Annotated in this window: 99 protein-coding genes and 2 tRNA genes (2 of these 101 cut by a window edge); 59 read left to right on the forward strand and 42 right to left on the reverse strand. The window is 71.2% G+C overall.

What is annotated here, in order from left to right; translation table 11 throughout:
* Positions 1-2,033, reverse strand: the 5' portion of a protein-coding gene (mbhE, locus tag K3888_RS08550; RefSeq protein WP_230929839.1) for a hydrogen gas-evolving membrane-bound hydrogenase subunit E. The gene continues 955 nt to the left of window position 1, outside the view; only the first 2,033 of its 2,988 coding nucleotides appear in the window; it begins with the start codon at positions 2,031-2,033; its stop codon lies off the left edge, out of view.
* A 195-nt stretch (positions 2,034-2,228) separates the two neighbouring features.
* Here mbhE and K3888_RS08555 point away from each other — a divergent pair, with 195 nt between their 5' ends.
* Positions 2,229-3,722 carry a hypothetical protein gene (locus K3888_RS08555; RefSeq protein WP_230929840.1) on the forward strand — a complete coding sequence of 498 codons (1,494 nt, stop codon included), beginning with the start codon at positions 2,229-2,231 and terminating at the stop codon, positions 3,720-3,722.
* 265 nt (positions 3,723-3,987) lie between these two features.
* Here the strand turns inward: K3888_RS08555 and K3888_RS08560 are convergent, their stop codons facing one another.
* The 4 genes from K3888_RS08560 to K3888_RS08575 all read right to left on the reverse strand — a co-directional run bounded on the left by K3888_RS08560 (position 3,988) and on the right by K3888_RS08575 (position 9,792).
* Positions 3,988-6,105, reverse strand: a complete 2,118-nt coding sequence (locus K3888_RS08560) for an acyl-CoA dehydrogenase family protein (RefSeq protein ID WP_230929841.1) — start codon at positions 6,103-6,105, stop codon at positions 3,988-3,990.
* Between the two features lie 171 nt (positions 6,106-6,276).
* Positions 6,277-6,350 (reverse strand) — tRNA-Pro (locus K3888_RS08565).
* Positions 6,351-6,401: 51 nt separating this feature from the next.
* The gene (locus K3888_RS08570; protein WP_230929842.1) at positions 6,402-7,385 is read right to left on the reverse strand and encodes a metallophosphoesterase; all 984 of its coding nucleotides are present in this window, start codon (positions 7,383-7,385) and stop codon (positions 6,402-6,404) included.
* A gap of 28 nt (positions 7,386-7,413) precedes the next feature.
* Positions 7,414-9,792: a transglycosylase domain-containing protein gene (locus tag K3888_RS08575; protein WP_230929942.1), complete on the reverse strand. Its 2,379-nt coding sequence runs from the start codon at positions 9,790-9,792 to the stop codon at positions 7,414-7,416.
* Positions 9,793-10,059: 267 nt separating this feature from the next.
* On the opposite strand from K3888_RS08575, the gene K3888_RS08580 reads away from it, so the two are divergent.
* On the forward strand, positions 10,060-10,437 hold the full coding sequence (locus K3888_RS08580; protein ID WP_230929843.1) for a WhiB family transcriptional regulator: 378 nt from the start codon (positions 10,060-10,062) through the stop codon (positions 10,435-10,437).
* Positions 10,438-10,535: 98 nt separating this feature from the next.
* Here the strand turns inward: K3888_RS08580 and bagB are convergent, their stop codons facing one another.
* Positions 10,536-11,645, reverse strand: a complete 1,110-nt coding sequence (gene bagB, locus K3888_RS08585) for an ArsA family ATPase (protein ID WP_230929844.1) — start codon at positions 11,643-11,645, stop codon at positions 10,536-10,538.
* A gap of 1 nt (position 11,646) precedes the next feature.
* Positions 11,647-12,705: an ATPase BagA gene (bagA, locus tag K3888_RS08590; protein ID WP_230929845.1), complete on the reverse strand. Its 1,059-nt coding sequence runs from the start codon at positions 12,703-12,705 to the stop codon at positions 11,647-11,649.
* A gap of 65 nt (positions 12,706-12,770) precedes the next feature.
* Between bagA and K3888_RS08595 the strand changes: the two genes are divergently transcribed.
* Genes K3888_RS08595 through K3888_RS08605 form a run of 3 tightly spaced genes read left to right on the forward strand, consistent with a single transcriptional unit; the run spans position 12,771 to position 14,280 of the window.
* Positions 12,771-12,941: a DUF4177 domain-containing protein gene (locus tag K3888_RS08595; RefSeq protein ID WP_230929846.1), complete on the forward strand. Its 171-nt coding sequence runs from the start codon at positions 12,771-12,773 to the stop codon at positions 12,939-12,941.
* Positions 12,941-13,420 carry a RidA family protein gene (locus K3888_RS08600; protein ID WP_230929847.1) on the forward strand — a complete coding sequence of 160 codons (480 nt, stop codon included), beginning with the start codon at positions 12,941-12,943 and terminating at the stop codon, positions 13,418-13,420. The genes K3888_RS08595 and K3888_RS08600 overlap by 1 nt, the downstream gene beginning before the upstream one ends.
* 5 nt (positions 13,421-13,425) lie before the next feature.
* The gene (locus K3888_RS08605) at positions 13,426-14,280 is read left to right on the forward strand and encodes an MBL fold metallo-hydrolase (protein WP_230929848.1); all 855 of its coding nucleotides are present in this window, start codon (positions 13,426-13,428) and stop codon (positions 14,278-14,280) included.
* A gap of 266 nt (positions 14,281-14,546) precedes the next feature.
* On the opposite strand, the gene K3888_RS08610 is transcribed toward K3888_RS08605, so the two are convergent.
* Complete coding sequence (locus tag K3888_RS08610; RefSeq protein WP_295653576.1) at positions 14,547-15,251, reverse strand: Crp/Fnr family transcriptional regulator; 705 nt, start codon at positions 15,249-15,251, stop codon at positions 14,547-14,549.
* Positions 15,252-15,757: 506 nt separating this feature from the next.
* Between K3888_RS08610 and nth the strand changes: the two genes are divergently transcribed.
* Genes nth through K3888_RS08630 form a run of 4 tightly spaced genes read left to right on the forward strand, consistent with a single transcriptional unit; the run spans position 15,758 to position 19,456 of the window.
* A complete protein-coding gene (nth, locus tag K3888_RS08615; RefSeq protein ID WP_230929849.1) occupies positions 15,758-16,453 on the forward strand; it encodes an endonuclease III in 696 nt (231 codons plus the stop codon).
* Positions 16,450-17,139, forward strand: a complete 690-nt coding sequence (locus K3888_RS08620; protein ID WP_230929850.1) for a TlpA family protein disulfide reductase — start codon at positions 16,450-16,452, stop codon at positions 17,137-17,139. Before nth ends, K3888_RS08620 begins: the two co-directional genes overlap by 4 nt.
* Positions 17,136-18,263, forward strand: coding sequence for an NUDIX hydrolase (locus K3888_RS08625; RefSeq protein ID WP_230929851.1), 1,128 nt, complete (start codon positions 17,136-17,138; stop codon positions 18,261-18,263). Before K3888_RS08620 ends, K3888_RS08625 begins: the two co-directional genes overlap by 4 nt.
* On the forward strand, positions 18,260-19,456 hold the full coding sequence (locus K3888_RS08630; protein WP_230929852.1) for a MarP family serine protease: 1,197 nt from the start codon (positions 18,260-18,262) through the stop codon (positions 19,454-19,456). Before K3888_RS08625 ends, K3888_RS08630 begins: the two co-directional genes overlap by 4 nt.
* A 371-nt stretch (positions 19,457-19,827) precedes the next feature.
* Here the strand turns inward: K3888_RS08630 and K3888_RS08635 are convergent, their stop codons facing one another.
* The 4 genes from K3888_RS08635 to K3888_RS08650 all read right to left on the reverse strand — a co-directional run bounded on the left by K3888_RS08635 (position 19,828) and on the right by K3888_RS08650 (position 24,368).
* The gene (locus K3888_RS08635) at positions 19,828-20,661 is read right to left on the reverse strand and encodes an alpha/beta fold hydrolase (RefSeq protein WP_230929853.1); all 834 of its coding nucleotides are present in this window, start codon (positions 20,659-20,661) and stop codon (positions 19,828-19,830) included.
* A 172-nt stretch (positions 20,662-20,833) separates the two neighbouring features.
* Positions 20,834-21,349, reverse strand: coding sequence for a phage holin family protein (locus tag K3888_RS08640; protein WP_230929854.1), 516 nt, complete (start codon positions 21,347-21,349; stop codon positions 20,834-20,836).
* Between the two features lie 104 nt (positions 21,350-21,453).
* Positions 21,454-23,424: an acetate--CoA ligase gene (gene acs, locus K3888_RS08645; RefSeq protein WP_230929855.1), complete on the reverse strand. Its 1,971-nt coding sequence runs from the start codon at positions 23,422-23,424 to the stop codon at positions 21,454-21,456.
* Positions 23,425-23,579: 155 nt separating this feature from the next.
* On the reverse strand, positions 23,580-24,368 hold the full coding sequence (locus tag K3888_RS08650) for a PRC-barrel domain-containing protein (protein WP_230929856.1): 789 nt from the start codon (positions 24,366-24,368) through the stop codon (positions 23,580-23,582).
* Positions 24,369-24,542: 174 nt separating this feature from the next.
* Here K3888_RS08650 and K3888_RS08655 point away from each other — a divergent pair, with 174 nt between their 5' ends.
* The gene (locus tag K3888_RS08655; RefSeq protein ID WP_230929857.1) at positions 24,543-25,301 is read left to right on the forward strand and encodes a Fic family protein; all 759 of its coding nucleotides are present in this window, start codon (positions 24,543-24,545) and stop codon (positions 25,299-25,301) included.
* A 407-nt stretch (positions 25,302-25,708) separates the two neighbouring features.
* Here the strand turns inward: K3888_RS08655 and K3888_RS08660 are convergent, their stop codons facing one another.
* The gene (locus K3888_RS08660; RefSeq protein ID WP_230929858.1) at positions 25,709-26,533 is read right to left on the reverse strand and encodes an HAD family hydrolase; all 825 of its coding nucleotides are present in this window, start codon (positions 26,531-26,533) and stop codon (positions 25,709-25,711) included.
* Positions 26,534-26,868: 335 nt separating this feature from the next.
* Here K3888_RS08660 and K3888_RS08665 point away from each other — a divergent pair, with 335 nt between their 5' ends.
* The 7 genes from K3888_RS08665 to K3888_RS08695 all read left to right on the forward strand — a co-directional run bounded on the left by K3888_RS08665 (position 26,869) and on the right by K3888_RS08695 (position 31,982).
* A complete protein-coding gene (locus K3888_RS08665; RefSeq protein ID WP_230929859.1) occupies positions 26,869-28,020 on the forward strand; it encodes a CpaE-like family protein in 1,152 nt (383 codons plus the stop codon).
* Complete coding sequence (locus K3888_RS08670; RefSeq protein WP_230929860.1) at positions 28,007-29,191, forward strand: TadA family conjugal transfer-associated ATPase; 1,185 nt, start codon at positions 28,007-28,009, stop codon at positions 29,189-29,191. The genes K3888_RS08665 and K3888_RS08670 overlap by 14 nt, the downstream gene beginning before the upstream one ends.
* A complete protein-coding gene (locus K3888_RS08675; RefSeq protein WP_230929861.1) occupies positions 29,188-30,078 on the forward strand; it encodes a type II secretion system F family protein in 891 nt (296 codons plus the stop codon). The genes K3888_RS08670 and K3888_RS08675 overlap by 4 nt, the downstream gene beginning before the upstream one ends.
* Positions 30,075-30,776: a type II secretion system F family protein gene (locus K3888_RS08680; RefSeq protein ID WP_230929862.1), complete on the forward strand. Its 702-nt coding sequence runs from the start codon at positions 30,075-30,077 to the stop codon at positions 30,774-30,776. Before K3888_RS08675 ends, K3888_RS08680 begins: the two co-directional genes overlap by 4 nt.
* A 275-nt stretch (positions 30,777-31,051) precedes the next feature.
* Positions 31,052-31,234: a DUF4244 domain-containing protein gene (locus K3888_RS08685; RefSeq protein ID WP_230929944.1), complete on the forward strand. Its 183-nt coding sequence runs from the start codon at positions 31,052-31,054 to the stop codon at positions 31,232-31,234.
* A 2-nt stretch (positions 31,235-31,236) separates the two neighbouring features.
* Positions 31,237-31,593: a TadE family type IV pilus minor pilin gene (locus tag K3888_RS08690; protein WP_230929863.1), complete on the forward strand. Its 357-nt coding sequence runs from the start codon at positions 31,237-31,239 to the stop codon at positions 31,591-31,593.
* Positions 31,590-31,982, forward strand: coding sequence for an Rv3654c family TadE-like protein (locus K3888_RS08695; RefSeq protein ID WP_372459551.1), 393 nt, complete (start codon positions 31,590-31,592; stop codon positions 31,980-31,982). Before K3888_RS08690 ends, K3888_RS08695 begins: the two co-directional genes overlap by 4 nt.
* 48 nt (positions 31,983-32,030) lie before the next feature.
* On the opposite strand, the gene K3888_RS08700 is transcribed toward K3888_RS08695, so the two are convergent.
* Both K3888_RS08700 and sftH read right to left on the reverse strand, forming a co-directional pair.
* Complete coding sequence (locus K3888_RS08700; RefSeq protein WP_230929946.1) at positions 32,031-33,317, reverse strand: chloride channel protein; 1,287 nt, start codon at positions 33,315-33,317, stop codon at positions 32,031-32,033.
* A 290-nt stretch (positions 33,318-33,607) separates the two neighbouring features.
* Positions 33,608-35,944, reverse strand: coding sequence for a DEAD/DEAH box helicase (sftH, locus tag K3888_RS08705; protein ID WP_230929864.1), 2,337 nt, complete (start codon positions 35,942-35,944; stop codon positions 33,608-33,610).
* 236 nt (positions 35,945-36,180) lie between these two features.
* Between sftH and K3888_RS08710 the strand changes: the two genes are divergently transcribed.
* The 3 genes from K3888_RS08710 (at position 36,181) to K3888_RS08720 (ending at position 37,856) form a co-directional block, all read left to right on the forward strand.
* Positions 36,181-36,384, forward strand: a complete 204-nt coding sequence (locus tag K3888_RS08710; protein ID WP_230929865.1) for a cold-shock protein — start codon at positions 36,181-36,183, stop codon at positions 36,382-36,384.
* A gap of 87 nt (positions 36,385-36,471) precedes the next feature.
* On the forward strand, positions 36,472-37,059 hold the full coding sequence (locus tag K3888_RS08715; protein WP_230929866.1) for a hypothetical protein: 588 nt from the start codon (positions 36,472-36,474) through the stop codon (positions 37,057-37,059).
* A gap of 11 nt (positions 37,060-37,070) precedes the next feature.
* Positions 37,071-37,856 carry an NRDE family protein gene (locus tag K3888_RS08720; protein ID WP_230929867.1) on the forward strand — a complete coding sequence of 262 codons (786 nt, stop codon included), beginning with the start codon at positions 37,071-37,073 and terminating at the stop codon, positions 37,854-37,856.
* 226 nt (positions 37,857-38,082) lie between these two features.
* Here K3888_RS08720 and K3888_RS08725 read toward each other — a convergent pair whose 3' ends face one another.
* Together K3888_RS08725 and K3888_RS08730 are read right to left on the reverse strand one after the other, a co-directional pair.
* A complete protein-coding gene (locus K3888_RS08725) occupies positions 38,083-39,153 on the reverse strand; it encodes a 2-oxoacid:ferredoxin oxidoreductase subunit beta (protein ID WP_230929868.1) in 1,071 nt (356 codons plus the stop codon).
* 26 nt (positions 39,154-39,179) lie between these two features.
* A complete protein-coding gene (locus K3888_RS08730; RefSeq protein WP_308281944.1) occupies positions 39,180-41,162 on the reverse strand; it encodes a 2-oxoacid:acceptor oxidoreductase subunit alpha in 1,983 nt (660 codons plus the stop codon).
* 246 nt (positions 41,163-41,408) lie between these two features.
* Here K3888_RS08730 and K3888_RS08735 point away from each other — a divergent pair, with 246 nt between their 5' ends.
* On the forward strand, positions 41,409-43,127 hold the full coding sequence (locus K3888_RS08735; protein WP_230929869.1) for an alpha/beta fold hydrolase: 1,719 nt from the start codon (positions 41,409-41,411) through the stop codon (positions 43,125-43,127).
* Positions 43,128-43,465: 338 nt separating this feature from the next.
* A complete protein-coding gene (gene topA, locus K3888_RS08740) occupies positions 43,466-46,447 on the forward strand; it encodes a type I DNA topoisomerase (RefSeq protein WP_230929870.1) in 2,982 nt (993 codons plus the stop codon).
* A gap of 313 nt (positions 46,448-46,760) precedes the next feature.
* Here the strand turns inward: topA and K3888_RS08745 are convergent, their stop codons facing one another.
* Positions 46,761-48,338, reverse strand: a complete 1,578-nt coding sequence (locus K3888_RS08745; protein ID WP_230929871.1) for an adenylate/guanylate cyclase domain-containing protein — start codon at positions 48,336-48,338, stop codon at positions 46,761-46,763.
* Positions 48,339-48,410: 72 nt separating this feature from the next.
* Here K3888_RS08745 and K3888_RS08750 point away from each other — a divergent pair, with 72 nt between their 5' ends.
* The 3 genes from K3888_RS08750 to K3888_RS08760 all read left to right on the forward strand — a co-directional run bounded on the left by K3888_RS08750 (position 48,411) and on the right by K3888_RS08760 (position 50,989).
* The gene (locus tag K3888_RS08750) at positions 48,411-49,622 is read left to right on the forward strand and encodes a DNA polymerase III subunit delta' (RefSeq protein ID WP_230929872.1); all 1,212 of its coding nucleotides are present in this window, start codon (positions 48,411-48,413) and stop codon (positions 49,620-49,622) included.
* Positions 49,623-49,763: 141 nt separating this feature from the next.
* Positions 49,764-49,839, forward strand: a tRNA-Thr gene (locus K3888_RS08755).
* 262 nt (positions 49,840-50,101) lie between these two features.
* Positions 50,102-50,989 carry a DUF1542 domain-containing protein gene (locus K3888_RS08760; protein ID WP_230929873.1) on the forward strand — a complete coding sequence of 296 codons (888 nt, stop codon included), beginning with the start codon at positions 50,102-50,104 and terminating at the stop codon, positions 50,987-50,989.
* Positions 50,990-51,006: 17 nt separating this feature from the next.
* Here K3888_RS08760 and K3888_RS08765 read toward each other — a convergent pair whose 3' ends face one another.
* Positions 51,007-51,849, reverse strand: a complete 843-nt coding sequence (locus K3888_RS08765) for an HNH endonuclease family protein (RefSeq protein ID WP_230929874.1) — start codon at positions 51,847-51,849, stop codon at positions 51,007-51,009.
* Between the two features lie 133 nt (positions 51,850-51,982).
* Between K3888_RS08765 and K3888_RS08770 the strand changes: the two genes are divergently transcribed.
* From K3888_RS08770 to K3888_RS08780, 3 genes are all read left to right on the forward strand, one after another.
* The gene (locus K3888_RS08770; protein ID WP_230929875.1) at positions 51,983-53,797 is read left to right on the forward strand and encodes a hypothetical protein; all 1,815 of its coding nucleotides are present in this window, start codon (positions 51,983-51,985) and stop codon (positions 53,795-53,797) included.
* Between the two features lie 83 nt (positions 53,798-53,880).
* The gene (locus tag K3888_RS08775) at positions 53,881-56,061 is read left to right on the forward strand and encodes a DUF6541 family protein (protein ID WP_230929876.1); all 2,181 of its coding nucleotides are present in this window, start codon (positions 53,881-53,883) and stop codon (positions 56,059-56,061) included.
* Between the two features lie 86 nt (positions 56,062-56,147).
* Positions 56,148-57,086, forward strand: coding sequence for an NAD-dependent epimerase/dehydratase family protein (locus K3888_RS08780; protein WP_230929877.1), 939 nt, complete (start codon positions 56,148-56,150; stop codon positions 57,084-57,086).
* Positions 57,087-57,101: 15 nt separating this feature from the next.
* On the opposite strand, the gene K3888_RS08785 is transcribed toward K3888_RS08780, so the two are convergent.
* Genes K3888_RS08785 through ppgS form a run of 4 tightly spaced genes read right to left on the reverse strand, consistent with a single transcriptional unit; the run spans position 57,102 to position 60,225 of the window.
* Positions 57,102-58,682 carry an alpha/beta hydrolase gene (locus tag K3888_RS08785; RefSeq protein WP_230929878.1) on the reverse strand — a complete coding sequence of 527 codons (1,581 nt, stop codon included), beginning with the start codon at positions 58,680-58,682 and terminating at the stop codon, positions 57,102-57,104.
* Positions 58,679-59,080 carry a hypothetical protein gene (locus tag K3888_RS08790; RefSeq protein WP_230929879.1) on the reverse strand — a complete coding sequence of 134 codons (402 nt, stop codon included), beginning with the start codon at positions 59,078-59,080 and terminating at the stop codon, positions 58,679-58,681. The genes K3888_RS08785 and K3888_RS08790 overlap by 4 nt, the downstream gene beginning before the upstream one ends.
* 8 nt (positions 59,081-59,088) lie before the next feature.
* A complete protein-coding gene (locus K3888_RS08795; RefSeq protein ID WP_230929880.1) occupies positions 59,089-59,475 on the reverse strand; it encodes a DUF2304 domain-containing protein in 387 nt (128 codons plus the stop codon).
* Positions 59,476-60,225: a polyprenyl-phospho-N-acetylgalactosaminyl synthase PpgS gene (gene ppgS / locus K3888_RS08800; RefSeq protein WP_230929881.1), complete on the reverse strand. Its 750-nt coding sequence runs from the start codon at positions 60,223-60,225 to the stop codon at positions 59,476-59,478. It abuts the gene before it with no gap.
* Positions 60,226-60,287: 62 nt separating this feature from the next.
* Between ppgS and K3888_RS08805 the strand changes: the two genes are divergently transcribed.
* From K3888_RS08805 to K3888_RS08815, 3 genes are all read left to right on the forward strand, one after another.
* The gene (locus K3888_RS08805; RefSeq protein ID WP_230929882.1) at positions 60,288-61,184 is read left to right on the forward strand and encodes a glycosyltransferase family 2 protein; all 897 of its coding nucleotides are present in this window, start codon (positions 60,288-60,290) and stop codon (positions 61,182-61,184) included.
* Positions 61,185-61,186: 2 nt separating this feature from the next.
* On the forward strand, positions 61,187-61,573 hold the full coding sequence (locus K3888_RS08810; protein ID WP_230929883.1) for a hypothetical protein: 387 nt from the start codon (positions 61,187-61,189) through the stop codon (positions 61,571-61,573).
* Positions 61,574-61,687: 114 nt separating this feature from the next.
* Positions 61,688-62,047 carry a hypothetical protein gene (locus tag K3888_RS08815; protein ID WP_230929884.1) on the forward strand — a complete coding sequence of 120 codons (360 nt, stop codon included), beginning with the start codon at positions 61,688-61,690 and terminating at the stop codon, positions 62,045-62,047.
* A 26-nt stretch (positions 62,048-62,073) separates the two neighbouring features.
* Here K3888_RS08815 and K3888_RS08820 read toward each other — a convergent pair whose 3' ends face one another.
* From K3888_RS08820 to K3888_RS08855, 8 genes are all read right to left on the reverse strand, one after another.
* Positions 62,074-63,858, reverse strand: a complete 1,785-nt coding sequence (locus K3888_RS08820; protein ID WP_230929885.1) for a WXG100 family type VII secretion target — start codon at positions 63,856-63,858, stop codon at positions 62,074-62,076.
* A gap of 203 nt (positions 63,859-64,061) precedes the next feature.
* The gene (locus K3888_RS08825; RefSeq protein WP_230929886.1) at positions 64,062-64,646 is read right to left on the reverse strand and encodes a DUF3558 family protein; all 585 of its coding nucleotides are present in this window, start codon (positions 64,644-64,646) and stop codon (positions 64,062-64,064) included.
* Positions 64,647-64,739: 93 nt separating this feature from the next.
* On the reverse strand, positions 64,740-66,719 hold the full coding sequence (locus K3888_RS08830) for an arabinofuranosyltransferase (protein WP_230929887.1): 1,980 nt from the start codon (positions 66,717-66,719) through the stop codon (positions 64,740-64,742).
* On the reverse strand, positions 66,716-68,077 hold the full coding sequence (locus K3888_RS08835) for a polysaccharide biosynthesis protein (protein ID WP_230929888.1): 1,362 nt from the start codon (positions 68,075-68,077) through the stop codon (positions 66,716-66,718). The genes K3888_RS08830 and K3888_RS08835 overlap by 4 nt, the downstream gene beginning before the upstream one ends.
* Positions 68,055-69,449 carry a M1 family metallopeptidase gene (locus tag K3888_RS08840; RefSeq protein ID WP_230929889.1) on the reverse strand — a complete coding sequence of 465 codons (1,395 nt, stop codon included), beginning with the start codon at positions 69,447-69,449 and terminating at the stop codon, positions 68,055-68,057. The genes K3888_RS08835 and K3888_RS08840 overlap by 23 nt, the downstream gene beginning before the upstream one ends.
* 57 nt (positions 69,450-69,506) lie before the next feature.
* Positions 69,507-73,355 (reverse strand): Pls/PosA family non-ribosomal peptide synthetase, encoded by a 3,849-nt coding sequence (locus K3888_RS08845; protein WP_230929890.1) that lies wholly within the window; start codon positions 73,353-73,355, stop codon positions 69,507-69,509.
* Positions 73,356-73,431: 76 nt separating this feature from the next.
* Positions 73,432-73,950 (reverse strand): SRPBCC family protein, encoded by a 519-nt coding sequence (locus tag K3888_RS08850; protein ID WP_230929891.1) that lies wholly within the window; start codon positions 73,948-73,950, stop codon positions 73,432-73,434.
* Positions 73,951-73,995: 45 nt separating this feature from the next.
* Positions 73,996-74,328, reverse strand: coding sequence for a VOC family protein (locus K3888_RS08855; protein WP_230929892.1), 333 nt, complete (start codon positions 74,326-74,328; stop codon positions 73,996-73,998).
* Between the two features lie 99 nt (positions 74,329-74,427).
* Here K3888_RS08855 and K3888_RS08860 point away from each other — a divergent pair, with 99 nt between their 5' ends.
* The 4 genes from K3888_RS08860 (at position 74,428) to K3888_RS08875 (ending at position 77,090) form a co-directional block, all read left to right on the forward strand.
* Positions 74,428-74,940 (forward strand): winged helix-turn-helix transcriptional regulator, encoded by a 513-nt coding sequence (locus K3888_RS08860; RefSeq protein WP_230929893.1) that lies wholly within the window; start codon positions 74,428-74,430, stop codon positions 74,938-74,940.
* A gap of 73 nt (positions 74,941-75,013) precedes the next feature.
* Positions 75,014-75,796 carry an SDR family oxidoreductase gene (locus tag K3888_RS08865; protein WP_230929894.1) on the forward strand — a complete coding sequence of 261 codons (783 nt, stop codon included), beginning with the start codon at positions 75,014-75,016 and terminating at the stop codon, positions 75,794-75,796.
* Positions 75,797-75,972: 176 nt separating this feature from the next.
* Positions 75,973-76,179 carry a PspC domain-containing protein gene (locus K3888_RS08870; protein WP_230929895.1) on the forward strand — a complete coding sequence of 69 codons (207 nt, stop codon included), beginning with the start codon at positions 75,973-75,975 and terminating at the stop codon, positions 76,177-76,179.
* A 50-nt stretch (positions 76,180-76,229) separates the two neighbouring features.
* On the forward strand, positions 76,230-77,090 hold the full coding sequence (locus K3888_RS08875) for a crotonase/enoyl-CoA hydratase family protein (protein WP_230929896.1): 861 nt from the start codon (positions 76,230-76,232) through the stop codon (positions 77,088-77,090).
* A 196-nt stretch (positions 77,091-77,286) separates the two neighbouring features.
* Here the strand turns inward: K3888_RS08875 and K3888_RS08880 are convergent, their stop codons facing one another.
* From K3888_RS08880 to K3888_RS08890, 3 genes are all read right to left on the reverse strand, one after another.
* On the reverse strand, positions 77,287-79,686 hold the full coding sequence (locus K3888_RS08880) for an MMPL family transporter (protein ID WP_230929897.1): 2,400 nt from the start codon (positions 79,684-79,686) through the stop codon (positions 77,287-77,289).
* A gap of 15 nt (positions 79,687-79,701) precedes the next feature.
* On the reverse strand, positions 79,702-80,337 hold the full coding sequence (locus K3888_RS08885; RefSeq protein WP_230929898.1) for a TetR/AcrR family transcriptional regulator: 636 nt from the start codon (positions 80,335-80,337) through the stop codon (positions 79,702-79,704).
* Between the two features lie 166 nt (positions 80,338-80,503).
* Positions 80,504-81,016 carry an inorganic diphosphatase gene (locus K3888_RS08890; RefSeq protein WP_230929899.1) on the reverse strand — a complete coding sequence of 171 codons (513 nt, stop codon included), beginning with the start codon at positions 81,014-81,016 and terminating at the stop codon, positions 80,504-80,506.
* A gap of 122 nt (positions 81,017-81,138) precedes the next feature.
* Here K3888_RS08890 and dacB point away from each other — a divergent pair, with 122 nt between their 5' ends.
* The 6 genes from dacB to K3888_RS08920 all read left to right on the forward strand — a co-directional run bounded on the left by dacB (position 81,139) and on the right by K3888_RS08920 (position 87,401).
* On the forward strand, positions 81,139-82,596 hold the full coding sequence (gene dacB / locus K3888_RS08895) for a D-alanyl-D-alanine carboxypeptidase/D-alanyl-D-alanine endopeptidase (RefSeq protein WP_230929900.1): 1,458 nt from the start codon (positions 81,139-81,141) through the stop codon (positions 82,594-82,596).
* Positions 82,597-82,684: 88 nt separating this feature from the next.
* The gene (gene tilS, locus K3888_RS08900) at positions 82,685-83,701 is read left to right on the forward strand and encodes a tRNA lysidine(34) synthetase TilS (RefSeq protein WP_230929948.1); all 1,017 of its coding nucleotides are present in this window, start codon (positions 82,685-82,687) and stop codon (positions 83,699-83,701) included.
* Positions 83,702-84,259, forward strand: coding sequence for a hypoxanthine phosphoribosyltransferase (gene hpt / locus K3888_RS08905; RefSeq protein WP_230929901.1), 558 nt, complete (start codon positions 83,702-83,704; stop codon positions 84,257-84,259).
* Between the two features lie 355 nt (positions 84,260-84,614).
* Entirely contained in the window at positions 84,615-86,150 is a 1,536-nt protein-coding gene (locus K3888_RS08910; RefSeq protein WP_230929902.1) for an acyl-CoA synthetase, read from the forward strand.
* 56 nt (positions 86,151-86,206) lie between these two features.
* A complete protein-coding gene (locus K3888_RS08915) occupies positions 86,207-87,118 on the forward strand; it encodes a sigma-70 family RNA polymerase sigma factor (RefSeq protein ID WP_230929903.1) in 912 nt (303 codons plus the stop codon).
* Between the two features lie 55 nt (positions 87,119-87,173).
* Entirely contained in the window at positions 87,174-87,401 is a 228-nt protein-coding gene (locus K3888_RS08920) for a hypothetical protein (RefSeq protein ID WP_230929904.1), read from the forward strand.
* Between the two features lie 35 nt (positions 87,402-87,436).
* On the opposite strand, the gene K3888_RS08925 is transcribed toward K3888_RS08920, so the two are convergent.
* Entirely contained in the window at positions 87,437-88,783 is a 1,347-nt protein-coding gene (locus K3888_RS08925) for an amidase (RefSeq protein WP_230929905.1), read from the reverse strand.
* Between the two features lie 183 nt (positions 88,784-88,966).
* On the opposite strand from K3888_RS08925, the gene ftsH reads away from it, so the two are divergent.
* The 12 genes from ftsH to K3888_RS08985 all read left to right on the forward strand — a co-directional run bounded on the left by ftsH (position 88,967) and on the right by K3888_RS08985 (position 100,182).
* On the forward strand, positions 88,967-91,561 hold the full coding sequence (gene ftsH / locus K3888_RS08930) for an ATP-dependent zinc metalloprotease FtsH (RefSeq protein WP_230929906.1): 2,595 nt from the start codon (positions 88,967-88,969) through the stop codon (positions 91,559-91,561).
* Positions 91,562-91,597: 36 nt separating this feature from the next.
* Positions 91,598-92,221 (forward strand): GTP cyclohydrolase I FolE, encoded by a 624-nt coding sequence (gene folE / locus K3888_RS08935; protein WP_372459552.1) that lies wholly within the window; start codon positions 91,598-91,600, stop codon positions 92,219-92,221.
* Positions 92,218-93,084 (forward strand): dihydropteroate synthase, encoded by an 867-nt coding sequence (folP, locus tag K3888_RS08940; RefSeq protein WP_230929907.1) that lies wholly within the window; start codon positions 92,218-92,220, stop codon positions 93,082-93,084. The genes folE and folP overlap by 4 nt, the downstream gene beginning before the upstream one ends.
* Positions 93,084-93,479 (forward strand): dihydroneopterin aldolase, encoded by a 396-nt coding sequence (gene folB / locus K3888_RS08945; RefSeq protein WP_230929908.1) that lies wholly within the window; start codon positions 93,084-93,086, stop codon positions 93,477-93,479. Before folP ends, folB begins: the two co-directional genes overlap by 1 nt.
* Entirely contained in the window at positions 93,476-94,000 is a 525-nt protein-coding gene (folK, locus tag K3888_RS08950; protein WP_230929909.1) for a 2-amino-4-hydroxy-6-hydroxymethyldihydropteridine diphosphokinase, read from the forward strand. Before folB ends, folK begins: the two co-directional genes overlap by 4 nt.
* A 1-nt stretch (position 94,001) precedes the next feature.
* Positions 94,002-94,478 (forward strand): DUF3180 domain-containing protein, encoded by a 477-nt coding sequence (locus K3888_RS08955; protein ID WP_230929910.1) that lies wholly within the window; start codon positions 94,002-94,004, stop codon positions 94,476-94,478.
* A gap of 167 nt (positions 94,479-94,645) precedes the next feature.
* Entirely contained in the window at positions 94,646-95,863 is a 1,218-nt protein-coding gene (locus K3888_RS08960) for a DUF6779 domain-containing protein (RefSeq protein ID WP_230929911.1), read from the forward strand.
* Between the two features lie 263 nt (positions 95,864-96,126).
* Positions 96,127-97,080 (forward strand): Rossmann-like and DUF2520 domain-containing protein, encoded by a 954-nt coding sequence (locus tag K3888_RS08965; RefSeq protein WP_230929950.1) that lies wholly within the window; start codon positions 96,127-96,129, stop codon positions 97,078-97,080.
* Positions 97,077-98,087 carry a pantoate--beta-alanine ligase gene (gene panC / locus K3888_RS08970; RefSeq protein WP_230929912.1) on the forward strand — a complete coding sequence of 337 codons (1,011 nt, stop codon included), beginning with the start codon at positions 97,077-97,079 and terminating at the stop codon, positions 98,085-98,087. The genes K3888_RS08965 and panC overlap by 4 nt, the downstream gene beginning before the upstream one ends.
* Positions 98,088-98,090: 3 nt before the next feature.
* Positions 98,091-98,516, forward strand: a complete 426-nt coding sequence (panD, locus tag K3888_RS08975; RefSeq protein ID WP_230929913.1) for an aspartate 1-decarboxylase — start codon at positions 98,091-98,093, stop codon at positions 98,514-98,516.
* A 15-nt stretch (positions 98,517-98,531) separates the two neighbouring features.
* Positions 98,532-99,302: a type III pantothenate kinase gene (locus tag K3888_RS08980; RefSeq protein ID WP_230929914.1), complete on the forward strand. Its 771-nt coding sequence runs from the start codon at positions 98,532-98,534 to the stop codon at positions 99,300-99,302.
* A 103-nt stretch (positions 99,303-99,405) separates the two neighbouring features.
* Positions 99,406-100,182, forward strand: a complete 777-nt coding sequence (locus K3888_RS08985) for a TMEM175 family protein (RefSeq protein WP_230929915.1) — start codon at positions 99,406-99,408, stop codon at positions 100,180-100,182.
* On the opposite strand, the gene ygiD is transcribed toward K3888_RS08985, so the two are convergent.
* Positions 100,164-100,955: a 4,5-DOPA-extradiol-dioxygenase gene (gene ygiD / locus K3888_RS08990; protein ID WP_230929916.1), complete on the reverse strand. Its 792-nt coding sequence runs from the start codon at positions 100,953-100,955 to the stop codon at positions 100,164-100,166. The genes K3888_RS08985 and ygiD overlap by 19 nt on opposite strands.
* Before the next feature lie 228 nt (positions 100,956-101,183).
* Here ygiD and K3888_RS08995 point away from each other — a divergent pair, with 228 nt between their 5' ends.
* From K3888_RS08995 to K3888_RS09005, 3 genes are all read left to right on the forward strand, one after another.
* On the forward strand, positions 101,184-101,594 hold the full coding sequence (locus K3888_RS08995; protein ID WP_230929917.1) for a rhodanese-like domain-containing protein: 411 nt from the start codon (positions 101,184-101,186) through the stop codon (positions 101,592-101,594).
* 66 nt (positions 101,595-101,660) lie between these two features.
* On the forward strand, positions 101,661-103,292 hold the full coding sequence (lysS, locus tag K3888_RS09000) for a lysine--tRNA ligase (RefSeq protein WP_230929918.1): 1,632 nt from the start codon (positions 101,661-101,663) through the stop codon (positions 103,290-103,292).
* Between the two features lies 1 nt (position 103,293).
* Positions 103,294-103,860, forward strand: a complete 567-nt coding sequence (locus K3888_RS09005) for a DUF6518 family protein (RefSeq protein WP_269075010.1) — start codon at positions 103,294-103,296, stop codon at positions 103,858-103,860.
* A 13-nt stretch (positions 103,861-103,873) separates the two neighbouring features.
* Here K3888_RS09005 and K3888_RS09010 read toward each other — a convergent pair whose 3' ends face one another.
* Together K3888_RS09010 and K3888_RS09015 are read right to left on the reverse strand one after the other, a co-directional pair.
* Positions 103,874-104,662: a L,D-transpeptidase gene (locus K3888_RS09010; RefSeq protein ID WP_230929920.1), complete on the reverse strand. Its 789-nt coding sequence runs from the start codon at positions 104,660-104,662 to the stop codon at positions 103,874-103,876.
* A 73-nt stretch (positions 104,663-104,735) separates the two neighbouring features.
* Positions 104,736-105,365 carry a DUF1801 domain-containing protein gene (locus tag K3888_RS09015; protein ID WP_230929921.1) on the reverse strand — a complete coding sequence of 210 codons (630 nt, stop codon included), beginning with the start codon at positions 105,363-105,365 and terminating at the stop codon, positions 104,736-104,738.
* Between the two features lie 115 nt (positions 105,366-105,480).
* Between K3888_RS09015 and K3888_RS17635 the strand changes: the two genes are divergently transcribed.
* Positions 105,481-106,107, forward strand: coding sequence for a L,D-transpeptidase (locus K3888_RS17635; protein ID WP_269074980.1), 627 nt, complete (start codon positions 105,481-105,483; stop codon positions 106,105-106,107).
* 22 nt (positions 106,108-106,129) lie between these two features.
* Here K3888_RS17635 and K3888_RS09025 read toward each other — a convergent pair whose 3' ends face one another.
* A complete protein-coding gene (locus K3888_RS09025) occupies positions 106,130-106,687 on the reverse strand; it encodes a hypothetical protein (RefSeq protein ID WP_230929922.1) in 558 nt (185 codons plus the stop codon).
* 122 nt (positions 106,688-106,809) lie between these two features.
* A complete protein-coding gene (gene hrpB, locus K3888_RS09030) occupies positions 106,810-109,374 on the reverse strand; it encodes an ATP-dependent helicase HrpB (protein ID WP_230929923.1) in 2,565 nt (854 codons plus the stop codon).
* A gap of 210 nt (positions 109,375-109,584) precedes the next feature.
* Between hrpB and K3888_RS09035 the strand changes: the two genes are divergently transcribed.
* A complete protein-coding gene (locus K3888_RS09035; RefSeq protein WP_230929924.1) occupies positions 109,585-112,242 on the forward strand; it encodes an ATP-dependent Clp protease ATP-binding subunit in 2,658 nt (885 codons plus the stop codon).
* Positions 112,243-112,680: 438 nt separating this feature from the next.
* On the opposite strand, the gene K3888_RS09040 is transcribed toward K3888_RS09035, so the two are convergent.
* Both K3888_RS09040 and K3888_RS09045 read right to left on the reverse strand, forming a co-directional pair.
* Positions 112,681-113,205, reverse strand: coding sequence for a flavin reductase family protein (locus K3888_RS09040; protein WP_230929925.1), 525 nt, complete (start codon positions 113,203-113,205; stop codon positions 112,681-112,683).
* Positions 113,206-113,311: 106 nt separating this feature from the next.
* Complete coding sequence (locus K3888_RS09045) at positions 113,312-114,487, reverse strand: ROK family transcriptional regulator (protein ID WP_230929926.1); 1,176 nt, start codon at positions 114,485-114,487, stop codon at positions 113,312-113,314.
* A 146-nt stretch (positions 114,488-114,633) separates the two neighbouring features.
* Here K3888_RS09045 and K3888_RS09050 point away from each other — a divergent pair, with 146 nt between their 5' ends.
* Positions 114,634-115,343, forward strand: the 5' portion of a protein-coding gene (locus K3888_RS09050) for an LLM class flavin-dependent oxidoreductase (RefSeq protein ID WP_230929927.1). Its footprint extends 550 nt past the window's final position; only the first 710 of its 1,260 coding nucleotides appear in the window; it begins with the start codon at positions 114,634-114,636; its stop codon lies beyond the right edge, outside the window.

The following is a 115,343-nucleotide window of genomic DNA, read 5'->3' on the forward strand; positions in this document are numbered from 1 at the left end:
AGCAGGACCACCGCCGCCAGCCGCGAGCGCGCCGTGCACAGCCCGATGACGGCGAGCACCACGACGATCAGCAGCACCACGTCGATCGTCCGGTCGAGGTCGCCGAGCCGGGCGGGCAACGTGGCCTCGGTCGCGAACGCCCATCCGCCGAGACCCACGCCGTAGACGCAGACCGTCGCGATGAGCGCGCCGGCGTGCCGGGCGGGGGAGTCGGAGGCGGTGGGCCGCAGCAGTGCGCGGCCCGCGCTGACGGTGCCGCGCATCATCGACTCGAGCACCGCCGCACCGGTGAACGGCAGAAGCTCGCGGTCCAGCGCCCGATCGAGGACGCGGTGCTGCCAGACGAGCAGGGCGCCGACGACCAGGATGAGCGCGGTGAGCCCGAGCTCGAGCGTGAACCCGTGCCACAGGGACAGGTGCGGGCTGTAGTCGAGGTCCGCCTCTCCGAATCCGGCCGGCAGGGCCCTGTACTCGGCGAAGCCGCGCTGGATGGGCGTCCACCCGAAGGGTCCTGCGGCGGCCCGGGCGATCGCGGCCATGGGGGCGTCGAGGATGCCCACGTCCAGCGCCAGCGGCAGGCCGATGACGGCAGGCAGTGCGGCCGGCAGCCACAGTCGCACCGGCGCCTCGTGGACGTCGGTGGTGTCCGGGACGGCCGGACGATCAGCGCCGGCGGTGGCCTGCGGATCACGCGCGTACCGGCCGAGGAACCCGCCCATGACGATCCGGGCGCAGTAGAGGAACGTGAGGATCGCGCCGACAACGGCAGCGGCCAGCAGCACGGTCACGGCGACGGAGTTGCCGCCCGCGGCCTCGCCGAACGCGGTGAGCATCGACTCCTTGGAGACGAAACCCAGCGTGGGTGGGATGCCGGCCATAGCCGCCGCCCCCAGGACGGTGGCCCCGAAGGTCCACGGCATGCGCCGCCATAGCGGTCCGAGGTCCCGGATGTCGCGGGAGCCGGCCTCGTGGTCCACCACGCCGACCAGCATGAACAGTCCGGACTTGAACAGCGCGTGCGCGAGCGTGTGCAGGGCGGCGGCGGCGAGCGCAGCCTGGGTGCCGATGCCGATCGTGGCGATGATCCAGCCCAGCTGGCTCACCGTCGAGTACGCCATGAGCTGCTTGAGGTCGGTCTTCTGCAGCGCGAACACCGCCGCCATGACGGCGGTACCCATGCCGACGGTCACGAGCAGCGCGTTCCACACCGCCACGTCGTGGAAGATCGGCGAGAAGCGCATGAGCAGGAATATCCCGGCCTTGACCACGGCCGCGGCGTGCAGGTACGCGCTGACTGGCGTGATGGCGGCCATCGCGTCCGGCAGCCAGAAGTGGAACGGGAACTGCGCCGACTTGGTGAACGCGGCCACGGCCACCGCCACGGCGACCGCCGCGGTGAATCCCGGGTCGGTGGCCCACACCTCGTGGCCGAGCACCTGCGAGATCGACGTGGTGCCGGTGCGCAGCCAGATAGCCACCACCGCCGCCAGCAGCACGAGCCCACCGACGATCGTCACGACCAGCGTGCGCAGAGCGGACGAGTACGCCTTGCGTCCGGAATTGGCGATGAGCGCGAACGACGCCAGCGACGTGAGTTCCCAACAGACGAAGAGCAGGATCAGTGAGTCGGTGAGCACCAGCCCCAGCATCGACACCGTGAACAGCGTCATGAGCTGGTAGAAGCCGTAGTGCTGCGACCCGCCTCGCGCCTCGCCCCGCGGCCTGCCGGGCAGGTACGCCGTGGAGTAGATCAGCACGACCGCGCCGATCACCAACGCCAGCATCGCGAAGAACAGCCCGGTGGGGTCCGCGAACAGATCCAGCGTCCAGTCCCGCGCAGGCACCCAGGGGATACGCACGACCTCGGTCGGGATGTCCGCCAGAGCCAGCGAGAGCGGGGAGAGCAGCGCGAAAGCGCCAAGCAGGTAGAGGATCGCGAGGGGCCACCCGGCACCCCGCCCGAGCCAACGGGTCAGTGGCCACGCCAGCAGTGCGGCGAGTCCGGCCGCGGCGATTGCGAGGACGGGGCTCATGGCTCCTTCCTGCGGCGGCAGCGCGCGGGGGGTCAGACGCTGCGAGGGCAGCCGAGGTCGGTCACACAGGTCACATCCGGCGGCGTTCCGGCTGTGACCCGTCTTGCAGGAGTTTAACAACCGACTGTGACACCGATCCGATGACGTGCCGGGTGACCTGCGGGAACGTCGCTGTCCAGCGGATACGCTGCCGACATGAGCCCCTCGAAGTCACCTTCGGCGAAGCCATCCGTGATCCCGCCCGCGGACACGGGCACCGGACCCGCGCCCGATCCGGACACCGCGCCTGATCCGGACACCGATGTCCTCCCCGCGGTGGACGCGGAGGCGGAGGCGGCCGAGCAGGAGCATGAGCCTGACGACACGACCGTCGGCCCGGGCGTGATGCGACGTCTCGTCGGCCTGGTCCTCATCGTCATCCCGCTCGCTCTGGCCGCGCTCTGGGCCGTGGTGGGCCCGGCCCCGCAGCAGCCCGACGCCGGCGCCGGCACGGGCGGCCCCGTCCAGTCGGCGCTGTCGGAGGCCTCGGCCAATTCCTCGTTCACGGTCGCAGGCACCGGCCAGCTGCGCGACGGGACCGCCGAACTCTCCGGTGGCGCGGACCAGCTGCGCGACGGCTCGGCCGAGCTCGCGGCCGGGTTGGAGCAACTCCAGAACGGGATGGGGCAGGCGGGCACGGGCGCGGACGAACTCGCCGGCGGGGTGGGCCAGCTCGTCGGCGCCGTCCGTGGGGTCGCCGTGATCCAGGGCCAGGTCCTGACGGCGATCGACGACGCCGTCTCCCGACTCCAGGGGGACGCCCCCGAGAACGTTCGGGCCCGCGACGCCCTGCTGGGCCTCAAGAGTCAGCTCCAGGCCCAGGGCATGAACCAGGGCATGCTGAGCGACCTCGACCGGCTCTCCGGTGGCGCCGACGAACTCGCGCGCCAGCTCTCCTCCCCCGGGGCCCCGCTGCGCGACGGCATCTACGAGGCCACCCGCGGCTCGCGTGAGCTGGCCACCGGAGCAGCGACCCTCGCCGACGGCGCCGGCACGCTCCGCGACGGCGCCGCCAGTGTGTCCGACTCGGCCGGCCGCACGCAGGACGCTATCGGCAAGACCGGCCGCGCCCTGGCCGCCGAGCAGGGCGACGCCGGGCTCGAGGCAGCCGCTGCCGCGCAGGACTCGCAGCGGCGCACGTCGGCCGGGATCCTCGGGGTGGCCGCGGCCGCCGTCCTCGGAGCGCTGCTCGTCCAGCTCGTCCGCCGGCCGGGCTCGTCACTCGCCGAGCAGATCCTGGCCCTGATCGTGCTCACCGCGGGCCTGTCCGCGTGGGGGTTGGCCACGGCGGATGTCCCGTCCGTCGTCTCGGCGATCGCGGTCGTGGCGGTGGTGGGCCTCGTCGTCGTCGCATCCTCCCTGCTCTGGCGCGCGCTCGGCGCGGTGCTGGGGGAGTGGCCGGGCCGGATCGTCGCGGTGGTCCTCGCGGGGCTCTCCGCGGGCGTGGCGTGGTGGGTGTGGGTCGCGGGCGGCGCGCCGTCGGCGGTGGTCACGGCCACCTCGGCGACGACGACGGGGCAGGCCACCGCAGCCCTGGACGCCCTCCTGCTGGCCGGATCGAGCTCGGTCGTGTGGACCGCGGCCGTCGTCCTGATCGCCGTGGCCGTGTGCTCCGGCTTGGCCGTGCGCGTGGCGGCCCCACGCCGCTGAGCCGGAACCCGCTAGCGCCGCTCCGTCGCCCGATCCGCTCTCTTCACCCGGATCAGCCACCCGCCGCGCGGGTCCGCCACCCCGCAGCCCGATCCGCCCACCCCCGGCCGAGCCGTTCGGTTGCAAGACATTCCCCTCCGGTCGCACGACAAACTGTGCGAAATTGATGCCGGATCTCGCGCCAGATGTCTTGCAGCTACGGGGTGCTGTCGTGCAACCGCGGCGGGAGGGGGCAGGCGTCGGGCAGGTGTCGGTCAGGCGTCGGTCAGGCGTCGGCGGGATCCGTGATGCTGTCCACGCCGCCGCCGTTGAGCATCGGAACCTCGAACACGAACTCGGGGACCGCGAAGGCGTCGACCAGCGTCCGCGCCCGGCCGGCGAGCTTCGTGCACAGCCGGTTGTAGGCCGCGGTGGCCGCCTTGGTGCGCTCGGTGGTCAGGCGGTTGTGCTCGAGGAACCAACCCTTGTCGCGATCCACGATGTCGAGCACGTACAGGTCGCACAGCATGCCCAGGACCTCCTTGGCCTCCGGGTCCTCGCAGGCGTCGACGGCCTCGGCGAACCGGGAGAACACCCAGCTGTCCATGTGCGCTCGTCCGGCCTGCAGCAGGTGGTCCTGGGCCGAGTTGAACACCTTGAACGCCGCCGAGCCGTCCTGCCCCTGGGCCTTACGCAGACGCCGGGCCACGGTCTCGAGCAGGTGCTCCTCGCGGTCTACGAGCAGCTCGAGCTGGTTGCCGCGGTCCAGGATGTCGGTGTGCTCGCGGTCCGTCACCGCGTCGACGAGCTTCTGCCACAGCGTCGACGTGCGGGCCTTCTCCTGCACCACGTCGGCGACCGTGTTGAACGCGAACGCCACGGTCTCGCGCTGGTCCATGTCGCCGAACTCCGCCGCGTAGGCGCTCATCAGCTCCTTGCCGACGAGCTGGGTGAGCACCACGTTGTCGCCCTCGAACGTCGAGAACACGTCGCAGTCCTTGCGCATCTCCGTGAGCAGGTTCTCGGCCATGTAGCCGGCGCCGCCGCAGGCCAGGCGCGCCTCGGTGATGGTGTCGTTGGCGAACGAGGTGACCGTGGCCTTGATTCCGGCGGCGTGGGTCTCCATCTCGCGACGGCGTACCTCGTCGAAGGCGTCCGGGTTCTTCTCGAACTCGGCGAGCTCGGCCACGATCGCGTTCTGCGCGCAGGCGTAGGCGTACGCGCGGGCGACGAGCGGCATCAGGCGACGCTGGTGCTCGCGGTACTCCAGCAGCGGGATACCCTTGCCCGTCTCCGGGTGGTCGAACTGGCGGCGGATCAGCGAGTAGCGCACCGCCAGCGCCAGCGCCGTGCGGGCCGAGGCGCCCGACGCCGCGCCCACCGACACCCGGCCGCGGATCAGCGTGCCGAGCATCGTGAAGAACCGGGCCCCCACCGAGTCGATCGGCGAGGAATAGCGGCCCTGCTCGTCGACGGAACCGAACCGGTTGAGCAGCGCCGCCCGCGGGACCCGGACCTCGTCGAACCTGATCCGCCCGTTGTCCACGCCGAGCAGGCCGCCCTTGTGGCCGTGGTCGGTGATCGTCACGCCGGGCATGACGTCACCGGCGTCGTCCCGGATCGGCACGAGCAGGCAGTGGACGCCGTGGCGCAGTTCCTCGCCGTTCTCGACAGTGATGAGCTGAGCGAACACGGCGGCCAGCCGGCCGTCGCGCGCGGCGTTGCCGATGTAGGCCTTCTCCGCACTCGGGGTGGGGGTGTTGACCACGAACTCGCCGGTGTCGGCATCGAAAGTCGCCGTGGTCTCCAGGTTCTGCACATCGGAGCCCTGGCCGATCTCCGTCATCGCGAAGCAGCCCAGCAGGTCCAGCGACATCACGCTCGGCAGGTACTTCTTACGGGTCTCCGCGTCGCCGAGGTTGGCGATCGCCCCGCCGAACAGTCCCCACTGCACACCGGCCTTGACCATCACCGACAGGTCCAGGTGGCCCAGCAGCTCGAACGAGGTGAGGGCGGCGCCCGTGTCACCGGTGCCGCCGTCCTCCTCGCGGAATCCGAGCCGTGGCATCCTCGATTCGGCGAGACGCTGCAACTGCGTCAACGTGTGGGCCCGCTGTTCCTCCATGGTCAGCCCGAGCGGGTTGACCATGTCCCGGGTCATGGCCGCGCGAGTGTCCGCCCGCGTATCCGCCCACGCGCCGTCGAGGACCTTCTGCAGCGCAACGGACAGCTCGGCGTCGCCCCTGCCGCTCGTGGTGATGCGGCCGAGGTTCGGGTGGACCGGGGAGGCGGCGTCGGACGCGGTGGCGTCGGCAGCGTCGGACGCGGCGTCAGCGGCAGAGGCGCCGACTGCGGTGGCGGCGGCGGCGGAATCGGCGTGGGGGGCGTCGTTCTGGGAGGTCATGCCACGACCTTACGGACCGGCGAGACCGGGGTGCACCGAAAATCAGAGGAGAGGTGACGGAGATCGCCGCCACAGAGCAGGAGCTCCGGATCGCAGTCATCCTGCAGGTCAGCGAATACGCGCAAATGGCGGAAGTCCCGGGCCACTTCCGTGACCCGGGACTTCCCATTGTCGGGGTAGCGGGATTCGAACCCACGACCTCTTCGTCCCGAACGAAGCACGCTACCAAGCTGCGCCATACCCCGGTGACAACGATGGATACTCTAGCGCCCCACCCCGCGAATCGCGAAACCGGGTCAGGCGGGCTGTGGAATCCGTTCCTGTAGAGGCGTCACCGGGACCTCGGCGTCGTCGTCGCCGCCTCCCGGAACGGCGACCAGTTCCAACAGCGTGGCCTCGGGCCGACAGAACGTCCGGACAGGCACAAACGGCGAGGTCCCGAGCCCCGCCGACACGTGCAGGATGAGGTTACGGCCCCACGCCGACAGGCCCTGCACCCGCGAGCGGTCGATGCCGCAGTTGGTGACGATCGCGCCTGTGGGCAGGCACAGCTGCCCGCCGTGGGTGTGGCCGGCGAACACGAGGTCGTAGCCGTCCGCGTCGAACCGGTCGAGGACCCGCGGCTCAGGAGTGTGCGCCAGGCCGATGCGCAGATCGAACGCGGGACCGGCAGGCCCCGCGATCTCGTCGTAGTGGTCCCGGCCGATATGCGGGTCGTCGACGCCGGCGACCAGCACACGACGCCCGTCGACATTGATCTCGGCGCGGCGATGGGTGGCGTCGACCCAGCCGCGCTCGGCGAACGCCGCCCGCAGATCCCGCCACGGCAACGGGATGGAGGAGTGCTTCTTCCGGCCGATCCCGATGTAGGGCAGAGGATTCTTGGGCACCGGCGCGTAGTAGTCGTTCGAGCCGAACACGAACGCACCGGGCCGGCCGAGCAGCGGGCCGAGCGCCTGGACGACCGACGGCACCGCCCGCTCACTCGACAGGTTGTCGCCGGTGTTGATCACAAGGTCCGGCTCGAGCGCGGCCAGCGAGGTCAGGAACTGCTGCTTACGCCTCTGGCCCGGCATCATGTGCAGGTCCGAGATGTGCAGGATTCTCAGCGGCTCGGACCCGGGGGCCAGCAGGGGCAGAGACTGGCGGCGCAGAGCGAAATTGTTGCGCTCCCAGCCGCTCGCGTAGGCGGTCCCGGCGACGACGGCCCCGGCGACCAGGGCCGCCGCACGGGTGGCCGACTGAGTGGAACTGCGGGTCTTGCGAGTGGGGCGCTGCATCCGTCCAGACTACCGGCGAAACGCAGGCCTATCTCGGCGGCGAGATGGTGATCGGGGCCAATCCGGGCACCTCGAGCACCACGGGCTCGTCGCCGATCGGGGCGTTCGGGCCGCTTGCACCCTGACCGCCGGAAGCGCCGCCGCCCGCTCCGCCACCGGAGCCGTCGGACACCCGCAACGTGACCTGGGATCCGGGGATGCCGGTCCCGCCGTCAACGCCAACGACCGTGCCGTAGGGGCGCCCGGCGCCGGAGACGAACTGGGTGTTGACGATGAAGCCGGCATTGGTGAGCAGCGACGTCGCGGCGGACTGGCTCATCCCCTCGACGTCCGGCATTCCGGATCGGCTGGTGCCCCGCTGGTAGGCGGGATCCGGGGACGGCAGCGACACCGGTCCGTAGATGTCCGCGATCGGGGAGAACGCCGAGTACCAGGTCTGTGCAGGCTCATTGCCGCCGAACAGGTTGCCGTACGAGCACTGCCGGAGCGGGCTGGTGCACAGCTCGGTGGTGGTGGTGCCGTCGTTGAAGGCGTAGACGGCGGCCGCGTAGTTGTTGGTGAAGCCCAGGAACGCCGACGAGCGGTTGGCCTCGGTGGTCCCCGTCTTGCCGGACATCGGCAGGTTCCACCCGGCGCTACCGGCCGCCCCGGCCGCGGTGCCCGCGCCCACCGAGTCCTTGGACATGGCGACGGCGAGGGTGTTCGCGAGGCCCTCGTCGACCACCTGCTCGCAGCCCGGCTCGTTCAGTTCGACGCGCTTGCCGGTGCGATCGGTGATCGACTCGATGGGGCTCGGGGGGCACCAGACGCCGCCGGAGGACAGGGTGGCACCGACGTTGGACAGCTCGAGCGCGTTCACGGCCGACGGGCCCAGGGTGAAGGAGCCGAGGTTGTTCTTCTTGATGAACCCGCTGATCGAGTCGCCGTCGGCCGCGGTGCCCTTGCGCTCGTAGGAGCGCATGCCCAGGCGCGTGGCCATGTCCACGGTGGGGGCCACCCCGACGTCCTTGATGAGGTTGACGAACGTGGTGTTGGGCGACTGGGCGAGGGCGTCCGTCACGGACAGGGAGCCCGGGTAGGAGCCCGCGTTCTCCACGCAGTACTGGCCGGGGGGACAGCCGCGGGCGCCGCCCGCACCGAGCCCGGACACCTGGACGCGGTTCGGAACGGACAGGGTCGTGTCGGCACCCATGCCCTTCTCCAGGGCCGCCGCGACCGTGAAGATCTTGAACACCGAGCCGGCACCGTCACCGACCAGGGAGAACGGCTGCGGTTGGACGGTCTGGCTGTCGCCCAGCTCGAGCCCGTACTGGCGGCTCGAGGCGATCGCGACGACCTTGTGGGACTCCTTGCCCGGGCGCACGACGCTCATCACCTCGGCCACGCCTTCGGTGGCGGGGTTGCCATAGGTGTCGAGCGCGCGTTGGACGTTGGCCTGGACGGTCTCGTCCAGGGTCGTGCGGATGGTGTAGCCGCCCTCCTCGACCATCGACCGGCTCAGGCCGTTCTCGTCGAGGTACTGGAGCACGTAGTCGCAGAAGAACCCGCGATCTCCCGCGGTGATGCAGCCGCGGGGATGGGAGTTGGGCCGCTCGAGGACGCCGAGGGGCTCGTCGACGAACTGCGCGCCCTCGGACGGGGTGATGGCGCCGGTGTCGACCATCGTCCTGATGACGGTGTCGCGGCGCTGCTTGGTGTCTTCGGGGTTGGCGTACGGGTTGAACTGGCTGGTCGACTGCACCATTCCGGCGAGCATCGCCGCCTGGGGGACCGTGAGGTCGGCGGCGTCGACACCGAAGTACGTCTGCGCGGCGGTCTGGATGCCGAACGAGCCGTTGCCGAAGGAGATGAGGTTGAGGTACTTGGTGAGGATGTCGTCCTTGCTCATCTCGCCGTCGAGGGTGAGCGCCATCCGGATCTCTTTGATCTTGCGCGCGGGGGTCGTCTCCACCGCGGCCCGGCGCTCCGCGTCGTTCTCCGCGGAGACGAGGAACTGGTAGTTCTTCACCAACTGCTGGTCGATCGTCGACGCGCCCTGCTCGACCTCGCCGGACGTGGCGTTGGTCAGGGCGGCGCGGACCGTGCCTCGCCAGTCCACCCCGTTGTGGTCGGCGAACCGCCGGTCCTCGATCGCGATGATCGCGAGTTTCATGTTCTGCGAGATCTCTTCGCTGGGGACGAGTACCCGCTGCTGGTCGTAGAGCCAGGCGATGGGCTCGCCGTTCGCGTCGGTGACCGTGGAGATGGACGGCAGGTCGCCCTTGATCAGGTCAGCCGACGTTCCGGCTAAGGAATCGGCCATCTTGTTGGACGCGAGTCCGGCCGCTCCGGCCAGCGGGAACAGAGCCCCGGCAGCCACCACCCCGGCAGCGACGCAGGTCGCGACCAGCTTCCCCAGCGAACTCATACCCGACACGTGCACAGAGTACGTGACCACCCCCGCCACGCCACCCTCTGCGGCCGGACCTGGACACGACTCTTTACTTCTGTTGTGTGACTGCGGTAACAATATGAGGGAACGCGAGGCGTTTCGAAATGAATGAGACCTTCATCACAAGTCTCAGCCCATGCGAGGCCTTCGCGGACACGGTGAGTACGCCGCGCCGGGTGTATTCAGAAGGCCGGAACAGCGTGCGACTGGCGCCCGTTGTTCCTTGCAGACAGGGGTTTTTCGATGACGGCTACCCTTCCCGGGACTTCCCGCTCCTCCGACGTCGGGGTCCGCCCCGGTTCAAGCAATCCTCTCGGCTCCGAGGAGACCATTATCGGGGAGGGCCGCCAGGAATGGGTGGCCCAGGCCCGCTGCAAGGACATCGATCCGGATGAACTCTTCGTCCGCGGAGCCGCCCAGCGTAAGGCGGCCTCCATCTGCCGCCACTGCCCGGTGCTGCTCCAGTGTCGTGCTGACGCGCTGGACAACCGGGTCGAGTTCGGCGTCTGGGGCGGCATGACCGAGCGTCAGCGTCGCGCACTGCTCAAGCAGCACCCCGAGGTCCGGTCCTGGGCGGACTTCTTCGCCCAGCAGATCGAGCGACACTCCGCCGTCTACTGACCCCTCGCGCCGGGACGTCCGTCGACGGGCGTCCCGGATGCTCGGCGGTCAGGCCGGGCCGCTCGACGGTCACGCCCGGAAGCGACGGGCGGTCAGCCCTACCCGCAGAGCTGATCGCCCACCGCGCGCAACGCCTCGATGTTGGAGATGTCGAACGGCAGCGAGGGCACGCCCACGATCCGTACGTCCGGGTGGGTGTCGGTGAACGACTCCAACAGGCGTAGTTCCTGCCGGGCGGTCCGGGCGCGGTCGGCGTGGATTCGCAGCACGGCTTCGGCCTCGGGATTCTCGCCGACGAGTCGGTCAGCGGCGGCCCCGGCCTGCTCGGCGCTGATGTCGGTCAGCCGCGGATGCGTCCGGTTGATCACCACTCCCGACAGCGGCATGTTCTCCTCGGACAGTCGTTCGGCGAAGAACGCGGCCTCGCGCAGCGCCGGCCGCTCGGCCGAGGAGACCACCAGGAACTCGGTGCCCTTGCGCCGCAGGATCTCCTGCGTGCGTGCGGCGCGTGCGGTGAACCCGCCGAAGGTCGTGTCGAGCGCCACCACCACCTCGGACGCGTCCCCCAGCATCGACGAGCCGACGACCGCGGATACCCCGCGCATGGCGGTGCTCATCGCGCCGGTCACCAGCCGCCCGACGCCGCGGCCGGGCGCGGACAGCAGCCGCATGAGTCGGCTGTCGAGGAACGAGCCGAGCCGGCTCGGGGCGTCGAGGAAGTCGAGCGCGTTGCGGGAGGGAGGAGTGTCGACGACGACGAGATCCCACGTCGAATCCTCGAGCAGTTGCCCGAGCTTCTCCATGGCCATGTATTCCTGCGTGCCCGCGAACGAGGTGACCATCGTCTGGTAGAAGCGGTTGTCGAGGATCGACCGGGCCTTCTCGGGCGTGGTGTTGGCGGTGACCAGTTCATCGAAGGTGCGTCGCATGTCGAGCATCATCGCGTGCAATGACCCGCCCGCCTCGCCCTGCTCCGCGGTGAGTGCCACGGGGGAGGGCTCGTTGGAGAGCTCGTCGATTCCGAGAGCCTGGGCCAGCCGGCGGGCCGGGTCGATGGTCAGGACCACGGTGTCGCGTCCGAGCTCGGCGGCCCGCAACGCGACGGCCGCGGCCGTGGTGGTCTTACCCACACCGCCGGCCCCGGTGCAGACCACCACGCGGGTCCGGAGGTCGGTGAGCAGTGCGGTGATGTCGAGATGACTGGCCATGTCAGCGGACTCCCTGGTCGACGAGGGCGGAGGCGAGGTCGTAGAGATCGGTGACCTCGACCCCGTGCGGCAGGACGGGAAGGACGAGGGTCGGGCAGCCGGCCGACGTGAGTGTTTCGCCGGCCCGCAGCTGACCGCGTGCGACGCGGGCGTGTTCGATGGCCTCCACCAGGAGCCCCTGAAGCCCTTCGTCGTCGACCTCGACACCGGTGGCCTCGAGGCCGGCGAGTACGGCCGCGGCGTCGATCTCCTCCTCGGCGACGCGCTCAAGCGCGGCGTCGTCCAGATGGCGGGACTCGGCGCGATTGATGACCACCTGTCCCATCCGCAGGCCGTGGCCCTTGAGCTCGGTGATCGCCTCGAGGGTTTCCTGCACCGGCAGCGACTCGAGCAGCGTCACCAGGTGGACGACGGTGCGCTCGGAGTGGACCAGCTCGGCCACCGCCTCCGCCTGGCGTCGGATCGGACCGCCGCCGCCGGCGAGGTCGGCCATCGCGGTGGTCACGTCGAGGAACTTGCCGATCCGGCCCGTGGGCGGGGCGTCCACCACCACGGCGTCGTAGACGACCTCCTTCTTGGCGCGCTCGCGCGTGACGACCTCGTAGATCTTGCCGGTGAGCAGCACGTCCTTGAGGCCGGGCGCGATGGTGGTGGCGAACTCGATCGCGCCGACCGACTTCATCACCCTGCCCACCACGCCGAGGCGGTAGAACGTGTCGAGGTAGTCGAGCATCGCGGCCTCGATGTCGATCGCCAGCCCGTACACCCTGCCGCCGCCGTCGACCCGCGCGACCAGTTCCTCGCGGTAGGGCAGCGGGGACCGGTCGAAGATCCGGGCGATGCCCTGACGCTCCTCGACCTCCACCAGCAGGACCTTCTTGCCGGTCGAGGCCAGCGCGAGCGCGAGGGAGGTGGCGACCGTCGTCTTGCCGGTGCCGCCCTTTCCGGACACGTAGTGCAGATCGGCGCGCGTCGAGTCGTCGGACCAGCCGGTGGACAACTCGTCGGCGATGGTCGGCCGCGGTGGCGCCTGGGGGCCCGAACTCTCAGTGGACGGCATGTGCTCCAGACTAAGCCCAGTGACCATCCCGCGCGGGTCGCTCCCGACTTCCCTAGAGTGGGGGCATGAGCGAAGCCACCAGTGCCCCCCGGTTCGAGTACGTGACGGTTCCCCTGCTGACGCACGCCACCAAGCAGATCCTCGATCAGTGGGGAGGCGACGGCTGGGAGCTGGTCTCCGTGCTGCCCGGCCCCACGGGCGAACAGCATGTCGCCTACATGAAGCGTCAGCTCTGATGCCCGAGACCGAGCCCGCCGGTTACTGGAGCCGCAAGCTGGAGCAGATGGGGCTGGAGCTGCCGACGGTCGTGCCGCCGGTCGCCAACTACGTCCCCGCCACGCGGGCCGGCAACTTCGTCTACACCTCCGGCCAGCTGCCGATGGTCGACGGCGCGCTCGTCGCGACCGGCAAGGTCGGTGCCGCGGTGTCGCCCGAGCAGGCCACGGACCTGGCCCGCACCTGCGCACTCAACGCGCTCGCCGCGGTCGACGGTCTCGTCGGCATCGACTGCGTGGTGCGGATCGTCAAGGTCGTGGGATTCGTCGCCTCCGCGCCGGGATTCAACGGTCAGCCGGCCGTGCTCAACGGCGCCTCGGACGTGCTGGGTGAGATCTTCGGCGACGCCGGCGTCCACGCCCGGTCGGCCGTGGGCGTCTCGGAGCTGCCGCTCGACGCGCCGGTCGAGGTCGAGCTCATCATCGAGGTCGAGGGATAGATCAGATGTCTGCAGGACTGGCCCCCATCAGTTTTCCGGCGTACGAGACGCTGCGCCCCGTCACGGAGCTGTCCGGGGTCATCCTCTGCGACAACCCCTCCGAGATGACGTTCGAGGGGACCAACACGGTCGTCCTGCGGGCGCCCGGATCGCCGACCTGCGTGGTGGTGGACCCGGGGCCCGACGACCGCGCGCACGCCGAGCGGATCGCGGCGATCGTGGGGGAGATCGAGCTCGTCGTCGTCACCCATCGCCACGGTGATCACACCGACGGCATCGACCACCTCCGCGCGTTCACCGATGCGCCCGTGCGGGCCGTGCAGGAGCGCTTCTGCCGCGACGCGGCGCCGTTGGTGCCCGGTGGTGGGGACGACGACGAGGTGATCCACGCCGCCGGTCTGGACATCATCGTGCTGGCCACCCCGGGTCACACCGCGGACTCGGTGAGTCTCGAAGTGCGGGCCGCAGGCACCGGGTTCACCGCGCCGGCCGACTGCGTTGTCCTTGGCGACACGATCCTGGGTCGGGATTCGACGGTGCTCGACTCGACCGACGGCGACCTCGGCGACTACCTGGGCAGCATGGACCTGCTGGCCGGGCGGGCCGCCGGGGTGACCGGAATCCCCGGGCACGGGCCGGACGTCGAGGACACCGGCCGCGCCGCCCAGGTGCTCGGGCGGCACCGGCGGGATCGGCTCGAGCAGATCATCGCCGCCCGCGCCGAGCTGGGCCGCGATGCCGACGCCACCGCGATCACGCAACACATCTACCGCGACGTGACGCCGTTCCTGCTCAAGGTGGCCGAGCAGTCGACCAAGGTGGCGCTGCGCTACCTCGACCGCCTCGACTCCGACGCCTGACCCCCGCGGCTGATCCGCCGCGCTGACGTGGGCGCTGCCTGACCCCCGCCTCGCGCCCACGAGGCCTCGACGCCACGGCCCGGCCTTTGCCCGCACCCGCGCCGACCCGTCGAGTGGTCGCACCGCTTCACGCGGGTGGCCTGCCGTCGCAACGAAAAGAGAGTTCCGCACACCTGCCACTCGGGCGATGTGTGCGGAACTCTCTTGACGACGGGTTGGTGGTGGCGCGGAGGCCGGGGCCCCTGGGCCGGCGGTGGCGCGGAGACTCAGCGGGCGCGGCGGGCCAGGCGCTCGGTGTCCGAGATGATGACGCTCTTGCCCTCGAGCCGAAGCCAGCCGCGGTGCGCGAACTCGGCCAGGGCCTTGTTCACGGTCTCGCGCGAGGCGCCGACCAGCTGGGCGATCTCCTCCTGCGTGAGGTCGTGCGTCACGCGGATGTTGCCGCCCTCCTGCGTGCCGAACCGCTGGGCGAGCTGCAACAGGGCCTTGGCCACGCGGCCGGGGACGTCGGTGAAGATCAGGTCCGCCAGGTTGTTGTTCGTGCGACGCAGACGACGCGCGAGCACCCGCAGCAGCTGGTCGGAGATCTCGGGCCGCTCGGCGATCCAGCGCTTGAGCGCGGACCGGTCCATGGCCTGCACGGTCACGTCGGTGACGCACACGGCCGACGAGGTGCGCGGGCCCGGGTCGAAGATGGAGAGCTCGCCGAACATGTCGGACGGGCCGAGGATGGACAGCAGGTTCTCGCGACCGTCCGGCGCCTTGCGGGAGAGCTTCACCTTGCCGGAGGTGACGATGTACAGGCTGTCGCCCTGCTCGCCCTCGCGGATGATCACGTCACCCTTCGAGTATTCCTCGCGCGTCAGGTCGTCACGTAGGGCGGACACCGCTGCGGGTTCGACACCCTGGAAAATACCTGCCCGGGTGAGGACGTCGTCGGCAGACTGGTCCGTGCGGCGATCAATCGTCACAGTCTGTGACCCTCCGTTCGGGCGCGGACATGCTGATCCGCGCCATGGCGTGCGTGTGGCGAAAGCCACTGTAGTCGTTCATGCCCCACTGGTGTGACCAACGCGCGGTCGAACTGCGTCAGTCAGGCCTCGATCTGTTCGGGTTCGGCGAGGATCGCTGACTCGAACCTGTCCATGAGGAGCGCGAAGCCGGCGAGGAGGACCGGAACCAGAACGACGAGGATTCCCTGCATGGGTCTGATTATCCACCCCCGGCCCCACCTCCGCTGCCCGGGTGCGCCGGATCATCAGCACCTCGGCCGTCCGGCCGGTCGGGGCGGGTCGTGTCACGGTGGCCTGCGCGGCTCGGTGGCGAGCTCGTCGGAGCGGCTGCTCGCCGGGGGACTGAGTAGCCGTAATGTGGACTCATGCCCGACCCCGCTCCCGCTTCCCCGAAGCGTCGCAGGCGAGGGGTTGCCGCGAGGGGGGTGGAAACCGACCTCGGGCGCACCCGCCGCGCCAGACGCATGCTCCGCACACTCGAGACCGCGTTCCCGCACGTGTACTGCGAGCTCGATTTCACGGACCCGCTCGAGCTGAGCGTGGCCACCATCCTGTCGGCCCAGTGCACCGACAAGCGTGTCAACGAGGTCACCCCGGCGCTGTTCAAGCGGTACCGGACCGCCGCCGACTACGCCGGCTCGGACCGGGAGGAACTCGAGTCACTCATCCGTCCCACGGGCTTCTACCGGAACAAGGCGCGTAGCATCCAGGGCCTCGGCGCGGCCCTGGTGGAGAAGTACGACGGCGAGGTGCCGCGGCGGCTCGAGGACCTGGTCACCCTCCCGGGTTTCGGCCGGAAGACCGCCAATGTGGTGCTCGGCAACGCCTTCGGCGTCCCGGGCATCACGGTCGACACGCACTTCATGCGACTGGTGGCCCGGTGGAAGTGGACGGAGGCGACCGACCCGGTGCGCATCGAGCGTGAGGTGGCCACGCTGCTGCCCCGTCCGACCTGGACTGATGCCAGTCACCGGATCATCTTCCACGGCCGCCGCGTGTGCCACGCCCGTACCGCTGCGTGCGGGGCGTGCGTCCTGGCCGACGACTGCCCGTCCGCGGGCGAGGCCGGCCCGCTCGACCCGGTGGCCGCAGCCCGCCTCGTGGCCGGGCCCGAACGAGACCACCTTCTGGAGTTGGTCGGACTGGGAGATCAGGTATGACCGCCTCGATTCGGTGGACGATCGTCGCGTTCGTGGTGCTGGTCGGCGTCGTCGTCGCCCTGCTCACCACCCTGGGGGGCTCCGAGGACGACACCACCTCCCAGGCCGGGAACGACACCCCCGCCCTGTCTCCCCAGGCCGCGCCGCCCGTCGGCGGCCCCTCGCCGGATGAGCCCGTCACGGTCGTGGACCCCGAGACCCGCGCCGCCGTCGACCTCCCCGAGTGCCGCGACAGCGCCGCCGCGGCCACCACGGAGGGCCCCGTCGCGGGCCTCATGGTGCGCTGCATGGACGACGGCTCCACCACCACGCTGGGCAAGATCCAGGCCGGCACGCCGATGGTGATCAACATGTGGGCCTACTGGTGCGAGCCGTGCCGCCGCGAGCTGCCCGCCATCCAGGAGGCGGCCGACACGCTCGGCGACCGGGTGCGGGTGGTCGTCTCCCACACCGACCCGTCCGAGACCAAAGGCTTCGACACGCTGGGCGCGCTCGGGATCGATCAGATGATCTCCGTCTCCGACCAGGAGGAGGAGCTGCCCGGGATCCTCGGTGCGCCGCCCGTGCTTCCGCTGACCGTCTTCGTGCGCGCCGACGGCACCGTGGCGCACGTGCTCATCCAGCCGATGTACAGCGAGCAGGACGTGCTGGACGCGGTCTCCGAGCACCTCGGGGTGACGGTGTGACCGCCGATCCCCGGGGCGGGTCCGCTCCCGACGAGAACATCGGCTCCACGCCCCGTGCCGACGCGCCCGCCGTGTGGACGCCCCGCACCACCGACGGCCCCGTGCCCCGGCCCGGGGACATCACCGGCGTGCCGCACCCCGGCTGGATGGACCCGCTGCTGGCGGCGTGCACCGACGGCAGCTTCGACGGGCTGCTGCCCAAGCGGCGCCCGCCCGAGGACCGCGGCGCAGGCGAGGTCGGCCGTCCGCACCGCGACGCCGCCGTGCTCGTGCTGTTCTCCGGCTCGCCGGACGCGACCGGCCCCCGCCCGCCGCGCGACGCCCGCGTCCTGCTCACGCACCGCGCGCCGACGCTGCGCAGTCACTCCGGGCAGGTGTCGTTCCCCGGAGGGGGCGTCGACGACACCGACAGCGGGCCCGTCGAGGCGGCCCTGCGCGAGTCGTGGGAGGAGACCGGCCTCGACCCGGACGGCGTGGACGTGCTCGCGGTGCTGCCCGAGCTCTACATCCCGGTCTCCAACTACTCGGTCGCGCCCGTGATCGGCTACTGGCGGGAGCCGATGGAGGTCGACGTGGTGGACCCGGGGGAGACGTCGCGGGTGATGACCGTGCCCGTCGACGAGCTGCTCGACCCCGCCAACCGGTTCCTGCTGCGGCACACCACCGGCTGGACCGGCCCGGCGTTCGGACACGACGACCTGGTGGTGTGGGGCTTCACCGCCGGCATCCTCGCCGCCATGTTCCACTCGGCCGGCTGGGATCTGGACTGGGACACCAGCGACATCCGCGACCTCGAGAAGACCCTCGAGGCGTCCGGAAACGGCGAGCGGCACCGCATGTCGGCGGAGGAGGCGCGCCGCGAACACGCCGATCCGTTGGCCGACCGCACCGTCGCCGGGGTGCCCGGCGTGCGCTCGGGGCATGGCGATGACGACGACGACGCGGTCGCCGGCGCCACGGACACCGGTGCGGCTGCTGACGCTGATCCTTCTGGTGTCGACGGCTCCGCCCCCGGCGCCTCTGTCTCCGAGGCCCCCGGTCCCGGCGGCTCCGCCGCGGGGGCTCCCCCCGGCGAGGAGCCGCTGGACCTGCCCGCCGACAACCCGCGCCGGGGGTACCGGTGACGGGGTCCCAGTGGCTCGATCTGGCCCTGTTCGCGCTCGCCGCGGCGGCGGCCATCTCGGGCTGGATCAACGGCGCCGCGGCCTCGGGTTTCGCGCTGCTGGGCGTGGGCATCGGCGCCACCTCCGGTCTGCTGGTCGCGCCCCATCTCGTCCGTGAGATCGACTCGCCACTCGGCAGGCTGTCGGCCGGGCTGGCTGTCATCGCGGTGATGGTGATCATCGGTCAGATCGCCGGCGTCACCATCGGTCGCGCGGCCAGGAGATACCTCTCGGGCACCGGGGCCAGACTCATCGACTCGACGGTGGGCGCGGTGTTCCAGGCCGCCGCGATGCTGCTGGTGGCGTGGCTCGTCGCCGTGCCCGTCGCCGCGCAGGAGGGCACCCCGCTGGGCAAGGCCGTCCGCGGATCGTCGGTGCTGGCGAAGGTCGACGACATCGCGCCCGAGCAGTTGCAGCGGATCCCGGCGGAGTTCACCTCGGTTCTCGGCACCACCGGCCTGCCGGACATCCTCGGGCCGTTCGGGACGACCCCGTTGCAGGAGGTGGAGCCGCCGGACCCGGTGCTCTCGTCCTCCGAGGTCGTCAACCGGGTCGAGCCGTCGGTGCTGAAGATCCTCGGGCGCGCCGAGTCGTGCAGCCGCGCGCTGGAGGGCTCGGGCTTCGTGGCGGCGCCGGGCCTGGTGATGACCAACGCGCACGTCGTGGCGGGCACGGACCGGGTGACCGTGCAGTCTGATGGGCGCGACCTTCCCGCCGAGGTCGTGGTCTTCGACCCCGGCGTGGACGTGGCCGTGCTGAGGGTTCCCGAGCTGTCGGCGCCGGTGCTGCCGTTCGCCGCGGAGCGCGCCCGGACCGGGGACAACGCGATCGTGCTGGGCTACCCCGGAAACGGTCCGTACCGCCCGGATGCCGCTCGTATCCGCGAGCGCGTGACCCTGCGCGGGCCGGACATCTACCGCCAGCAGACCGTCGAGCGCGAGGTGTACATCCTGCGGGGCACCGTGCGCGAGGGCAATTCCGGCGGCCCGCTGGTCACGCCGGAGGGCGAGGTCGCGGGCGTGGTGTTCGGCGCGGCGATGGATGCCGACGACACCGGCTACGCGCTCACCGTCGAGCAGGTGCTGCCGCAGCTCATGGAGGCGCTCGAGGCCCCGGGCCCCGTGCCGACCGGCTCCTGCGTGGGCGCGGCCTGACGGCGGGCATGACCGGTTGGCCTGACGCATACGCCAGACACCCGTTGACACCCAGCGATGCCCTGTGGTGCACAGCCCCCCGGTGGCATCAACACCCGGCGGCATCAACACCCAGTGGCGCCCACGGCCAGTGGCACCCAGCATCCGGTGGCACCCAGCGGCAGTTGCAAGACATCCCTTCGCGGTTGCAAGACTCCTGGTGCGGTCTCGCGGGGGTTTTTCGCACGTTCTGTCAGGCAATCGAGAGGTGATGTCTTGCAACTGTGTGGGTTAGGGGATTGTGGGCCGGCGGGCGTGGGTCGAGCGGGTGCCCGGGGGCCGGCCGGACGGGCGTGGGTTGGGAGCGGACGACCGTGGGGCCGGCCGGGCGGTCAGGGGTCGGTGACGCTGCGGGCGAAGTCCACGATGAGGCGCGACGTCTCCGCGGGGGCCTCCATCGCCGGGTAGTGGCCGGCGCCCGGCACCTCGGCGCACCGGAAGTCGCGGGCCCACGGCGCCGACGCCCGGACTGTCTCCGGCAGGACGAACCTGTCCTCCGCGCCGCTGATCCCCAGCACCGGCTGGTCGAGCACGCCCGCGACGGTGTGGCGGAAATCGCGGCCGTCGGGGCGGAACTGGCTCCGCACCATCCAGCGCCGGCTCTCCAGCGACAGGTGGGCCACCTTCGGGATGAGCATCGCGCGCCGCAGGAGGTTCGCGGACTCGCGGAAGTCCTCGGTCTCGGGCCAGTCGGGCCCCGAGCGGCTGCGCAGCATCTCCTCGACGGCGGCCGCCCCGTCACGCAACAGCCGCCGTTCCGGCAACCGCGGCGCCTGGTCGGACAGCAGGCGGGGCACGAGCGCACGCCGTTGCCCGTGGTCGCGTAGCGCCGCGGTGCGCATGGCCAGTGGGTGGGGAGATCCGACGACGACGAGGCCCCTCACCGCGCGTGGCCGTCGATAGGCGGCGGTCCACGCCACGAATCCACCTTCGCCCTGGCCGACGATGACGGCGGACGAGTGGCCGAGCGCACGCACGAGGTTCGTGATGTCAGACGCCAGCGTCCAGGCGTCGTAGCCGCGGGGCGGTTTGTCGGAGTCGCCGTGGCCCCGGAGGTCTACGGCGACGGCGTGGAAACCGGCCTCGGCCAGGGCGAGCATGGGCGAACGCATGGTCCACCAGATGCCGCTGAGCCCGTGGATCAGCAGTGCCAGGGGCGGGAGCACGCCCGGCGTGGTGTGTGCCGGGAACGCCTCGGCGACGTGCAGACGAATGCCGTTGGCCGAGACGTCACGATGCCGCCACGACCCGTCGATCCTGACGATCGACGGGTCGGGCGGCCTGTGCGCGGGGGGTTTCAGAGTCGCGCCGGATTCAGCGTGTCAGCTACTCCTGAGTTCAGCGACGCGCGGACGGCTCGGGCGTCTCGGTGACCCGCACGGTGCCGGGCTTGGGGTCGGCGCCCGTGGGCATCGCCAGCTTGAGGTCGTTGACCGAGTCGATCGTGCGCTGCGGCTTACGGATCTTCTTGATCTTGAGGTAGCCGAGGAACGCGAACAGGCCGGCCAGGAGCAGCAGGACCACGAACACGATGAGGAAGCCCATCCAGTCCCAGGTCTTGGTGCCGAACCACATCGAGATGAGCTTGGCCCACATGAACACGAACGGGAAGAACGAGGTGAGCAGCAGTACAAGCGCGGCAGCGAAGAAGCCGGAGCCGGTCGCGGCCTTCTTGACCTGCTCGGTGACCTCGGTCTTGGCGAGCTCGATCTCGGCACGCATCAGCGTGGACACGTGCGTGGAAGCATTCTTGACCAAGGTGCCGATGGTGGCGTCGCCACGGCCGATCGAGTCGGCGTCGTGCAGGGGGATCGAGGCCTCGGTCGGCTTGTGGGTTCCCTGGGCGTGGCTCACGGTTGTTCCTCCATTGTCCGGCGACGGATACACCGTCTTCTCAGTCGGCCGGTGTACCGCCGTCCATCGTGCCACGACATGTGGCTGCCTTCACGCGCTACCCGTCAGCCGCGCGTGCCCTTCGTCCGGATCTGCTCCATGATCGTCGGATCCGAGAGGGTCGACGTGTCGCCGCCGTCGCGTCCCTCGGCCATGTCCTTGAGCAGTCGGCGCATGATCTTGCCCGACCGGGTCTTGGGCAGCTCGGGCACGATCGTGATGTCCCGGGGCTTGGCGATCGGGGATATCTCGGTGGAGACCCGGGCGCGCAGCTCGTCGATCAGTGAGCGGTGCTGGTCGTGGTTGTCCACGGCGCTCTCGCGCAGGATCACGTATGCGACGATCGCCTGGCCGGTGGTCTCGTCGTCGGCGCCGACGACAGCGGCCTCGGCGACGGAGTCGTGGCCGACGAGAGCCGACTCGACCTCGGAGGTCGAGATCCGGTGGCCGGAGATGTTCATGACGTCGTCGACACGACCCAGGACCCACAGCGCGCCGTCGGCATCCCACTTGGCGCCGTCACCGGCGAAGTAGTAACCCTCCTCGGCGAAGCGGGACCAGTAGGTGTCGCGGTAGCGCTCCATGTCGCCCCAGATGCCGCGCAGCATGGCCGGCCACGGCTCGGTGATCACGAGGAACCCCTGCTCCTCGGCCGGCACCTCCTGGGCGTCACCGTCGACGACGGAGATGTCGATCCCGGGCAGCGCCCGCATCGCGGAGCCCGGCTTGGTCTCGGTGACGCCCGGCAGCGGGGAGATCATGATGGCGCCGGTCTCGGTCTGCCACCAGGTGTCCACGATCGGGACGGCGTTGCCGCCGACGTGCTCGCGGTACCAACGCCACGCCTCCGGATTGATGGGCTCGCCCACCGAGCCGAGGAGACGGATCGAGCTCAGGTCGTGTGACTTGGGGATCTCTCGACCCCACTTCATGAACGTCCGGATGAGGGTCGGCGCCGAGTAGTAGATCGTCACGCCGTACTTCTCGATGATCTCGAAGTGCCGGTGCTCGTTCGGGGAGTTGGGCGTGCCCTCGTAGACCATGCAGGTCGCGCCGTTGGAGAGCGGGCCGTAGACGCCGTAGGTGTGGCCGGTGACCCAGCCGACGTCGGCGGTGCACCAATAGACGTCCTTGCCCGGCTTGTGGTCGAACACCACGTCATGGGTGTACGAGGCCTGGGTGAGGTAGCCGCCCGTGGTGTGCACGATGCCCTTGGGCTTGCCGGTGGTCCCGGAGGTGTACAGCAGGAACAGCGGGTGCTCGGAGTCGAAGGCCTCCGGCGTGTGCTCTGTGGACTGGCCGGGGACGACCTCGTCCCACCACACGTCCCGCTCGTCCTGCCAGTCCACGTCGATGCCGGTGCGACGGACCACGAGAACCTTCTGCACGGACTCGGCCGGGCCGTCGACGCTGGGCAGCGAGTCTCCCAGAGCCTCGTCCACGCCCGCCTTCAGCGGGGCGGGCTTGCCACGGCGGAACTGCCCGTCCGCGGTGATGACCACCTTCGCCGAGGCGTCGTCGACACGCGATCGCAGCGCCGCGGACGAGAACCCGGCGAATACCACCGAGTGGGTCAGGCCGAGACGTGCGCAGGCGAGCATCGCCACGTAGGTCTCCGGCAGCAGCGGCATGTAGATCGCGACGCGGTCGCCGGCCACCAGACCGAGAGAGCTGAGGTAGTTGGCGGCGCGGCTCACCTCGTCCTTGAGTTCGGCGTAGGTGATGTCTCGGGAGTCCTCGGTGGGCTCGCCCACCCAGTGGATGGCGACGCGATCGCCGTTGCCGGCCTCAACGTGGCGGTCCACACAGTTGTAGGAGGCGTTGAGGGTGCCGTCGACGAACCACTTGGCCACCGGGGCGTCGGTCCAGTCGAGGACCTCGTTCCAACCGGAAACCCAGTCCAGTCGACGCGCCTGCTCGTCCCAGAAGGCCATACGATCGGCGGACGCGCGCTCGTACTCGTCGGCGCCGACGTTGGCCTGCGCGGCGAACGCGGGATCAGGCGCGAAGGTCTCATTGAGGTCGTGATCGGTCATCAGAGGCTCTCTCTCGGGGACGGATTTCACGGCGGCCGGAGTCGACACGGCGGTAACGACCGGACCGATGGCTGTGAGCGTAGTCACATCTACGCCAGCGCGTTCGGTAACCCACCCGACGGGGGGAACAGAAGGGGGAGCCCAGCCCCCTGCGTTCAATCGCGCTCTGCGGAGCCGTTCTTCTCGCTGTTCTGCGAGGTAGGCGCGGAATCGGACGCGGCGGATCGGGGGCGCGCGCCCGGCGTGCGGTCCGGGGAACCGGGGGCCTTCACGGGGGAGGGGGAGGCGGGCGGCGTTGTCGTCGTCGTCCCCTTCTCTTCTCGCGCGGTGGCGGGCCCGTCTTTCTCGGCGGTCTTCGCGTTGGGCCGGGCGGCGGTGACATCCCCGGCGTCGCCACGCTCGGATACCCCGCTGCGAGGGGCGGCGGACCCGGGGGCCGTGGCCTTGCCGGCGGGGGCGGGGGCCGGGCTCGCCGGCGACTTCGAACCCGCCTTCGGCTTCTCGACGCCGGACTTCGGCTCGGGGGCGTCGGCCTTGCCCACGTCGGCCTTGGCCGCGCTGACCTTGGCGTCGGCCTTGATTCCGGGCTCGGCGCCGGACTTCGGCTCGGACTCGCGACGGCCCCCGTGCGGCGCCTCGATGCCGTAGTACTCGAGAAGCTTGAACTCCTGCTCGGGGGTCAGGGCGTCCTCGGTGTTGTCAGGGCGCGGTGAGTCCCGGATGACGCTGCGGGTGTGGTCGAGGTGCAGTTCGTCGTCGAGGAGGCGGGCGCCGTGGAGCGGGACGATCGCGTCGGCGGAGAAGATGCCGGTGGAGACGGTCGCGAAGGTGATCTTTCCGCTGGCATCGTCCACATAGACCTGGCGCACCGCGCCGACCTTGGTCCCGGTGGAATCGAAGGCGGTCGCGTCGAGCAGGGCGTCGAGCTGTTCCTTGAGGTTCACGGGGCCTCCGTGGGTCGGGGGGATGAGCGCCGGGGTCCCGGCGGGGCCGGCGTCGTAGCCGTGATTACACCAGCTCGACAGCGGTTGAGACGGCTGATAATCGGCTGTGTCGTGGGATTGTCCGACGCGATACCCCCATGTCGCGGGTGGTGGCGGGTCGGTAACCTCGATGCCGTGAACTCCCCAGCCGACGATCCGCTCGCCCCGCTGGTGGCGCTGCCCGGCGTGGCCGAGGCCGCAGATGCCGCCCGCTCGGCACTGGCCACGGTGCACCGTCACCCCGCGAACCGGCGAGGGTGGCCCACCACCGCGGCCGAATCCGTTCTGCGCGGGGCCCGCGCCTCGGCGGGTGTCGAGGGAGCCTCCGTGCGGCTGGATGCCGACTCCGAAACAGACGAGGTGCTGGCCGGCGCGTTGCGCGTCGCCGGCGAGCTCACCGGGGAGTCTCTGGACCGGGCGGTGGGTGTGTGGACGCGGTCGCCGCTGCAGGAGCTCGCGCACCTCCATCTTCTCGCCGCGTCCGGGCCCGGGGTGGCCCCCGCGAGCCTCGGACGCCCGCGTTCGGACGCCGGGGTCGCCGAACGCCTGCAGGGGCTGGCCGAGCTCGTCACCGGAGGCACCCGTGTGCCCGCCCCGGTCCTGGCCGCCGTCGTGCTCGGTGAGCTGTCGGGGCTGCGGCCGTTCGGGTCCGCCGACGGGATCGTGGCCCGCGTCGCATTCCGGCTGGTCGTGGTGTCGACGGGCCTGGACCCGCACTGCCTCGGCGTTCCCGAGGTGACCTTCTACCGGGATCCGCAGGCCCACCGCGAGGCGCTGGAGGGATTCGTCGGCGGCACCGAGGACGGCGTCGCCACCTGGATCCTCCACTGCTGTAGTGCCCTGGAGAACGGTGCCCGCGAGGCCACCTCGATCGCCGACGCGGCAGGCGCCTGACACGCGAATGGCGGGCCGGCCCGTGGGCCAGCCCGCCAACTCACTGCGGTTCCATCGAGAGATCCGGGTACCAAGCGTCCTGTGGTCCGCCGTGTGGCCGGTCCGGGACAACCGTCGGTGACGACTGGCGCGGACCCACGGCCGGGGTTGCCTCTCGGGCGTCATCCGTCGCGTGGGTTCCGGAATATCGATGACGGTAGATCGAGCGGGGGGCCGTGACTTCTCTTCCGTCGCGGTCCTGGCGTTCTCACCACCGTGCCTTGAGCATGCCGGTCCGGCCGGGCCCGTAGCGATGGTGGGAACCCACAACAATCCGGCGGGCTCGTAGGCCGTTCCGGCCATCGTCACAGGGCGGTCCGGCGACGGACGATGACAGTTTGGTGTTTGTGCGAAATCGGGCGGCGGGGTCAGTTCCGGGTGGCGCGCGCGAAGGCCAACGCCGCCGCTCCCACCGCCACCGCGATCGCCCCTGCGCCGATGATCGGGCCCGTTGCACGCTCGAGGGTCGGCAGCAGCGGGGTGGGGTTGGAGAACGTCAGGATCGGCCAGCCGCGCTCCAGTGCCTCGCGCCGCAGCACACGGTCGGGGTTGACCGCCGTCGGGTGGCCGACCTCCTCCAGCATCGGCAGGTCGGTGGAGGAGTCCGAGTAGGCGTAACAGGCGTCGAGGTCGTACCCGTAGCGCTCGGCGAAGGCGCGGATCGCCACCGCCTTGCCCGGTCCCTGGCAGTAGAACTCGATCTCGCCGCCGTACCGGCCGTTCTCATCGCGGGACATCCGGGTGCCGGCGTAGTGGTCCGCGCCGAGCATCCGGGCGATCGGGGCGATGAGTTCCTCGCCGGAGGCCGACACGATCACCAGGTCATGCCCCAGCGCGCGGTGCTCGGCGAGCAGTTCCTGGGCCTCGGCGTAGACGGTCGGCGAGACGGTGTCGGTGAGCCCTTCTGTGACGATCCGCTCGACGGTCGCCGGCTCCCAACCCTTGGTGGCGGTCGCCATCGCCTGGCGCACCTTCTTCATCTGTTCGTCGTCCGCATCCGACAGACTGAACGCCAGCTGCGTGTACGCCAGGTCGATCACGGACCGCCGCGACAGCATCCCCTCGTCGAGGAACGACTTGTTGAAGGCGAACACCGACGACGTGGCGATGATCGTCTTGTCGAGATCGAAGAAGGCGGCGACCCTGCGGCGACGATGCGGTGGCCTGGGGCCGGGACGGCGGGGGGCGGACACGGTCCAACCATACTGACCTTGCGCCGCGTTCGGCTGTAAGTGATAATGGTCACGCCCATGAAACATGGGCATCCCCCCAAGGTGCTCAGTTCCCTCCCCCCGAGAACTGAGACTTTGAGAAACCGCGACATCCCCCTGTCGCGGTTTCTCGCATTTCGGCCGTCGGCCCCCCTCAGCCCCATCGGCACCCGCTGGCCTGTGCACGGGCTCGATATACGCGCCGGCCCGGGCCGCCTTCCGACGGCATTCCACAGGCGCGTCCCCCTCCACAGGCGGCGGCGAAATGGCCGGTCGGGCGAGGTTCGCGACCGCGGTCGTGGGACATGCTGAGCCTCGTGAACACGACTGCGAGCACCACCCGCCGCGCCGCCGACGTCGGCCGTCCCGGATGGCATGACGACGGCAGGTCAACGCGCTACGCCGCCGGTGCCGCGAGGGTCACCCGGGTGGGAGTGGCTGTGGACGATCCGGACCTGGACGCCGACGTCCGGGCGATCCTGGCGGCTCTCGCCGTGGACGCCGCGCCCGGCGAGGACCAGTCCGTGGACCTGGTGGTGACCGATCGTGACGGAGGCGGCGACCGCGCCGCCGGAGTCGACCAGACAGGCGGCCTGTCCGGCTCCCGGGAGAGTTGGACGCGCCGCGTGCGGGTCGCACAGGACCGAGCCGGGGTCGACGACGACGAGACCGGCCACGAGGTGATCCGGCTCCCGTCGGGGACCGGCGATCTGGTCGCGCTCCTCATGACGCCGGTAACGGGCCGGGCTGGGAGTCGGTTGGTCGTACTCGGCGCGGTCGGAGGCTGCGGGACCAGCACTGTGGCGGCAGCCCTCGCGATCCGGGCATCGCCGAGGCGGCGAACGCTGCTGGTCGAGACGGACCCGTGCGGCACCGGGCTCGACTTGCTGCTGGGCGTCGAGGACGAGCCCGGCCTGCGCCTGCAGGACGTGCGGGCGGACCTCGGCGGCCCCGACCCGGAAGCCCTGTGGGCCGCCGTCCCCAAAGCGCGCTCCGGACTCGGGTTGCTCGCGCGATCTCGCACGGCCGACGCGATGGCTGTCAGGGCTCTTGCCCCCGATGGCGGCGCCGGGGCCATGCGCTCCCACCGGGATGCCGGTGGGCTGGTGGTGAGCGATGCGGGCGTGCTGAGCGACAGCACGCCTGTGGGGGTCGGTGACGATGTCGTCGTCGTCACCAGGGCGGATCTCCCGGGCGCGGTGGCGGCCGGCAGGGCGGTGCGCAGGGCGTCCGACGCTGTTGTGGTCGTGCGCACCGGCCGCGGCGACCCGCTGCACGCGGCGGACGTGGCGGGCTTCGCGGGCGCGGCGCGGTGGCATGTGTTGCCGGAGATCCGCGGGGTTCGACGGGCGGCGGGATCGGGAGGGCTGATCGCCGCGCTGGACCGGGGCCGGGCCGGCGGAGTACGGCGACTCGGGGTGCTCGCGGACGCGCTACTCGACGAGGCGGGCCCCGATGCGCACCGATGACGTCGAGGCCGCGGGGGTGCCGGTCGATCTCGTGGACCGGGTGCGGGCGCGGTTGGCGGGACTGGGGGTGGAGCCGGAACCGGACGAGGTGGTGCGTGCCGTCCGCGCCGAATCCGGGGTGCTGCACGGGCACCTCGACCTGCTGCGGACCGCGCGGCTCGTGCGCGAACACCTCGCCGGTGCGGGACCACTCGAGGCACTGCTGGCGCAGCCGGGCGTCACCGACGTGGTGGTCGACGGGCCCGGCCCCGCGCTGGTGGACCGTGGGCGAGGGCTGGAGGAGACCGACGTGGTGGTGCCGACGGAGGCCGAGCTGCGGGCGCTCGCGGTGCGGTTGGCCGGGCGGGCGGGCCAGCGGCTCGACGACGCCCGGCCCTGGGCCGACGGGGTGGTGCGCTCGCGGGACGGGATCGCGTGGCGTCTGCACGCGGTGCTGCCGCCGGTGGCCGTCGACGGCACCTGTCTTTCTCTACGGGTGTCGAGGCCGGCGGAGGCGACGTTCGACCGACTCGTGTCCTCCGGGACCGTGACCGCCGAGGCGGAAGCGCTGCTGCGTGGGCTCGTCGCCGCGCGTATCGGTTACCTGGTGGTGGGCGGCACCGGCTCTGGGAAGACGACGATGCTGGCCGCGCTGCTCGGGCTGGTCCCGGCGGGCGAGCGTCTGCTGTGCGTGGAGGATTCCCCGGAGCTGCGGCCCGCACACCCACATGTGGTGAGACTGGTCGTCCGGCACGGCAATGTCGAGGGCGCGGGCGAGGTGGCGATGTCGGACCTGGTCCGGCAGGCGCTGCGGATGCGTCCCGACCGGATCGCGGTGGGGGAGGTGCGCGGCGGCGAGGTCGCGGACCTGCTGGCCGCGCTCAACACCGGACACGACGGCAGTGCGGGCACCGTCCACGCCAACTCACCCACCGAGTTGCCGGCGCGCCTCGAGGCGTTGGGGGCGCTCGGCGGGCTGGACCGCGCCGCGTTGTCCGCGCAGGTCGCGGCGTCGTTGCGGGTCGTGGTGGGGATGCGGCGACGGCCCGACGGGCGGCGGGGTGTCGATTCGATCGGGGTGGTGCGTCGCGAGTCGCACGGGATCGTGGTGGACCCGGCGTGGCGGGCCGACGGCGGCGACGTCCCCGGCCGCGAGGTGCTGGCCGACCTGCTCGAGGAGCGCGACCGGTGACCGGCGGGGCACTCCTGCTGGCGGCGGCGCTGCTCGTCTGGCCGGCCGGCGCGGCGACGGTGCGCCTCCGGAGGCTTGCTGCTGATCCGGATCCGGCGGCGATGCCGGGCGCGCCGGAGCTGTGGCGCGTCGTCCAGCGCCTGCCGGTCTCGGTGGTACTCCCCGCCGCTGCGGCGGTCGCGGCCCTGCTCATCGGTGGGCCACTGCACGCGTGCGCTGCTGCGATCCTCGCTGCCACGGGAGTCGACCTCCGGCGGCGGGCCGGGCAGCGACGTGGGGTGCTCGCTGCGTTCGCGGGCTGGGAGCGGGCCCTGGACGAGGCGTCCTCCGCGCTGCGGGCGGGAGCCGGACCGGGGGCCGCGCTGCGCCGGGCCGCAGAGGCCGCTGTCTCCGCGGATGTGGAGGTCGCAGCGGTGCTCACCGCGGCCTCCGCGCACGCGGACCTGGGCGGGGAGGTGTCGGCGGCGTTCCGGGCCGGGAGAGTCGACAGTGCCGGTGGTTCGACACAAGGGAATCCCGGGCCCGGAGGCCGGGACCAGCGGTCGATAGCCGAGCGGATCGCGGCGGAGCTGGCCGGGGCCTGGCTGCTGGCGACCCGCCACGGGGTCGTGCTGGCGGACGTCGTGGACGGCCTGCGGTCCGATGTCGCATCCCGGCGCGAGCGGGCGCTCCGGGTCGACGCCACGCTCGCCGGCCCCAGGGCCACCGCGGTCATCCTCACCTGCCTGCCGCTGTTCGGGGTACTGCTCGGCTCCGGGTTCGGCGCCGACCCACTCGGCGTGCTGGTGGACGGAGTGCTCGGCGGGGCCCTCTGCCTGGCCGGCGCGATGTTCCTGTCCGCGGGCCTGCTGTGGACCGACCGGATCGCGGGAGGGGCGGCCCGATGACTCTCGCGTTCCTGCTGCTCGCCACCGCGGTGTGCGTGGCTCCATGGCGCGGGGCCGCCGTCGGCAGACTCGACAGGCTGCACCCGCCGGCCGGACGCCGTGGCGCGCCCTCGGTGGACCACCGTGCCGGTGATCGGCCAGGCCGAGGGGAGGAAGCGCCGGGAGGCGACCCGGGTTCTGCCCTGCGGCGCGCCCTGCTGAGGCTGCCGGCCGCCCGGTTCCTGCGCGGGCGCGCCGGCCCCGACCCGGACGTGCTCGCCCAGGTCGTGGACCTGCTCCGCGCCGCCCTGACCGCCGGGCTCCCCGCTCCCGACGCGCTGGCCGCCGTGGCCGACGCTGTCGCCGATAGCCGGCCGGACTTGGCGTCGCCGCTGCGCACCGCTGGCGCCCGGCTGCGGCTCGGCGCCACGCCGGAGGAGGCCTGGCACGACGTGCCGGGCGTCGAGCACCTCGCTCCACTCAAGGCGGTGCTGGTCCGCGCCACCGACGGGGGCGGATCGGTGAAAGCCGCCCTGGAGCACACCGCCGTTCGCATGCGCGCCGAGGCCGACGCCGCCGCCACCGCCCGGGCCGAGCGCGCTTCCGTTCTGGTGGCCGGCCCGCTCGGACTGTGCTTCCTGCCCGCCTTCGTCTGCCTGGGAGTCCTACCTGTCGTGGTCGGCCTGGCCGACGGGATGTTGCCGGGGATCGGGATATGACCCCCGACCCGGCCCCACGGATTCCGGGGCGGAGACGCCGCCCCGGTCACGAAAGAAGGAGAACGCTGATGACCATCAACTGCACCACCGGAATCGCCGGCCGGCCCGCCACCGGGGCCGCCTCGCCCGTCGAACCCCCGGCCGAAGCCCAACCCGCGGCTATGGGCGAGCCGACTGATGCTTCGCTCGACCCCGGGCCCGAGACCGAGCCCGATCCCGAGCCCGCCCCTCAGAATCCCGTGATCACCGGCTCGCGACTGGCCTGTGCCCGCGCGATGCTCCGACGACGGTTCGCCGGCGCCACCAGCGCCGAGGCAGGCATGAGCACGGTGGAGTACGCGGTGGGGACGATCGCCGCCGCGGCGTTCGGCGCGGTGCTCTACACGGTGGTCAGCGGCGACTCGATCCCCGACGCTCTCGGCGGGATCATCGAGCAGGCCCTCAACACCTCGGTGTGACCGTGTCGCGTCGGCTCCGCGTGGCGGCGAACCGGGATGCCGGGTCGGTGACGGTCGAGGCGGCCCTGGGCATCGCATCTCTGATCACGGTGCTGTCGGTCGCCGCCGCGGGGGCCGGCGCGGCGGCGACCCAGCTCCGGGTGGTCGATGCCGCCCGCGAGGCCGCGCGGGTCGCCGCGACCTCTGGCGCGGGACCGGGCCGGTCGGCCGGTCGGGCCGCCGCTCCGGAGGCCGACGTCACCGTGGAAGCCGGCGGCACCCACGTCACCGCCGTGGTGGTGGCGCCGGCGCGGGGACTGCCGGGTGTGGAACTCCGCGCCCGGGCGGTCGCGCGCGTCGAGCCCGGAGCTACGGGATGACGGCCCCCGTGGGCCCGGGACCGGGGCCGTGGCGGCCGGGGTGGGGGAGGGCCGACGACGACACCGGCGCCATGACCGTCGCCACAGCTTTCGCCGTGGCGGCGATCCTGGCTCTGGCCGTGGCGGTGCTGCTGATCGGGCGGGCTGCGGTGGCTGCGCATTCCGCCCGGTCGGCCGCGGACCTGGCCGCGCTCGCCGCGGCACATGCCCTTCGAGAGGGCGAGGACGCGTGTGGGGTGGCCTCCGGAATTGCTGTCGCCAACGGGGCGGGACTGGCGGTGTGCACGATCGACGGTGATGACGTGGTGACGCGCGTGGAAGTGCCGGTCGACCTCGGGCTGTTGGGAACACGGACGGCGTCGGCGGTGGCCCGGGCTGGGCCGGTCTGATTCCCGGCCGCTCCACCGTGAGCGCGGACCGCCGGGCGGCTCGGGGCCTCAGCGCTCAGACGACGTCGGTGGGATGTGGGGGCGCACGTTGAGCATCCGCTCGCGGAGGAGGTCGTAGACCGGACGCGAGCCGAGCAACTGTGGAACGATCACCGCGGTCACGCTGGCGGCGAGCAGCGGAACCGCGACCGCGGTCGAGGCACACATCTCCATCACCAGGATCGCGCCGGTCAACGGAGCACGCACGACAGAGGTGAACATCGTGGCCATGCCGACGAGCATGAGAGCCGGCGCGAGTTCGGTTCCCACCCCGGGGGAGATCAGGTCGACGATGTGTCCTGCGACCAGTCCGAACAGCGCACCGAGTGCGAGCATCGGCGCGAACAACCCGCCCGGAGTACCGGCGGCATAGGAGAGCGGGCCGGCGATGAAGCGAACCACCACGATCACGGCAACGCCGACAAGGGTCAACTGCTGGCCGGTCAACAGTGCCTGGGTCAGGTCGTCGCCACCGCCGACGAGGGTGGCGTCGACAGTCAGGGCCACACCGATCAGTGCTCCGATCACACCGATCTTGAGCAGTGGCGGAATACGGTGCAGCTCGTCGAACCAGGCTAGGAGCACGAGGATGAGACGGTTGTATAGCACTCCGAAGAGTGCGACGACCACGCCGAAGATCGCGAAAATCGGAAGCTTCGAGAAGGCGGGCTCCGCGATCGCCGGTACGTGGAAGTCCGCGCGGTCGCCGAGGATGAGTCGGCTGGTCATCACCGCGACCGCCACCGACGCCATGGTCCACACAACGTATCGAACTCTGATCTTGTGGGTGATCTCCTCCAGACAGAACAGAGTCCCGGCGATCGGGGCGTTAAACGCGACGGCGAGTCCGGCGCCCGCCAGCGCCGACTGCATGGTCTGGATCTCGTCGACGGTGGCCCGGGCGGCCTTTCCGCACCACGCGCCGATAGTGGCGCCCATGTGCACGGTCGGACCTTCTCTGCCGAGCACCATGCCACCGAGCCCTATGGAGAGGAGCCCGCCGACAAAGCGCGCGGGCAGGACACTGAGCGGCGCGGCCTCGGCCTCGCCCCTCTGGACGGCCTCGACATGCTGGATGCCACTGCCCGCAGCAAGCGGGACTTTCGTGGCGAGGAGTCCGGCCAACACCGCAGCGGCCGCCGACATCGCTACCGGGATGAGCCATCCGGCGCCGCCGAGGTCGTGAGACCAGGTCACGACGTCTAATCGGAACTGGTTGGCCTGAACGAGTAGCCAACGGAAGGTGCCACCAGCAGCCCCTGCGAGGACACCGGCGAGCACCGCGAGCAGGGTCATCCATACAAGGATGCGGGTGCTGTTCTCGCGGGTCTCGTCTCCGCGGGCATCCCCGCTGCCGGTGCCAATTTGGGTCGGGGACACAGCTTGACCATAGGCCTGGCGACGGGAGTCCGCGGCTAGACGCGCAGTTGACCTTCAGCGAACTCCGGTCGTCTTTCCTGGTGGGTCGCCGCAGATCGTTGCGCTGCCGTGCCACTAGCGTTGTGCGCGGACGGGATTCGGCCGCACGGATCGGTAGATGGGCCCGCCACCACCGTTGTCGTCGTCGCACAATCCGACACCACCGACTACGCGGCACCGACCTCAGTCAACTGCCCCACCACCTCCGCCAGGAGCGCGATCGCGCCCGGCTTGGAGAGCGGATCGTTGCCGTTGCCGCATTTGGGGGATTGGATGCACGACGGGCAGCCGGACTCGCACTCGCACGCGCGGATCGCCTCGAGTGTCGCTCGCAGCCACGCCTCGGCGCGCCGGAACCCGCGTTCGGCGAAGCCGGCCCCGCCCGCGTAGCCGTCGTAGACGAAGACCGTCGGCAGGCCGGTGTCCGGGTGCAGGGCGGTCGACACCCCGCCGATGTCCCAGCGGTCGCACGTCGCGACCAACGGCAGCAGCCCGATCGCCGCGTGCTCGGCAGCGTGCAGCGCGCCCGGCCAGTCCGCTTCCTCCAGCCCCGCGACCCGGAGCAACTGGGGGGTGACGGTGTAGACCACCGCGCGCGTGGCCAGCGTCGTCTCCGGCAGGTCGAGCGGGGTCACGTCGAGGATCTCCCCACCACGCAACCGTCGTTGGTAACCGGTCACGCGGGTCGTGACCTCGACGTCGGCAAACGACAGCGTCACCGGCCCGGCCGGGACCGACTCGAGTGTTTCGATCAGATCGATGGTCACCTGCTCCCGCGCTGACGTGGTCCACTCCGGCTCCTCCGGGCGGCACAGGGCCAGCCCGTCGTCGAGATCCAGTTCGTCCACCACGAACGACTCGCCCTGGTGCAGGTACAGCGCCCCCGGGTGGACCTGAGAGCGGGCCCGGACCGAGTCGATGGTGCCGAGCATCCGCCCGTCCAGGGTGTCCACGATCATGACCTCCGCCCCGCCGGTCCCGCGGATGTCGACCTCGGCATGCGGAGCGTGGTCGTCGGCGGCGGGATACCACCCTGCCGGCCGGCGTCTGACCAGGTTGTCGTCGGCAAGCGCCTCCAGTACCTCCGTCGCGCCCCACGCGGCGGCCTCGGCGTGCGACATCGGTCGCTCACTCACCGCGCACCGCAACTGGCCCGCCAACAGCACCGGGTTACGCGGATCGGTGACCGTCGCCTCCACGGGGCGCCCGAGCAGCGCCTCGGGGTGGTGCACGAGGTAGGTGTCGAGCGGGTCGTCGCGTGCGACGAGCAGTACCAGCGCGCCCTGGCCACGGCGTCCCGCACGGCCGGCCTGCTGCCAGAACGAGGCGATCGTGCCGGGGAATCCGGCGCTGACCACGGCGTCGAGCCCGGAGATGTCCACGCCAAGCTCGAGCGCCGACGTCGACGCCACCCCCACCAGCGCGCCCTCCGCCAGGTCTCGTTCGAGACGGCGGCGGTCGTCGGCCAGGTACCCGGCGCGATAGGCGGCGATCCGCCCGGCGAGCTCGCGTCCGCGCGCGCCGTGGTCCGTGGCGAGCTTCTCGCGGGCACGCAGGGCGGTGGACTCGGCGCCCGCCCGGGAGCGTACGAACGTCAGTGTCCGCGCGCCTTCCGCGACGAGTGAGGCCATGAGCGTCGACGACTCCACCGGCGCCGGCCGCCGCACCGGGGCGCCGTTCTCCCCGGTGAGCCCCTCCATCAGGGGTGGCTCCCACAGCGCGACGGTGCGGCCGCCCTGCGGCGAGGCGTCGTCGGTGACCTCGACGCAGTCGCGGCCGGTGAGGGTGCTCGCCGCGGCCGCGGCGTCGGAGGTGGTGGCCGAGGCCAGGACGAAGGTGGGATCGGCGCCCAGGGCGCGGGCGAGGCGGTCGAGCCGGCGCAGGACGAGGGCCACGTTGGAGCCGAACACGCCGCGGTAGGAGTGACATTCGTCGACGACGACGAAGCGCAGCCCCCGCAGGATGCGCGTCCACTGGCGGGCGCGGCCGAGCACCGAGAGATGCAGCATGTCCGGATTGGTGACGATCCACCGCGAGTTCTCGCGGATCCACGGCCGGGCATCGGTCGGGGTGTCGCCGTCGTAGGAGGCGGGGGCTACGTGGGCGAGGTCGGGGACCGCGTCGACCAGCGAGATCACGGACGACAGCTGGTCCTGGCCCAGCGCCTTGGTGGGGGACAGGTACAGCACGCACGCGTTGCGGTCCGCTGCCAGTGCGCTGAGCGCGGGCAGTTGGTAGCCCAGCGACTTGCCCGACGCCGTGCCGGTGGCCACCACCACGTCGCGGCCGGCATGGGCGTGGTCGGCGGTGGCAACCTGGTGGGCCCACGGGCGGTCCACGCCGCGGCCAGTCAACTCGTCGACCAGCCCCGGGTGCGCCCACCGCGGCCAGTCGGCGTGGCGGGCCTCGCGGGCGGGCAGGTCCACGGCGTGGGTGAGCGGGGACGAGTCGGCGGGCAGCTGGTCGAGCAGATGCCCCAGGAGTTCACGTCCGTACGTCGTCACCCCTTGACCGTAGAGGGAAGCGGGGGCGCGCCGGGTGGTGGCGTGGGCGCGAACCGGCGATGAACTTTCCTTATCCAGGAGCGACCTGCAGAGATCGGTTCTCCCACGGACGCTCTCGTGATCTACTGGACGCGGCCGTCTCATCCACCTCGGATTCCGGGGTGGGGGCGCCGGCCCGACGCGCGTGGCCATCCCGCGAGTCGCATCTGGCAGTACGGAAAAGGAATGCAGTAAACATGGCACAGGGCACCGTCAAGTGGTTCAACGCGGAGAAGGGCTACGGGTTCATCGCCCCCGAGGACGGTTCCGCCGACCTCTTCGTCCACTACTCCTCCATCGAAGGCAGCGGCTTCAAGTCGCTCGAGGAGAACCAGCAGGTCGAGTTCGAGGTCGGTGAGGGCCAGAAGGGTCCTCAGGCGCAGGCGGTCCGCGCGCTCTGACCATCCCGGTCGATCTGGGCGAGGCCCCCACCGCGGACGCGGTGGGGGCCTCGCCTCGTGTCGGAGGGCGGCCGTAGGCTCAGGCGCGTGACGCAGCTGTCGTTCTTCGCCGCGGACTCCCACGTCCCGGAGCCCGCGGATCTGGAGGGTGCGCTGGCCGCCCGGGGCCAGTCGACGCTCACCGACGCCCTGGCACAGGTGTCGGTGGCCCTCGATGCGCCGTGGCGGGCGGATGCGCTGATGGCGCTGCTTGCCGAGGCTGGTCTCGACCCGGTTCGCTCGGAGGCGGACCGGGACGGGCGGTGCACAGTCTCCACGGGGCGATCAGCGGCGTTGGTCCCGGTCGTGCGGCGGTGGCGGCGGGGCGCGGTCTCAGCAGTCCCGGCGGGGTGGACCCCTTCAGCGGGTGCGCTGCGCGTCTGGTTTCTGACCGCGGGCCGGATCACCCCGGGCGGCGTCGTCGAGCTGGGGATCGATGCCGGCCCGGAACAGCACGCCCCGCGGCGGGCCGCCCTGGGGGAGTCGCTGGACCGCGTCGGTATCCGGTCGACATACATCGGTTCGAAGGGCGGCGGGCCGATGCTCAGGCTGGGGACCGCGCGGGCCCGCGCGCGGCTGGCCCAGAACCTCGGGGCGGCGCCCGCCGAGGTCCCCGAGGGGTGCTGGCCCGGGTAGCGTCTGTTCGTATGTGCATGCTCGTCGTGGCGCGTCGGGTGCATCCCCGATATCCCCTCATCGTCGTGGCCAACCGCGACGAGGTCCTCGACCGGCCCACCGAGCCGCTGCACGAGTGGACCGCCGAGCGCGAGGGGACCGCAGGCATCGTGGCCGGGCGGGATGTCACGGCCGGCGGGACCTGGCTGTCTCTGGCCCCCGGTGGGCTTTTCTCGGCGGTGACCAACTTCCGCGAGCCGGGCACGCCGCCGCCGTCCGATGCCTCACGCGGCGAACTCCCCGTCGACGCGCTCGCCGGGCCGGTACCGACTGCCGATTATGTGCGCCACATCGCCCCGGACCTCGACCGGTACGCGGGGGTCAACCTGTTGGCCGGGGATCCCGACGAGCTGTGGTGGGCGTCCAACCGGTCCCGTCGCGGACCCGAGCGACTGGGGGAGCAGGTGCACGGCCTGTCCAACGCCGCGCTGGACACGCCGTGGCCGAAGGTCACCGGGGCGGCAATCGACGTGCAGCGCTACGTCGCCGACGACGCCGTCTCCCACCCCGACTGGTCCACCCCGCTCCTCGACCTGCTCGCCGACCGCCGCAGAGCCCCGCTCCACCGTCTTCCGCGAACCGGCGTGCCGCTGGCTCAGGAGTGGCGGCTTTCCTCGCGATTCGTCCGCGTGGGCAGGTGGTACGGCACACGGTCGACCACCGCGATCCGGATCGACCAGCACGGAACGGCCGAGGTGGTCGAGCGCACCTGGGACGCCCGCGGGCGGATTGCGGGGACGGCAACGGACCGGGTCTGAAAAGCACCGCTCGCTCCGCCCACCCAGCGCCACCCAGCACCACCCAGCACCACCCCGCGCCTCGCCACCCAGCGCCGCCCCGCGCCTTGCCGCGGCGGGTTGCAAGACACCGCCCCGCAGTTGCAAGACCTCCGGTGCGCAATACAGGGTCAGGTTCGCACGAGATGCCTTGCAACCGGAGGGCGTTGTCTTGCAACCGGGTAGGCCCGCCCGGCCGGGGCTCGGGTCAGGCGACGGTCCAGGTGTTGGAGCCGTCCAGGAGTGCCTGGAGGTCGCCGGGGGCGGTCTGTTTGGCGGTGGCGACCTGGGCGCGGGCCTGGTCGTCGTAGGTGGGGCGGTGGACCTGGCGGATGATGCCCATGACCGTGTACTGCAGGTCCTGGCTGGACAGGTTGGCCAGTGCGTGGGCGTAGGCGGGGTCGTCGGTGTGGGCGTCGTGGACGATGATGTCGGCCTCGTCGACGTCCGCGGTGGCCGCGACCTTCAGGGAGAATCCGTTGCGCACGACGCAGTGTTGTCCCTCGTCGCCGAAGATGATCTTCTCACCGTGGTGCACGGGAATGAGGTGGTCGGCGGCGTTCTCCTTGCGGAGGATGTCGAAGGAGCCGTCGTTGAAGATGGGGCAGTCCTGCATGATCTCCACGAAGCTGGTGCCGCGGTGGTGGGCGGCGGCCTCGAGGACCTCGGTCAGGCCCTTGCGGTCCGAGTCCAGGGCGCGGGCCACGAAGGAGCCCTCGGCGCCCAGTGCCAGCGACAGCGTGTTGAACGGGTGGTCCAGGGAGCCCATGGGGCTGGACTTGGTGATCTTGCCGGTTTCGGAGGTGGGCGAGTACTGGCCCTTGGTCAGCCCGTAGATCCGGTTGTTGAACAGCAGGATGTTGAGGTTGACGTTGCGGCGCAGGGTGTGGATGAGGTGGTTGCCGCCGATCGACATGGCATCGCCGTCTCCGGTGACGACCCACACCGACTGGTCCTCGCGCGTGGTGGCGAGTCCGGTGGCGATGGCCGGGGCGCGGCCGTGGATCGAGTGCATGCCGTAGGTGTCGAGGTAGTACGGGAAGCGGCTCGAGCAACCGATGCCGGAGATGAAGGTGATGTTCTCCCGCTTGAGGCCCAGCTTGGGCAGCAGGGAACGGATGGTGGCCAGGATGACGTAGTCTCCACAGCCGGGGCACCAGCGCACCTCCTGGTCGGAGGTGTAGTCCTTGGGCTTCTGCGGCTCATCGGTGGTGGGCACATGCGCCAACGCGTCCAGCGGCAGCGCGGTGCCGACGAGTCCGGAATCTGTACTGGTCATGGGTGATCCTCTCCTCGCTCGTGATGTCAGCGGGCGCGGTTGGCGGTGGTGGTGCCCGTGGCGGTGGTGCCGATCCGGCGGTTGCGCGCGGCGGGCTCGCCGGTGGTGGTGACGACGCCGTCCAGGGCCAGCCGGTACTTGTCGTGCTCGGCGTGGGTGAGACGTCCGGCGAACTCGGCCTCGATTGCGTTCTGCAGCTCCTCGGCCGAGAAGGCCATGCCCTGCACCTTGGTGATGGGCTGGATCTGTGCCGGGAAACGGGCCTTGAGCAGCATCGACAGCTGTCCGAGATTCATCTCCGGAACCAGGACGCGGCGGTACTCGCCGAGGACCTCGCCGATGTTGGCCGGCAGCGGGTTGAGATGCCGGACGTGGGCGCGGGCCACGCGGTGGCCGTTGGCGCGGGCGCGGCGCACGGCCTCGCCGATCGGGCCGTACGACGACCCCCAGCCGATGACCAACACGTCGGCCTCCCCGGAGGGGTCGTCGACCTCCAGGTCCGGCACCTCGATCAGCGCGATCTTCAGGGCGCGGATGCGGGTCATCAGTGCGTGGTTGTCCCCGGTGTAGGAGATGTTGCCGCTGCCGTTGGCCTTCTCCAGACCACCGATGCGGTGCTCCAGACCCGGAGTACCGGGCACGGCCCAGTCTCGGGCCAGCGTCTCCGGATCACGGGCGTAGGGCAGGTACTCGATAGCATCCTCGCCCTCGGGCACGGTGGCCAGGTTCTTGTCGATCCTGGGCAGGGCCTCGACCTCGGGCAGCAGCCACGGCTCGGAGCCGTTGGCGATCGCGCCGTCCGAGAGCAGGATGACCGGGGTGCGGTAGGTGACAGCGATCCGCGCGGCCTCACGAGCGGCGTCGAAGCAGTCGGCCGGCGACTGCGGCGCGACCACCGCGACCGGCGACTCACCGTTGCGGCCGAACAGCGCCTGAAGCAGGTCGGACTGCTCGGTCTTGGTGGGCAGACCCGTCGACGGGCCGCCACGCTGGACGTCGATGATCACCAGCGGCAGCTCGGTCATCACGGCCAGGCCGATGGCCTCGGATTTCAGGGCCAGGCCCGGGCCGGACGTCGAGGTGACACCCAGCGAGCCACCGTAGGACGCACCGAGCGCCGCGGCGATACCGGCGATCTCGTCCTCGGCCTGGAAGGTCGTCACGTCGAACTGCTTGAGCTTGCTCAGCTCGTGCAGGATGTCCGAGGCCGGGGTGATGGGGTAGGTGCCCAGGAACACCGGCATCTCGGCGGACTGCCCGGCGGTGACCAGGCCGTAGGCCAGGGCGGTGTTGCCGGTGATCTGACGGTAGCGGCCGGCGGGCAGCTGGGCGGGCTTGATCTCGTACTCCGAGGCGAAGGCCTCGGTGGTCTCGCCGTAGTTCCAGCCCGCGCGCAGCGCGAGGATGTTGGCCTCGAGGATGGCCGGCTTGCGACCGAACTTGTCCTGGAGGAACTTCTCGATCGACTCAACCGTACGCCCGTACATCCAGGTCAGAAGGCCCAGCGCGAACATGTTCTTGCAGCGCTCGGCGTCCTTCTTGCCCAGGTCGACCGACTCGACCGCGCCGATGGTCAGCGTGCTCATGGCGACCTCATGGACCTGGAAGGCCTCGAACGCCGGCGAGCCGAGCGGGTTGGACTCGTAGCCGACCTTGGTGAGGTTGCGCTTGGTGAACTCATCCGAGTTGACGATGAGGATCCCGCCCGAGGGCAGGTCGGCGATGTTCGCCTTGAGCGCGGCCGGGTTCATTGCCACCAGGACGTCGGGACGGTCACCGGCGGTGAGGATGTCGTAGTCCGCGATCTGGATCTGGAAGCTGGAGACACCGTGGATCGTGCCCTGCGGGGCGCGGATCTCGGCCGGGTAGTTCGGCTGGGTCGCCAGGTCGTTGCCGAACGCCGCCGCTTCGGAGGTGAATTGGTCACCAGCGAGCTGCATGCCGTCACCCGAGTCGCCCGCGATACGGATGACCACCTTGTCCAGCCTGGTCTTGGACACATTGCCCACCGCTGCTGACCTCCGTTGAGTCGTGATGATCGGGCTGAACGGATGTGCCGTTCAACCACCGACGGTACGCCGGTTTCGGCGCGCCTCTCGGCCACGTCAGATTCCGCAGAACTGTAACAGGTTGCAGTTCGCATTCGTGGCTGCTCCTCACGAGTGTAGACCGGTCTGTCTACACGGAGCCACTTCACGGGGGTCGGGCTGGGGGATTCGCCGTCGTTGCGCAGCAGGAATGAGAGACTTGTCACTATGCCCTCAGTCCTTCGAAGAGCGTCGGCCGGCCTCGTCGTCGCCGTCGCCACCACCTCCCTCACCACCTTCCTCCTGCCACTTGCGGTTCCCGCCGCGGGGGCGACCCCGACCGCGGCGGACGCCCCCGTGGTCGCAACCGCGGCGACCGGCATCGACACCCTCACCTGGGCTGCGTGCCCGGCCAGTTCCCCGGAGGACGAGTCCCACGGGATGCCCCGCGCCGACGTCCTCTGCGCCACAGTCCCGATCCCCCTCGATCACTCTGACCCCGGCGGCCGCAAGGTCGACGTGGAAATCCGCCGGATCACCGCCGCCGGAGACCGGACCGGAACCGTCTTCGGCAACCCCGGCGGACCGGGCGCCGATGCGCGGACCCTCTGGCACTCCGCTATAGACGCGGCCCAGGACTCGCCGATGGACACCATCCGGCGGAACCACGATCTGGTGGTGGTGCAGCCACGCGGGCTCGAGGGGGCCGGCTCGCTCGAGTGTGCGCCCGACCGGGCGGAGGAGCTCAGCGCGGTCGCGGCGGCCAAGACGTGCATGGACGCCGACCCCGAGCTCGTCTCCTCGATCACCACGGAGAATCTCGTCCGGGACCACGAACACGTGCGCCAGGCCATGGGTCTGGGTCGCATCACCTACTTCGGATACTCGTACGGCACCGCGATCGGGATGATGTACCAGACGCTGTTCCCGGAGAGCATCGAGCGGATGCTCCTCGACTCCTCGGTCGGCCCCACCGAGACGTGGTGGTACGACTTCCACCGCCACCAGGCCGAGAACCGCCACCAGGCTCGCGACTACGTTCTCGGGTGGATCGCACAGAACGACGCCACGTACGACCTCGGCGACACTCCGCTGAAGGTCTACCGCCGCATCCACGAGCTGGACCTGACGGAGGGACGGGCCGCCGCACGGTTCCTGCCCCCGCCGGCGCAGCCCGGCGACGAGGTGTTGGGGTCGCTGTCCGGCGGATCGGCGGGAGCCTCGGCCGAGCCCTTCACCGCCGGATCGGCCGATGCGTTGACCACCGGGTCGGCCCGGCTCGACAATGCGGCGGCGGCCTCGTCCGGAGCGTTCGACCAGGACGTGGAAGGGGCGAAGGGATACTTCACCGTGTTGGACGCGCACAGCAGGAACCCGTCGGTGTGGTCCGATATCGCGTGGACCATCTCGGCCAAGATCCACGGCACACTGACCGACCCGCCGACCCCGGACGAGTTGGAGGAGCAGATCGTCGAGGGCCTTCCGGTCCCGGTAATGACCTCTGACAGTCAGACGTACTTGACGATCCTCAACTGCAACGAGACCGCGCCTCCGTCGGGGACCCCGTTGGCGGGGGCGTTGCTGGGAAGCAGCGACTCCGTGGGCAGTACGCGAGAGGACTCGTGGGCGCTGGAGGAGCAGACCCAGTACTGCCTGTACCCGCCGTCGACCGTGCCGCCCCGCATCGTCGCCAACGAGATGGCCGCGCCGCCACTGATCCTGCAGGCCGACCACGATCCCAACACCCCCGGCATGTTCGGACCGACCACCGCTGCGGCCACCGGAGGCACGCTGGTCCGGATCAGGGGTACGGTGCACTGTCACTTCGACACCGGGAACCTCCGGGTCGATGCAGTGGTCGTGGACTATCTGCGCACCGGGGAGGTCCCGGAGGGGCTCTACCTGGACACACCGGTGCCGGCGCCGGAGCCGGCGCCGTGGGTGTGAACCCCGACGGGTGTGAGGCAGCGGGAACGGCGACGGCGGGCCGGACGGTAACGGGGATGACGACGACGACAACCGCGGCGTCGCCGTCGTCGTCCCGGAGGGCTCGTGATGAGGTCCATATATAAGGCACATGAGCAAGGGGCCGGCTCACATCGGTGGGCCGGGCGAACCCGCCGAACGGGGGCAGGGGCTCCCGACGGGCAGGTTCGGGTTTCTCGCCGCGCGTCGATAGCCTGGTATGAATTTCTATAGGAAGGCCCCGGCGCGCGTACCGTGACCGGGACCAGCGGTCGGTGGCGCGCGTCGTCGATGAATCAGCGCAGGTTGGGAGCAGTTCAGTGGCGAGCAAGCAGGCAGCATCGGGCGGCAAGCGGAGCCTGGTGATCGTCGAGTCCGCCACCAAGGCCCGGAAGATCCAGCCGTACCTGGGGTCCGACTACGTGGTCGAGGCCTCCGTCGGTCACATCCGCGACCTGCCCAAGGGTGCCGCGGACATCCCGGCCAAGTACAAGAAGGAGCCGTGGGCGCGACTGGGCGTGAACCCGGACCACGACTTCGAGCCCATCTACGTGGTCAGCGCCGACAAGAAGAAGAAGGTCGCCGAGCTCAAGAAGGAGCTCGCCGGGGTCGACCAGCTGCTGCTCGCGACAGACCCCGACCGTGAGGGCGAGGCGATCGCCTGGCACCTGCTCGAGGTCCTCAAACCCAAGGTCCCGGTCAAGCGGATGGTGTTCCACGAGATCACCAAGCCCGCGATCCTCGCCGCCGCCGAGAACACCCGCGAGCTCGACACCGACCTGGTCGACGCCCAGGAGACCCGCCGCATCCTCGACCGCCTCTACGGCTACGAGGTCTCGCCGGTGCTGTGGAAGAAGGTCATGCCGCGACTGTCCGCCGGCCGCGTGCAGTCGGTGGCGACCCGCGTGATCGTCGAGCGCGAGCGGGAACGCATGGCGTTCATCGCCGCCGACTACTGGGACATCACCGCCTCGCTCGCCATGCAGGGATCTGGCGGGGGAGACGCCGGCGAGCCGCGCAGCTTCGCCGCGCGTCTCTCCGCCGTCGACGGCGCACGGGTGGCGCAGGGCCGCGACTTCGGCCAGGACGGTCGGCTCAAGGCGACCGGCGCGGCCAAGGACTCGGTCGTGCTCGGAGAGAAGGCCGCGCGGGCGTTGGCCGGGGCGCTCGAGGGTGCCGACTTCGTCGTCGACTCCGTGGAGTCCAAGCCCTACACACGGCGCCCCTACGCGCCGTTCATGACCTCCACGCTCCAGCAGGAGGCCGGCCGCAAGCTCCGCTACACCTCCGAGCGGACGATGCGCATCGCGCAGCGGCTGTACGAGAACGGCTACATCACCTACATGCGAACAGACTCCACCACCCTGTCCGAGGGCGGCATCGCCGCCGCTCGCGCGCAGGCGACGGAGCTCTACGGCAGCGAATACGTCTCGCCCACGCCGCGCCAGTACACGCGCAAGGTCAAGAACTCGCAGGAGGCGCACGAGGCCATCCGCCCCGCCGGAGAGTCGTTCGCCACGCCCGGTCAGCTGCACAGCGATCTCGACGCCGAGGAGTACCGCCTCTACGAGCTGATCTGGCAGCGCACCGTCGCCTCCCAGATGGCCGACGCGCGCGGCACCACCGTCAGCATCCGGATCACCGGCCGGGCCGGCGCCAACGATTCCGGCTACAGCGACGCCACCTTCGCCGCGTCGGGTCGCACCATCACGTTCCCCGGTTTCCTCAAGGCCTATGTCGAGTCCACCGACGAGACCGCTTCGGACAAGCAGATGGCCGACGACGCCGAGCGGCGCCTGCCCCGCCTCGACGAGGGGCAGCACCTCACCGGTTCCGACCTGGTCGCTGACGGGCACACCACCAGCCCGCCGTCGCGCTACAACGAGGCCAGCCTCGTCAAGGCGATGGAGGAGATGGGCATCGGACGCCCGTCGACCTACGCCAGCATCATCCGCACCATCCAGGACCGCGGCTACGTGTATTCGCGGGGTAACGCGCTCGTACCCAGCTGGGTCGCGTTCGCGGTGGTCGGCCTGCTCGAGCAGAACTTCGGCCGGCTCGTGGACTACGACTTCACCTCGCTGATGGAGGACGAGCTGGACGCGATCGCCGAGGGTCGCGAGAACCGTGACGACTGGCTGCGGCGCTTCTACTTCGGCGTCGGCGAGGGCTCCGGCCCGGGCGCGGGCGGAGGCGACGACGCGAACTACGCGGTGGGTCTCAAGAACCTGGTCGACGTGAACCTCGAGGCCATCGACGCCCGCAGCATCAACTCGATCCGCGTCTTCGACGACTCGGAGGGGCGGCCCGTCCACGTGCGGGTCGGCCGCTACGGCCCGTACCTCGAGCGCATGGTCGCCGGCGAGGGCGGCACCGAGGAGTCGCAGCGCGCGAACCTGCCCGAGGGCATGAGCCCCGACGAGCTCACCCTCGAGGTGGCCGAGAAACTCTTCGCCACCCCGCAGGACGGTCGTCCGCTGGGCGTCGACCCGGCGACCGGGCACGAGATCGTGGTCAAGGACGGACGCTACGGCCCGTACGTGACCGAGAAGCTCCCCGAGGCCACCGATGCGGAGAAGGCCGAGTGGGCCAAGAGGGTGCTCGCCGAGGCCGACGCCGAGAAGAAGCGGATCGACGCCGAGCGCGAGGCCGCCATCGCCGCCGCGAAGAACGACGACGAGATCGCCGAGATCAAGAAGGCGGCCACCAAGTCCAAATCCGCGGTCACCCGCAAGGCCAAGAAGGACGCCGAGAGCCCGACCGGGCCCAAGCCGCGCACGGGCTCGCTCATGCAGTCCATGGAGCCGGCCACGGTCACGCTGGAGGACGCGCTCAAGCTGCTGTCGCTGCCGCGCGTCGTGGGCGTGGACCCGGCAAACGGCGACGAGATCACGGCGCAGCTCGGCCGCTACGGCCCGTACCTGAAGAAGGGCACCGACTCGCGCACGCTCGAGTCGGAGGAGGCCGTGTTCTCGGTGACCCTCGACGAGGCGCTGAAGATCTACTCCGAGCCCAAGCGTCGTGGTCGCCAGGCCGCGCCCAAGGCACTGCGTGAGATGGGGGTCGACGAGGTCTCCGGGAAGCAGATGCTGGTCAAGGACGGCCGCTTCGGCCCGTATGTGACCGACGGCGAGTCCAACGCCTCCCTGCGCAAGGGCGACACCGTGGAGACGCTCACCGACGCGCGGGCCTCCGAGCTGCTGTCCGAGCGGCGGGCCAAGGCTCTGGCCAAGAAGACCCCCGCGAAGAAGGCCCCAGCCAAGAAGAAGGCCCCGGCCAAGAAGAAGGCCGCGGCGAAGTAGGCCTCGGCGGAGTAGCGGCCGCGCGCCGCTGGCCCCCGGGGTCCCGCGCCGCTGGCCCCGGGTTCCCGCGTCCTGGGCCGTTGGTCCTCGACACCTCGGCCTGCGCCAGGTTGTGGGCCCCTGCGCCGGTTGCCGGACATCGCCCCGCGGTTGCCGGACATCCGGTGCGTTCGGGGGGCGAATTTTCGCACATTCTGTCCGGCAACTCGTCTGTCATGTCTGGCAACCGCTGCCCGGCAACCGCCGGGCCGGCAGGGCGTTGCCGTCGGGCCGGCACGGTCAGCCGGGGCGGCCCTCGGGCGGGCAGGGCTGGTCAGTCTGTGGCGTGGTCCGCAGGCGCCGGGCGCAATGCGACGTTCCCCGCCTGCCAGCGGTCCGCGAGAGTCGGGCGTAGTGGCCGTGCGAGCTGGGTCATGACCCCGCGCCCGCGCAGCTCCACGCTGCTGCCGAGCACCCAGCGGGCCACCTCGGGTGCGTCGGCGTGGCGGATCGCCGCGGCCGAGGCCAGGACGTGGCCCTGCTCCATCTTGGCCAGGGTGGTCAGGCGGGCGGCTTCGTTGACCGGGTCGCCGATCACCGTGTACTCGAACCGCTTGGCGTGGCCGATGTGGCCGGCGATGACCGTGCCGTACGACACCCCGATGCCGGCGGTCAGCGGGGCCAGCTCGGAGAGGCGTGCCTGGAGCGCGCGGGCCGCCCGTAGGGCGCGTCCGGCCTCGTTGTCGACCTCGATGGGAGCCCCGAACACCGCGAGCAGGGCATCGCCCTGGAACTTGTTGATGTACCCGTCGTTGGAGTCGACGGCCTCGACGGCGATCCGGAAGAACTCGTTGAGCACGGCCACGACCTCTGCGGGCTCGTGGGCGGCGGCGAACTCGGTCGACCCCGTGAGGTCGACGAACAGGACCGCGACCTCTCTCTCCTGTCCGCCGAGCTCCGTGCCCCGCTCGAGGGCGTTGCGGGCCACGTCCTCGCCGACGTAGCGGCCGAAGAGGTCCTGGATGGCCTCGCGCTCCTGCAGCCCGGTGACCATCTCGTTGAAGCCCTGGGCCAGGCGGCCGACCTCGGAGCTGTCGTAGATCGTCAGGCGGGTCTCAAGATCGCCCTTCTTCACGCGCTGGACGCCGTCCTGCATCTCGCGCACGGGGTCCGCGATGGAGTCGGAGACCAGACCCATCCCGATGGCACCGGCGATCACGGCGACGCTGGCCAGGACCGCCAATGCCACCAGGATGTGGTCAGGATCGTTCCCGAAAAGGCCGAACCAGTGGCCGATCAAGATGAGCAGCACGCCGGCGATCGGGATCACCGTGGTGAGCGACCAGCCCAGGAAGATGCGCCGGCGGATGCCGGGGACATGGCGGCTGGTCGGGACACCGCGGGCCAGCGCGCGGACCGTAATCGGTCGCATGATGCGCTCGGCCTGGAGGTACGAGATGAGGCACGTGACGATCCCACCGAGGATGCTGGTCACCGCCACGATCAGGGCGAGGCGGGGAGAGTGGCCCACGTTGACGACGACGAACAGCAGCGTGCCGATCACCCACATAGCGCCCGAGATGAGGGCCTGGTGGAACGGCAGTCTGAGGGTCCGGTCTCGGACCTCGCCCCCGAAGTCCTGGCCGGCGCGATCGGCCCGCAGCACGGGGAGAAGCAGCAGCGTGGAGGCGATCACGCCACCGATGAACGCCAGCACCAGGTAGCCGATGAACAGGTACTGGTTGAGGAATCGGAACTCGTCCAGGTCCAGGAAGCGATCCATGGGGATGACGAAGCGCAGGAACGCGAACACGAAGACCGCGCCGATGATGTTGGCCTGCACCATCGTCAGCGCGTAGACGGGCCAGGGAGTGGCCCACAGCCACCTGAACAACCTGACCCAGCGCTCCATTGCACCCAGAGTAGTTCGCGCCGGTCATCCCGGGAACGTAGGTATGTCGGAGGACGGCGATAAGGTGGGCCCATGTCCGGGGTGTTCGATCGTCTGGCCGGTCAGGCCGAGGCCGTGGCGGAACTGACCGCAGCGGCCACCGCCGCACGACTGCGTGTCCCCGGCCAGGGGTGGGACGAGTCGGATGCGCGCATGGTCCACGCGTGGTTGTTCACCGGCCCGCCCGGCAGCGGCCGGAGCGTGGCGGCGATGGCCTTCGCGGCGGCGCTGCAGTGCGAGCACCCGGAGATCGTCGGTTGTGGCGAGTGCCGGGCCTGTCACACCGTCCTGGCCGGGACGCACGCGGACGTGCACCTGCTGGCCCCGCAAGGGGTCAACATCCTGCTCAAGGACGTCAAGGAGACCATCCACCGGGCCGCGAGCCGACCCGGGACCGGCCGGTGGCAGATCGTGGTGGTCGAGGAGGCGGACCGGCTCACCGAACAGTCGGGTAACGCCCTGCTCAAAGTGGTCGAGGAGCCGCCGAGTCGCACGGTGTTCCTGCTGTGCTCGCCCACCACGGACCCGATGGACATCATGGTGACCCTGCGGTCGCGGTCGCGGAACGTCACGCTGCGGCAACCGGATGCCCAGGCGGTGGAGCGTGCGCTGCTCGCCGACGGCTCGATCGACCCGGAACGGGCAAGGTGGGCGGCCTCGGTCTCGTCGGGGCATGTCGGTCGCGCCCGGTGGCTGGCGACGGACGAGGCGACCCGCGAACGTCGTGAGGTCGTGCTGCAGCTGCCGATGGTCATGCACAACCCCGGACGCGCGTTCCCGCTCGCGGACCAACTGGTCAAGACCGCCGAGCAGGAGGCGATCGCGCGGAACACCGAGTCGGACGAGCGGGAGGTCGAGGAGTTGCGCACCGCCCTCGGAGCCGGCGGTACGGGCAAGGGCACGGCGTCCGCGGGGCGCGGTGCGTCAGGGGCGGTCAAGGAACTCGAGCGCGCGCAGAAATCGCGCCGGACGCGTTCCACCCGGGATTCGCTGGATCTCGCGCTGGTCGACCTGGCGGGGTTCTATCGGGACGCATTGACGGCCGCTATCGGGGCGCGCGATGTCGCGCCGGTCCACGCGGACAAAGCGGACGAGGCGGCCCGCCTCGGTGGTCACTATTCGGCGGCGTCGATCCTCATGGCGATCGAGGCGGTGCAGGACTGCCGGTCGGCGATCGAGGTCAACGTCAAGCCCAAGTTCGCGGTCTTCGCCATGGTCGGCGCCATCCGTGCGGCCCTGACCTGATCGCGGACTCGCGCGGACTCGCGCGGCCGCCCGGGGTGCTGGCGGGCAGCATGTGATTCGGCTGGCCCGGCATCGGGCGGTGCCCTCGTTTTTTCGGTCACGGGCCCCGTCGGATATAGTTGCCTCGCCCCACAAGGGCTCGCCGCGTTAGCTCAGTCGGTAGAGCATTTCACTCGTAATGAAAAGGTCGTCGGTTCGATTCCGACACGCGGCTCCACACCACACCCGATCCCTCGGCCCGCCGGCCGGGGGATCGCTGTTATCTCCGGGATAATGGCCCTGCTTTCCCGCCTGGGAGCGACCGCCATTGCACGACGTCAAGCGCCCCGCGAACCACACGGGCCGGTCGTCCCGGATGGCGCGTTCCGAACTCGCCCTCGGGCGTAGCGGCTCTCATGCCCGGTGCGGGGGCGCGCGCGATGTCCTGACGTCGGCGATCTCGGTACGCTCGGTCAGTAGTACCGAGAAAGGTCGCTCCCGTGGAATTCCTCCTCATCGCCGCCGTGATCGCGGTGGCCGTCGCCGTGATCTCCCGCAGTCAGAACAAGGGGCAGACCCAGCTGCAGGCGCATCAGAACCGCCACCTGGAGGACTACCGCGCGGAGGCGACCCGGTGGGTCGAGCGGCTCGGCGCCCAGGTGTTCAACATCGACGGCATCGACGACGCCTCGAAGCAGGCCATGGCGGACGCTTCCGAGCGCTATACGGCCGCCGTCACCGAACTCGAGCGAGCCAGTACACCGGTGCAGGCGCAGCTGGCCAAGGACACCGCTCTGGAGGGGCTGTATTACGTGCGCGCCGCCCGCGAGGCGATGGGCATGGACCCCGGCCCCGAGCTGCCGGAGACCCCGGGCCAGTCCCGCGCGGGCCGGGTCACCGAGGACCGCACGGTCGAGGTGGACGGCCGTGAGATGAAGGCCGCCACCGAGCCGGGCGACGACACCCCGCACTACTACCCGGGCGGCGTCGTGGCGGGGCGGCCCGTCCCGGCCGGCTGGTACTCGGAGCCCTGGTGGGCATCCGCGCTGGTCAGCGGCATGTGGATGATGAGCTCGATGATGATGTTCAACATGATGTTCGCCGGCATGTCGGGCGTCGGATACTCCGGTGAGGACTTCGCCTCCGGCATCGGCGAGGGCGGCGCCGACGTCGGTGACATGGGTGGCGACATGGGCGGCGACGACGGCGGGTTCTTCGACGGAGGCCTGTTCGGTGGCGACGGCGGTGATGCCGGCGGCGACGCCGGGGGAGACGGCGGCGGGTTCTTTGACGGCGGTCTGTTCGGCGGTGACGGTGGTGGCGACGGCGGCGGGTTCTTCGACGGCGGGCTGTTCGGTGGCGACGGCGGAGGCCTGTTCGACTTCTGATCCCGTGCGGGCCCGGCTCAACAGCCGGAGAGGACCCGGTCCATCGCATCGCGCTCCGCCTGCGTGACCCACAGCCCGTAGCGCTCCTTGACCAACACCTGACGCGAGACGTACGAGCACCAGAACTCGCGCCGCGGCGGCAGCCAGGTCGCCGTGTCGCCGTCCCCCTTCTGCTGGTTGGCCCGACCGGACACGGCCAACAGGTTGAGCGGGTCGTTGGCGAGATCGCGGCGCTGCTCCACGGTGAGCTGCTGCGCCCCCTTCTGCCAGCTGTCCGACAGCGCCACCACGTGATCGATCTGCACCAAAGACGACGTGTCCTGTCCGCGCTGGAACTCGATCCGTTCCCCGGTGTACGGCCCGTTCAGCACGCCGGTGAGCACCACGCAGTCCCGCGTCCCCGGCCGGAAGGTGTGCTCCTGCAGGTCCCGCTTGAGGATGTCGTTGCGGGTGTCGCAGCCGTTGCGACCGAACTCCACGCCCACGTCGTCCGACCAGGCCTGACCGAAAAGATCACGGTCGTACCCCGTCTTGGGTGCGCGTCCCTTGACCTCGAGCTGCCCCAGCGCCGCACGGGCCGGCGGGACGAGCGGATCGCCCCCGGGCGCGGGCGCCTCCGGCACCGCCGGGCCCCCGGGCTCACCGGGGGCCGGCTCAGGAGCGGGCGCAGGTGCGGGGTCGAAATCCGGTGACCCCTCCGGCGGAGCGGGCACCGACGTGACGGCCTGCGATGAATCGGCTCCTCCGGTCGGGCTCGGGAAGTTCGTCCCCTTCTCGGCCTCGGCGCACCAGCCGACGCCCGCCAGCACGGCCACGCCGAGGACGACAGCGATGACCGGGCGAGAGGACCGTGAACTCATGCGGGGCACCATAGTCATGCCCTCCGACATCCCCGCCCGCGGCCTGCCGGGGCTGCGCTAGTGCGCGGCGGCGTGGTGCGGTGCGGGTGCGTCTCGGAGACCGTGTCGGAGGGTGCGGCTACCCTGACCCGCGATGTCGCCCACCGCCGAGAACCCGCCGCCCCGCCAGTCCTCGCGCGCAATCGTGTCCCCGCGCGCGTTGGTCGGTCTGTGCGCGGCGATCGTGGTGGTGGCCGCGGTGGTGCGCCTCTGGGTGGCGGCCGCGGGCTGGTTCTACTGGGACGATCTGATTCTGCACAGCCTGGCCGCAGGCTATTCGCGGCCGAGCCCGGAGTTCCTGCTCACCGACCATGACGGGCACCTCATGCCCGGTGGGATGGCGCTGGTCTGGATCGCCGCCCACTTCGCGCCGCTGGATTTCCGGCTCCCGCTCGCGCAGATCGTCGTGCTCCAACTGCTCGCCGGCGCCGCGTACGCCCGCATGCTCTGGGTGCTGCTCCGTGGCCGGCCCGTGCTGCTGGTGCCGCTCGTCGCAGGCCTGGCCATCCCGCTCGGCCTGACCGCGGCCACCTGGTGGGCGGCCGCCCTCAACGTGCTCCCGCTCAGCGCCGCGCTGGCCTGGGCGGTGTCCTCGATGGTGCTGCTCGCCCGGACGGGCCACCGCAGGCATGCCGTGGAGGCCACGCTGGCCACGGTCCTCGGCCTGCTGTTCGTGGAGAAGGCCCTCATCATTCCCGTGGTCGCGGCGACGGTGCTGCTGGCCGGATGGTGGACCGCCGGGGGAGGACGGGCGGAAATCCTCGATCTCTGGCGGCGCACCCGTGTCGCGTGGGCCGCACAGGCAGTGATCGTCGTGGTGTGGGCGGGGGTCTTCGTCGTCGTCGTCGGACGGCTCGGAGGTCGGGGATCGTTCGGCGAGGCGGAGGGCACACGCCCCGGGTTCGTCGACCTCGTGGCCCACACCTACCGCCTGGCCGTGGTTCCCGCGCTGGGCGGCGGACCGTGGCGGTGGGACCGCTGGCATCCCGGCCCGCCCATGGCCGATCCGCCGGTCGCCGCGGTGGCGGTGGGGGTGCTGGCGTGCGCGGCGGTCCTGACGTGGTCGCTGCTCACGCGGCGCCGGACCGGTGCGATCTGGCTGGTCGCCGCGCTGTACCCCCTGATCTCGGTGGTCCTGGTCGCGGCCGGGCGCGCCGGCCCGGACACCGCCGCCGAGATCGTCCAGACCCTCCGCTATCACGCGGAACTGCCGGTGATCCTCGGCGCGGCCGCCGCGCTCGCCCTGGCCGCACCGCGGCGCACGGCGGCGCCCACGCACACGGTCGTAGGCGTGCTCGCGCTCATCGCGCTGCTCGCGTCGTCGGTCGTGTCGACCGTGACGTTCCGGCAGGTCTGGTCCGAGCAGCCGTCGCGTGACTACGTGCAGCCGCTGGTGGAGACGCTGCGCGATCGGCCGGAACCGATGCTCGACCAGGACGTGCCGTTCGAGGTTCTCCACCCGGTCACGGCGCCCGCACACCGGCTGTCGACACTGATCACCGGCGTGCCCGGGATGCCGGAGGTGGGTACGTGGACCCCCGAGCCGGTCCTCGTCGATGCCCTGGGCGCGCTCCACCCGGCCGAGGTGGCGTTCGGCCGGACGCTCCCGCAGGGGCCCGAGCCCGCCTGCGGTCATCGCGTGGGGCCGGACGGGGCCCGGCTCGAGTTGGACGACCCGTTGCTCGAGAGGGACTGGGTGGTGCAGCTCAACGTGTTCGCCGACGCCGACGGTCTCCTCGCCCTGGGGTTCGATCAGGGCGAGGAGACCGTCGCCCCGGTGCGGGCCGGTCTGGGCACGGTGTTCGTGCGGGTCGAGGGCGGGGGCACGGGCCTCACCGTTTCCCCACGTGGGGGCGTCACCGAAATGTGCGTCGGCAGCGGACCTGTCGGAGTCCTCGTGCCGCGGTGAAGAGATGGCGCAGGGGTGGCCCATAATGGGCTGAACGGTAAGTCGGCGAGGAACGGAGGCGGGTCATCGACATCGCGATGGTCATGGTGACCCTGACCGCGCTCCTGGTGCTGCCCGGGGCGATCGTCGGAATAGCGGCCCAGTTGCCGCTGCGACTGGCCGTGGCCACGTCGATCCCGGTGTCGTTCGGAATCGCCGCCATCGCGAGCTACGTCTACGGCCGCATCGACGTGCCCTGGACGCTCGCCGGCTACGCGGTGGTCACGGCCGTGACCACCGCGGTGGTCGGTGTCGTGGGCCTGCTCATCACCGGCGTCGGTTGGATCCGACGACGACGACGACGGCGACGACGAGCCGCCCGTCCGGCAACGTCCCGCAGCAGACGCAGGAAGCGCACTCGCGGTCGTTCGCGGGCGGCACGCGCCAACGCGGGGCGGCCTGCCGACCCCGCGGGACGAGCCGCGGCACGGGCGGGTCGCCGGTCGTGGTGGTGGCTGCTGCCCGGCACGGCGGTCCTGGTGAGCGCCTGGCTGATCGGCCAGATGATCATCACGGAACTGTCGGCGATGCCCGGCGGTACGGCGAATGTGTTCCAGGGCTGGGACGCGCACTGGCACGCCAATTACATCCGGTTCATCCACGACGAGGGCCTGGCCTCGCCGGACCACGCGGGCGCGCTGCGCTACCCGGAGAACTCGGCGACCCTCTACTACCCCAGTACGTGGCATGCGATCGCCGCGCTCGTCATGGCGCTGCGCGGCATCGGGGCCGTGGAGACGTACAACCTCGTGCAGATCGGCTCCGTTGCTCTGGTGTTCCCGCTCGGCGTGGCGGCGCTGGCGTGGTTGATCACCCACCGGCGGTTCTCGCGCCCGGTGGTGGCCACCTCCGCGGCGGTCGCGGCCGTGGCGACCGCGCTGTTCCCGGGGTTGCCGTTCATGGAGGTCATGGTGGCCGCGACCCCGTCCGCGGTGGCCAATGGTCTGGCCGGTCTGGGTGCCGCTGTCGTGGTGGCGGCGGTGGCCGACCGGCGGCTCATCCCCGCGGCGGCGCTGGGCCTGGTCGGCATCGGTGGCGTCCACCCGTCGGGCATGGTCACCGTCGCGGTGATCGTGCTGTTCTGGTGGCTGTTCGACGCCCTGTGGCGACCGGTGCGCGGACGCCTGCGCGACTTCCTCGTCCTGGCCGGTGTCGGGCTGGCCGGGGTGCTCACCCTGCTGCCGCAGATCCTCACCGTCTCCGCCGAGGCGGACGACATCTCGGCGTTCGAGTTCGAGATCAACGCCGACAGGGCTGCCACCTGGGGCAAGGCGGCGGCCCTGCAGGTGCGCCACGTCGAGGACTTCGGCGTGCGCTGGGTGCTGCTGTCCCTCGCCGCGCTCGGCGTGATCGTCATGCTGCGCCGCCTGGTCCTCTGGCCGATCCTTCTGTGGGGTGGCCTGCTGGTGGTGTGCGTCAACGCCATGGGCCACTTCGGCAACTGGACCGGCGGCACGTTGCGCGCCCTCGGCAGTGTCTTCTACAACGACCCGCGCCGGATCGGGGTGGTGATGGCCGTTGTCGTGGCCGCCGCGGTGGGGGTGGGCGTGGGCGCGTTCGTGCAGGTGCTCGCGGGCTGGCTGGGCCGGCTCATCGACCCGATCACCGACCCGGACGGGCGCGGGGTGGCGGGCCTGCGGGTGGCGGTGGCGCTGGCGGCACTGGTGGGCACGGGCTCGTGGGTCATCCAGACCTCGCCCGAGTACGCGGTCGCGGCCGGGTCGAACCAACGCTGGGGACGGCTCGTCGACGGCCATGACCTGGCGGCTTTCCGGTGGTTGTCCGAGCAACCCCGCGCCTACAGCGGGCAGATCTACACCAATCCGGACGAGGGCTCCGGCTGGATGTACGCCACCGATGGCCTGCCCTCGACCTCGCGGCACTACCTGGCACCCGGGGATACCGCACCCCTGACCAGCAGCCTGTTCATGACGCTGGATCAGGCCGGCGTGAACCCCGCGGTGGATGCGGCCCTGGCCGAGCTCGGGGTCACCTACGTCTACATCAGCCCGCCCAACTACTGGGGCTTCCAGAAACCCAACCCGCACCTGCTCGAACTCGACGCGACGCCCGGCCTGGTGAAGGTGTACAACGACTCGCAGGTCCGGATCTTCGCGGTACGTGCCGCGTTCTCCGACGCCGAGCTCGCGCAGATCCTCGACGATTCGCCGTTCCCGCCGCACGCCAGGGCCCCGCTCACCCTGGAATCCGAGATCCCGGAGTGACCGCCGCCCCCGTCGGTCGTATCCTGTGCTTCAGGCGTCCAGACGGTCGGCCGCGGCGGATCCGCCGCACACCGGGAGGGGAACACTTGCGTGCACTCGTGACGGGCGGAGCCGGGTTCATCGGCTCGACCCTCGTGGACAGACTGCTGGCAGAGGGGCACGAGGTGACGGTCGTCGACGACCTGTCCCGCGGGCGACTCGAGAACCTCGCCGCCGCCCGTGATGTCGGCGAGCGGTTCGCATTCCACCAGACGGGCCTCACCGATCCCGCGATCGAGGGCGTGGTGGCCGAGGCCCGGCCGGAGGTGATCTTCCACCTGGCCGCGCAGATCGATGTGCGACTGTCCGTCGAGGACCCGGTGCACGACGCCGAGGTCAACGTCGTGGGCACCGTGCGCCTGGCCGAGGCCGCCCGTCGGGCCGGTGTGCGCAGGATCGTGTTCACCTCCTCCGGCGGCTCGATCTACGGTCCCGTCACCGAGCTGCCGGTGGCCGAGACCCGGGCGGTGGATCCGCTCAGCCCGTACGCGGCCGGCAAGGTCGCCGGGGAGATCTACCTCGAGATGTTCTCCCGCCTGTACGGCATCGAGTGGGCGGGCGTCGCTCCGGCGAACGTGTACGGTCCGCGCCAGGATCCGCACGGCGAGGCCGGCGTGGTCGCGATCTTCTCGCAGCGCCTGCTCGCCGGGCAGCCCACCCGCGTCTTCGGCGACGGCGGCAACACCCGCGACTACGTGTTCGTCGACGACGTGGTGGACGGCTTCGTCCGCGCGTCGCAGGTCGAGGCCGCGGCCGGGCTGCGCTTCAACATCGGCACCGGCGTCGAGACCTCCGACCGGGAACTGCACACCCTGGTCGCCGAGGCCGCCGGCGCCACCGACGATCCCGAGTACGCGCCCGCCCGCCTCGGCGACGTCGCACGCTCGGCGCTGGACGCCCGCCGGGCCGGAGAGGTGCTCGGTTGGAGTCCGCAGGTGCCGATCCGCGAGGGCGTGGCCCGCACGGTCGCCTACTTCCGCGACTGACCGACCCCGCCGCTGCTACCGCCGCACCGTCCGGGCAGCGGGGATGTCGATGACCTGCTCGGGTGCCGCCCACACGACCGAGGGCTCGCCGTAGGGGGCGTCGTCCCGGCGCAGCCACAGCCCGACCGCGTGGCGGCGGATCATCGGCAGCAGCCGCCCCTGCTCGCCCCTGCGCACGCGTGTGTGGCGGGCGTGGATCTCGCGGTCGCGCCAGAGCGGGGCCCGTCCGCCGAGCATGACCGCCAGCATCGCCCGGAACGCGCCACAGTCCCGATCGAACAACCCGCCGTGACCGCGGGTCCCGTAGACGGGCTCGTCGTCGTCGAAATAACCGGCGTCGAGGCGGACCACCCCGTCCGGCAGGTTGCGGGTCATCCAGCGGCGTCGCAGCGCGAACCGGGCCTGGAGCAGCTCCACCGGATCGGCCGGCGCGGTGATCGAATAGCGGCGCACCGGCCCGGGGGAGCGCCAGTCCTCGGGGCCGTTGACCCCCACCCCGAGGTCGGGGGAGGCGGCGTAGACGACCCGGTCGGCGCGCAGCCCCATCCGCTCGGCCGTGCCCACGATCCGGCCGCCGTACGAATGACCGAGGACCGTGACCGCGGCGCCGGGGCAATCGATCTCCACGACGCGGTCCACCTCGCGGCAGAAGCGGACCAGTCGCGGAGCCATCTCCTCGGCGAAGTCCGGGCGGCCCGCGTCGGCCATGATGTCCTGCGGGAACTCGCCGTCGAGGTAGGCCACGGCGACCAGGCGGCCGGTGGCGGCGTCGACGAAGTCATCGACCACGTCCGTGTTGACGTGCGACATGTCCAGGTTGGTGCCCGTGCCCGGCACGTAGACCGCGATCGCCTCGGTGGCCGGGCCGGGTTCACCCACGACCTCGATCATCCGGCCGCCCCGGCGGGCCGAGAAGCCGACAAACGAACGACGTCGGCGGCCAGCCCGGCGGGCCATGGTCTCCAGCCGGCCGATGCGCGGGCTCCACGGCGTGCCCGCCACCTGCTCGCGATGCAGCGCCCGGCGCACCGACACCGCATTGGCGCGGGCGCGAACCGCCCACGGCACCCCGTACGTGCTGCCGACCGCCACGGGCTCGGCCAGCGCCAGCAGGCGGCGATCGGCGGTGCTCAGGTGCTCGACGGTCGAGTACACCGCGTCGGGCTCGGCCCGCGCCCACGACGCGACCGTGGCGCGGGTGTCGAGGCCGGCGGCGTCGATCGTCCGGACCGCGGCGGGGCGGGTGCCGGTCAGGCGGGCCAGATCGATGAACGCGTTGTCCACGGCGCGGTCCAGCGACCGCAGGAGGAGGCCGCGCTCAGGCTCGGGGAGTGGGTGCGGGCCGTCGAGATCGTCCCAGCTGTCCTCCGCCAGCTCGACCAGCCGGTACACGCCGGCCAGGAACTCGTCGAGAACGCGGGTCTCGCCGTCGATCGCCTCGGCGAGCGCGCTCAGCGCGGGGGAGTGCACGGGCGCCGAGAGCAGGGCGTCGCGCGCCGTGGCGAGGGCATCCCGCGCCGAGAGCGCCTCGGTGGCCAGCTCGAGTAGTCGAGTCACCCGCAGCGGAGGTGGGTTCTCCGGAATCGCACCGCTCACCGCGGCCGCCGATGGGGTTGCTCTGCCGCGATCGCCCGGGCGGCCCGCGTGGCGGACTCCTCGGTCAGCGCGCCGTCCGCGACCGACGCCGCCAGCTCGAGCAGGCGGGCGACCCGGGCGGCGGCGGGGGCAAGGAGTGACCGGAGCTCTGAGTTGATGGCGTCGTCGTCGAACCTGGCGACACCTCTGCGCTGCGCGGCTCCTTCCCCCGGCGCGGACCCGTCTCCCGGGGCTAGCAGAGCTTCGAGGCGGGCGCTCGCCACCCCGAGGCGATCCCGCAGCCGGGCGGCCTCGGCGCGTGCCTCGTCGACTTCGGCGGCGGAGCGGCAGGCCTTGGTGTTCTCGCGTGTCCCGGCGGTCTGCGCGGAACCCGCACCCGGACCCTTCGCGGGATCCACGACGTGGCTCAGGACTGCAGCGGATCGTCGTCGGACACGGGCTTCATGACCCGCACGTCGACGTGATCCTCGGGCCGCACCGCGTCGGCCAGCGCGATGGTGCGGGCCAGTCGCGCGTACCGCAGCTCCTGTTCGCGGAAGCGCACCCATGTCGACACCGTCACGAACGCGAAGCCCATGACCAGCGCGTACAGCACGAGGTCGGTGCCACGCTGCACACCCAGGCGGTTGGCGACCCACGTCAGATCGTCCGGGCGGATCACGGCGTAGACCATGAAGACCACGAACAGCACGAAGCCGATCTTCACGCCGGCCTTGGCCCGGGCCTTGCGACGGTTGGCCACGAAGAACGCGACCAGCACCGCGCCGGCCAGAAGCAGCAGAACCTTGATCATCTAGGGCAGCCTCCGTCCCACGATCCCGTCGGACAGGATGTTGATCCCGTTGAGCAGCGACTGCCCCTTGGACATGGAGTACTCGGTGTACAGGATGTCGACCGGCTCCTCCGCGACGCGCCAGCCGTTCGAGTCCATGAGCTCCACGAACTCGCTGGCGTGGCTCATCCCGTTCATGCGCAGATTGAGGCCCTCGGCCACGCGGCGGTTGAACACGCGCAGGCCGTTGTGGGCGTCCGTCAGCCCGAGGCGACGCGTGCGCGGGCTGAGCATCACCACCGTGCGGAGCACGAGGCGCTTGATCAACGGCACCTGGTCGTCCTCCGCGCGCGGGCGGCCGAAACGGGTGCCCACCACGATGTCCACGGGCTCGCTACGGAGCCGCCCGACCATCGTCAGTACGTCCTTGACCTGGTGCTGACCGTCCGCGTCGAAAGTGACGAAGTAGCGGGCGCCCGGCTGGTTGCGCGCGTACTCGACACCCGTCTGGATGGCCGCGCCCTGGCCCAGGTTCACCGGATGCCGCACCAGGTGGGCCCCGGCGCGGTGGATCGCCGCCGCCGAGTCGTCCGCCGAGCCGTCGTCCACCGCAACGATGTTGGGGAACGTCTCGCCGGCGTTGCGCAGCACGTCCTCGATCACCGTGCCCTCGTTGAAGCAGGGCACGATGAGCCAGACATCGCGGTTGCGGACGGGGTCGCCCCCGGCCTCCTCATCTGGCCCCGTGGGCCGCACACTGTCTCCGGTCATCGAGGGTCGATACTATGCGATCGGACGGACAATCCGGAGACGACAAGGACGGCGGTTCACCAATGGCCATTGATGTGATGCTCCCCTACTACGGGGATGTCGACCATTTCAAGAAGGCCGTGGACAGTGTCCTGGCGCAGAGCTACAAGGATTTCCGGCTGGTCGTGGTGGACGACGGCTACCCGGACCCGGAGCCCGCCCGATACATGGGCGAGATCACCGCGGTCGACAGCCGGGTGACCTACGAGAAGAACGAGACCAACCTCGGCGCCAACGGCAACTACCGCAAGTGCATCGGCATGGTCACCGCGCCGATCGTGGTGATCATGGGCGCCGACGACATCATGCTGCCCAACTACCTGCAGGTCGTGGCCGACGGATTCGCCGCCGTGCCCGACGCCGCGGTGATGGAGGTCGGCGTCAATGTCATCGACGAGCACGGCTCCGCCGTCCGCGGCCTCGGCGACAGCGTGAAGTCGCTGACCACCCCCAAGGCCGACGGCCGCACGGTTCTGCACGGCGAGAAGCTCATGACCTCGCTCATGCACGGCAACTGGACCTACTTCCCGTCACTGGCGTGGAACTCCGAGTGGGTCAAGCGCATCGGCTTCCGTGAGGGCCTGGACGTGGTGCAGGACCTGGCGCTGCTCGTGGATGTGATCACCGGCGGCGGGCACATGATCTACGACCCGACGCTCGCGTTCCTCTACCGACGCCACTCGGCCTCCGACTCGTCGGTGCGAGCGCTCGACGGCCGCCGCTTCGACGAGGAGGCCCGCTTCTTCTCCGGCGAGGCCGACGCATTTGGCGCCCGCGGCTGGAAGAACGCCGAGCGGGCTGCGCGCCTGCACGTGACCTCGCGGCTCAACGCACTCTCGCTGCTGCCCACCGCAGCCAAGGCGGGGAAGTTGGCAGAGGGCGGAAAGAAGCTGCTGGGGCACACCTTCCGGAAGTTCTGACGGTGGAACCCGAGCCCGGCCGCCCGGACGGGGGCTCGGGTCCGGATTCGAGCGCGGGCTCCGGGCAGGCCCCGGTCTCCTGGGTGATCGGGGCGGTTCTCTACGGCGCCGAGGTCGTTGTCCTGGCGCTGCTGAGCCTGCTGTTCGGTGGCCTGTCGGCGATGCTCTCGGACACCTGCTTCCGAGAGAGCACCGAGCTGATCTGCGAGCCACGGTGGCAGACCATCATGGCGCTCACGCCGATCACCGCGCTGATGGCGGCCGTCGTCGTGATGGGCGCGCTCGTGCTGTGGCGCCGCCGGTTGTGGGCGCTCGTGACGGCGATGGTGGTCACGCCGCTGGTGCCGTTGGTGGCGTTTCTAATCATGCAGGCGGTCGTCACGGCCTGAGCGCCGGCCGGATGGTCGTCACCAGTGCGACGCCGCCGAGCGCGTCGCGCTATAGCGGCGACCATTTCCGCAGTGATGACGACCAACTCGCCAACGCACGGGCAGACTCGTCTGATGATCCCCGAAACCTGGATTCCGCACCGCCGCGACGACGGCGAGCTGGTCGGCTGGATCGACATGACCGTCGCCGAGCCGCGCCTGGTCCCGATCGATCGCCTCGGCCGCCCGCTGGAGACCGTCGACGACTGGTTCGAGGCGGAGGAAGCACTCGACGTGATAGGTCTGCACTTCCTGGCCGAACGGTTCGTGTACAGCGAGTCCAGATCGTCGGATGCGGACCCGCTCACGGTTCGGATCGCCCACGTCTACGACGACCGCATTGTGCTCACCACCGCCTTGACCGACGCGATCGAGGACGTGGGCCGCGAGATCGTCCTGCCGTTCCCGGCGCCGGACGACCTCCGCAGCGCCTGACCTCGACGGGCATCCGAGCCCTGCGCCTAGCTCCGCTCGTCGCCGCTGCCCGTGTAGCTGCGGCCGAGCACCCGCCCCGGCGAGCGGACGACGCCTGCGGAACCGTCCGAATCCGCAGCGTCGGCCTTGCCCACAGCCGCGTCGGTTGTCGTGCTCGCGGACTCAGCGTGGCGACCGAGTACCGCGGGCGTGACTTTGACGGGGTCGCCGATGATGTCGGTGGTGTTGGTGGCGTTGGTCAGATAACCGGCTGGCGTGTGTCCACGTCGGTCGGAGCCCTGCCCGGCCCCGCCGGCGCCCATCATGCCCATCGGCATCGCGCCTGGTCGCCCTGCGGTTGAACCACCAGTCGACGACGACGTCGGCCCCATCCCACCAGCACCGGTGGTTGCTCCGGTGGCGTTTCCGGCGCCTGCCCCCGGGACACCGGCAGATGGGCCGCCGACACCCGGGCCGGCCGAGTGGCTCAGACCTGCCAGGGTCCCGGCCCCGCCCATGCGCGTCGCTGCGGCGCCGGCGGCTGCGGCCCCGCCGCCTCCGACCAGCCCGGCTGCGCTGCCGAAGCCACGATCACGGTCCCGGCTGCCCGCCGCGCCGTCGCGGGCTCCGGCGTTGCCGCGTAGTCCGCGGATGCCGGACGTTCCCGTGCCACCGGCCTGCTGTCCCGGAGTTCCGTTCATCGGTGCCAGAGGCGCGCCCGCCGCGGTGGTGGCCGCGTTCACCGGACCTGTCCCGGCCGGGCCTGCGCCCGCATTTGGAGCGACTGCGCCCAGTCCGGATGCGTCGCCCGCACCGGCGCGGGAGGCCAGGAGTGCCTGTTCCGTGGCGGCGTCGGTAGCCGCGATCGGCGCGCTTGCGCCCGCAGCGTCGGTCGCCGGCCCGCTGACCCCGCTGGCGCCGGGCCCGCCGGCACCGGCAGCGGCCAGGGCAGTTGGACCGGGGGCGGCTGCGCCGGCGGTCTGCGGAATGCCCTCGGTGTTCCACGCCGAGACGGGGTCGATGCCGGTGGCGCCACCAAGTGCGGCACCGGAGACGACTCGAAACGCGGTGGGGAACTGGAGGTCGTCGAGGTTGGCCTTCATCACTGCGGGGCTGTACTCGGTGTTGACCACAGCTCGCGCCTGTTCCTCGGCTGCCGTCCGAGCTGCGGAAGCAGCTTCGGCCGCGCCTGGTGAGGCGGGACCCAGTGTCGCGCCGGGACCGGATCCGAGCCCCGGGGTGCGGGCCTGCGCCAGCTCCAGCTTCAGCGACTCGGAGGAGATGTTGCTGCGGGTGGTGTGGAACCCGATCTGTGCTCCGTCGGCTCGGGTGGCGACTTCTTCCAGCACGCCCACGAGGTCGAACGCGGACCCGGTCAACGCGTGGACCGCCCTCGCGCCCTCCTGGGCGAACTCGCCCTGCCAGGCACCGCCAAGTACGTCGTCCAATTCGCGTTGCAAGGTTGAAGCCGCCGAGTCCAGCGTGCCCGCAGCGGTCGTGACCTGCTTCTGTACCTGCTCGAACTGGCTCGGGTCCAACGCCTCGGCGGCGGTGACGATCCGCTCCAACGGGGTCGAGGACACGTCCTCCGGCCCTACTCGGTCGTAGCCGCCCACGTTCTCGGGGTCCTCCGCGGCCGAAGCGGATGCCGAGACGGCGATAGTCGCTGCCGGGCCATGCATCGACGCGAGCATGCTCATCAGTCCGATGCTCTTCAGTCCGGCTGGCTCCTCGGCCGCCTTCCCGAGTGCGGCAGCAGCTGCTTGGTCCTGGGCATCGATCATCCCGCCGGCTGCGGCGAACAGCACCGACATCGCCTCGACCTGGGTCACGAATCCGTTCAGAAGAGTGCGTAGATCCTCGCCCGCGAATAGCGAATACACAGTCCCGATCTGGCGGGCGGTATCAAACGCGCCGGCTGATCCCGCCATTTCCCCAATGCGGAAATTGGAACTAGAGCTTCGAATAGTCGTCACGAACTCGTCACAGGCGTGCTGGCAAGCTTTGGCAACACCGGGTTCGAGATGCACTGTCATTAGAAGTCCCCTCCCGGCAAGTGGTCCATTATGGACTCAAGAACTTCATCGAGGACGTCGCAGGATTTCGTGAAAGTCCTGCCTCGATATTGGCCCATTGTCTTGAGCAGATTGATGTTCACAACTACGGCACCTTCGGCTGTGAAAAAGATCTGATAACAAGAAGAATTAACCTGATCGGTTCGGTCAGTTGTCCGAAAGCTAGAGCGCCCGTGCACGTTCGAATTTGTGTCAATCGGGCCGAACTCTGTGTCGGCCAGGAATTCCTCTCGGGACATCCAAGTTCCGACAACTCCTAGCAGCACTTCATCATTTCGCCAGCCGCAGGTGTGGAGCTCGTTCGGCTTGTGGTTGCGCATAGCCTCGTCCGGCCTGACGGGACCACCGAGTGCCGCTTCAACCGCCTCGACCGGGATCTCGGCGCACGGGTCGAAGAGATCGGGCCGTTCCTCGAGGGGCAGGTCCCACGGATTGACGGGCGTCTCGGGTGACGGGCTCGTCGTCGTCACATCCTCGGCGGCAGACGCGCACCCGGACAGCACCATGACGGCGGCGACCAGCGCCGCGCCTACACCTCTACTCATTCCCACAACCAGTACGACGGCCCGGCTCGGCGGGCGGTTCCCGCGAGCGCAAGAAAGTTCCGGCGTACCCCGACGCCGTCGCCGACGTGCGACCTATCGCCGCACAATCACGACCCGCGCCCCCACCTCGCGCACGTCGAACAGGCCGGGGTTATCGAACTGGTCCGGACCGAACACGATCTCCTCGCGGGAGTTGTTGTGCTGGAGCGGCATCTGGTTGATCACGGCGGGGAACACCCACCGCTCGGGGGTTTCGCGATCTAGGACCAACACATCGGGGGCGCGGAATTCGCTCGCGTCGAGCTCGGCGGCCAGGTCCACGGCCGATGGGGTCGCCGCCCACTCGCGGATCTCGTCGGTGCGCTCCTCGTACCGCCCGGTGGGGGTCGCATACGCCTGGGCGGGAGCCTGGAACGTGAAGAACGGCCGGTACGAGTACAGCGTGGGGTCGGAGGTCAGCAGCACCAGATCGGAGGGCTCGCGGTCGGACGTCATGTCGTCGATCGCCGTCAGGACGTCCGTGGGTACGCCGGGGGTGTTGCGCGCGACCGCCGCGAACTCGGCGTCCTCCTCGGACACGTGCTGCACCATCTGGACGGCGGCGAGCCCCGCCGCCACGACCACGGCCGCGAGCACCTTGCTATGGGGCAGCCCCGGGACCGCCGCGACGGCCCACCGGGTCAGCGCGAGCGCCCCCACCATCCCGGCGAGGGCCAGGACCAGCGTGAGGGCGGGGATCATACGGAAGGGCAACAGCGTGCTGCCGGCGACGGCCCGCAGCCCGGAGAGCAGGAACCAGCCGAACACGGCCACCGTGATCACGGCCAGACTGCGCGCGAGCACGAGCGCCCGACCCGGTGAGGGCAGCGGCCACGCGGAGGGAGCGGGGTCGTTGTCGTCGTCGGGGCGGGGCTCGTCATGGGCACCGACGCTGACCCGCGCGTGCAGCGCGGCGGCGGACCGATCGGCGCCGGTGGGCCACACGGTGACCACGATCCACACCAGCCCGATCAGGCACAGGACACCCGTGACCGACATCTCGAACATCGGCAGCGGCAGGTTCGCGCCGGACTCGGGCGCGAAGTCGTTGGCGACAGACGCCTCGGTCTCCGCCCCGGTGATCACCGCGACCAGGTAGCGGTGCCAGAACAGGAGCGCGATCGCCGCGGAGATCCCGGCCATCGCGGCGAGCCGGCCGAGGAGGGCGCGGACCACGGCGCGCTCGGAGCGGTGCCACCAGGCGTGGAGGAGAACCACCAGGCCCACGACCAGCGCCGCGAAGCCGGCGATCAGGGTGTAGCCCAACGCCGCGATGCCGAGGTAGACGCCGATCGTCACGACGAGCGGCCACGTCGGCCGGCTGTCCGTCGGCGAGCCCGCGGCCACGGCGATGCGCGCGCTGAGCAGGTAGGTCGCCACCACGACCTGCGGGAACAGGCAGATCAGGATCCACGAATACGGCTCATAGGCGTTGGTGTGGACGCCCACCACGGCGGTCACCAGGCCGAACAGGATCGCCAGGCGGGCCGGGAGCAGCCACCGCCAGGCCACGAACGCGATCGCCCCGGCCACGGCCATCGTGATGATCGCGTACGGCTTGTAGAACTCCCACCCGTCCACGCCGAACATGGCGGCCAGCCGGCCACCCACCCAGAACCACTGGGGCGGATAGAACGGCGCGGCGTCGGCGTAGAACGGGTCGGCCAGCCCTGCGGAATCGGCGAAGCGGGTCACGTAGGCCACGCGGTTGATCTGGTCGCCACCCAGGCCGAACAGGTAGTGGGGGGTGCCGTTGAGCAGCAGCCCCAGGTGGGACGAGGCCAGGAACGACGGGCCCGCCGCACCGAGCAGCCACAGGGTGCGCCGGCCGGTGGCGCGGCGCAGCAGCAGCCAGCCGGCCAGAACGACGAACCCGGCGGAGAGGGCCGCGCGGAACGACTCCGGCAGCCAGCTGGGCTGGGCGAACGGCGGCGCGTTCACCACGAGCAGGGTGAGAACACCCACGGCGGCGGCCACCATCAGCGCGGCGAGCAGCTCGGCCGCACCGCGGACGAGTGGACGGAGGTGGGTCACGTGCGGGCCCCCGGGCGTGAGGAGGTGTCGACGACGACGAGGCCGACCACATGCACCAGTACGCCCACGCCGGGCCCGGCGAGCAGCGCAATGGCAGCGCGCACGTCGAGCGCGCCCGGGGCCAGGGCGAGGAACGCGATTGCTGCGAGAACAGCCACCCACCAGCCCACGTTGTAGAGAAGGTGACGGTCGAAGGCCAGGGCGGCGTTGCCGGTCACCATGAGCGCGGCGGTTCCCACCGAGGCGGCGGTCAGGGCGGCCAGCACGACGCCCGACAGCTCGAACTCGGCGCCGAACAGCACGCGGATCAGCCAGGGCCCGACCAGCCACGCGGCCCCGGCGCCGAGGACGCCGACGGCGGTCACCGCGGCGAGCGGTAGCGCGAGGGCGCGCGGTCCCCGGGAACGACGTTCGACGAAGTAGACGATGATCGCGCTCTGGAAGCTGGTCAGCGGCACGAGCAGGGGAGCGCGGGTGAGGGTGATGGCCAGGATCACCGCACCGAGGAGCGGGGCGGGATCGGTGGGGCGGGCGGTCGCGGTGACGAACAGCGGGAACCCGGTGACCAGCGCCGACGTGCCGGCGGAGGCGAGCATCGCGGTGCCGGTGTTGCGCCAGAACCGGCCGCGGCCCACGTCCACGGCGGAGGCCAGCGCGGCGCGCGTGGTGGGGGAGAGCGCGACGAGGAGGGCCCACGAGATGGCGCCGGCGACGGTGGCGATCGCGAAGCCCAGCCCGGCATCGCCGAGCCACCAGGCGATACCGGCCACGGCCAGGCGCAGCGCCGCATCGACGGTGAGCAGGACCGCGTACAGCCCCCACCTCTCCGAGCCGGACAGGGCGCCGGCGGTGGCCGCCTGGAGGCTGAAGCCGAGGATGCCGACCGCCATGATCGCCACGCCGGCCCCGGAGAACGTCGGCAGGCCGACCGGGGCCCACGCCGGGGTGCTCACGACGACCGCGGCGGCCAGCGCCAGGCCGAGTACGAGGCCGGCGGTCAGCAGCCGGACGCGGGGTCCGGGCGGCGGGAACGCCGGAGACGGACCGTCGATGCTGCCGACGCCGTCGTCGTCGACACCCCCGAGGGGCCCGGTGCCGCCAGCGAGCTGTCGCGCCGATCGCACGGCGCGCGTGGCCTCCTGCATGAGCCCGTTGGCGACGCCGCCGAGGGCGAAGAACGCACCCCAGTAGGTGGCGAACAGCGGATAGTCGGCCGGCCCGAGGGCACGGCCGGCGATGAGCATCACCAGGTACCCCGACGCCGCGGCGAACAGGGTGGCCAGCGTCAGCGCCCGCATCCCGCCCGTGGCCCCCCGAGCGGTCGTGGGCGCCGCCTCAGCGGGATCCGGGGAGGCCATCGGGCATGCCGAGGGTGGGCGGCACGGGCTCGGAGAACAACCAGGCGTTCCACAGGGGGCGCAGGTCCACGGGCGAATGATCGGCGGCCATGTGCAGGAAGTCGTCGGTCGTGACGTTCTTGCCCGAGTACTTGGCCACCCAGGCCCGCAGGAGGTCGAAGAATCGGTCGTCGCCGATCGTCAGCCGCAGCGCGTGCAGGGTCAGGGCGCCGCGCTTGTAGACGCGGTCGTCGAACATGTCCTTCGGGCCGGGGTCGGCCAGGAGGATGTCCTGCGGCGAGTTCTGCAGTTTGGCGTAGTAGCGCAGCGCGTGGCTGCCGGCGTCGGCGCCGCCGGAGAACTCGGTCCACAGCCACTCGGCGTAGCAGGCGAAACCCTCGTGCAGCCAGATGTGCTTCCACTCGGCCGCGGTGACCGCGTTGCCGAACCACTGGTGGGCGAGCTCGTGGGCGATGAGCCGCTCGTCGGCGCCGCCGGACTCGATCGTGTTGCGACCGAACGTCGACATGCCCATGGCCTCGAGCGGGATCTCCAGCTCGTCGTCGGTTACCACGACTTTGTACTCCTCGAAGGGGTACGGCCCGAACAGATCGGTGAATACGTCGATCATCTCGAGCTGCCGGTCGAACGCCACCCGGAAACCGCGCTTGAGGTCGGCGGGCAGGTAGGCGCGGAACGGCACCCGGCCACCGCTGACCTCCACGTGCTCGTACTGGCCGAGGTTGACGGTGACGAGGTACGTGGAGGTGGGGTGGGGGAGGTCGAACTCCCAGGTGGTCATGCTGCCGCTGCGCTTCTTGCCCACGAGTGAGCCGGTCACCACGGCGCGGTACGGCGAGTCGGCCGTGAGCCTGATCCGGAAGGGGGCCTTGGAGGAGGGGTGGTCGTCGCAAGGGAACCAGCTGGCGGCGCCGTTGGGCTGGTTGGCCACCAGGACACCGTCGGTCAGTTCCTCCCAGCCGACCTCGCCCCAGGCGCCGCGGATGGGGCGCGGATTGCCGGAGTAGCGGATGGTCAGCGTGAACGCCGATCCCACCGCGAGCGGCTCGGCAGGGGTGACGGCGAGCTTGCCGCGGGGCCGGCTGTAGCGGGCGACCCGGCCGCGGTCGAGCGTCACCTTGGAGACGTTCAGGTGCGGCGACAGGTCGAGGAGGAGGGAATCCAGGGGCTCGGTGGCGGTGGCTGTGATGACGGCCTCGCCTCGCAGGTTGTTGGAGCTCATCTTGTAGGTGAGGTCCAGTTCGTAGCGGGTCACCCGGTACCCGTGGTTGCCGGCGGACGGTAGGTAGGGGTCGACCGGGTCCGCCCGCGACGGGTTGCGGGGTGCCGCGATCTTGGCTACGAGGTCCTTCTTGACTGCCCTGAGTTCCATGACCTGCGCGAGTCTAGTGGACCCCGCGGCCGGGCCCCCGTCGCCGTTTCTGAGCCCTCAGCCCCGCCACGGTGAGATGGGGTTTCCCTGCCAGCGGGTGCCTGCGGGGATGCGGTCGCCGCGCATCACCAGCGAGGCCGGGCCCACGGTGGAGCCGGCGCCGATGGAGGAGGCGGGCAGGGTCACGCAGTGGGCGCCGAGGGTGGCGCCGGCCTCCAGGTCGACGGTGTCGATCTGCATGATCCGGTCGTGGAACAGGTGGGTCTGGACCACGCAGCCCCGGTTGACGGTGGCGCCGTCGCCGAGGGTGATCAGGTCGGCCTCGGGAAGCCAGTACGACTCACACCAGATGCCGCGGCCGAGGCGCGAGCCGAGGAGACGCAGCATCGCGTTGAGGACCGGCGTGCCGGAGGCGGGGCGCGCCATCCACGGTGCGGCGAGAAGTTCGACGAAGGAATCGGCGACCTCGTTGCGCCAGACGAACGACGACCACAACGGTTGCTCACCGGCGCGGATACGGCCCACGAACAGCCACTTGGCCAGCACCGCGAGCAGCATCGCGACCAGGCCCGCGTAGGCGAGCACGAGCCCGGAGGTCACCGCGGCCACGGCGAAGCCCCACTGCTGGTGGGCGGCCTGCATCAGCACGAGGACACTGCACAGCAGCAGGAACGACATCCAGACGGGGATCAGACGCAACGTCTCCCACGCACCGCGGGCGGCCTTGAGGCGGCGCGGCGGCTGGTAGGTGCGGGCGTCGTCGGTGTCGGTGACGGCACGGGGCAGCTTCTGCGGGGGCGAGCCCAGCCACGATGTGCCCTTCTTCGCCTTCTGCGGGGCGGACGAGAGCACGGCGACCAGGCCGCGGGCGGGCACCTTGCGGCCGGCGGAGGCGATGCCGGAGTTGCCGAGGAATGCCCGCTTGCCGACCTGCGCGTGCTCGAGGCGCATCCAGCCGGACCCCAGCTCGTAGGGGGCGACCATGGTGTCGTCGGCGAGGAACGCCCCGTCGCGCACCGTGGTCAGTGACGGGATGAGCAACACCGTGGACGCCTCGACGTCCTTGCCGATCTTCGCGCCCAGCATCCGCAACCAGATCGGGGTGAGCATGGACGCGTACAGCGGGTACAGCCAGTTGCGGGCGGCGTCCATGATCCGCTCGCTGCACCAGGCCTGCCACGCGGTGCGCGAATGCACGGGGTGGAAGCCCGGCCCCAGCCGGATCGACAGGAGACGGATCGTCACGAGCGTGAACGCGGTGAGGACCGCGAACGCGAGCAGCGCTCCGGGGATCGACCAGAGCGTCGTCTGCAGCGCCAGCCGGGCGAGACTCTCGGCGTCGCGGGATCCCCACGCCACCAGGGCCAGCCCGGCGGTCAGCGCCACGAGCGGCATCCCGCCCAGCACCAGTGCGGAGACCTGGTAGATCAGGCTCCACCCCCGACTGTGCGGGGCGGGCTCGGACGGCCAGCTGGAGCCGCGCTTGCCGCGCTTGAGGGCGGGGGATCCGGCGTAGCGTTTGCCGGCCTTGACGGCGCCGACCACGGCGGACCCGATCTCCACGTGGGCACCGCGGCCGATCGTCGCGCCCGGCAGCAGTGTCGAGCGGGCGCCCACCACGGCGTTCTCACCGATCTCGATAGCGCCGATGTGCACCACGTTGCCGTCGACCCAGTGACCGGCGAGATCGACCTCGGGCTCGATCGAGGCGCCGTCGCCCACGGTGAGCAGGCCCGTGACCGGCGGCAGGGTGTGCATGTCGGCACCGCGGCCGATCGTCGCACCGAGCAGGCGGGCGAAGGTGGTCAGCCAGCCGGCGCCGGCGAGCGACGCCGCGCCCGAGGCCTCCACGAGCCGCTCGGCCGCCCACAGTCGGATGTGTACCGAGCCGCCACGCGGGTGCGCCCCCGGTCGGACCCCGGCCATGAGTACCCGGCACAGACCGGCGGTGACGACCATCCGGCCGACGGGCAACAGCAGGAGCACCGCCATGACCGCCAGCACCCACCACGACACGGGGCGAGCCCAGCTCGCGCCGAGCTCAGCTCCGATGTTGTTCGCCACGCCGAGCCAGGTCAGCCACTGCACGCCGGTCACGGTGAGCAGCGGGAGGGTCGCGAGGACCTGCACGAGCTGCGCCGCACGGCCGACCGGCCGGACGTTGCGGGGCTCGACCTCGGCCTCTGGTTCGAGCCCGTCGAGGAACTCGGCGAAGTCGCCCAGTCGCGAGCGGTCGTAGATATCGCTGACGGTGACGGCCGGGAAGCGCTCACGGACCTTCACCACCACGTGCGCGGCGGCCAGCGAGCCGCCGCCGAGGGCGAAGAAGTCCTCGTCGACGCCGGAGACGTCGGCCCCCAGGGCGGACGACCACAACTCGGCGACCCACGCCTCGGTGCCGTCGAGCTCCGATTCGGCGGCGGAGGTCGCCGCCAGCGGCCAGGGCAGGGCGGCGCGGTCGACCTTGCCGGAGGTGCGGGTCGGCAGCTCGTCGACCAGGGTCAGGCGCGGCACCACGCCGGCCGGCAGGTGCTCGCGCAGGATGCCGGCGGCCTCGGCCAGGTCGAAGCCCGCCGGGTCCCGGGCCACCAGGTAGGCCACGAGCACGGGCTGGCCGGCGTCGGTCTTCTTCACCGCCGCGGCGCCGGCGCTCACCCCGGGAAGGGCCGAGACAGCGGTGTCCACCTCGCCCAACTCCAGGCGACGGCCGCCGATCTTCACCTGGTCGTCGACCCGCCCGTTGAAGTACAGGCCGTCCTCCTCGAGCCGGACCACGTCACCGGAGCGATAGGCGCGCTCCCAGCCCAGGGTCTCCATGGGCGCGTACTTCTCGGCGTCCTTCTCGGGGTCGAGGTAGCGTGCGAGCCCCACTCCGCCGATCACCAGTTCGCCGGACTCGCCGTAGCCCACCGGGTGGCCGTCGTCGTCGACCACGGCCAGGTCCCAGCCGTCCAGCGGCAGGCCGATCGACACCTCGCCGAGCCCGTCCAGCGGCGCGGCGCACGCCACGACGGTGGCCTCGGTGGGGCCGTAGGTGTTCCACACCTCGCGTCCGTCGCCGGACAGTCGCGCCGCCAGTTCCGGCGGGCAGGCCTCGCCGCCGAGGATGACCATGCGGATCTCCGCGAGCATCGAGTTCGGCCACATCGACGCGAGCGTCGGAACGGTGGAGATGACGGTGATGCCGCGGTCGCGGAGCCACGGGCCCAGGTCGAGTCCGGACTTGACGATCGACCGCGGCGCCGGCACCAGGCAGGCGCCGTGGGCCCAGGCCAGCCACATCTCCTCGCACGAGGCGTCGAACGCCACGGACAGCCCGGCCAGGACGCGGTCCCCGGGACCCAGCGGGGCGTCCTGCAGGAAGATCCGGGACTCGGCGTCGACGAACGCGGCGGCGCTGCGGTGCGTCACGGCCACGCCCTTGGGCAGGCCGGTGGTGCCGGAGGTGTAGATGATCCAGCAGTCGTCGTCCCCTGTCGGCGCCCGGCGCAGTGAGGTGTCGACGCGGCGACCCGGGCCGGTGACGACCATGCCCTCGGCCCGGTAGATGGCCGCCACCTGCGCCTGGCCGAACACGAGCTCGGCACGTTCCGGCGGATCCTCCACGTCCACGGGCACGTACGCGGCTCCGGCGGCCAGCGTCGACAGGATCGCCAGGTACAACTCGGCGGTGCCGGAGGGCATGTGGATGCCGACCCGGTCCCCGGCCCCCACGCCCTGCTCGTGCATCCATCGCGCGGAGGCGTGGATCTGCTCCCACACCTGCCCGTAGCTCAGGATCCGGTCTCCGTCGTCGAGGCACGGCGCGTCGGGATGCCGCTCGGCGGCGGCACCGAGGACATCGAGCAGTGTCCTGGGATCCGGGGCGTGTGAGCTGCGGAGATACTGCTCTGGGATGGTGCGCACGTGCGGATGTTATCCCGGCCGGATGAACAGCACGTTGATGGCCGACGGGCGTGCTGCCCCGGGGGCCCCGTGGACGTCAGCGCCCGGCCGTCGGCGCCACCACCGCCTCTTCGAGGGACCGCAGCGACTGCTCGAGGAAATCCGGGCGGAACGGGGGCAGTCCGAACTGTTCGGAGAGCTGTCGGGGCACGGCGCTCCAGTCGTAGGTCAGCTGGACGCGGGTGCCCTCGGCGGTGGGTTCGAGGTCGTAGCGCCATGTCCATCCGCCGGTGCCGAGGACGCCTTCCTGGTCGTACTGGCCGGGCTCCCAGGCGAGGGCGCGGTCCTGCTCGAAGGCGATCACGCGGTTGTGCATCGTGTAGGGCTCACCGTTCTGCGGGAAGCCCATGTTCATGCCGAACACCTGGCCCACGTGGGTGAGGGGCTCCGCGTCGATCGCGTCGCGGACCCAGTCCCCGGGCTCGGTCTGGTGGTGCCGGGTGGGGTCGGCCAGGAGTGCGAATACCTCCGCCGGCGGGGCCGCGACGTGGTGGTCCACCACGAAGCGGTCGGCGGTGGGGTCGTTCGGGTCGTCTCGGTTCGGCTCTGCGGTCATGGTCCTGTCCTCTGCTTCCCGGATGTTCGGTGGGCGGCCGGGATCTCAGTCGCCCACCAGTACGACACGGTTGCCGTCAGGGTCTGCCAGTTGCAGGATGCGTCGTCCGCCACCGGGGCCCGGGCCGTCGTGCCGGATACCGTGTTCGGTCGCTCGTGCAGCGGCGGCGTCGAGATCGGTTTCCTCGATCACCACGGTGGACCCTCCGGCGCGGTCGGGTTCGGACCACACCTGGAGACCGAATCCCTCGCCGGGGTGCCATTCGATCAATCCGTCCATCGGGCGGGCGTCGGGTGCCCGGCCGAAGAGGTCCGAGTACCACCGCTCGGCGACCCGGAGGTCGGAGACGGTGGATTGGGCGAGTATGCCGACGATCATGGCGACTCCCGATCGGTGATTGCTAGTTGCAAGCACATTCAGGAAAACACAGCCGCTAGTAGACTGCAAGCAGTTTTTCCTACGAATCGGGAGGGATCGGTGACGGTCACGCCGCGCTCGGGCTGCCCCATCAACGCCGCGGTCGAGATCCTCGGCGATCGTTGGAGCCTCGTCGTGCTCCGCGACATCATGTTCGGCGACCGCCGCCACTTCCGGACCCTGCAGCGGGAGTCCCTGGAGGGGATCGCCTCCAACATCCTCGCCAGCAGGCTCCGCGACCTCGTGGCGGCGGGTTTGCTCACCCGTGAGGACGTCGGAGCCGGTCGGCGCGCCACCTACAGCCTCACCGAGCCCGCGATCCAGCTCGTGCCCGTCCTGGCCGAGCTGGGCTGGTGGGGCCTGCGTCACCGACCCGGTTCAGCCGCGCTGCAGGTCCGTGCGCGGATCCTCCACGAGGGCGGTCCGCAGTTGTGGCGGGAGTTCCAGGACGAGCTCCGCGAACTCCACCTCGGGATCCCGGTGCCCTCGACCGGCGGCCCGACGGTGCGTGAGAGATTCGAGGCGGAGTACGAGCGGGCGTCGGCCGAGTCCCCCGCCCCGGACGCCGGCTGACCCCGCCCGATCCGTCGACGGGCCTGCGCCGAACCGTCCCCCCGGCGGCCGCCCGGCTGGTTTGATGGCCTGCATGACAGGGCTATTGGCGGACAAGGTCATCGTGATCATCGGCGCAGGTCCCGGCTTCGGCCGGACGCTGGCACTTGAGGCCGCGCGCGAGGGCGCGACGGTCGTGGTGGCGGCGCGGACGCAGGAGCGTCTGGACCAGCTGGCCGACGAGATCACGCAGGTGGGTGGCCGGGCTATCGCGGCCGCGGTCGACGCCACCGACCCGGACTCGGTGCGCGCCCTGCGCGAGACGGTCGAGCAACACACCGACGCGGTCCACGGCCTGGTCAACAGCGCCTTCGCGGTGCCTAGCATGAAGTCGCTGGCGGAGACCGAGCACGACCAGATCACCCGCGGCATCGACCTGTCCGTGATGGGGGCTCTACGCGCCACGCAGGAGTTCACACCGCTTCTCGAGACCGGGGACGGCTCCGTGGTGATGATGGCCTCGGCCGTCATCCACCACTCCCGCGAGCGCTACGCGGGCTACAAGATCGCCAAGACCGCGCTGGTCGCCCTGGGTCACTCGATGGCCACGGAACTCGGCCCGCGCGGCATCCGCGTCAACACGGTCGCACCGGGCTACATCTACGGCGACACCCTCAAGGCCTATTTCGAGCACCTGGCCGGCAAGTACGGGGGTTCGGTCGAGGACGTCTACCAGCACACGGCCGCCAAGATGGACCTGCGCCGCCTGCCGACCGAGCGCGAGATCGTGGACCCGGTCCTGTTCCTGCTCTCCGACCGGGCCTCGGCGGTCACCGGCCAGACCCTCACCGTCGACTGCGGCGAGTTCCACACCTGACGAACTCCGGGCCGGGAACCGGGCGACCCCGAACCGGGATCAGGGTCGGAAATCCGGGTTCGTCCCCGATGTGGTGCGGGCGCGACGGGAGGACAGTGGGAGTCACCGGGGGAGAGATCCCCGGCCCACCACCCCCACGAGGACGACGACACCGCCGTCCACAAGGAGTTCCAGTCATGACCAGCTTTCCCACTTCCCAGCCGAAGCGTCTGGCCCGGTCCGAGGACCGTTGGATCGGCGGTGTGGCCGGTGGCCTGGCGAACTACTTCGGGCTCGATCCGGCACTGGTCCGCGTCCTGTTCGTGGCATCGCTGCTGCTTCCCGGCCCGCAGGTGCTCATCTACGTGATCCTCTGGTTCGTCATGCCGAATTCCGGAGCCTGATCCGGTACTGCCGGGGGCCGGGGCGGCAGGGGCATGGCAGTCTCTAGGCCATGAGCGATTCCGACACCACCACCCCCGGCGAGTACGCCTCGGTCCGCATCGAGAAGGGGACCCGGCACCCGCACGTCGCCCAGGTCACCCTGATCGGCCCGGGACGCAACAATGGCATGGGCCCGGACTTCTGGGCCGAGATGCCCCGCGTGATGGCCGAGCTCGACGCGGACCCCGAGATCCGTGCCGCCGTCATCGCGGGCGACGGCCGTAACTTCTCCTACGGCCTCGACCTCATGGCGATGATGCCGCAGTTCATGGAGTTCCTGCCCCGGGACAAGGCCCCGGACGCCTCGCGCAACGAGCGGATCCTCGACTTCGTGGAGACGATGCGTCAGGCCATCGACTCGGTGGCCGCGGCCCGGACGCCGACCATCGCGGCGGTCCAGGGTCGCTGCATCGGCGGCGCGATGGACCTCATCTCGGCGTGCGATGTGCGGCACGGCTCGGCGGACTCGTCGTACTCGGTTCGCGAGGTCAAGGTCGGGATCGTCGCCGACATGGGCTCACTCGGCCGCCTGCCCTACATCATCGGTGCGGGCCTGACCCGTGAGCTTGCGCTGACCGGCCGCGACATCGACGCCGAGACCGCACTGCGCTACGGACTCATCACCAACGTCGCCGACGACGCCGCGGGCGTGCTCGACTCCGCGCACGCGACCGCCGCCGAGATCGCGGACAATCCGCCGCTCGTCGTGCGCGGCACGCGCGAGGTGTTGAACCGCGCGACCGAGGGCCCGATCCGCGAGTCCAACCGCTACGTCGCCACCTGGAACGCGGGCTTCCTGGCCTCCGCGGACATGATGGAGGCCGTCAGCGCCGCGCTCGAGAAGCGCGACGCCACCTACACCGGCCGCTGAGCGCGCCCGCACGCCGCGCACCCGCGCGCCCGCACGCTGCGCACCCGCACGCCGCGCACCCACCTGCACAAACGAGAAGAGGGTTTCGCGCATCTGCTCTCGGGCGGGATGTGCGGAATGCTCTTCCCGTTCGTGGAGGGGGCCTGTGCGAGACGGGCCGGGCCGCGGCGGGCGGGGCCCACCCCGGCCGGCGCGGTCAGCCGACGCTGACCGTCTCCCGCTCGTCCGCGGCGGCGGGGGTGGCCCCCGGCGCCTCGACGGCGAGGTTCTCGCCCTCGATGTCCACCTTCGGCAGGATCTTCTCCAGCCAACCGGGCAGCCACCACGCCTTGTCGCCGATGAGGTACATCAGCGACGGCATGATCACCATGCGCACCACGAAGGCATCGAAGAACACGGCCGCGGCGAGCGCGAAGCCCATGGTCTTGATGAAGGCCATGTCCATGAGGATGAACCCGCCGAACACGCTGATCATGATCACCGCGGCGGCACTGACCACGCGGGCGCCGTACTTGTAACCGTGCACCACGGCGTCGCTGGCGGATTCGCCGTGGGTGTACGACTCGCGCATCCGGGAGACCAGGAACACCTGGTAGTCCATGGCCAGGCCGAAGACCAGGCCGATGAGGATGATCGGCAGGAAGCTGATGATCGGGGTGCCCTCGACCAGCCCGAGCCAGCCCCACTGGAAGATCGCGACGGTCGCGCCGAGCGTGGCCAGGACGGACAGCAGGAAGCCCAGCGCGGCGGTCAATGGCACGACGATCGAGCGGAACACCACCATGAGCAGCAGGAACGCCAGGGTCACGACGATCGCGAGGTACGGGATGAGCGCGTCGAACAGCCGCTCGGACACGTCCGCCTGGATGGCGGTGATGCCGGTGATGCCGTAGTTCGCGCCCGTCTCGGCCGTGTAGGCGTCGGCGTGGTCGCGCATCGCGTGGAGGAGGTTCTCGGTGGCCTCGTCGGTGGGGCCGGTCGAGGGGGTCACCAGCAGCTGCGCGGTGTCGGCGCTCAGCGGGTCGGCGGGATCGCCGTTGGTCATGACGACCTGGGCGTTGACCACGCCCTCCATGTCGCGGAAGTCGGCGGCGGCCGTCTGGAAGGCGGGCATCCGCTCCTCGGCGGGGATGTCGGTGGCGTCGACGATCGCGAGCAGCGGTGCGTTGGCGCCGGGGCCGAAGCCGCGCTCGAGGAGGTCCGAGGCGTCGCGGGCGGGGGTGCCCTGCTCCATGGTGGTGTCCGACGGCAGCGCCAGACGCATGGAGCCGACCGGGATGGCGAGCAGTGCGAGGATCACGACACCACCGGCCAGGCCGATCCACGGCTTGTCGCGCATGGCCTTGGCGAAGCGCTCGCCGGTGGTGTTGACGCCCTCGTCCTCCGGGTCCGGCGCGGTGATCTTCGGCAGGCGTCCGGCGAAGACCTTGCCCTTGAGCGCGCCGAACAGCGCGGGCAGGAGGGTCAGGGCGATGAGGACGGAGACCACGACGGCGCCGGCCGCGGCCAGGGCCATCACGGACAGGAAGGGGATGCCCACCACCGTGAGGGCGACGAGCGCGATGAACACGGTGAGCCCGGCGAACACGACCGCGGAGCCCGCGGTGCCGACCGCGCGGCCGGCGGCGTGTGCCCGGTCGTCGGTGAGTCGGATCTCGTGCTTGTACCGGCTGGCGATGAACAGGGAGTAATCGATCGCCACTGCCAGGCCGAGCATGGTGGCCAGGATCGGCGTCATGTCGTTGACCTCGACCGTGCCCGACAGGGCGTGGACCGAGAGCACGGCGATTCCGACGCCGACGATCGCGGTGACGATGGGCAGGCCGGCGGCGACGATCGAGCCGAAGGTGATGGCCAGGACGATGAGGGCCACGACGATGCCGATGATCTCGGAGGTGAACCCGATGGCGCCCATGTCCTGGGCGGCGGGGCCGTTGTAGGCGACCTCGAGGCCGAGCGCCTCACCGGCGTCGGTGACGTCGGTCAGCGACTGGCGCTGCTCGTCGGTCATGTCGACGGCGCTGGGGGTGATCTCCGTGTCGAAGCCGGCCTGGACCTTGTAGACGGACTCGTCCGCGGACAGGGGTGAGACCGTGGCGGCGTCCGTCTCGGCCTGCGCCGGGTCGCCGCCGGCGGCGGTGGTCTGCTCGATCAGGCCCGCGGACTGCGCCTGCACGGCGGTGAGCCACGGCTGGTCGCCGGGCGCGCCGGCCGCGAGTGCCTCGGCGGGCAGGCCCAGCGTGCCGACGGCCTCGGGCGCGGCGAGCCCGGGGATGTCACGGATGGAGTCGAGGACCTCCGCGACCTTCTCCTGGTTCTCCGGGGTGGTCAGCGGGCTCGAGTCCGGCGTCGCGATGACCATGGTGAAGGTCGGTGCCGTCTGCGGGTCCTCGCCGGAGTCGCTGGCGAAGCGCTCGGTGAGCAGCGTCTGCGCCCGCTCGGACGGGATTCCGGGGATGGTGAACGAGCTGGATGCGGGGGCGGAGAACGCCGCCGCGAGCCCGCCGACCACGGCGAGGAGGCCGATCCAGGAGGCCAGGACGATGTACCAGCGCCGGTACGAGGCCCGCCCGATGCGGTAGAGGAAGGAAGCCATGTGCTCTGGTTTCTCCTAGTCGGTGTGGTGTGGGTCGGTGGGGACTGCGACGAGTAGGGGCAGCGCCGAGAACACCTCGTCGAGCAGGTCGTCCTGGGTGCGTCCGGCGAAGTCGGGGGAGGCGTGCATCCGGATCACCGTGACGGCCAGCGTGAAGGTGATCTCGGCTACGACGTGCGGGACAGCCGAGACGGCGGGGTCCAGACCGAGCCGCCGGGCCACCTCCTCGACGCCGGTGACCAGCACCTCGGGATGGTTGTCCTGCAGGTGTCTGCGCAGGTCCGGGTTGGATTCGACGGCGTCGATGAGCACGCTGAGGACGGCCACATCAGAGCGATACCTGTCCAGCATCGCGCGCCACGCATCACGGAGGGCGTCCGCGCAGCTCACCTCGTCGGGCTGGGCCCGGAGCTCGGCGTGGTACTCCTCGACCAGGTTCGCCGCCAGGTTCGCCAGCGCCGCGGCCTTGCCGGGGAAGTAGTTGTGGAACGTCCGCACCGAGACGCCTGCGGCCTGCGCGATCGCCTCGACGGTGGTGGCCTCATAGCCCCTGGTGCTGACGAGGTCGAGGGCGGCGGCGGACAGCGCGGAACGAGTCTGTGCCTTCTTCGCTTCACGCAGCCCGCGGGGCTTGAGACAGTCGGGGGTCACCCGGCCCACCGTACGGATCATGCACGGCCATGCAAAGTTGCAGGCCGCTGAAATTTGCGTGATTCTCATCACCGTGATCGAGGGCACACCGTCGCGCCCACGACCCGCCGGATACGGGTCAGGCCCGGCACCACGTGGGTGCCGGGCCTGACGAGAGGCGCCTGGATCAGCCGCGGAAGGGCTCGGCCTTCTCCTCGGGGTGCTTCTTGAAGTTCTCGACGCCCTCCACGACGAGCTTCTCGCCCCAGGCCTTGTCCTTCCACTCGCCGGGCGTGACGTGCTTACCGGGTTCGAGGTCCTTGTAGTGGAGGAAGAAGTGCTCGATGGCCTTGAGCTCGAAATCCGGCACGTCGTCGACGTCCTGGATGTGCTCCCAGCGTGGGTCCAGCGCGGGGACGCAGAGCAGCTTGTCGTCGCCGCCGGCCTCGTCCGACATGGTGTAGACGGCCACCACGCGGGAGTTGACGATGACGCCGGGGAAGACGGACTCGTCGAGCAGCACCAGGGCGTCGCACGGGTCACCGTCGTCGGCGAGGGTCTCGTCGATGTAGCCGTAGTCGGCCGGGTATCCCATCGAGGTGAACAGGAAGCGATCGAGGTAGATCTTCCCGGTCTCGTGGTGGATCTCGTACTTGTTGCGCGAGCCCTTGGGGATCTCGATGGTCACTTCGACGGTCACTGTCGTACCTCGCTGAATCGGCGTTCGTTACCTTCCGGGACCGGCGCCCGGGGAATCCGGGGTGATTCTAGTAGGCGGCCCGGCGCCGGGGGTGGTCGGCGTCACGAGGGCCGCTAGCGTAGGTGGTTGCAGACGACGCCGCGGTCGACGGCGTCGCTGAGTCAATCAAGACGTTCTGGGGGTGGTCCGTGACCGAGCGGGGTGTGTGGCGCGGGCGCTCGACCGCGTGGCGGATCGGTGTATCCGTGCTGGTCCTGGTGGTTCTCGTGGCCGCCGTGGTGGTCGCGGCACTGTTGACGGAGGTCGACGACGGCGACGCCGCGGCCCACGAGCCGCCGGCCTCTGCCGCCGGACCGTCCCCGGGCCTGCTCCCGGCGGGCGACTCGGCCCCGATGCCCGATCCGGCCGTGCTCGCCCGGGTGCTGGCCCCGTTGGCGGACTCCCCGGCCGTGGGCGACCTCACGGGCAGTGTCGTCGACGACGTGAGCGGGCAGGTGCTGTGGGAGCGCGACCCGGACGCGCCCAGGGTTCCGGCCTCCACGACCAAGCTGCTCACCGCCCTGGCCGCCCTCACGCAGCTGCCCGCCGACGCGCGCGTGGACACCGTGCTGGCGAGCGGGACCGAGCCGGGCACGCTCGTGGTGATCCCCGGCGGCGACCCGACGATGTCCCGGGGCGCCGAGTCGGGCCCGTTGTTCCCGGGTTCGGCCACGGTCACCCAGGCCGCGGACATCGTGCGGGCCTCGGACCTGGCTCCCGCCCGCATCATCGTGGCGCCCGGGCCGTACACCGGGCGGGCGCTGGGGCCGGGCTGGTCGCCGGGCGAGATCGCGGCCGGCAACCTGGCCCCGATCGAGCCGTGGATGCTCGACGGCGGTCGCATGGACCCGGCCGACGACTACTCGCCCCGCTACGCGCAGCCGGCGCTCGCGGCGGGCCGGATCCTCGCCCGACAGCTCGGCGTGGATCCGGAGACGGTGCGGGTGTCCGCGGAGCCGGTCGAGACGACCGGCGAGATCGGGCGGGTCTCGTCGGCCGAGCTGGTCGAGCGGGTGCGCTCGATGCTCGTCCACTCGGACAACGTGCTGGCCGAGGCGGTCTGCCGCGAGGTGGCGCTGGCCCGCAATCCGGACAAGCCGGCCGACTTCGCCGCCGGGACCTCCGCCGTGATCGACACCCTGGCCGAGCGGGGCCTGGACATGACGGGAGTGAAGCTGGACGACTGCTCCGGCATGAGCTCGGGGAACCGCATCCCGGCGGCTGTGCTGACCGACGTGCTGCGTACCGCCTCGAGTCCGGACGCGACCCGCGAGATGCGCGACCTGCTCGACACCTTGCCGGTGGCCGCGGGCTCGGGCACCCTGGCCGACCGCTTCTCCGGCCCCTCGGGCGCGGGCGCCGGCTGGGTCCGCGCCAAGACGGGCACTCTCAGCGGCACCAGCGCCCTGGCCGGCACCGTCACCGACGTCGACGGCCGCTCGATGAGCTTCGCGCTGCTGTCCTCGGGCACCGACCCCGCCGACGCGCGCCCGATGCTGGATCGAATCGCTGCGGAGCTACGGAACTGTGGCTGCCGCTGACGGACGCCGGGCCGACGCCGCGCGGGCCGGCGCTTCAAGGACCGACGCCGCGCGGGCCGGTGCTGCCTGGACCGGCGCCGCCTGGACCGTGCGCGCGGCCGTCCGGGCGTTCCGCCGCGACCACCTCGAGGTCGGCGACGCGGTGTGTGTGGGCCTGTCCGGCGGCGCCGACTCGCTGGCCCTACTCGCCGCCGCCGTCGCCGAGTTCGACGAGGTCACGGCCCTGATCGTCGACCACGGTCTGCAGCCGGGATCGGCGCAGGTCGCCCGCGATGCGGCCGACACCGCGCGGGTGATCGGGGCCGGGGTGGAGGTGCTCGTCGTCGTCGTCGACCCGGACGGCTCCGGCCCCGAGGCCGCCGCCCGCACCGCCCGCTACTCCGCGCTCGACGCCGCGCGCGGCGGCCGCGCCGTCCTGCTCGCGCACACACTCGACGACCAGGCGGAGACCGTTCTGCTCGGTCTCGGGCGCGGCTCCGGCGCGCGCTCGCTGCGCGGCATGGCCGCCTGGGATGCGCCGTGGGCCCGCCCGCTGCTCGGCGTGCGCGCCGCCGACACCCGCGCCGCCTGCCGCAACCTCGACCTGACCTTGTGGGATGACCCGCACAACACCGACCCCTCGTACACGCGCGTCCGCCTGCGCCACGAGGTCCTCCCGCTGCTCGAGGACGTGCTGTCCGGCGGCGCCGCGGAGGGACTGGCGCGCACCGCCGAGCTGCTGCGGGTCGACGACGACGAGCTCGACCGCCTCGCCGCCGCCGTACCCGTCGACCCGGACGGCGGACTGGACGTGCGCCGGCTCGAGCGGTTGCCGGCCGCGGTGCTGACCCGGGTGATCCGGCGCTGGCTGATCGCCGGGGGAGTGGGGTCGCCGACGTACGCGCACGTGACGGGCGTGGCGGCGCTGGTGACCGACTGGCGCGGGCAGGGCGGCGTGGCCGTCGGCGGGGCCGCCGCGCGCGGGCGTGACGGTGTGGACATCGACGGCGGTTCGGCCGACCGTGGCAGCGGCTCCGACGGGAGCCGGGTGACCAGGTTGGTCGCCCGGCGTCGGCATGGAAAGGTGGTCCTGGAGATCGACCGGGCGAGCGGAGCGGGGAGCTAGATGACGACGGACAAGTACGCGGACGAGATCGAATCCGTCCTGCTGAGCGAGGATGCCATCCAGGCGCGGATCGCCGAGATGGCCGCCGCGGTCGGGGAGAAGTACGCGGACGTCGAGAAGGAGGTCGTGCTGATCGCCGTGCTCAAGGGCGCCGCGATCTTCGTCTCGGACTTCGCCCGCGCGCTGACGATCCCGTCCGAGATGGAGTTCATGGCCGTCAGCTCGTACGGTTCGTCGACCAGCTCCTCCGGCGTAGTGCGGATCCTCAAGGACCTCGACCGAGACATCGCCGACCGCGACGTGATCATCGTCGAGGACATCATCGACTCCGGCCTGACCCTGTCGTGGCTGATGCGCAACCTCCGGACCCGGAACCCGCGCTCGATCGAGATAGTCACCCTGCTGCGCAAGCCCGACGCGGTGAAGGCCGACCTGGACATCCTGGAGATCGGCTTCGATATCCCCAACGAGTTCGTCGTGGGCTACGGCCTCGACTTCGCCGAGCGGTACCGTGACCTGCCGTACATCGGCCGGCTGCACCCGCGCATGTACTCCTGAGGCGCGGGCCGGCCGCCCCCGCGTCGCCACGCCCGCCCAGGCCCCGCGCCGCCGCGCGCGCCCGCCCGGGCCCCGCGCCGCCCGGCCCGCCGCGACTGTATGCCCGCCGGTTGCAAGACATCCGCGGCCAGTTGCAAGACATCAAGTGCGGAAACCGGCCTCGAATCGCACCTGGTGTCTTGCAGATTGAAGTCCATGTCTTGCAACCGGGCACCTGCCGCCCAGGCCTGGGACTGACGCTGCGCTCGTGGCTCCACTGAGTATCTCGCCGCGGCCGAGGACAGCGTTCCGCATCTAGTTGGACCGTGGTCCGAAAACGGTGATCCGGATCACATGTCGAATATATGCTGGCGACATGTTCCCCGGATCCTTCGCCGCCACCACTCCCGACAAGCCCGCCGTGATCCGCCCCGCGACGGGCGAGCAGATCACCTACGCGCAGCTCGAGGCCCGATCGGCCCAGCTCGCCCACCTGCTGGTCGACGACTGGGGCCTGCGTCCCGGGGACACGATCGCGGTGGTCTCGGACAACACCCTCGAGATGGTCGAGATCTACTGGGGCGCGTTGCGGTCCGGGCTCTACATCGCGGCCATCAACCACCACCTCACGCCGGATGAGTCGTCCTACATCATCGGCGACTGCGGGGCACGGGCGCTGTTCGTCTCCGCCCCGGTGGCCGACCACGTGGACCTGTCCGCGGATGCGAATCCGAACGTTGCGCACCGGGTGGTGTTCGGGGGCGCACTGGACGGCTTCGAGGACTACCGCACGCTGCTCGAGAGCCAGCCCACCGAGGCGCCCGCAGACCAGCCCCGCGGTCACGACTTCCTCTACTCCTCCGGCACAACCGGCCGACCCAAGGGCGTGCGCGTCGACCCGCCGGAGGGGCAGATCGACGAGGTGCCGGACTACTACACGCCGATCTTCAGCTTCCTCTACGCCTTCGACGCGGACAGTGTCTACCTGTGCCCGGCGCCGCTCTACCACGCCGCACCGCTGCGGTTCTGCGGCGTCGTCAACTCGGTCGGCGGCACCGTGATCCTCATGGACCGCTTCGACGCCGAGGACGCGCTGCGGCTCATCGAGGAGTACCGGGTCACGCATTCGCAGTGGGTGCCCACGATGTTCGTGCGGATGCTCAAGCTGCCCGAGGAGGTGCGCACCCGCCACGACCTGTCGAGCCTGACGCACGCCATTCACGCCGCCGCGCCGTGCCCGCCCGAGGTCAAGCGACGCATGATCGAGTGGTGGGGCCCGGTGATCCACGAGTACTACTCGGCCACCGAGGGGATGGGCATCACGTTCATCAACTCCCAGGAGGCGCTCGAGCGGCCGGGGTCGGTGGGTAAGGACGGGCTCAAGGGGATCGCCCATGTCTGCGACGACGACGGCAACGAGCTCCCGACCGGCGAGATCGGTACCATCTACTGGCAGAACGACGAGAAGTCCTTCTCCTACCACGGCGACGAGGAGAAGACGGCGTCCGTCCGGCACCCGGACCACCCCACCTGGGCTACGTTCGGCGACGTGGGCTACCTCGATGAGGACCGCTTCCTCTACCTGACCGACCGCAAGGCGTTCACCATCATCTCGGGCGGCGTGAACATCTACCCGCAGGAGATCGAGAACGCGCTCGTCCTGCACCCGGCGGTGGACGACGTCGCGGTGATCGGCCTGCCCGACGAGGAGATGGGTGAGCGGGTCCACGCGGTGGTGGTGGCGGCCGAGGGGCAGGAGCCCGGCCCGGCGCTGGCCGAGGAGATCCTCGGCGCGCTGCGCGGCACGATCTCCGATTTCAAGCTGCCCCGCGGCCTGGACTTCGTCGACGAACTGCCGCGCACGCCCACGGGCAAGCTGGTCAAGCGGCGGATCGTGCAGCAGTACGCGTAGAACGTGATGCGCTGATCGGCGTCCCACCAGCCGGCCGGTCTTCTAGGATCACCGGGGTGGACCGGGATCGGGTACTGGAGTTCTTCACCGCCGACCGGCCGCGGCTGGTCCGGCTCGCGGCCCGGATCCTCGCCGATCCCGCCGAGGCCGAAGACATCGTCCAGCAGGCGTGGCTCCGGCTCGACCGTGCAGACACCTCAGCCATCGATTCGCCGGGCGCGTGGCTGACCACCGTCGTCACGAGGCTCTGCCTCGACCGGCTCAAGGCCCGGGTCCCGGTGCCGGTCGCGGACGACACCGGCGATGGCCGCGCCGCCGTCTCGCCGGTCGACCCGGTCGACGACGTGGTGCTCGTCGACTCCGTGGGTGCCGCGTTGCATGTGGTGGTGGATCGCCTGTCCCCGACGGAGCGGGTGGCGTTCGTGCTCCACGATTCGTTCGGGGTCGAATTCGCCGCGATCGCCGAGATCCTCGACTGCACCCCGGCGACCGCCCGCAAGCTGGCCTCCCGGGCGCGCGCCCGGGTCGGCGGGGGGCGGGGCCCGGGCGCCGACACGACGGGCGGGTCGGAGTGTTCGGCGGACGCCGCGGTGGTCGACGCCTTCCTCGCCGCCGCGCGCCACGGCGAGTTCGCCCGGCTGGTGAGCCTGCTCGCGCCGGACGTCGTGGTAGTCGGCGACCCCGTCGCGGTGGGGATCGGTTCCCCGGAGCGCATCGAGGGTCGGGACGCCGTCGCGGAGTTCTTCAACGGCGCCGCCGCGGCGGCGCTGCCGGTGCACGTCGACGATCGCCCCGGTGCGGCGTGGTTCGACCGCGGCGCCGCCCGGGTGGCGTTCGACTTCCTGGTCGCGGACGGGGTCGTGAGCCGGATCGATTTCCGGGCCGAGGAGCGCGTCCTGCAGGGAGTGCGTCGACGTCGACGCACCGGCCCGGTCACATCCGGTGCGCCGGAGTCGTCAGAGGAATAGGGCACGCGGACGGTCCGCGGCCACGACCCGAGAGGGATGATTCATCGTGAAGACCATGACCTGCACGGACCTGGGCGGACCCTGCGACCTCGCCCACCACGGCGAGACCGCCGACGACGTGATCAACGCCCAGGACGCCCACCTCAAGGAACGCGTCAAGGCCGGCGACGAGGCCCACGTGCCCGCGCGCAAGGAGATGAAGGGGCGCTGGCTGCGGCCCCGCCAGTCTCTGGGTTGGTACAACGACGTCAAGGCGCGCTTCGCCGAGCTGCCGGAGGACTGAGCCGCGCCGGTCGATGCCCGCGGCCCCGTGTGGTGCTAGCGGGTGTCGGCTCTGTCGTCGTCGCTCCGCTCGATCACGGCGGCCAACGCCAACAGCGTCGCCTCCGACCCGGGGCGGCCCATCAACTGCACGGACGTGGGCAGGCGCCGCCCGAGCGGGGTGTGGGTGACACCGCACGGCACGGTCGCGGCGGGCCAGCCGAGCACGTTGGCCAGCGGCGTGAACGGCGAGAACTGCATCGACGCCCACATCGAGCGCCCCCACGACCGGCGATGCCAGTCGGTGGCCTCGGGCGGGACGTTCGCGAGCGCCGGGGTGAGCCACACGTCGACGCCGGCCGTCTCCATCTCGGCGATGATGTCGGCGCGAAGTACCTCGGCCGCGCGGTTCCAGCGGGTGCCACCGTCCCCGGCCCCGCCCCGCCGGAACACCGTGCGGCCGAGCAGCGCGTGGTGGCGGGTGCGGCGCTCCATCGCGGACAGCGGCAGGTTCTCCTCCTCGGCGGCGCGGGCCACCGCGGAGGTCCACCGCGCGAGGTAGAGGAACGGGTCGCGCGGGGCGGGGAGGGGGGTGTCGACGACGACGAGGCCGTCCCCACGCAAGCGGTCGGCGGCCTCCCGGGCCGCGCGTTTCCACGGCTCGTGGACGCGGACCAGTTCGCGGCCGAGGCGGATCGGGCTGTCGGTGGACACGCCGATCCGGGTCCCGTCGGGTACCGCGCCGACGTCTGCCAGCTCGGGCCGGGAGGCCATCAGCGACAGCGCGAGCGCGACATCCGCGACGGTCCTGGCCAGGGGGCCCGACTCGGCGAGGTACCCCCAGTTGTCCCGCCCGAGCCGGGTGGGCACGACGCCGCGCCCGGGCTTGATCGTGGCGAGCCCGCAGGCCGCGGCGGGGATCCGCAGGGAACCCATGCCGTCGTCACCCACCGCGAGCGGCACCATCCCGGAGGCGACCGCGGCGGCCGATCCGCCCGAGGAGCCGCCGGGGGTCAGGGACACGTCCAGCGGGTTGCGGGTGATGCCGTGCGCGTCCGAGTCGGTCATCCCCCACGTGCACAGTTGTGGGGCCGCGGTGATCCCCACGGGGACGGCGCCGGCGGCCACGAGCGGCGCGACGACCGGGTTGTCGAGCGTGACGGTGCTCTTGATGGCCAGCGGGACCCCGGCCAGGGGCAGGCCCGCGCGCTCTTCCCCGGTCCTGGCGTCGACGGCGGCGCCGGCCGATCGGCCGTCCGCGCGCAGCAGGGTGGTGAAGGCGTGCAGGGCCGGGTCGAGATCGTCGATCCGGTCGAACGCGGCGTCGAGGACGTCCAGGGCGCCGCGCGAGCCCGTGCGCACGGCCTCGGCGGTCTCGATGGCGGAGAGGGGAGCGGTGGTCACAGCCCTGATCGTACGACGGCGAGGTGGGCGGCCGTCCGGGCTCGCCCGTCACCGCTGTCCGCCCTGGGCGATCACCCCGGTCGGCTGTCGGTGTTCGCGGGTAGCCTGGGGCGATACCGACTACGTCGGTCGCATCATCGGGTCCGCCGTCCGGCCGGGCCGTTCTTCCCACATGAGGGCCGAATGGATCGAAAGAGCAATACCGTCTTCCGCAACGTGGCGATCGCCGGCGTCATCATCCTGTTGATCGTCGGGTTCTCGTTCTTCGCCAACGACGAACGCGGTTACACCGAGGTCGACACCTCGGTGGCGCTGGCGCAGGTGGATGCGGACAACGTCAAGGAAGCCCTGATCGAGGACCGCGAGCAGCAGCTGCGCCTCGAGCTCTCCTCGCCGATCACCCCGGCCGAGGGTGAGGACGAGACGGACAAGATCCTCGCCAAGTACCCGGAGCGGGCGGCCGATCAGATCTTCGACCGGGTGGCTGCGGCCGGCCCGGAGACGTACAACACGACGGTCACGCAGCAGAGCTTCCTCATGCAGATGGCCTCGTTCCTGCTGCCGATGCTCATCCTGTTCGGCCTGCTCTTCTACTTCATGACCCGCATGCAGGGCGGCAAGGGCGGCCTGTTCGGGGTGGGCAAGTCGCGCGCGGTGGAGTTCAACAAGGACATGCCCCAGACCACGTTCGCCGACGTGGCGGGCGAGGACGAGGCGGTCGAGGAACTCAACGAGATCAAGGACTTCCTCGCCAACCCGGCCCGCTACGAGCGGCTGGGCGCCAAGATCCCGCGTGGCGTGCTGCTCTACGGCCCGCCGGGCACCGGTAAGACGCTGCTGGCCCGCGCCGTCGCCGGTGAGGCCGGGGTGCCGTTCTACTCGATCTCCGGGTCGGACTTCGTCGAGATGTTCGTCGGTGTGGGCGCCTCGCGCGTCCGCGACCTGTTCGAGAAGGCCAAGCAGAACTCGCCGTGCATCGTGTTCGTGGACGAGATCGACGCCGTGGGCCGTCACCGTGGCTCCGGCATGGGCGGCGGTCACGACGAGCGTGAGCAGACCCTCAACCAGCTCCTGGTGGAGATGGACGGCTTCGACGACCGCTCGACGGTCATCCTCATCGCCGCCACCAACCGCCCGGACGTGCTCGATCCCGCGCTGCTGCGGCCGGGCCGTTTCGACCGCCAGGTCCCGGTCACCAACCCGGACCTGCGCGGCCGTGAGTCGATCCTCGCCGTGCACTCGGTCGGCAAGCCGCTGGCCCCGGACGTGGACATGGAGGCGCTCGCACGCCGGACGATCGGCATGTCGGGTGCGGACCTGGCCAACGTGCTCAACGAGGGCGCGTTGCTCGCGGCCCGCATGGGGCATGACGAGATCTCGATCGACGTCCTCGAGGAGGCCACCGACCGCGTGGTGGGCGGTCCGCGCCGCAAGCACCGCGTGATCAGTGAGCACGAGAAGAAGGTCACCGCCTATCACGAGTCCGGGCACGCCCTGGCCGCGTGGGCGATGGAGGACCTGGAGCCCGTCCACAAGGTCACCATCCTGGCCCGCGGGCGCACCGGCGGTCACGCACTCGTGGTCCCGGAGGACGACAAGAGCTTGATGACCCGGGCGGACATGATCGCGCGCATCGTCATGGCGATGGGCGGGCGTGCGGCCGAGGAGTACATCTTCGGCGAGCCCACCTCCGGCGCCAGCTCGGATATCGAGCAGGCCACCCGGATCGCCCGGACGATGGTCGCCGAGCTGGGCATGAGCGCCAAGCTCGGTGCGGTCAAGTACGGCGGCGAGGGCGGGGACCCGTTCCTCGGCCGCGGTGGCGGCTCGAGCGTGGAGTACTCACCCGAGATCGCCAAGGTCATCGACGACGAGGTGCGTCGGATCATCGACGCCGCCCACACCGAGGCGTGGCAGGTCCTGGAGGCCAACCGCGAGATCCTCGACGCGGTGGCGGGCGAACTCCTGGAGAAGGAGACGCTGCGTCAGGACGACCTGGTGCGGCTGTTCGCCGATGTCGTCAAGCGGCCGCGAATCACCGAGTTCGACGACTTCGGTGGGCGCATCCCCTCCACCCACCCGCCCATCAAGACCCCGGGCGAGCTGGCCAAGGAGCGCGGCGAGCCGTGGCCCCCGCCGATCACCGATCCCTTCGCGATGCCCGTGCTGCCGCCCTCGCGTGCAGGCCAGAACGAGGCGGGCCCGGAGAACGGGCGTGAGACGGTCAACGGCACCGGCCCAGGCCGGCCTGACACGGACCGGCCCGACACGGACCGGCCTGGCTCAGGCCAGCCCGGCGCGAACGGGCCCGGCTCGGCGCAGCCCGGGCCCGACCGGCCCGGCCCGTGGCAGGCGCCGGGCGGCGGTCCTCGCGAGTTCGCCGGCTCCAAGCAGCCGACCACCGCGATCCCGGCCTACGGCACGCCGCCGCCCCCCGGTTGGTCGGCGCCCGGCTGGCCCCCGAGTTCGTCGGGCCGGTACGGCGAGCAGGGCCCGAGCGGTGCGGAGACCACCCGTCTCCCGGCGATGCCCCGTGACGAGACCCCGGCCGCCCCGCCGGCTCCCCGTCCCGCCGAGCCGGCTTCCGCTCCCGAGTCCGCGTACCCGGTTCCCGAGCGTGATCGGGAACGCCCGGCCCCGGAGCAGACCCGGGCGCCGGTCCAGGAGCCGTTCCCGGATACTGATTCGGGCCGCGGCACCGAGCCCACCAATCGTGGCTCACACCGCCGCGAGGACAAGGATCCCGGGTGGCGTGCGCCGTGGGAACGTGACGACTGACCTCCGAGAGGTCGGATTCGTGCGAGAAGAGGATTGATGACGAGCACTGACCAGATGCCTTCCGTCGAACTGCGGTCGGTCACCACGGGTCGCGGGTTCGACGCCGAGCGCGCCGAAGCCGCTGTCCGTGAGTTGCTGATCGCGGTGGGGGAGGACCCGGACCGCGAGGGGCTGCGCGACACCCCGGCCCGGGTCGCGCGCGCCTACCGTGAGGTCTTCTCCGGGATGTTCACCGACCCGGCGGATGTGCTGGCCAAGACCTTCGACGAGGACCACCGTGAACTGGTGCTCGTGCGGGACATCCCCATCTATTCGACGTGCGAGCACCACCTGGTGCCGTTCCACGGGGTGGCCCACATCGGCTACATCCCCGGCAAGTCCGGCGCGGTCACGGGCCTGAGCAAGCTGGCCCGCCTGGCGGACCTGTACGCCAAGCGCCCCCAGGTCCAGGAGCGGCTGACCAGCCAGGTCGCCGACGCGCTGGTCGACCGGCTCGACCCGGCGGGCGTGCTCGTGGTGATCGAGTGCGAGCACCTGTGCATGTCCATGCGGGGTATCCGGAAGCCGGGTTCGGTCACCACCACCTCGGCGGTCCGGGGCATCATGCGGACCAACGCCTCGACCAGGGCGGAGGCTATGGGCCTCCTGCGCGGGACATGAGCTCGGCGCCTGCGCTTCCTCGCCCCGGCCGCTGTGCGGTCATGGGCGTCCTCAACGTCACCGCGGACTCGTTCTCCGACGGTGGACGTCACCTCGCGTACGCCGATGCCGTGGCGCATGCCCGCCGGATGGTCGCCGACGGTGCCGACCTCATCGACGTCGGTGGCGAATCCACCCGCCCGGGCTCCATTCGCGTCGACGAGGCCGACGAACAGCAGCGCGTGCTCCCGCTGGTCCGCGAGCTCCGGTCCGAGGGGGTCGCCGTCTCGGTCGACACGATGCGCGCCCGGGTCGCCCGGAGCGCACTGGCCGACGGCGCGACGATCATCAACGACGTCTCCGGCGGCCTCGCCGACCCGGACATGCTGCGCGTCGTGGCCGATCACGGGGCGCCCGTGATCCTCATGCACTGGGTCTCACCCGACGACTACCGGGCCGGGGCCGGCGGCCGGGTCGACTACGGCGGCGACGTCGTGGGCTCGGTCCGTGACCACCTGGCCCGACGGGCTGACGCCGCGCTCGCCGCAGGGATCGACGACTCCGACATCGTGCTGGACCCGGGTCTGGGGTTCGCCAAGAACTCCGACGACAACTGGGCGCTGCTGCACGGCCTGGACCAGCTGATCGACCTGGGCTTCCCGGTCCTGGTGGCGGCCTCACGGAAGCGGTTCATCGGATCGTTGCTGCACGGAGGGGACGGCGTGCCGCGAGAGGTCTCCGGCCGCGACGCGGCAACCGCGGCGATCACGGCGATCTCCGCCGCGACCGGCGCGTGGGGGGTGCGCGTGCACGACGTCGCACCCAGTGCGGATGCCGTGCGAGTCGCGTCCGCGTGGACAGCAGGAAAGGCGGGAACCAGCTGATGGCCGACCGGATCGAACTGAAGGGGCTCAGGGTCCGCGGCAACCACGGGGTCTTCGAGCACGAGAAGCGGGACGGCCAGGACTTCCTGGTGGACCTGGTGCTGTGGACCGACTTCACCGCGGCCGCCGCCTCCGACGACCTCGCCGACACCGTCGACTACGGTGCTCTGGCGCAGTTCGCGCACGACGTCGTGTCCGGCCCGGCCCGCGACCTCATCGAGACGGTGGCCTCACGCATCGCCGACGGGATCATGGATATGGCCCCGGCGGCCCACGCCGTGGAGGTCACCCTCCACAAGCCGCAGGCGCCGATCCCCGCCGAGTTCGCCGACGTGGCTGTGGTCGCCCGGCGTTCCCGCAAGGACGGCCGCGCCCGGGTGGCGGTCCCGCGATGAGCTGCCGCGCGGTGCTGTCGATCGGCGGCAACCAGGGCGACGCCCTGGCCCTGCTCAGATCGGTGGCCGAGGCGGCCGCCGCCGACGGGATCCTGCGCGCGGCGTCGTCGGTCTACGCCACCCCGCCGTGGGGCGGCGTCGAGCAGGACGACTTCCTCAACGCGGTCCTCATCGTGGAGCACGCCGGCTCGCCCGCCGATGTCCTCGAGTGGGGCTTCGAGCGCGAGCGTGCCGCCGGCCGCACCCGGGACGTGCGCTGGGGCCCGCGTACCCTGGACGTCGACGTGATCGCGGCGAACGTGGACGGCAGCCCCGTGGCCTCGGACGATCCGACCCTCACGCTCCCGCATCCCCGCGCCGTCGACCGGGCGTTCGTCCTGGTCCCGTGGCTGGAGGTGGAGCCCGGGTCGACACTCGCCGGATCCCCGCTCCGGGACCTGCTCGGCGCCCTCGACCCCGCGGACGTCAGCGCGGTCCGCCGCCTGGAGGACTCGCTGTCCCCGAACGGGTGGTCGGGCTGAGATGACCAGGATCTCGACGCTCACGCTCGCGTTGGTCGCACTCGTGGCCGCCGTCGCCGCGTATGTGCTCACCGGGACGTTCCTCGGTTCGTTCCCCCCGATCGGTTTCGGCTGGGTGACGTTGATCGTGGTCGCGGCGGTCGACATCCTGCTGGCCCTGCGGATCCGGGGAGCGATCTCGGACAATTCGGTCGGCCAGGACCGCAGCCAGATGCACCCGCTGACCATCGCGCGCAGCGCGGCGCTCGGCCAGGCCTCCGCGGTCCTCGGCGCGGCAGCGGCCGGTGTGGGGGCCGGCCTGACCCTGTTCTTCCTGCTCCGGCTCGGGGATCTCGCCGTTGCGGGCGAGGAGTGGCCGGCGGCCGTGGCGGTCCTGGTCTCCGGGGCCGTCCTGGTCGGGGCGGGCCTGTTCCTGGAGGCCTCGTGCCAGACCCCGCCTGACGACGACGACAACGCCGGCCTCGCCCAACCGACCTGACTCCTCCGGCCAGCCTCGCCCAGCCGACCCGATTCCTCCCGCGGATCTCGCCGCGGTGGCTCCCGGGCCCCCGCTATACCCGATTGCCCAGCCCGCCGGGGGAGAGTTCGGACCAACACACCTCGGTTACCTGTGTGACCAATGATCCTGGGGCTATCATGCGGGACATGAGTTCCGACGGCTCGACTGACAAGCCCAGGCCGGCTCGCCCCGGCCGCGGCGACGACCGCGGTCTGGCCAGCATCGCTCTGGGCGTGCTGCTGATCCTCGCGGTGGTGGCCACCGTGGTGATGGTGTTCACCGACAACCCGGTCTGGATGCGTGTCGGCACGCTGGCCGCGCTGTGGGCCGCCTTCATCGGCGCGTTCCTCGTCGCCCGGTACCGCCGTCAGGCGGCTGCCGAGGCCGCCCGCGTCCGCGACCTCCACACCGTCTACGAGCTCCAGCTCGAGCGTGAGATCTCGGCCCGCCGCGAGCACGAGCTGGTCGTGGAGAAGGAGTTGCGCGACTCGGTCCGCACCGAGACCTCCGAATCCGTCCTGGGCCTTCGTCAGGAGATCGCTGCGCTACGCGAGCAGCTCAGCGCGATGGGAGTGTCCCTGCCCGAGGACCGGTTCGCGGTCGGTGGCCACGCCCCCGCCGGCCAGCTCGGTGCCGGCTCGCTGCCGTCGGTGCCGTCCGAGCGGGTCGAGCCCCGTCGCCGTGCGGCCGAGTCGGGCGGCCAGCCGTGGAGTTCGACGTCGCGTCCGTATTCCGCGGCGGCGGGCAGGTCGTCGTCTTCCTCGTCGTCTACTTCGGCTCCGGTCAGCGGCTTCGGTGCCCCGGCGGCACCGACCTCACCGGGTTCGTCGCCGAGCTCCTCGCCGAGCACGTCGGATGCCGCGGCCGAGTCGTCCGGCGTGCCGGCGGCGGGCGTGGGCCCGGACGCCACCCCGAGCACCGAGCGCACCGAGAAGTTCTCCCCTGTCCAGGGGCGCCGCGCCAGCTCCGAGGCTCCGGAGTCCTCGCCGCGTCGGCCGGCGGTCCGGCCCGTGAGCGAGACGTCGCGGTCGTCGTGGCGTTCGGCGGAGACCGTGGCCCCGAGCCGCGAGTCGACTCCCGCGCCGCGGACGCAGACCCCGCCCGCCGCGCCGGCCACCCCGCCTGCGACTCCGACTGCAACTCCGTCGGCCCCGACTCCGGAGCGTGCCGAGTCGGCTCCGGCCCCGGAGGGCACTAGGACCACGCCGTCGCAGGACGAGCAGACCACGCCCCCGAGCCGCCACGGTTCCGGCTCCGGGCTATCGGTCGCCGAGCTCATGGCGAGGCTGGGCGGGGGAGACTCCGCACAGGGTGAGGACGACGCGTCGGCCGGTGGGCGCCGCCGTCGTCGCGCTGAGGACTGATCCTCGGCTAACCCCCGGTCGAGCCTCGGCCGATTCCCGGCCGCGATGCGGAAACCCGGCGAGGCCATGCGCCGCCAGCGTGAAGCCCCGGCGGCACCAGCCCGGCGGCATCGACCCGACGGCGCCAGCCCGACAACGGTGTGTGTGAGGTGCGCCACTGAATGGTGTCCTGTGCCCCGTGCGCGACTACTCTCGCCAGCGAGATGTCCGGGACCCGCCGCTGCGTGGGCCTGGAACGGATCGAGCAATGGAGCACTAGAGCGATGTCCGACTTCGGCGTCACCGGAACACCCCCTGCCCGCCTATCCATCGGCCTCATCTCCGCAGGTCGCGTGGGCACTGCCGTCGGCGCCGCCCTCGAGCGTCGCGGCCATGTCGTCTCCACCGTCGTCGCACGGTCGGAGCGTTCGCGGGAACTCGCGGCCCGCCGCCTCCCCGAGGCCGTCGTCGCCGACCCCGCGACCGTCGCCGAGCACGGCGAACTCCTCATCCTCGCGGTCCCCGACTCCGCGCTGCCCGGTGTGGTGGCCGAACTCGCCGAGGCCGGCGCGTTCCGCCCGGGTCACATCGTCGTGCACGTCACCGGAGCGGTGGGCGCCGACGTCCTGCGCCCGGCCGCAGAGGCGGGCGCCGTGGTGGTGGCCGCGCACCCGGCCATGACCTTCACCGGCGGCGAGGCCGACGTCGACCGCATGGAGGGCTGCTCATGGGCCCTGACCTCCCCGGACGAGGTCGGACTGGTCGTGGGCCAGATGCTGGTCATGGAGACGGGCGGCCTTCCGGTCACCGTCGCCGAATCGAACCGGGCGCTCTACCACGCGGCGCTCGCGCACGGCGCCAATCACCTGGTCAGCCTCGTGGGCGACGCAGCCGAGGCGCTCGCCGCATCGTTCTCCGTCCTGCCGGGCGGCGGGGTGGAGGGTGATCCCGACGGAATGCTCGGCCAGGATTCCCAGGCGCTGGCCCGCCGCACCCTCGAGCCGCTGCTGCGCGCCGCACTCGACAACGTGCTGGCCTCCGGCGACGCGGCCCTGACCGGCCCCGTGATGCGCGGTGACGCCGTGACCGTCTCCCGGCACCTCGACGCGCTCGAGGACGTGGACTCCGGCATCGCCGCCGGCTACCGCGCCCTCGCCCTGCGCACCGCCGACCGGTGTGGCGCGGGCCGCGACGTCACCGACCTTCTCGCCCCCGATCTGACGGAGCAGTTCCGATGACCACCACCTTCCCGGTCCGCACCGCGGTCCCCGGACGCGCGAACACCGGCTACAGCCGGGGCGAGCTGACGATCCACCACGAGCCGGATTCGATCCACGCGGTCACCGAGTCCCTGCGCAAGGTCGGCAAGCAGATCACGTTCGTGCCCACGATGGGGGCGCTCCACGAGGGGCACCTCGCGCTGGTGGAGGCCGCCCGCCGTACGCCCGGTTCGGTCGTGGTGGTGTCGATCTTCGTCAACCCGCTCCAGTTCGGGCCCGGCGAGGACCTCGACGCCTACCCGCGCACCCTCGACGAGGACGTCGCCCGCCTGGCCGAGGCCGGGGTCGAGCTGGTCTTCGCGCCCAGCGCCGCCGCCATGTACCCGGAGGGGCCGCGCACCACCGTGCAGCCCGGCGCGACGGGCGACATCCTCGACGGCGCCGCCCGCCCCGGCCACTTCGCGGGCATGCTCACCGTGGTGGCGAAACTGCTGCACATCGTCGCCCCGCATCAGGCGTTCTTCGGGGAGAAGGACTACCAGCAGCTGGTGCTGATCCGGCAGATGGTGACGGACCTGAACATGGACGTCCGTGTGGTGGGCGTGCCCACCGTCCGGGAGCCCGACGGGCTGGCCATGAGTTCGCGCAACCGCTACCTGTCGGACGACGAGCGCGAGCTGGCCACCACGATCAACGCCGCGCTCGTCGCGGGCACGTTCGCCGCCAAGGGCGGGCGCCGAGCGGTCGTCGACGCCGCCGCGGCGGTCCTGGCCGAGCGTCCACAGATCTCGATCGACTACCTCGAGCTCCGCGCCGGCGATCTCGGCGATCCGCCCGAGGAGGGCCCCGGCCGGCTCCTCGTGGCCGCCCGCATCGGATCCACCCGCCTCATCGACAACGTCGGGGTGGCCATCGGCACGGGCTTCCTCGCCGCCGCCGAGGCCACCGTCGCCGCCCAGCAGGCCGACATGGCCCACGACCTCGCCGCGGACATCGATCCCGCCGTGAACTCCCAGGAAGGCTGACCCATGCAGCGCACCATGCTCCACTCCAAGATCCACCGGGCCACGGTGACCCAGGCGGATCTGCACTACGTCGGTTCCTGCACCATCGACGCCGACCTCATGGACGCCGCCGACCTGCTCGAGGGTCAGCAGATCGACATCGTCGACATCGACAACGGCGCGCGCCTGACCACCTACGCCATCACCGGCGAGCGAGGCTCCGGCGTGATCAGCATCAACGGCGCCGCCGCCCACCTGGTGCACCCGGGCGACCTGGTGATCATCATCGCCTACGCGCAGATGGACGATGCCGAGGCGCGGGCGTACAAGCCCCGCGTCGTGTTTGTCGACGACGACAACCGCATGCTCACCGAGGGCACCGACCCGGCGGATGTTCCCGAGGGCTCGGGCCTGAAGAACCCGCGCGTGCCGGAGCCCGCCGCCGTCTAGGCGCGGGACGAATCCATGCTTCTCACCGTCGACGTCGGCAACACGCACATCCGGCTCGGGGTCTTCCCCGTCGACGGCGGCCCGCTCGAGCGCACCTGGAGTATGCGGACCTCGCCGTCGGTGACCTCCGACGAGCTCGCCCTGACGATCCGTGGGCTGCTGGGGGAGTGCGCGCAGCAGCTCAGCGGCATCGCCGCGATGTCCGTGGTGCCGTCGGTGACCGGGGAGCTGCGCCGGATGGCCGCCGACTACTGGCCGGGCCTGCGGTCCGTCGTGGTGGCGCCCGGAGTGAAGACCGGGGTGCCGCTACTCGTCGACAATCCGCGTGAGGTGGGTTCGGACCGGGTCGTCAACGCGTTGGCCGCCCACACCCTGTTCGAGGGGCCCGTCGTCGTCGTCGACGTCGACACGGCGACCACCGTCGACGCCATCTCCGCGCGCGGCGAGTTGCTCGGCGGGGCGATCGCGCCCGGTATCGACATCTCCGTGGACGCACTGGCCGAGCGCGCGGCGGCCCTGCGCAAGATCGAGGTCGTGCGGCCGCGCGGCGCGTTGGGCAAGAACACCGTGGCGGCGCTACAGGCCGGCATCGTGATCGGGTTCGCCGGACAGATCGACGCCCTGGTCGACCGGCTCCGCGCCGACGTCGCCGAGCTCTCCGACGCGTCCGTGGTGCTCACGGGTATGCGTGCCGACGTGGTGTCCGAGGAGTCCCGGACCGTCACCGACGTCGAACCGGAACTCGCGCTCGAGGGGCTGCGGTTGGTGTACGAGCGCAACTGCTGACCTGCGGGCTGTCCGGCACCGGTGTGGCCGGGGCGCGGGCGGGTTCCCGGGCGGGCGGGGCAAACCGGTCCGTCGGGCGGTGGCCGTCGGGCATGCTTGGGGGATGAGCGGTGCGGACGCCGGACGGTCGGGCGGGCCTGACCGTGGTGAGAGCGACGACGACGCGTACGACGACGACTCGACCAGCGACGTGCTCCGCCGTGACTCGTCCGAGTTCGATCGCGGGCTGTCCTTCTTCGACGCGATCTACGGCTTCGCCGTCACGTTGCTGATCGCGAACGTGGACCTGCCGGAGCCGCAGGAGTGGCGGGACCTGTCGTCGCTGGCGGAGTCAGGGCTGGGGCAGCAGCTGTTCGGTGTGGTGCTGAGCTTCGTGGTGATCTGCGTGCTCTGGCGCGTCAACGTGCGGCTCATCAAGCACATGCGGGGGCTCGACGGCCCGATGATGGTCGCTAATCTCGTGGCGACCGGCCTGGTGATCCTCGTGCCGTTCACGACCGATGCCCTCAGTAATCCCGCGACGGCGGACCTGGCGTTGCCGACGGTGCTGTACGCGGTGAACATCGCGGGGGTGTCGCTGGCGCAGTCGGCCGTCTACCAGCTGGGTCGGCGGGGTGGTCTGGAGCGGAGCCCGACGTCGGCCCGGCAGAACAGGGCCGCCCTGGGCGATGCCCTGGTGACCCCGGCGGTGTTCCTGGTCTCGGTGCCGATCGCGTTGACGCTCGGGGCGTTCGCGGCGCAGCTGACCTGGCTGTCGCTGGTGGTGCTGCTGCCGGTGGCCGGCCACCTGTCCTCCCGGGCGGCCGCCCGCGCCCGCGTGGCCGGGCCGGGGGCGGGTCGGGTGGAACCGGACGCCGGGGGTCAGGCAGCCGAGCGGTAGCTGGTCATGGAGACCGAGCCCCAGGCGTAGCCCTTGCTGAAGGCCTCGAGCTTCTCGCCGGAGCCCGCCGCCATGCCGGCGGTGTAGAGCAGCGGCAGGTAGTGGTCGGCGGTGGGGATCGACATGCCGGCGTCGGGGTGCTCGGTCAGGGCGAGGGCGTCCTCGGGACGCTCGATGAGCACGTTCTGGACGTGGTCGTCGAAGCGGTGGGCCCAGTCGGCGCCGGTGTCGCCGCGCGAGGGGTCGACGGCCCGCAGGTTGTGCACGACGTTGCCGCTGGCCAGGACGAGCACGCCCGAGTCGCGCAGTGCGGAGAGCTTGGTGCCCAGGTCGAAGTGGTAGCTCGCCGGCTTGGACGCGTCGACGGACAGCTGGGCCACGGGCACGTCGGCGTCGGGGAAGACGTGGGCGAGAACGGACCAGGTGCCGTGGTCCAGCCCCCACGAGTCGCGGTCGGCCCCCACCCAGGTCGGCTTGACGACCTCGGCTACTTCGGCCGCCAACTCGGGCGCGCCGGCGGCGGGGTACTCGAACTCGTTGAGTTCCCGGGGGAAGCCGTAGAAGTCGTGGATCGTGCGCGGTGAGGACATGGCGGTCACGGCGGTGGCGTTGATGTACCAGTGCGCGGACACAGCCAGGACGGCGCGGGGGCGCTCGGGCAGGGAGTCGCCGAGGGCAACCCACTCGCGGGTCCAGGCGTTGTCCTCGAGTGCGTTGAGGGGAACGCCGTGTCCGATGAAGGCTGCGGGCTGGCGGGCGTACGAGGCGGTCATCACTTCTCCTTGGATTGCTATGTATATGATGCATCAACCAAGTGTGAAGTGCCAGCTCCCGGTCGAGGGTCTTGAAGTAGATAGACCGGTCTGTCTATTATTGCGGTCATGAACGCGCGACGAATGCCCTCGACCGGTCCGGCGGCATCGACGCGCGCGCAGCTTCGGTGTCCCGGCCCGGCAACGCCCCGATCGACCACCAGAGCTGCAACCCACCGGGAGAAGATCATGACCGCCGCCTTCACCACCGCGACCCTCTCGACCACCGTCACCGCCGCGGACTACGCGGTGGCCGTCCGGGCCGGCGCCCTCGTGGTGGACATCCGCTCCCGCGCGCAGCGTGAGCGGCAGGGGGTGCTGGCCGGGGCCATCGCAGTGGAAGCCCGCCCGGTGGTGGACCTGCTCGATCCGTCCTCGGCCGCGCCGCTGGCCGCCGTGGCCGGCGGTCGGCAGGTGATGCTGGTGAGTGACGACGGACTGGACGCGGAGCTGTTCGCTCTCGAGTTGGCGTCCCGCGGGGTCCGCGGTATCCGTGCCGTCGACGGCGGCCACGAGGCATTGCGGTCCGCCCGCGCGCTCGGGCTGCTCACCGACGCGGACCACCTGATCCGCGAGCGGTCCGCGATCTCCGCGCACTGACGTCGCGGTTGAGGCCCCGGCCGTGGGTTCGGTCCCGCTGCACAGGGAGGACTATCCTCGGGAGTCGTGACTGACTCGACTTCCTCCGCGCCCGGGGCCGTCCAGGACGAGCCCGCCGACGACACCCCCGAGCAGCTGCGCATCCGCCGCGACAAGCGACAGCGCCTGCTCGAGTCCGGAGTGGAGGCGTACCCGGTCGACGTCCCCCGTACCCACGGGCTGACCGAGATCACCTCGGACCCGCGCTTCGCCGCACTCGAGCCGGGGGAGGAGACCGACGTCGTGGTCTCCGTGACCGGCCGTGTGCTCTTCGTGCGCAACACCGGCAAGCTCTGCTTCGTGCGCCTGCAGGACGGGATCGACCCGGCCGCGGACCTGTCCGCCCCGGCGGTCGACGGTGAGGTGGGCGGATTCACCCCGCAGCTGCAGGCCATGCTCTCGCTGGCCAACGTCGGCCAGGAGCGTCTCGACGCCTGGAAGCAGGACGTCGACCTCGGTGACCACGTCTCGGTGACCGGGCGGGTCGTGCGCTCCAAGCGCGGCGAGCTGTCGGTCATGGCCGATTCGTGGGTGCTCGCCGCCAAGTCGCTGCGCCCGTTGCCGGTCGCGCACAAGGAGATGAGCGAGGACACCCGGATTCGCCAGCGCTACACCGACCTCATCATGCGTGAGCAGGCCCGGCGGAACGCCCTGCTGCGCATCAAGGTCGTGCGGGCACTGCGCCACGCGCTCGAGCGCCGGGACTTCCTCGAGGTCGAGACGCCCATGCTGCAGACCCTGCACGGCGGCGCGGCGGCCCGACCGTTCGTCACCCACTCCAACGCGCTGGACCTGGACCTGTACCTGCGCATCGCCCCGGAGCTCTACCTCAAGCGCTGCGTCGTGGGCGGCATCGAGCGGGTCTTCGAGATCAACCGTAACTTCCGCAACGAGGGTGTCGACTCGTCGCACAGCCCCGAGTTCGCGATGCTCGAGACCTATCAGGCGTACGGCGACTACGACACGGCCGCCACGATGATCCGCGAGGTCATCCAGGAGGTGGCCACCGAGGTGTTCGGGTCGACCACGGTCACTCTCGTGGACGGCACCACCTATGACCTGGGTGGGCAGTGGCGCGAGATGAGGATGTACCCGTCGCTCAACGAGGCACTGCAGCGCAAGCACCCGGAGCTGGCCACCGCGGGCGCCGAGACGGTGACCGTCGATTCCGGCGTCGCCGAGCTGACCGCACTGGCCGGCAAGATCGGACTCGAGGTCCCCTCGGGCAAGGGCTGGCTGCACGGCAAGCTCGTCGAGGAGCTGTGGGAGCACCTGTGCGCCGACCAGCTGGACGGCCCGGTGTTCGTCCGCGACTTCCCCGTGGAGACCTCGCCGCTGACCCGCGACCACCGCACGGACCGTGGCGTCACCGAGAAGTGGGACCTGTACGTCCGCGGCTTCGAACTCGCGACCGCCTACTCCGAGCTCGTCGACCCGGTGATCCAGCGCCAGCGCTTCGAGGACCAGGCCCGGCTGGCCGCGGCCGGTGACGACGAGGCGATGGTCCTCGACGAGGACTTCCTCGCCGCGATGGAGCAGGGCATGCCGCCGTCTGCCGGCCTGGGCATGGGCATCGACCGCCTGCTCATGGCGCTGACCGGTCTCGGGATCCGCGAGACGATCCTGTTCCCGATGGTCAAGCCGCTTCCGCGCGACTGACCTGACAGTCGCCCGGGTGACAGCACGCGCGCTGGTTCTCGGGCTGGTCTCCGGTGTGCTGCTCACCGTGACCCATCGGTTGCTGCCCGATCAGTGGGCGGTCCTGGCCGGGACGAGCGCGCTCTGGGGCGTGGTCTCCCTCTTCGCCGGCCGTCGGCTCGGTGGGCGAACCGTCCACGGGGCGGCCGCGGGTCTGACCGCGATGGTCGGCGTGCTGATTCCCTGGCTCGCGATCCATGCGGTCTCCACGCCCCCGGCCGAACTCGCGCTGTGGATGATCGTGGGTCCGGTCGCCGGAGCGATCTGCGGCGCGGCCGGTGCGATGTCCCGGATGCCCGGCCGGAGAGGAGCGCTCGCGGCCGGGGTGGTGCCAGGGATCGTCGGAGGCGAGGCGGTCTACGGTCTGCTGCTGATCGGTGGGCCTGCCTGGGGTCTCGAGTCGGTCCTGGCCGCAGGGCTCCTGGTGGCGGTGTCCCGTCGGGGCGGCCGGTTGCGCGCGCTCGGGTCGGCGGCGGTCCTGGTCGCCCTGGCCGCCGCGGCGTGCGTGGTCTACGACTCGATCCCGTGAGGAAGGGGACGCCTCAGAATGCGACGACCTCGTCCCCGACCTTCAGGTGCTCGAAGAAGTGGGCGGCGGCGTGGTGCCCCAGGTGGATGCAGCCGTGTGACGGCTCGTCGAGCCGTCCCTCGTGGAACGCGATGCCGCTGACCGTGAAGTACGTCGAGAACGGCATCGGGGAGTCGAACGGGATGCTGTGGTCGTGACGGACGTGCCGCAGGACGTGGTGCGAGCCGCGGACCGTCTCGTGGCCGGGCCGGCCCGTGGTGATGGGGACCGGGCCGTAGGTGACGCGGCCGCCGTCGACCATCCAGGCCTGCTTGCCGTCGACGTCGATGCAGGCCCGGGCGGTCGGCGGGCATTGTGGCGGGGCGATCGCCGGCTCGGCCTCCGGGGAGTTCGCGACGGGGGCGCCCGGGCCGTAGCCGAGCATCGTCTCCCGGGTCATCCGCTCTGCCTCCGCCGGGTCGGCGGGCGACTGCGAGAGCACGTCACGCGCGATGAGATCGACGTTCGTGAGGTGCTCGGGCTGGTCCTGCTCGAGGAGGACCTGCCGGGCCACCGAGCGGATCAGCAGGGGATCCACGGAGACGGGCTGCGGGGACTCCTCGAGGACGGCAGGGGCGGCGGAGCCCGCCGCAGAGGCAGGGGATGCGGCGGTGGTCGCGGCGGCCGGGGCGACCGCGGTGGTGTCCTCGGGATCCGTGTTCCCTGCCCCCACTGCGGCCCCGGCGACCGCCGCCCCGACGACCGTCGCGGCGCCGAGCGCGGCGAGGTGGTTGCGGCGGACGGGCCGGTGCTCGGAAGGCATGGGGCCACCCTATCGCTGACGCGTCCACGCGTGGCCCCGCGCGGGGCCGCCCCAGAGCCATGCCGGCCCCCGGTCAGTGTTCTCCGCCGCGGGCCCACCCGGCCGCGATCATCTCCCGCAGCACCTGCTCGTCGATGCGTGCGAGGCGCGTGAGGTAGAGGCACCCCTTGCCGGTTCTGTGCGGGCCCAACCGTCCGAGGACAGCCGGGTCGTCGGGCAGGATCCCGTACAACGAGAGCGCCGATGCCCGGGGACTGAACCCCACCCGGAAGGAGTCACCCTCGCGGCCGGAGTCGTAGACATAGTGGTGGTGCCCGTACCCGACCATCGACGGGCCCCACAGGACGGGTTCCTCGCCGGTCTCCTCGCCGAACAGTTCCAGCAGCCGCAGCCCGTCCTCGACACGCCGGGCGGTCGGCAGACCCTCGATCCAGGCGCGCGGGGAGCCGCCGGACGCCGCGAGCGTGGTGTTGTCGTTGCGGCCGGTGGGGCGTGGCCTCGCGACCGGGTCGGTGAACGCCAGCCCGGCACCGGCGAGCGCGTCGCGGAGCACCCCCAGCTGGGCCGGGCCGATCCCGTGGAGGGCCAGCACCTCTCCTTCGGCCCGGCCGTCGAGTTGCCGGAGGTCGGTGATCCCGGCCGCGGCGAGAGCCCGCGCCGCGGGGGCGGACAGGCGGGGCAGGGGTAGCGGCGTGTCGGACATGGGGAGACGCTAGCCCACGGGCGGCCGGCCGGCTCGGCACTGAGGGTGTGCTGAGATCGGACTGTGACTCCTCGGTGCGCGGCCGGGTGACCCGCGCCGGGCATAATCAGCGCACATGACACGCTTCCTCCCGCGCGCGGTGCTCGCGGTCGCCGCCGCCGTGGCACTGGCGGTATCCGCGGCTCCCGCCGCCTCCGCCCAGCTGCCGCTGCCGGTCCCACCGGAGATCGAGCAGGCGATCACGCAGGCGCAGGCCGGCTCGGCGCAGGCCGACCACGATGCGCGCACCTCGATCGGCGGGGCCCTGGAATCCGCCGGATTCACGCCGCCGCCGGGATTCGTCCCGCCGGCGCCCGCGGCACCCGCGCCGTCGGTCCCGCCGGACGAGACCCCGCAGAGCCCGTGTCCGCGCACGGCCGACGCATGTGTGGATCTGGGCGGCGAACGCACGTGGCTGCAGGCCGACGGTCGGCTGAGCTACGGGCCGGTACGGATGTCCCACGGAAAGGCCGGCTGGGAGACGCCGACCGGCACCTACCAGGTCACCCGTAAGGTTCGCCACGAGGTGAGCCGCCTGTTCGACAACGCGCCGATGCCGTACTCCGTCTACTTCGTGGGCGGGATCGCCTTCCACGAGGGCGACCCGGCGATCGACTCCCACGGCTGCATTCGCATGGACCAGCCGGCGGCGGCCACCTACTTCGAGCGCCTCGAGGTGGGCGACACCGTGGTGGTGTTCTGACGGCCCCTCGTCCGGGCCTCTGTCACCGATCGTGATGGTGGGGACGGGCCGACTCCACGTCCGGAAAGATGTACTCGGCCGACCGGGCGGCCCACGCCGACCCGCCGGTCACCAGTAGGAACCCGAGCGCTGCGACGAACGGCCCGTAGGACATGGCCGCGCCGGACGGCAGCCCGGACAGCAACGGCTCACCCGCGCCCGTGGACGACACCAGCGTCCACATGAACGCCAGGTGGGCGAGCAGGATGATGCCGCCGACCAACGCCCCGGCCATCGCGAACGCACCGAGTCGGGTGGCCGCGGTGACGGCCACGAGGAACAGAAGCACCACCAGGCCCAGGAAGAGGACGGGTGCCACGCTGCGCACGTCGATGATCTCGGTGATGCCCAGCGCGGTGATCTGCGAGCCGCCGCCGGTGGTCAGCCACGGGAGATAGAGGCTGAGCAGTGCCAGAGCCAGCCCGACCGCCGCGGCCAGCGCGCCGATCCGGTTGGTGACGTGGGGGACGATCCGTGTCCGCGCCGGAGCTCTGGTGGGGAGCGCCGCGCGATGGGGTGCGGGGTGCGTGTATGCGGTCATCGTGATCACCCTTCCGGCAGAATTCGCCTGCAGTGGTATGTCTCACATCCTACGGCCGATTTCGGCCCGAATCTACCGTTGGGACGCCCGTTATGGTATTGGGACTGCCGCGGCGGGAGCGGTCAGCGCTTCCGGTTGGTGTGCCGTGTCGGTTCGGCGGTCATCGGATCCTCGGGCCACGGGTGTTTCGGGTACCGCCCGCGCATCTCCGCCCGCACCCCGGGGTAGGCCTCGCGCCAGAAGAAACCCAGATCGCGGGTCACCGCGAGGGGGCGTCCGGCGGGGGAGAGGAGATGCACCGTGACGGGGACGCGCCCGCCGCAGATCCGCGGGGAGGTGGTCCAGCCGAAGCACTCCTGCAGCTTGGCGGCCAGGACGGGGGCGCCGTCCGACCCGGGCTCGGGATAGTCCACGCGGTACGACGACGACGAGGGCACCTGCAGCCGCTCCGGCACCAGCTCGTCGAACGACCCGGCCTCGGGCCAGGGCAACAGTCGCTTCAGCGCCGGGCCGAGGGCCCGGCCCGCGATCGTCGAGCCCTGCGCGAGGGCGGCGATCTCCGGCCCGAGCCATTCGTCCAGACGCGCGGCGAGGCCGGCCGCGGACACGTCGGGCCAGGGCTCACCGAGCTCGCGGCGGGCCAGCGCGAGGCGACACCACAGGGCGAGGGCGTCGTCATCGGGGCCCAGGGCCGGGAACCCGCCGGCCCGGACCGTGGCCGAGACCGCCTCGACGGCCGCAGCGTGTGAGGGCCGCACAGGTGTAGAGGAGAGTTCGATCGCACCGAGACGCCGGACACGGCGGCCGGTCAGTGTACGGCCGTCGAAGTGGGCGGTCTCGTCGTCGTCGACAAGAGGGGACGCCGCGTCGAGCGCGTCGTCCCGACTGATCGCGGCGGCCCCGCGGATCACCGCCCCGGCCTCTCCCGCGGCGCGCCCGGCGGCGCGGCCGACCTCCGCCACGGCCAGCCATTCCCGGCCGACCAGCGCCGAGCCGGGCGGCAACACCGCGCCGGTCCCGGAGGCGAAGGTGTACTGGTCACCTCGGCGGCGTGCGACCCGGTCGGGGTGGGCGAGCGCGATCACCAACCCCGTAGCGTCCTCCCGCCCGTCGTGCCCGCCCGCGGGTCTGCCTGCGGCACGACCCTCGCGCGCGATTCGCTCCATCCGGCGCGCCTGCTGCTGCCACGCCCGCGCGTCCGGTGCCCGACCCGACCGCAACGCGCGCAGGTCCGCGGCCAGGTCACCGCCCGGGGAACGCCGGTCCGAGGCCAGCAGCGCCACCACCTCACCCGCGGCCCGCGGGCCGACCAGTGACGCCCCGTCGAGCAGGGCGCGGGCGTGACGCGGATCGGCTGGCACCCGCGCCAGGTCCCGGCCCCGGTCGGTGGCCCGGCCGTCGGCATCGAGTGCGCCGAGGCCGCGCAGCACCGACTCCGCGCGGGCCAGCTCCCCGACCGGCGGGCCGTCCGGCAGGGACAGACCCTCGCCGCGCGGCGCGCCCCAACACGCCACGTCGAGGGTGAAGGTCGTGAGATCGGACGTGGCGATGGCCGGGGAGCGATGCGACGGCAGGTGCGTGTACTCCTGCTCGCTCAGGCACCGCACCGCCCGGCCCGGGCCCAGTCGTGCGGCGCGTCCGGCGCGCTGGACGCACGAATCCCGCGACGCCGACACGGTCACCAGGCCGGTCATGTCGCGGGCGGTGTCCCGGCGCGGCTCGCGGCTCAGGCAGGCGTCCACCACCACCCGCACGCCCGGCACCGTCAGCGAGGACTCGGCGAGATCCGTGGAGACGACCACGCGCGGACGCGACCCGCCGCCGGCGCGGCCCGGGCCCGACACCGCACGGTCCTGCGCCGCCGGGTCGAGCCCGCCGTGCAGCGGCAGGATCTCGGCGGCCTCGCTGAGCCGGGCCGACAGCAGGCGCACCACCCGCTCGATCTCGCGCACCCCCGGCAGGAACACCAGGGTGTCGTGGCCGCTCGCGCGGACCTCGTCGGCGGTCACCGTCGCGACGTGTTCGAGGAACCCGTCGGTCACCCCGCGCGCGTCGAGCCTGGGCGCGGACGGCGGTGCGTAGCGGACCTCCAGGGGGTGCAGGACGGCCGGGACGTCGACGACCGGAGCGGGGGCGCGCCCGTCACCGGTGCTCCCGCCGAGCAGGCGGGCGAAGCGGTCCGCCTCGACCGTCGCGGACATCGCCACCACCGGCAGGTCCTCGCGCAGCTGGCGCAACTCGCACAGCAGGGCGAAGGCGAGGTCGGACTCCACATCGCGTTCGTGGACCTCGTCGAGCACCACCGCGCCCACGCCCGGCAGGTCGGGATCGGAGATCAGTCGGCGCACCAGCACGCCCGGTGTCACGAACTCCACCCGCGTGTCACGGCCGACCGTCGAGTCCCCGCGCACCGAATAACCCACCGGCCCGCCGGGCTCCGTGCCGGTCAGGCGGGCCAGGCGGCGGGCCGCGGACCGGGCGGCCACGCGGCGGGGCTGCGTCACCACCACCCGCCCGGCCACGCCGTCGGCCACCGCGACGGCCGGCGGCACCAGCGTCGTCTTGCCCGTACCCGGGGGCGCCTGGACGACCGCGGTGCCGGTCGCGGCGAGGGCCTCGCGCAGCGCCGGCAGGGCGTCGGCGAACGGCAGCCCGCTGCCGATCAGATCCAGGTCGAACCGGGTCATCGGGCGGTCGTGGTGGGGTCCGGGGCCATGGCAATGACCCTAGACTTCCTCCGCGTTCGCGCGCGTTCGCTGACGGCGTACACGATTCGGCAATGATTACCCCACCTGCGGCGTTGAACACACATGACAGGTCGACTGCCACTCCTGTGGCTCCGGTCGACGAACCGGGCCACTAGAGTGGTGCAAACCCGAGGAATGTGAGGTAGCACGATGTTCGAACGGTTTACCGACCGCGCGCGTCGCGTCGTCGTCCTGGCCCAGGAAGAGGCCAGGATGCTCAACCACAACTACATCGGTACCGAGCACATTCTGCTCGGGCTCATCCATGAGGGCGAGGGTGTAGCGGCCAAGGCCCTCGAGTCCCTCGGGATCTCGCTGGAGGCCGTGCGTAGCCAGGTCGAGGAGATCATCGGTCAGGGCCAGCAGGCGCCCAGCGGGCACATCCCGTTCACGCCGCGTGCCAAGAAGGTGCTCGAGCTGAGCCTGCGCGAGGCCCTGCAGCTCGGCCACAACTACATCGGTACCGAGCACATCCTGCTCGGTCTCATCCGCGAGGGCGAGGGCGTGGCCGCCCAGGTGCTGGTCAAGCTCGGCGCCGACCTCACGCGGGTGCGCCAGCAGGTCATTCAGCTGCTCTCCGGCTACCAGGGCAAGGAGGCCGAGGCCACGGGCGCCCCGGCCGGCACCGGTGGACGCGAGTCCGGCACGCCGTCGTCGTCGACGGTCCTGGACCAGTTCGGCCGCAACCTCACCCAGGCCGCCATGGAGGGCAAGCTCGACCCGGTCGTCGGTCGCGCCAAGGAGGTGGAGCGCATCATGCAGGTGCTCTCCCGGCGCACCAAGAACAACCCGGTCCTCATCGGTGAGCCCGGCGTGGGTAAGACCGCCGTGGTCGAGGGCCTGGCCCAGGCGATCGTCAACAACGAGGTCCCCGAGACGCTCAAGGACAAGCAGCTGTACTCGCTGGACCTGGGCTCGCTCGTGGCCGGTTCCCGTTACCGCGGTGATTTCGAGGAGCGCCTGAAGAAGGTGCTCAAGGAGATCAACCAGCGCGGCGACATCATCCTGTTCATCGACGAGATCCACACGCTCGTCGGTGCCGGTGCCGCCGAAGGGGCGATCGACGCCGCGTCGATCCTCAAGCCCAAGCTGGCCCGCGGTGAGCTGCAGACCATCGGTGCCACCACGCTGGACGAGTACCGCAAGCACATCGAGAAGGACGCGGCGCTCGAGCGTCGTTTCCAGCCCGTGCAGGTGCCTGAGCCAAGTGTCGAGTTGTCGATCGAGATCCTCAAGGGTCTGCGGGACCGCTACGAGGCGCACCACCGCGTTACCATCACCGACGCCGCACTGGCCGCGTCGGCCCAGCTGGCGGACCGGTACATCAACGACCGCTTCCTGCCGGACAAGGCGATCGACCTCATCGACGAGGCCGGTGCCCGCATGCGCATCAAGCGGATGACGGCCCCGCCGGACCTCCGCGAGTTCGACGAGAAGATCGCGGAGGCCCGCCGCGAGAAAGAGTCCGCGATCGACGCGCAGGACTTCGAGAAGGCCGCCGGCCTGCGGGACACGGAGAAGAAGCTCATCGCCGAGCGCTCCGAGCGTGAGAAGCAGTGGCGGGCGGGCGACATGGACGTGGCCGCCGTGGTGGACGAGGAGCAGATCGCCGAGGTTCTGGGCAACTGGACCGGCATCCCCGTCTTCAAGCTCACCGAGGAGGAGACCACCCGTCTGCTCCGCATGGAGGACGAGCTGCACAAGCGGATCATCGGCCAGGAGGACGCCATCAAGGCGGTCTCGCGGGCCATCCGCCGGACGCGCGCCGGGCTCAAGGATCCCAAGCGCCCGTCGGGTTCGTTCATCTTCGCCGGCCCCTCGGGTGTTGGTAAGACGGAGCTGTCCAAGGCGCTGGCGAACTTCCTGTTCGGTGAGGATGACGCGCTCATCCAGATCGACATGGGTGAGTTCCACGACCGCTTCACTGCCTCGCGGCTCTTCGGCGCGCCCCCCGGCTACGTGGGCTACGAGGAGGGCGGCCAGCTCACGGAGAAGGTGCGACGCAAGCCGTTCTCGGTGGTCCTGTTCGACGAGATCGAGAAGGCTCACTCGGAGATCTACAACACCCTCCTCCAGGTGCTCGAGGACGGCCGTCTCACCGACGGTCAGGGTCGCATGGTGGACTTCAAGAACACCGTGCTGATCTTCACCTCGAACCTGGGCACCAAGGACATCTCCAAGGCCGTGGGCATGGGCTTCTCCGGTATCGGGGAGCAGGATGCCGAGGGCCAGTACGAGCGGATGAAGCAGAAGGTCAACGACGAGCTGAAGAAGCACTTCCGCCCGGAGTTCCTCAACCGCATCGACGAGATCGTGGTGTTCCACCAGCTCACGCAGGACCAGATCGTCCAGATGGTCGAGCTCATGATCGGCCGCGTCCGTTCGGCCCTCAAGGCCAAGGACATGGACATCGAGGTCACCAACCGTGCGGAGCGGCTCCTGGCCAAGCGCGGATTCGACCCGGTGCTGGGCGCGCGACCGCTGCGTCGCACGATCCAGCGCGAGATCGAGGACACGCTGTCGGAGAAGATCCTCTTCGGCGAGGTCGCTGCCGGCGATCTGGTGACCGTGGACGTCGAGGGCTGGGACGGCGAGTCCGAGCGCACCGAGGACGCCAAGTTCACGTTCTCCGGCTCCCCGCGCCCGGACGCGCCCGAGGACCGCGAGGGCGAAGAGGTCACCGCCAGCGTCGCCCCCACGGGCGAGGCCGGACCGGGCGACTCCCTGCCGCCGAGCTCGGGTGGCTTCGGTGGCGGCGCCCCGGGCGGCCCCGCCGGCAGCGGCGGGGCGGCTCCCGCCACCAGCTGACCGCTCCCGAGATAGTCGCAACGGACGACCCCCGCCCTCACCGGCGGGGGTCGTCCCCATTTCGGCGCCGCTCCCGGCCCGCCACATCCGACTCGCGCCGCCGCAGCGAGCCTCCAGCCCCCGCCGCCCCCGGCCTGACGCCGCCCCCGAGGCCCGTCGAGTGGTCGATGATGCTGAGGTTCAGCAGTGCCCACCTGGGAATACGTGAATGGTATCGACCACGCGGCGAATGCAGAGCGGCATTCGGCGAGGCGCGTGAGCGGGCGGGCGTGACGACGGGGGAGTCACCCCGCTTTCCGCAGGTTCAGCCGGCGGTGGAGATGCCACGGGAGGATGCTGCGGCGTTGGGTGTGGAGCTGGACATCCAGACGAAGTGGGACTGAGCGAGGACGAGTGCACCGGCGGGGTCGAGCTCACCGAGCTGGTGGTGGCGCCCGGCTAGTGGGTGGAGCTCGATACCGAACGGAAGCCGCCGTCGAGGATCACCAGGGGATCGGCGGGCTCGTCGTCGAACCAGGCGTCGAGCAAGCGCGCGATCACCAGGACATGGTCGCCGGCGGGCACGAGTCGGTCAAGGGCGACCCGGAGTCGGACCCGTCCGCCGTGGAGCAGCGGTTCACCGGTCTCGGCGCGGGTCCACAGCGCCGTGTCGGCGAACCGCAGATGTGACGGCCCGGCAAAGCGGAGCGCGAGGTGCTCATCCCCTTCGCCGAGCAGATGCACGACAGCGGTGCGGGCCTCGAGAACGGCCGACAGGCTCGACGAGGATATCCCCACGTTGAAACTGATCAGGGCGGGCTCGGCGGACAAGCTCGAGGGGGACGACGCGGTGAAGCCGACGGGTCCGTCCGAACCGTCCAGGGTGACTATCGTGACGCCGGCCGGGTGCGTCCGCATCGCGCGCCGGTGGGTCTCCCGGGAGACGGACGGGCGGGCAGCGGACAACGACTGGTGTTCAGGCATGACGGAAGTCTGCGGCCAGCCCGCTACGGATGTCGAGACTTCTGTTCGCGGTGATGGAAAGTGCCCCCGCCGCGAAAGCAGACCACTACGGCGGCGGGGGTGGGCCCTACGATGCCGAGAGCGCTCTGGCTGCGAGCGCTGCCGTGGGGTCCGCGGATATCGCGTCCAGCGCGACCGCCATGGCGGCGAACTGCTGGATGCGGCCTCCTGCCGTCGAGACCCGCAGATCCGGCGCCGCGCCCACGAGACGGGTCTCCCGGGTCGCCCTGATCAGCGCCGACAGGTAGCGCGGATGGTCGGTGAAGGCCTGACCGCACAGGACGACGGCATCGGGCCGGGTGATGGAGGACAACAGGCCCACCAGTCGCCCCAGGACTGTGGCGCGCTCGACGAGGATCGCCTCCGCCACCGCATCCCGGCGTGCGTGCATGGCGAGTTCGGCCACCGATCCCACCTCTATGCCGTGGCGACCCGCAGCCCGGACCAGCCCGGAGTCGCCGACCACGTCCAGCAGGCCACCGCCACGGTCGTCGAGCAGTTCGGCGGCCCCGACGGGCAGGTGCGTCAGATCCGGGGAGCCCGCCCGCGGTTGGTGGACGACACCGTCGATCACGAGTGCGGAACCCAGATGCTCGCGCGCATAGACCACCAGCGTGGTGCCCTCGTGGGTCTCATGTCCCACCAACAGCTCGGTCGCGGCCATGGCCTCGACGTGCGGGGCCACCGAGAACGGCACACCGATTCGGTCAGCGAACAGGTCCGTGACGGGCACGTCCTCCCATCCGAGCAGGTCGTGGTCGATCCGCCCCGCCCCGGTGATCCGGGCGGCGGTGGCGATCCCGCCTCGCACCAGCCGGCGATCGCGGTAGCCGTCCAGAAGTCGGAACGCGACCGCGGTCAGCTCGTCGGCGATCCGCACCGGTTCACGGCCGGGCGTGCCGATCGCGTACTCGGACAGGATGCGGCACGCGAGGTCACACACCGCCACCACGCTGCGATGCAAGCCGATGTGTACCGCGACGGTCACCGGACCGGACGGGTCGATCTCCACCGGGATGCTCGGGCGTCCGACCGATCCGTCGTGCATCAGTTCGGGACGTTCTCGGATGACACCCGCGGCCGCCAGGGCGGAGGTCGCGCGTCCGACGGTCGCCACGGACAGTCCGGTCGTCGCTGCGATCTCGGGTCGGGAGACGGGCCCCCGGAACCGGATCGCCCGCATGACCCGCGCCGAGCTGATGTCTGAGAGACGCAGGGCGGCCACGGGGGACTGGATGGTCATGGCGGTGACAGTAACACGGATAATAGACAGAGCGGTCTGGTGCAGTTAAGGATTTCGTCCGCGGTGACCATAACGCTGGGCTTCCGGAGCCGGCCGGTTCCACGATGGGTCGGTCCGACACCGAGCCCCACCCCGAGGAGTCATCCGTGGTCACCCATCTGACCGACCCGACCGCCGTGAACGAGGATCTGCACTTTCACTGGTTCCTTCCCACATACGGCGATTCGCGAAACCTGGTGGCCGGAGGCCACGGCACCTTCATGTCGGGCGACCGGCCCGCCACCCTGCCGTACCTGCGGCAGATCGTGGCCGCGGCCGAGCACAACGGGTTCGAGTCACTACTCACGCCGACCGGCGCGTGGTGCGAGGACGCACTGCTGACCTCGGCGTTGCTCGCTGAGTCGAGCGAGCGCATCAAGTTCCTCGTGGCGTTGCGGCCCGGTCTGATGAGCCCCACCCTCGCCGCGCAGATGGCGACCACCTTCCAGTGGCAGACCCACGGCCGGCTGCTGCTCAACGTGGTCACCGGTGGGGAGTCCCGCGAACAGCGCGCCTACGGGGACTTCCTCGACAAGGAGAGCCGCTACGCCCGGGCGGACGAGTTCCTGGAGATCGTGCGCGGGCTGTGGTCCTCGCCGGAGCCGCTGTCGTTCGCGGGCGACCACCTCGCCGTCGTCGACTCCGTTCTGGGGCGCCGCCCCGACGCCGCCCCGTCGATTTTCTTCGGCGGTTCCTCCGCGGCCGGGATCCGCGTGGCCGCCCGCCACGCGGACACCTACCTGACCTGGGGCGAGCCCCCGGCCGCCGTCGCAGAAAAGCTCGACCGTGTCCGGGTGGCCGCTGCCGCGAACGGCCG

This window comes from Dietzia aurantiaca (genome assembly GCF_021033825.1).
GTDB lineage: Bacteria > Actinomycetota > Actinomycetes > Mycobacteriales > Mycobacteriaceae > Dietzia > Dietzia aurantiaca.

Excerpts from the sequence above, each read along its gene's own strand:
- hpt (WP_230929901.1), top strand. The coding sequence starts at position 83,702 with ATGACGACGGACAAGTACGCGGACGAGATCGAATCCGTCCTGCTGAGC.
- K3888_RS08745 (WP_230929871.1), bottom strand. The coding sequence starts at position 48,338 with ATGGAGCGCTGGGTCAGGTTGTTCAGGTGGCTGTGGGCCACTCCCTGG.
- panC (WP_230929912.1), top strand. The coding sequence starts at position 97,077 with ATGACCACCACCTTCCCGGTCCGCACCGCGGTCCCCGGACGCGCGAAC.
- acs (WP_230929855.1), bottom strand. The coding sequence starts at position 23,424 with ATGACCGATCACGACCTCAATGAGACCTTCGCGCCTGATCCCGCGTTC.
- K3888_RS08875 (WP_230929896.1), top strand. The coding sequence starts at position 76,230 with ATGAGCGATTCCGACACCACCACCCCCGGCGAGTACGCCTCGGTCCGC.
- K3888_RS08765 (WP_230929874.1), bottom strand. The coding sequence starts at position 51,849 with ATGAGTTCACGGTCCTCTCGCCCGGTCATCGCTGTCGTCCTCGGCGTG.
- folE (WP_372459552.1), top strand. The coding sequence starts at position 91,598 with ATGACGAGCACTGACCAGATGCCTTCCGTCGAACTGCGGTCGGTCACC.
- K3888_RS08880 (WP_230929897.1), bottom strand. The coding sequence starts at position 79,686 with ATGGCTTCCTTCCTCTACCGCATCGGGCGGGCCTCGTACCGGCGCTGG.
- K3888_RS08600 (WP_230929847.1), top strand. The coding sequence starts at position 12,941 with ATGCCCGAGACCGAGCCCGCCGGTTACTGGAGCCGCAAGCTGGAGCAG.
- K3888_RS17635 (WP_269074980.1), top strand. The coding sequence starts at position 105,481 with ATGACACGCTTCCTCCCGCGCGCGGTGCTCGCGGTCGCCGCCGCCGTG.
- K3888_RS09035 (WP_230929924.1), top strand. The coding sequence starts at position 109,585 with ATGTTCGAACGGTTTACCGACCGCGCGCGTCGCGTCGTCGTCCTGGCC.
- K3888_RS08670 (WP_230929860.1), top strand. The coding sequence starts at position 28,007 with ATGCGCACCGATGACGTCGAGGCCGCGGGGGTGCCGGTCGATCTCGTG.
- K3888_RS08910 (WP_230929902.1), top strand. The coding sequence starts at position 84,615 with ATGTTCCCCGGATCCTTCGCCGCCACCACTCCCGACAAGCCCGCCGTG.
- K3888_RS08620 (WP_230929850.1), top strand. The coding sequence starts at position 16,450 with ATGACCGCCTCGATTCGGTGGACGATCGTCGCGTTCGTGGTGCTGGTC.
- ftsH (WP_230929906.1), top strand. The coding sequence starts at position 88,967 with ATGGATCGAAAGAGCAATACCGTCTTCCGCAACGTGGCGATCGCCGGC.
- bagA (WP_230929845.1), bottom strand. The coding sequence starts at position 12,705 with ATGCCGTCCACTGAGAGTTCGGGCCCCCAGGCGCCACCGCGGCCGACC.
- K3888_RS08775 (WP_230929876.1), top strand. The coding sequence starts at position 53,881 with ATGGTGACCCTGACCGCGCTCCTGGTGCTGCCCGGGGCGATCGTCGGA.
- K3888_RS08700 (WP_230929946.1), bottom strand. The coding sequence starts at position 33,317 with ATGACCCTGCTCGCGGTGCTCGCCGGTGTCCTCGCAGGGGCTGCTGGT.
- ppgS (WP_230929881.1), bottom strand. The coding sequence starts at position 60,225 with ATGACCGGAGACAGTGTGCGGCCCACGGGGCCAGATGAGGAGGCCGGG.
- K3888_RS08605 (WP_230929848.1), top strand. The coding sequence starts at position 13,426 with ATGTCTGCAGGACTGGCCCCCATCAGTTTTCCGGCGTACGAGACGCTG.
- K3888_RS08770 (WP_230929875.1), top strand. The coding sequence starts at position 51,983 with ATGTCGCCCACCGCCGAGAACCCGCCGCCCCGCCAGTCCTCGCGCGCA.
- K3888_RS08685 (WP_230929944.1), top strand. The coding sequence starts at position 31,052 with ATGCTCCGACGACGGTTCGCCGGCGCCACCAGCGCCGAGGCAGGCATG.
- K3888_RS08570 (WP_230929842.1), bottom strand. The coding sequence starts at position 7,385 with ATGCAGCGCCCCACTCGCAAGACCCGCAGTTCCACTCAGTCGGCCACC.
- K3888_RS09025 (WP_230929922.1), bottom strand. The coding sequence starts at position 106,687 with ATGACCGCATACACGCACCCCGCACCCCATCGCGCGGCGCTCCCCACC.
- K3888_RS08985 (WP_230929915.1), top strand. The coding sequence starts at position 99,406 with ATGAGCGGTGCGGACGCCGGACGGTCGGGCGGGCCTGACCGTGGTGAG.
- K3888_RS08920 (WP_230929904.1), top strand. The coding sequence starts at position 87,174 with ATGACCTGCACGGACCTGGGCGGACCCTGCGACCTCGCCCACCACGGC.
- K3888_RS08840 (WP_230929889.1), bottom strand. The coding sequence starts at position 69,449 with ATGGAACTCAGGGCAGTCAAGAAGGACCTCGTAGCCAAGATCGCGGCA.
- K3888_RS08750 (WP_230929872.1), top strand. The coding sequence starts at position 48,411 with ATGTCCGGGGTGTTCGATCGTCTGGCCGGTCAGGCCGAGGCCGTGGCG.
- K3888_RS08955 (WP_230929910.1), top strand. The coding sequence starts at position 94,002 with ATGACCAGGATCTCGACGCTCACGCTCGCGTTGGTCGCACTCGTGGCC.
- K3888_RS08725 (WP_230929868.1), bottom strand. The coding sequence starts at position 39,153 with ATGACCAGTACAGATTCCGGACTCGTCGGCACCGCGCTGCCGCTGGAC.
- hrpB (WP_230929923.1), bottom strand. The coding sequence starts at position 109,374 with ATGACCCGGTTCGACCTGGATCTGATCGGCAGCGGGCTGCCGTTCGCC.
- bagB (WP_230929844.1), bottom strand. The coding sequence starts at position 11,645 with ATGGCCAGTCATCTCGACATCACCGCACTGCTCACCGACCTCCGGACC.
- K3888_RS08850 (WP_230929891.1), bottom strand. The coding sequence starts at position 73,950 with ATGACCGCAGAGCCGAACCGAGACGACCCGAACGACCCCACCGCCGAC.
- K3888_RS08735 (WP_230929869.1), top strand. The coding sequence starts at position 41,409 with ATGCCCTCAGTCCTTCGAAGAGCGTCGGCCGGCCTCGTCGTCGCCGTC.
- K3888_RS08855 (WP_230929892.1), bottom strand. The coding sequence starts at position 74,328 with ATGATCGTCGGCATACTCGCCCAATCCACCGTCTCCGACCTCCGGGTC.
- K3888_RS09010 (WP_230929920.1), bottom strand. The coding sequence starts at position 104,662 with ATGCCTTCCGAGCACCGGCCCGTCCGCCGCAACCACCTCGCCGCGCTC.
- K3888_RS08995 (WP_230929917.1), top strand. The coding sequence starts at position 101,184 with ATGACCGCCGCCTTCACCACCGCGACCCTCTCGACCACCGTCACCGCC.
- K3888_RS08580 (WP_230929843.1), top strand. The coding sequence starts at position 10,060 with ATGACGGCTACCCTTCCCGGGACTTCCCGCTCCTCCGACGTCGGGGTC.
- K3888_RS08575 (WP_230929942.1), bottom strand. The coding sequence starts at position 9,792 with ATGAGTTCGCTGGGGAAGCTGGTCGCGACCTGCGTCGCTGCCGGGGTG.
- folK (WP_230929909.1), top strand. The coding sequence starts at position 93,476 with ATGAGCTGCCGCGCGGTGCTGTCGATCGGCGGCAACCAGGGCGACGCC.
- panD (WP_230929913.1), top strand. The coding sequence starts at position 98,091 with ATGCAGCGCACCATGCTCCACTCCAAGATCCACCGGGCCACGGTGACC.
- folB (WP_230929908.1), top strand. The coding sequence starts at position 93,084 with ATGGCCGACCGGATCGAACTGAAGGGGCTCAGGGTCCGCGGCAACCAC.
- K3888_RS08835 (WP_230929888.1), bottom strand. The coding sequence starts at position 68,077 with ATGGCCTCCCCGGATCCCGCTGAGGCGGCGCCCACGACCGCTCGGGGG.
- K3888_RS09045 (WP_230929926.1), bottom strand. The coding sequence starts at position 114,487 with ATGACCATCCAGTCCCCCGTGGCCGCCCTGCGTCTCTCAGACATCAGC.
- folP (WP_230929907.1), top strand. The coding sequence starts at position 92,218 with ATGAGCTCGGCGCCTGCGCTTCCTCGCCCCGGCCGCTGTGCGGTCATG.
- nth (WP_230929849.1), top strand. The coding sequence starts at position 15,758 with ATGCTCCGCACACTCGAGACCGCGTTCCCGCACGTGTACTGCGAGCTC.
- K3888_RS08870 (WP_230929895.1), top strand. The coding sequence starts at position 75,973 with ATGACCAGCTTTCCCACTTCCCAGCCGAAGCGTCTGGCCCGGTCCGAG.
- K3888_RS08805 (WP_230929882.1), top strand. The coding sequence starts at position 60,288 with ATGGCCATTGATGTGATGCTCCCCTACTACGGGGATGTCGACCATTTC.
- K3888_RS08555 (WP_230929840.1), top strand. The coding sequence starts at position 2,229 with ATGAGCCCCTCGAAGTCACCTTCGGCGAAGCCATCCGTGATCCCGCCC.
- K3888_RS08960 (WP_230929911.1), top strand. The coding sequence starts at position 94,646 with ATGAGTTCCGACGGCTCGACTGACAAGCCCAGGCCGGCTCGCCCCGGC.
- K3888_RS08560 (WP_230929841.1), bottom strand. The coding sequence starts at position 6,105 with ATGACCTCCCAGAACGACGCCCCCCACGCCGATTCCGCCGCCGCCGCC.
- K3888_RS08795 (WP_230929880.1), bottom strand. The coding sequence starts at position 59,475 with ATGATCAAGGTTCTGCTGCTTCTGGCCGGCGCGGTGCTGGTCGCGTTC.
- K3888_RS08680 (WP_230929862.1), top strand. The coding sequence starts at position 30,075 with ATGACTCTCGCGTTCCTGCTGCTCGCCACCGCGGTGTGCGTGGCTCCA.
- K3888_RS09040 (WP_230929925.1), bottom strand. The coding sequence starts at position 113,205 with ATGCCTGAACACCAGTCGTTGTCCGCTGCCCGCCCGTCCGTCTCCCGG.
- K3888_RS08695 (WP_372459551.1), top strand. The coding sequence starts at position 31,590 with ATGACGGCCCCCGTGGGCCCGGGACCGGGGCCGTGGCGGCCGGGGTGG.
- K3888_RS08965 (WP_230929950.1), top strand. The coding sequence starts at position 96,127 with ATGTCCGACTTCGGCGTCACCGGAACACCCCCTGCCCGCCTATCCATC.
- ygiD (WP_230929916.1), bottom strand. The coding sequence starts at position 100,955 with ATGACCGCCTCGTACGCCCGCCAGCCCGCAGCCTTCATCGGACACGGC.
- K3888_RS08815 (WP_230929884.1), top strand. The coding sequence starts at position 61,688 with ATGATCCCCGAAACCTGGATTCCGCACCGCCGCGACGACGGCGAGCTG.
- K3888_RS08595 (WP_230929846.1), top strand. The coding sequence starts at position 12,771 with ATGAGCGAAGCCACCAGTGCCCCCCGGTTCGAGTACGTGACGGTTCCC.
- K3888_RS08710 (WP_230929865.1), top strand. The coding sequence starts at position 36,181 with ATGGCACAGGGCACCGTCAAGTGGTTCAACGCGGAGAAGGGCTACGGG.
- K3888_RS08980 (WP_230929914.1), top strand. The coding sequence starts at position 98,532 with ATGCTTCTCACCGTCGACGTCGGCAACACGCACATCCGGCTCGGGGTC.
- K3888_RS08865 (WP_230929894.1), top strand. The coding sequence starts at position 75,014 with ATGACAGGGCTATTGGCGGACAAGGTCATCGTGATCATCGGCGCAGGT.
- K3888_RS08720 (WP_230929867.1), top strand. The coding sequence starts at position 37,071 with ATGTGCATGCTCGTCGTGGCGCGTCGGGTGCATCCCCGATATCCCCTC.
- K3888_RS09015 (WP_230929921.1), bottom strand. The coding sequence starts at position 105,365 with ATGTCCGACACGCCGCTACCCCTGCCCCGCCTGTCCGCCCCCGCGGCG.
- K3888_RS08825 (WP_230929886.1), bottom strand. The coding sequence starts at position 64,646 with ATGAGTAGAGGTGTAGGCGCGGCGCTGGTCGCCGCCGTCATGGTGCTG.